The 115343-nt window shown below is 37.7% G+C and carries 85 protein-coding genes, 1 tRNA gene and 2 pseudogenes (2 of these 88 cut by a window edge); 72 read left to right on the top strand and 16 right to left on the bottom strand.

Annotated features, from left to right (window positions below; translation table 11 throughout):
- From H5090_RS01310 to tldD, 10 genes are all read left to right on the top strand, one after another.
- Positions 1-2170, top strand: partial view of an H-type lectin domain-containing protein gene (locus tag H5090_RS01310; RefSeq protein WP_182694810.1) — the 3' portion only. 1571 nt of this gene lie to the left of the window's left edge; 2170 of the gene's 3741 nt are visible here — the last part of the coding sequence; the start codon falls outside the window, past its left edge; its stop codon occupies positions 2168-2170.
- Between the two features lie 121 nt (positions 2171-2291).
- A complete protein-coding gene (locus H5090_RS01305; RefSeq protein ID WP_024605452.1) occupies positions 2292-4340 on the top strand; it encodes a formylglycine-generating enzyme family protein in 2049 nt (682 codons plus the stop codon).
- 133 nt (positions 4341-4473) lie between these two features.
- Complete coding sequence (locus tag H5090_RS01300) at positions 4474-5517, top strand: rod shape-determining protein (protein ID WP_002958401.1); 1044 nt, start codon at positions 4474-4476, stop codon at positions 5515-5517.
- Entirely contained in the window at positions 5517-6359 is an 843-nt protein-coding gene (gene mreC, locus H5090_RS01295; protein WP_173400216.1) for a rod shape-determining protein MreC, read from the top strand. Before H5090_RS01300 ends, mreC begins: the two co-directional genes overlap by 1 nt.
- The gene (gene mreD, locus H5090_RS01290; RefSeq protein ID WP_002958403.1) at positions 6352-6831 is read left to right on the top strand and encodes a rod shape-determining protein MreD; all 480 of its coding nucleotides are present in this window, start codon (positions 6352-6354) and stop codon (positions 6829-6831) included. Before mreC ends, mreD begins: the two co-directional genes overlap by 8 nt.
- Positions 6831-7400, top strand: coding sequence for a nucleoside triphosphate pyrophosphatase (locus tag H5090_RS01285; RefSeq protein ID WP_002958404.1), 570 nt, complete (start codon positions 6831-6833; stop codon positions 7398-7400). The genes mreD and H5090_RS01285 overlap by 1 nt, the downstream gene beginning before the upstream one ends.
- Before the next feature lies 1 nt (position 7401).
- Entirely contained in the window at positions 7402-8874 is a 1473-nt protein-coding gene (gene rng, locus H5090_RS01280) for a ribonuclease G (RefSeq protein WP_002958405.1), read from the top strand.
- On the top strand, positions 8874-12731 hold the full coding sequence (locus tag H5090_RS01275; protein WP_182694809.1) for a YhdP family protein: 3858 nt from the start codon (positions 8874-8876) through the stop codon (positions 12729-12731). Before rng ends, H5090_RS01275 begins: the two co-directional genes overlap by 1 nt.
- Positions 12728-13567 (top strand): carbon-nitrogen hydrolase family protein, encoded by an 840-nt coding sequence (locus H5090_RS01270; RefSeq protein WP_182694808.1) that lies wholly within the window; start codon positions 12728-12730, stop codon positions 13565-13567. The genes H5090_RS01275 and H5090_RS01270 overlap by 4 nt, the downstream gene beginning before the upstream one ends.
- Positions 13564-15003: a metalloprotease TldD gene (gene tldD / locus H5090_RS01265; RefSeq protein ID WP_024597409.1), complete on the top strand. Its 1440-nt coding sequence runs from the start codon at positions 13564-13566 to the stop codon at positions 15001-15003. Before H5090_RS01270 ends, tldD begins: the two co-directional genes overlap by 4 nt.
- A gap of 245 nt (positions 15004-15248) precedes the next feature.
- On the opposite strand, the gene H5090_RS01260 is transcribed toward tldD, so the two are convergent.
- From H5090_RS01260 to gorA, 3 genes are all read right to left on the bottom strand, one after another.
- On the bottom strand, positions 15249-16085 hold the full coding sequence (locus H5090_RS01260) for a mechanosensitive ion channel family protein (protein WP_024597410.1): 837 nt from the start codon (positions 16083-16085) through the stop codon (positions 15249-15251).
- A 108-nt stretch (positions 16086-16193) separates the two neighbouring features.
- Positions 16194-16826, bottom strand: coding sequence for a hypothetical protein (locus tag H5090_RS01255; RefSeq protein ID WP_182694807.1), 633 nt, complete (start codon positions 16824-16826; stop codon positions 16194-16196).
- A 264-nt stretch (positions 16827-17090) separates the two neighbouring features.
- Positions 17091-18452: a glutathione-disulfide reductase gene (gene gorA, locus H5090_RS01250; protein WP_182671026.1), complete on the bottom strand. Its 1362-nt coding sequence runs from the start codon at positions 18450-18452 to the stop codon at positions 17091-17093.
- Positions 18453-18530: 78 nt separating this feature from the next.
- Between gorA and H5090_RS01245 the strand changes: the two genes are divergently transcribed.
- From H5090_RS01245 to H5090_RS01185, 13 genes are all read left to right on the top strand, one after another.
- Positions 18531-19205, top strand: a complete 675-nt coding sequence (locus tag H5090_RS01245) for a DUF2461 domain-containing protein (protein ID WP_138488457.1) — start codon at positions 18531-18533, stop codon at positions 19203-19205.
- 86 nt (positions 19206-19291) lie between these two features.
- Complete coding sequence (gene prlC, locus H5090_RS01240) at positions 19292-21331, top strand: oligopeptidase A (protein WP_182694806.1); 2040 nt, start codon at positions 19292-19294, stop codon at positions 21329-21331.
- Between the two features lie 139 nt (positions 21332-21470).
- Positions 21471-22649 carry a response regulator transcription factor gene (locus tag H5090_RS01235; RefSeq protein ID WP_182694805.1) on the top strand — a complete coding sequence of 393 codons (1179 nt, stop codon included), beginning with the start codon at positions 21471-21473 and terminating at the stop codon, positions 22647-22649.
- Between the two features lie 57 nt (positions 22650-22706).
- Entirely contained in the window at positions 22707-23462 is a 756-nt protein-coding gene (locus H5090_RS01230) for a class I SAM-dependent methyltransferase (RefSeq protein WP_182694804.1), read from the top strand.
- Between the two features lie 157 nt (positions 23463-23619).
- Complete coding sequence (gene trmJ, locus H5090_RS01225) at positions 23620-24345, top strand: tRNA (cytosine(32)/uridine(32)-2'-O)-methyltransferase TrmJ (protein ID WP_002958423.1); 726 nt, start codon at positions 23620-23622, stop codon at positions 24343-24345.
- A 237-nt stretch (positions 24346-24582) separates the two neighbouring features.
- Positions 24583-25074 (top strand): Fe-S cluster assembly transcriptional regulator IscR, encoded by a 492-nt coding sequence (gene iscR, locus H5090_RS01220; RefSeq protein WP_182694803.1) that lies wholly within the window; start codon positions 24583-24585, stop codon positions 25072-25074.
- Between the two features lie 24 nt (positions 25075-25098).
- Positions 25099-26316 carry an IscS subfamily cysteine desulfurase gene (locus tag H5090_RS01215; protein ID WP_002958425.1) on the top strand — a complete coding sequence of 406 codons (1218 nt, stop codon included), beginning with the start codon at positions 25099-25101 and terminating at the stop codon, positions 26314-26316.
- Positions 26317-26357: 41 nt separating this feature from the next.
- The gene (iscU, locus tag H5090_RS01210) at positions 26358-26741 is read left to right on the top strand and encodes a Fe-S cluster assembly scaffold IscU (protein ID WP_002958426.1); all 384 of its coding nucleotides are present in this window, start codon (positions 26358-26360) and stop codon (positions 26739-26741) included.
- 12 nt (positions 26742-26753) lie between these two features.
- Positions 26754-27077 carry an iron-sulfur cluster assembly protein IscA gene (gene iscA / locus H5090_RS01205; protein ID WP_002958427.1) on the top strand — a complete coding sequence of 108 codons (324 nt, stop codon included), beginning with the start codon at positions 26754-26756 and terminating at the stop codon, positions 27075-27077.
- A gap of 82 nt (positions 27078-27159) precedes the next feature.
- On the top strand, positions 27160-27687 hold the full coding sequence (gene hscB, locus H5090_RS01200; protein WP_182694802.1) for a co-chaperone HscB: 528 nt from the start codon (positions 27160-27162) through the stop codon (positions 27685-27687).
- A 41-nt stretch (positions 27688-27728) separates the two neighbouring features.
- A complete protein-coding gene (hscA, locus tag H5090_RS01195) occupies positions 27729-29591 on the top strand; it encodes a Fe-S protein assembly chaperone HscA (protein ID WP_182694801.1) in 1863 nt (620 codons plus the stop codon).
- 11 nt (positions 29592-29602) lie between these two features.
- Positions 29603-29941: an ISC system 2Fe-2S type ferredoxin gene (fdx, locus tag H5090_RS01190; protein ID WP_002958430.1), complete on the top strand. Its 339-nt coding sequence runs from the start codon at positions 29603-29605 to the stop codon at positions 29939-29941.
- A 254-nt stretch (positions 29942-30195) separates the two neighbouring features.
- Positions 30196-31623, top strand: coding sequence for an NAD-dependent succinate-semialdehyde dehydrogenase (locus H5090_RS01185; protein WP_182694800.1), 1428 nt, complete (start codon positions 30196-30198; stop codon positions 31621-31623).
- A gap of 288 nt (positions 31624-31911) precedes the next feature.
- On the opposite strand, the gene H5090_RS01180 is transcribed toward H5090_RS01185, so the two are convergent.
- From H5090_RS01180 to H5090_RS01150, 7 genes are all read right to left on the bottom strand, one after another.
- The gene (locus H5090_RS01180; RefSeq protein ID WP_182694799.1) at positions 31912-33573 is read right to left on the bottom strand and encodes an HD family phosphohydrolase; all 1662 of its coding nucleotides are present in this window, start codon (positions 33571-33573) and stop codon (positions 31912-31914) included.
- Positions 33545-35770 carry a CHASE2 domain-containing protein gene (locus tag H5090_RS01175; RefSeq protein WP_182694798.1) on the bottom strand — a complete coding sequence of 742 codons (2226 nt, stop codon included), beginning with the start codon at positions 35768-35770 and terminating at the stop codon, positions 33545-33547. The genes H5090_RS01180 and H5090_RS01175 overlap by 29 nt, the downstream gene beginning before the upstream one ends.
- Before the next feature lie 14 nt (positions 35771-35784).
- The gene (locus H5090_RS01170; protein ID WP_182694797.1) at positions 35785-36618 is read right to left on the bottom strand and encodes an MBL fold metallo-hydrolase; all 834 of its coding nucleotides are present in this window, start codon (positions 36616-36618) and stop codon (positions 35785-35787) included.
- A gap of 25 nt (positions 36619-36643) precedes the next feature.
- Positions 36644-43057: an Ig-like domain-containing protein gene (locus H5090_RS01165; protein WP_182694796.1), complete on the bottom strand. Its 6414-nt coding sequence runs from the start codon at positions 43055-43057 to the stop codon at positions 36644-36646.
- Between the two features lie 39 nt (positions 43058-43096).
- On the bottom strand, positions 43097-44218 hold the full coding sequence (locus tag H5090_RS01160) for a FecR domain-containing protein (RefSeq protein ID WP_182694795.1): 1122 nt from the start codon (positions 44216-44218) through the stop codon (positions 43097-43099).
- A 12-nt stretch (positions 44219-44230) separates the two neighbouring features.
- On the bottom strand, positions 44231-45556 hold the full coding sequence (locus H5090_RS01155) for a surface lipoprotein assembly modifier (protein ID WP_182694794.1): 1326 nt from the start codon (positions 45554-45556) through the stop codon (positions 44231-44233).
- Between the two features lie 570 nt (positions 45557-46126).
- Positions 46127-46202 (bottom strand) — tRNA-His (locus H5090_RS01150).
- A 284-nt stretch (positions 46203-46486) separates the two neighbouring features.
- Here H5090_RS01150 and H5090_RS01145 point away from each other — a divergent pair.
- The 21 genes and pseudogenes from H5090_RS01145 to H5090_RS21050 all read left to right on the top strand — a co-directional run bounded on the left by H5090_RS01145 (position 46487) and on the right by H5090_RS21050 (position 69326).
- Positions 46487-47305 (top strand): mechanosensitive ion channel family protein, encoded by an 819-nt coding sequence (locus H5090_RS01145; RefSeq protein WP_002958438.1) that lies wholly within the window; start codon positions 46487-46489, stop codon positions 47303-47305.
- 186 nt (positions 47306-47491) lie between these two features.
- Positions 47492-48274: a YdiY family protein gene (locus H5090_RS01140; RefSeq protein WP_024596589.1), complete on the top strand. Its 783-nt coding sequence runs from the start codon at positions 47492-47494 to the stop codon at positions 48272-48274.
- Between the two features lie 122 nt (positions 48275-48396).
- Entirely contained in the window at positions 48397-51075 is a 2679-nt protein-coding gene (locus H5090_RS01135) for an SLBB domain-containing protein (protein ID WP_182694793.1), read from the top strand.
- 82 nt (positions 51076-51157) lie between these two features.
- Positions 51158-52114 (top strand): Wzz/FepE/Etk N-terminal domain-containing protein, encoded by a 957-nt coding sequence (locus tag H5090_RS01130; RefSeq protein WP_182694792.1) that lies wholly within the window; start codon positions 51158-51160, stop codon positions 52112-52114.
- Positions 52115-52261: 147 nt separating this feature from the next.
- Positions 52262-53452 carry a UDP-N-acetylglucosamine 4,6-dehydratase gene (locus H5090_RS01125; protein WP_182694791.1) on the top strand — a complete coding sequence of 397 codons (1191 nt, stop codon included), beginning with the start codon at positions 52262-52264 and terminating at the stop codon, positions 53450-53452.
- 15 nt (positions 53453-53467) lie between these two features.
- The gene (locus H5090_RS01120) at positions 53468-54622 is read left to right on the top strand and encodes a LegC family aminotransferase (RefSeq protein ID WP_182694790.1); all 1155 of its coding nucleotides are present in this window, start codon (positions 53468-53470) and stop codon (positions 54620-54622) included.
- Positions 54622-55776, top strand: a complete 1155-nt coding sequence (gene neuC, locus H5090_RS01115; protein WP_182694789.1) for a UDP-N-acetylglucosamine 2-epimerase — start codon at positions 54622-54624, stop codon at positions 55774-55776. The genes H5090_RS01120 and neuC overlap by 1 nt, the downstream gene beginning before the upstream one ends.
- 8 nt (positions 55777-55784) lie before the next feature.
- Positions 55785-56858 carry an N-acetylneuraminate synthase gene (neuB, locus tag H5090_RS01110; protein ID WP_182694788.1) on the top strand — a complete coding sequence of 358 codons (1074 nt, stop codon included), beginning with the start codon at positions 55785-55787 and terminating at the stop codon, positions 56856-56858.
- Positions 56848-57507, top strand: a complete 660-nt coding sequence (locus tag H5090_RS01105) for a NeuD/PglB/VioB family sugar acetyltransferase (protein ID WP_182694787.1) — start codon at positions 56848-56850, stop codon at positions 57505-57507. The genes neuB and H5090_RS01105 overlap by 11 nt, the downstream gene beginning before the upstream one ends.
- On the top strand, positions 57497-58558 hold the full coding sequence (locus tag H5090_RS01100) for a nucleotidyltransferase family protein (protein ID WP_182694786.1): 1062 nt from the start codon (positions 57497-57499) through the stop codon (positions 58556-58558). Before H5090_RS01105 ends, H5090_RS01100 begins: the two co-directional genes overlap by 11 nt.
- A complete protein-coding gene (locus H5090_RS01095; RefSeq protein ID WP_182694785.1) occupies positions 58551-59255 on the top strand; it encodes a cytidylyltransferase domain-containing protein in 705 nt (234 codons plus the stop codon). Before H5090_RS01100 ends, H5090_RS01095 begins: the two co-directional genes overlap by 8 nt.
- A 102-nt stretch (positions 59256-59357) precedes the next feature.
- Positions 59358-60629: a lipopolysaccharide biosynthesis protein gene (locus H5090_RS01090; protein WP_182694784.1), complete on the top strand. Its 1272-nt coding sequence runs from the start codon at positions 59358-59360 to the stop codon at positions 60627-60629.
- 28 nt (positions 60630-60657) lie between these two features.
- On the top strand, positions 60658-61641 hold the full coding sequence (locus H5090_RS01085) for a glycosyltransferase family 52 (protein WP_182694783.1): 984 nt from the start codon (positions 60658-60660) through the stop codon (positions 61639-61641).
- A gap of 16 nt (positions 61642-61657) precedes the next feature.
- Complete coding sequence (locus H5090_RS01080; RefSeq protein WP_182694782.1) at positions 61658-62698, top strand: hypothetical protein; 1041 nt, start codon at positions 61658-61660, stop codon at positions 62696-62698.
- A 1-nt stretch (position 62699) separates the two neighbouring features.
- A complete protein-coding gene (locus H5090_RS01075; protein WP_182694781.1) occupies positions 62700-63539 on the top strand; it encodes a hypothetical protein in 840 nt (279 codons plus the stop codon).
- A gap of 25 nt (positions 63540-63564) precedes the next feature.
- Entirely contained in the window at positions 63565-64791 is a 1227-nt protein-coding gene (locus tag H5090_RS01070; RefSeq protein ID WP_182694780.1) for a glycosyltransferase family 4 protein, read from the top strand.
- On the top strand, positions 64784-65383 hold the full coding sequence (locus H5090_RS01065; RefSeq protein WP_310736299.1) for a sugar transferase: 600 nt from the start codon (positions 64784-64786) through the stop codon (positions 65381-65383). Before H5090_RS01070 ends, H5090_RS01065 begins: the two co-directional genes overlap by 8 nt.
- Positions 65376-66017 carry an acetyltransferase gene (locus H5090_RS01060; protein WP_182694778.1) on the top strand — a complete coding sequence of 214 codons (642 nt, stop codon included), beginning with the start codon at positions 65376-65378 and terminating at the stop codon, positions 66015-66017. The genes H5090_RS01065 and H5090_RS01060 overlap by 8 nt, the downstream gene beginning before the upstream one ends.
- 25 nt (positions 66018-66042) lie before the next feature.
- Positions 66043-67221, top strand: coding sequence for a DegT/DnrJ/EryC1/StrS aminotransferase family protein (locus H5090_RS01055; protein WP_182694777.1), 1179 nt, complete (start codon positions 66043-66045; stop codon positions 67219-67221).
- A 170-nt stretch (positions 67222-67391) separates the two neighbouring features.
- A pseudogene (locus H5090_RS21055) lies at positions 67392-68090 on the top strand (nucleoside-diphosphate sugar epimerase/dehydratase); the annotation flags it as partial.
- A gap of 147 nt (positions 68091-68237) precedes the next feature.
- Complete coding sequence (locus H5090_RS21050; RefSeq protein ID WP_404936420.1) at positions 68238-69326, top strand: UDP-N-acetylglucosamine 4,6-dehydratase family protein; 1089 nt, start codon at positions 68238-68240, stop codon at positions 69324-69326.
- Between the two features lie 117 nt (positions 69327-69443).
- Here the strand turns inward: H5090_RS21050 and H5090_RS01045 are convergent, their stop codons facing one another.
- Entirely contained in the window at positions 69444-69896 is a 453-nt protein-coding gene (locus tag H5090_RS01045; protein WP_182694775.1) for an REP-associated tyrosine transposase, read from the bottom strand.
- 50 nt (positions 69897-69946) lie between these two features.
- Entirely contained in the window at positions 69947-71320 is a 1374-nt protein-coding gene (locus tag H5090_RS01040) for an MBL fold metallo-hydrolase RNA specificity domain-containing protein (RefSeq protein WP_182694774.1), read from the bottom strand.
- A 469-nt stretch (positions 71321-71789) separates the two neighbouring features.
- On the opposite strand from H5090_RS01040, the gene wecA reads away from it, so the two are divergent.
- The 5 genes from wecA (at position 71790) to H5090_RS01015 (ending at position 76454) form a co-directional block, all read left to right on the top strand.
- Positions 71790-72821, top strand: coding sequence for a UDP-N-acetylglucosamine--undecaprenyl-phosphate N-acetylglucosaminephosphotransferase (gene wecA, locus H5090_RS01035; protein ID WP_182694773.1), 1032 nt, complete (start codon positions 71790-71792; stop codon positions 72819-72821).
- A gap of 111 nt (positions 72822-72932) precedes the next feature.
- Positions 72933-73259 (top strand): DVU3141 family protein, encoded by a 327-nt coding sequence (locus tag H5090_RS01030; RefSeq protein WP_002958461.1) that lies wholly within the window; start codon positions 72933-72935, stop codon positions 73257-73259.
- Between the two features lie 7 nt (positions 73260-73266).
- Entirely contained in the window at positions 73267-74994 is a 1728-nt protein-coding gene (locus H5090_RS01025) for a polysaccharide biosynthesis/export family protein (protein ID WP_182694772.1), read from the top strand.
- Positions 74995-75780, top strand: coding sequence for an ABC transporter permease (locus H5090_RS01020; RefSeq protein ID WP_182694771.1), 786 nt, complete (start codon positions 74995-74997; stop codon positions 75778-75780).
- 23 nt (positions 75781-75803) lie between these two features.
- A complete protein-coding gene (locus H5090_RS01015; RefSeq protein ID WP_182694770.1) occupies positions 75804-76454 on the top strand; it encodes an ABC transporter ATP-binding protein in 651 nt (216 codons plus the stop codon).
- Between the two features lie 1146 nt (positions 76455-77600).
- Here H5090_RS01015 and H5090_RS21045 read toward each other — a convergent pair.
- Positions 77601-77648 (bottom strand): annotated as a pseudogene (locus H5090_RS21045) (hypothetical protein); the annotation flags it as partial.
- Positions 77649-77936: 288 nt separating this feature from the next.
- Between H5090_RS21045 and rfbA the strand changes: the two are divergent.
- The 23 genes from rfbA (at position 77937) to H5090_RS00895 (ending at position 110432) form a co-directional block, all read left to right on the top strand.
- Positions 77937-78848 carry a glucose-1-phosphate thymidylyltransferase RfbA gene (gene rfbA / locus H5090_RS01005; RefSeq protein WP_165723979.1) on the top strand — a complete coding sequence of 304 codons (912 nt, stop codon included), beginning with the start codon at positions 77937-77939 and terminating at the stop codon, positions 78846-78848.
- A gap of 11 nt (positions 78849-78859) precedes the next feature.
- The gene (gene rfbC, locus H5090_RS01000) at positions 78860-79405 is read left to right on the top strand and encodes a dTDP-4-dehydrorhamnose 3,5-epimerase (protein WP_002958467.1); all 546 of its coding nucleotides are present in this window, start codon (positions 78860-78862) and stop codon (positions 79403-79405) included.
- Between the two features lie 22 nt (positions 79406-79427).
- Entirely contained in the window at positions 79428-80327 is a 900-nt protein-coding gene (gene rfbD, locus H5090_RS00995; protein ID WP_182694768.1) for a dTDP-4-dehydrorhamnose reductase, read from the top strand.
- A gap of 1025 nt (positions 80328-81352) precedes the next feature.
- Positions 81353-82438: a dTDP-glucose 4,6-dehydratase gene (gene rfbB, locus H5090_RS00990; protein ID WP_182694767.1), complete on the top strand. Its 1086-nt coding sequence runs from the start codon at positions 81353-81355 to the stop codon at positions 82436-82438.
- A gap of 15 nt (positions 82439-82453) precedes the next feature.
- Positions 82454-85882 carry a glycosyltransferase gene (locus H5090_RS00985; RefSeq protein ID WP_182694766.1) on the top strand — a complete coding sequence of 1143 codons (3429 nt, stop codon included), beginning with the start codon at positions 82454-82456 and terminating at the stop codon, positions 85880-85882.
- 23 nt (positions 85883-85905) lie between these two features.
- Positions 85906-87537, top strand: coding sequence for a sulfotransferase domain-containing protein (locus H5090_RS20980; protein ID WP_182694765.1), 1632 nt, complete (start codon positions 85906-85908; stop codon positions 87535-87537).
- A gap of 439 nt (positions 87538-87976) precedes the next feature.
- Complete coding sequence (locus H5090_RS00975) at positions 87977-88765, top strand: sulfotransferase family 2 domain-containing protein (RefSeq protein ID WP_182694764.1); 789 nt, start codon at positions 87977-87979, stop codon at positions 88763-88765.
- A gap of 146 nt (positions 88766-88911) precedes the next feature.
- On the top strand, positions 88912-89979 hold the full coding sequence (locus tag H5090_RS00970) for an HAD family hydrolase (protein ID WP_259395016.1): 1068 nt from the start codon (positions 88912-88914) through the stop codon (positions 89977-89979).
- On the top strand, positions 89979-91997 hold the full coding sequence (locus H5090_RS00965) for a rhamnan synthesis F family protein (RefSeq protein ID WP_182694763.1): 2019 nt from the start codon (positions 89979-89981) through the stop codon (positions 91995-91997). Before H5090_RS00970 ends, H5090_RS00965 begins: the two co-directional genes overlap by 1 nt.
- An 8-nt stretch (positions 91998-92005) precedes the next feature.
- Positions 92006-92854 carry a hypothetical protein gene (locus H5090_RS00960; protein WP_182694762.1) on the top strand — a complete coding sequence of 283 codons (849 nt, stop codon included), beginning with the start codon at positions 92006-92008 and terminating at the stop codon, positions 92852-92854.
- Between the two features lie 4 nt (positions 92855-92858).
- Positions 92859-94034 carry a DUF563 domain-containing protein gene (locus H5090_RS00955; protein ID WP_182694761.1) on the top strand — a complete coding sequence of 392 codons (1176 nt, stop codon included), beginning with the start codon at positions 92859-92861 and terminating at the stop codon, positions 94032-94034.
- A gap of 46 nt (positions 94035-94080) precedes the next feature.
- The gene (locus H5090_RS00950; protein ID WP_182694760.1) at positions 94081-95058 is read left to right on the top strand and encodes a hypothetical protein; all 978 of its coding nucleotides are present in this window, start codon (positions 94081-94083) and stop codon (positions 95056-95058) included.
- Positions 95059-95064: 6 nt separating this feature from the next.
- On the top strand, positions 95065-96309 hold the full coding sequence (locus H5090_RS00945) for a glycosyltransferase family 2 protein (RefSeq protein ID WP_182694759.1): 1245 nt from the start codon (positions 95065-95067) through the stop codon (positions 96307-96309).
- A gap of 145 nt (positions 96310-96454) precedes the next feature.
- Positions 96455-97813: a hypothetical protein gene (locus H5090_RS00940; RefSeq protein ID WP_182694758.1), complete on the top strand. Its 1359-nt coding sequence runs from the start codon at positions 96455-96457 to the stop codon at positions 97811-97813.
- A complete protein-coding gene (locus tag H5090_RS00935) occupies positions 97814-99586 on the top strand; it encodes a glycosyltransferase (RefSeq protein WP_182694757.1) in 1773 nt (590 codons plus the stop codon).
- Between the two features lie 130 nt (positions 99587-99716).
- Complete coding sequence (locus H5090_RS00930) at positions 99717-100622, top strand: glycosyltransferase (RefSeq protein ID WP_182694756.1); 906 nt, start codon at positions 99717-99719, stop codon at positions 100620-100622.
- Positions 100623-100624: 2 nt separating this feature from the next.
- On the top strand, positions 100625-101494 hold the full coding sequence (locus H5090_RS00925; RefSeq protein ID WP_002962426.1) for a glycosyltransferase family 2 protein: 870 nt from the start codon (positions 100625-100627) through the stop codon (positions 101492-101494).
- 796 nt (positions 101495-102290) lie between these two features.
- Positions 102291-103199, top strand: coding sequence for a sulfate adenylyltransferase subunit CysD (cysD, locus tag H5090_RS00920; protein WP_002963147.1), 909 nt, complete (start codon positions 102291-102293; stop codon positions 103197-103199).
- 93 nt (positions 103200-103292) lie between these two features.
- Positions 103293-104699: a sulfate adenylyltransferase subunit CysN gene (gene cysN, locus H5090_RS00915; protein WP_182694755.1), complete on the top strand. Its 1407-nt coding sequence runs from the start codon at positions 103293-103295 to the stop codon at positions 104697-104699.
- A gap of 75 nt (positions 104700-104774) precedes the next feature.
- The gene (locus H5090_RS00910; RefSeq protein ID WP_182694836.1) at positions 104775-106505 is read left to right on the top strand and encodes an SLC13 family permease; all 1731 of its coding nucleotides are present in this window, start codon (positions 104775-104777) and stop codon (positions 106503-106505) included.
- 93 nt (positions 106506-106598) lie between these two features.
- The gene (gene cysC, locus H5090_RS00905; protein ID WP_024596724.1) at positions 106599-107204 is read left to right on the top strand and encodes an adenylyl-sulfate kinase; all 606 of its coding nucleotides are present in this window, start codon (positions 106599-106601) and stop codon (positions 107202-107204) included.
- Between the two features lie 84 nt (positions 107205-107288).
- A complete protein-coding gene (locus tag H5090_RS00900; protein WP_182694754.1) occupies positions 107289-108245 on the top strand; it encodes a DHH family phosphoesterase in 957 nt (318 codons plus the stop codon).
- A gap of 1020 nt (positions 108246-109265) precedes the next feature.
- Positions 109266-110432 (top strand): nucleotide sugar dehydrogenase, encoded by a 1167-nt coding sequence (locus H5090_RS00895; RefSeq protein ID WP_024596722.1) that lies wholly within the window; start codon positions 109266-109268, stop codon positions 110430-110432.
- Between the two features lie 311 nt (positions 110433-110743).
- Here H5090_RS00895 and H5090_RS00890 read toward each other — a convergent pair whose 3' ends face one another.
- From H5090_RS00890 to H5090_RS00880, 3 genes are all read right to left on the bottom strand, one after another.
- On the bottom strand, positions 110744-112186 hold the full coding sequence (locus H5090_RS00890; protein WP_182694753.1) for a capsule assembly Wzi family protein: 1443 nt from the start codon (positions 112184-112186) through the stop codon (positions 110744-110746).
- A gap of 495 nt (positions 112187-112681) precedes the next feature.
- Positions 112682-114697 (bottom strand): methyl-accepting chemotaxis protein, encoded by a 2016-nt coding sequence (locus H5090_RS00885; RefSeq protein ID WP_002960842.1) that lies wholly within the window; start codon positions 114695-114697, stop codon positions 112682-112684.
- Between the two features lie 137 nt (positions 114698-114834).
- On the bottom strand, positions 114835-115343 hold the 3' portion of the coding sequence (locus H5090_RS00880; RefSeq protein ID WP_182694752.1) for a symmetrical bis(5'-nucleosyl)-tetraphosphatase. Its footprint extends 310 nt past the window's final position; 509 of the gene's 819 nt are visible here — the last part of the coding sequence; its start codon lies beyond the right edge, outside the window; the stop codon is at positions 114835-114837.

The following is a 115343-nucleotide window of genomic DNA, read 5'->3' as shown; positions in this document are numbered from 1 at the left end:
GAGCTCAACGTTTGACGCTCTACCAGTACCCGAAAGTATCCCTGGTTTTTGTGGTATTTATACACCAGAAACACTGGATCATTATCGTTTAACAATAAGCGATAACAAAGGTCTAACGTGTGAAGCTAAAGAAATGACACTAACAGCCTGCGCTAATGATGCCTGCGACTTATTATTTGCGGAACCCTCTAGTTTAAACCTTTCTCCAGATAATAGTGGTCAGCAAAGTTGGGTTACAGGGGAGAATATTAATTTTACAGGCTCAACAACTGTTGAGTTTGCTAAACGTACAACTGGTAGCGTTACATTTGGATATAACACTGCTGATCCTTCTGCACCTCTTCGTTGTTATATCGGTGGTAATAATGTTGGTTTGAGTGGCTGTAAAGTTACGTTTTCTGATGCTGGATTTATTTTTAATAATGATACAGATGGAAATACTACAATTCCTACTCAGTTATCAGCAAAGCCTTCAAATACTGGATTTAATGCAAAAGCGCTATCTATTCAAGCGGTAAAAACAAATACCACTACGGGCGTATGCGAAGCTGCATTTCCCGCTGGTGGTGATGTAAGCTTAGATTTATCGTATACATGCAGTGCTGGTGCAAGTTGTTCTGATACGGTTTCACTTAGTAACAACAATAATACCTTTGCGGTCGAGCAAGCAGCTAAATCGTTCACGCTAAACTTTGATAGTGAGTCTAAAGCACCGATTGTTATAAATTATCCCGATGCAGGAAAGTTGAGTTTAAATGTAAACACCAATTTAATTTTAGACCCAGTCACTAATTTATCAGTAAATTTAACGGGTAGTTCAAATGAGTATGTTGTAAAGCCATTCGGATTAGCGATGGAAATTGCAAGTGATGGTTATGCAGCAGACGCTGATGGAAGTTTATTTAGATTAACTGGCGAAGCATTTGATTTAAAGATGAATGCGGTGCAATGGCAAACAGGGCAAGACACTAACAACGATGGTTACCCAGATAACTACAGCAATATAATAAATAACACCATTGCCAAGCACTTTATTACAGAGCAACCACTTGTAGAGGCATTACTTAAAGCGCCTACGCCAGGCGTTCAAGGTACGCTTGAAGCGATGAGCACTGTTGCCTTTAGTGACACAGGCAGTTTGAGTGAATCTATATCGCAGTATAATTACGACCAAGTTGGCATCATTGATTTAACAGCAGGTCTGCAAGATGCCGATTACTTTGGCGCGGGAGATGTAAAAGGTGAATTATATAATATTGGTCGTTTTGCACCTTCGCAGTTTCAGGTAGTGGGGGTTCAAGCTGCCGCACAATGCACGCAATACGGCAGTAATTTAACTTACCTTGATCAACCTTTTGAACTTGGCTTTACAGTACAAGCGCTAAATCAAAATGGTGAGCTAATGGCTAATTATAAAGAGGGCTTTGATAAGTCCAGTGTAGAGGTTAATGCCGAAAATAATGAAGTAGCTAACTATGTACCCGCAACTAATTTTGCTAGCCGATTAGTAAACCTAGGAAATAATAACTGGGGAGATATAAGTGACGGCCAGTGGCAAATGAGCCAACTTAACACGACACTCGAAAGATTAGGTGTAGGGCAAGCAGATGGACCGTTTGCTATGGTGAGTTTAATGGTAACGCTTTCTAACATAGAAGGAGCAACGCTCATTGATGCAAATGATAAACCTAATACACAAGCAGCATGCTCGGGTGGCTGTAATAGCGTAAGACTAAATACATTACCAATAGAGTTTAAATTTGGACGCTTAGTCCTTGGTAATAACGCAGGCTCCGATCTCGACCCTTTACTTATTCCTATGCAGGCTCAGTATTACAACGGCAGTGGATTTGTAAATAACGCAGAAGATAACTGTAGTGTATTTGATCATACCCAAATCACTCAAATATCACCTAACAGCCCGCAATTAGCCTACGAATATGGAACGGGTGTATCTGGCCAGTTAGAGGCGGGAGTGTATCCGGCAAACAATGGTATTTATGCGCAGCCAAATGGTTTGGGTGAATTTACCTTAGAATATAATACTTATGATTGGTTAAAGTGGGATTGGCAGGGGGATGAAACACAGCTTGATCCTCGTACTATTTTACAATTTGGACGCTTTCGAGGAAATGATCGGGTTATTTACTGGCGTGAAACACGCGAATAGTTGTAAACTAAGATAATAATTGAACAAAGCTTGTGTTTTGTGCTGCAAGTACATAGCATAAGGCTTTAATTATAAAAAATAATAACGACCAAATAATTGCCGCTTTTTGGGACTGGAATATATGCGAATTACTCCTTTATCTCTGTTAATTTCAGCTAGTTTGTTAGCTAGTAGTGCATTTGCACAAGACACAGCTACAGTAACTGGAATTGAGTCAGAGATTAGTGTTAAACAGACAGAATACGATAACTCGACAAGAATACTTGAAAAACATCTTAAAGAAGAAAGTCAGTTACAAAATCAACTAGAGCTACTTCGTTCTCGTTCTACAGAGCTAGATAAAGAAAAAAACCAAGCGCTCGATGCGATGAACGAAATGTACCGTCGTTTAATTGACGATCCCACTATTAATATTAGTGCGGCTCAATCACGCTATCAAAAAGCGGTGATTGATCATAAGCAAAACAAAGATGATATTTCTATGCAGTTGGCGGCAATTGCATCCCACCGTAAAGATATAGAGCAAATTCGTGTTGCTAAGCATACGCTTTTAAATACTTTAGAAAGTTTAAAAGAGCAGTTAACTACAGCCAGAGTAGAGCGTTTACGTAACGAGTTTACACGTGAAGGCACGCTTGAAGTTAACCATACGATTAACTGTAAGCGAACAGAAACGCTAGCAGCGTGTGAGCAACGCGGTCAGCAAATGGGGCTACAAAAAGCAACTAAACGCTTTGTAGATCAAATATTTGCAAACTTAACAGAAGAGCGCATTGTTGAGCCAAAACGTAATTTGGCGGGCGCTCAAGTACAAATATTAAGTAGCCATGTAGTTAACAGTGCATTTAGCGGCCAAGGTAACTACAACGTTAACTTAAGCGTAACCATGCGCGGCGAAGTAAACAGTAGCCGTTTATGTAGCTTACTAAGCATTGATAACCGTTATTGTTCTGAGTACGGCACGCCACTTACTGCTGCTTATCAACCCGCGTATAACAATACATTTACTGATAGTCAGTTAACATTCAGTAATAGCGCGGATAATAGCAACACGGTGTCGGTTTCTCGTTTAGAAAAGCAGCCAGTACGTGATTATTCAGTTAAACCTGCATCGGTGAAAAAAGATTACCCTTCTATCCTTAATAAGAAGAAGGATCAATCAATAGAGCTGACATTACGATCAAACGTATACGACGATGAAGTGTTTATCGATGGTGTAAGCTTCGGCTCAACACGCTTGATCACACGTTTACCGCCGGGTATTCACAACATTGAAATACGTAAACTTGGCTATAAGCCTTATCAAGTTCGTGTTGATTTGAATAAAGCACAAACAATTAATGCAAATTTGGTAAAAAAGCCTAAGTCGATTGCTGCACCGACCTATACTCGAGAGCAACCAGAAGTAACAACACGCCAGGTTAGTGAAAACGTTAATGTATTAAATGCAAACGTTGAAACGCCGGTTGTCGTTATTCCTGCAGGCAAATTTAAAATGGGCGATATCAATGGCAATGGTTTAGCTAATGAACGTCCAGTAATTGAAAAAGTAATAGCAAATTCTTTCGCTATGCAAAGTAAAGAAGTAACCGTAGGTGCCTACGAAAAATTTGTAGCAAATACAGGTTATAAAACTCAAGCGGAAAAAAATAAAGGGTGTGCGTATTATTTAAATGGCGAACCAGTATGGGAAGCAAATTTAAATTGGCGTAATCCTGGTTTTGAGCAAGGCAGTGACTTTCCTGCTGTATGTTTAACTTATAACGATGCAAAAGCTTACGCTGAGTGGTTATCGGGTCAAACAGGACAGCAATTTCGTTTACCTAACGAAGTTGAGTGGGAATACGCAGCACGTGCAGGAACCGAAACAGAATACCCTTGGGGTAACGAAATTGGTAAAAACCTAGCTAACTGTGGTTGGTGTGGTAGTGAATGGTCAAATAGACGTGCATCACCAGTAGGTTCTTTTTCTCCAAATGCATTTGGATTATACGATACCGTAGGCAATGTATGGGAATGGACCGATAAAGAATCAGGTGAGTCTGATGTAGCAGTAAGAGGCGGAGCGTGGAATTTTGCACCAAGCCTTGCTCGTGCATCTACGCGTTTAATTTTAGCGCCTGATTTTAGATCTAACTACATTGGTTTTCGCTTAGTTCGCGAACGATAAACTCAATTAAGGAAGCTTTGCTTCCTTTTTTCACAAATTCACAAAGGCGCTGCGCTTTATATTGCTCATATAGTTGAGCATGTTAAAGTGAGGCAGCTAATATAAGAACGTATTTCAAAGGTCATCCAGCCTCATGTTTAAAAAACTCCGTGGTATTTTTTCTAACGATCTATCGATCGACTTGGGTACAGCCAATACCCTAATTTATGTAAAAGAAGAAGGTATTGTATTAAACGAACCTTCTGTTGTTGCTATTCGCCAAGAACGCGCTGGTGGACCTAAAAGTGTTGCATCTGTAGGTACAGAAGCAAAACAAATGCTAGGCCGTACACCGGGAAATATTAAAGCAATCCGTCCAATGAAAGACGGTGTAATCGCTGATTTTTATGTAACTGAAAAAATGTTACAACACTTCATTAAGCAAGTGCATAACAATAACTTTATGCGCCCAAGTCCGCGTGTACTAATCTGTGTACCGTGTGGTGCTACTCAAGTAGAAAAACGTGCAATACGTGAATCTGCAATGGGTGCGGGTGCTCGTGAAGTTTACTTAATTGAAGAACCAATGGCAGCAGCTATTGGCGCAGGTTTACCAGTATCAGAAGCAACAGGTTCTATGGTTGTTGATATTGGTGGTGGTACAACTGAAGTGGCTATTATTTCACTTAACGGTGTTGTTTACTCATCATCTGTTCGTATTGGTGGTGATAAGTTTGACGAAGCTATTATTAATTATGTACGTCGTAACTTTGGTAGCTTAATTGGTGAAGCGACAGCTGAAAATATTAAGCATCAAATTGGCTCTGCGTTCAAAACTGATGAGCCAATCGAAATTGAAGTGCGCGGTCGTAACCTTGCCGAAGGTGTTCCGCGTTCATTCACGCTTAACTCACACGAAATCCTAGAAGCTCTACAAGAGCCGTTAATGGGTATTGTGAGTGCAGTAATGGTTGCGCTTGAGCAATCACCACCTGAGCTGGCATCAGATATCTCTGCGCACGGCATGGTACTTACTGGCGGTGGTGCATTGTTAAAAGATTTAGACCGTTTATTAATGGAAGAAACGGGTATTCCGGTTGTTGTGGCTGATGATCCACTTACGTGTGTTGCGCGTGGTGGAGGTAAAGCATTAGAAATGATCGATGTTCATGGTGGTGACGTTTTTAGTTACGACTAATGAAATTAATGTTTGGACGCACAGTCTCTTTGCAACTGCGACTTTTTGTCGCAGTGCTTTTGAGTATCGTACTCATAGTTGGAGACAGATATACGCAAGGTGGTACCGTTGTTCGTACCAGCCTTAATACTCTAGTTAGCCCACTAATCTATGTTGCTAATTTACCCTACGAATTATTTAGCTTAAGTGCTAAAAGCCTGCATACGCGGGATCAACTTCTTACTGAAAACGAAGCGCTGAAAAAAAAGCAAATGCTACAAAGCGAGCAACTTCAGCAGTATCAATTTCTAGCCAGAGAAAATCAAAAACTGCGCGCCTTATTAGGCTCATCTGCAAAGCAATCAAATCGTAAAATTATTGCTCAGGTACTTTCTGTACATTCAAACCCGTATAGTCATCAGGTTGTTATTAACCGTGGTACAACTGACGGGCTTAGTGAAGGCCAAGCTGTAATTGATGAAATGGGTGTAGTAGGGCAGCTTACAAAGGTTGGTTCAACAACTTCACGCGTGCTACTAATGACCGACACCACACATGCCACACCTGTGCGTATACTTCGTAACGATGTACGAACGGTTGTTGAAGGCATAGGTAAAATTAACGTCGTTAAGCTCTCTCACGTTCCACACAGTTTAGATGTGCGAATTGGCGATGTACTTGTTACATCGGGTTTAGGGGGCACATTCCCTGAAGGATACCCGGTGGCAGTAGTAACTGAAATAAATCGTGATGAAGGGCGACCGTTTGCACAAGTTTTTGCAGAACCTATTGCGCAACTAGATCGCATTCGTTTGCTGGTTATTTTATGGCGTAATCAACAGGAGCAAATCAGCGATGATTAACCGTTATTCATTGTTAATTGCGCTAAGCATCTTTTTTGCGTTAATAATGGCACTGATGCCACTTCCATTTTCGTTTGAACCATTTAGACCTGACTGGGTTTTACTTGTACTTATGTATTGGTCGCTAGCAGTACCGCATCGTTTAAATATTGGTACTGCTTGGGTTGTTGGTTTATTAATAGATTTAGCGTCTGGCTCACCGCTGGGCGTGAACTCGCTTACATTCTCGGTATGTATTTTTGTAACCGCGAGCAACTTTCAAAAAATTCGTAACTTTTCGCTTTGGCAACAAAGCCTACTAATTGGTTTATTTTTAACGCTGTATCACTTAATGCAGTTTTGGCTAAATCACTTTTTGTTAGGGGTTTATTTTAATCCACAGTACTTATGGCCAGTAGCAACCGGAATGGTTAGCTGGTTTTGGGTCTTTTTACTACTTCGTAAATATCGCAGACATTTTAGGATCAGGTAATGACTACCGCAGTATATTTGGCATCAGCCTCTCCCCGTCGTAAAGAGTTATTAAGCCAATTAGGTGTCGAATTTACACAATTTAGTGTTGATGCAGATGAAAGCCCACTTCCAAACGAGCAACCTAGAGCACTTGTTGAGCGTTTAGCGCGCTTGAAAGCCCAAAGCGGTGTAGAGCTTGGATATACCGATCGCCCTGTACTTGGTAGTGATACCGTGGTTGTTATAGATAACGAGTCATTGGGTAAACCTCGCGATAAAAACGATTTTACACACACGTTAAAACGCCTATCGGGTAACACGCATCAAGTTCTTACCGCAGTTGCATTTGCGACGCAAAATGATGTGCTTAGCTGTGTTGTAAGCACAGATGTTACTTTTAAAACCTTAACAGATGAAGAAATTAATGCTTATTGGGAGTCAGGTGAGCCACAAGATAAAGCCGGTGGCTACGGTATCCAAGGTTTAGGCGGCCGCTTTGTAACTCACATTGCGGGTAGCTATTTTTCTGTTGTAGGCTTACCTTTATATGAAACCGAACAATTATTAAAAACATTCTTAAGAAGGTAACATGAGTACAGAATTACTGATCAATGTCACACCGAGCGAAAGTCGTGTTGCCCTAATAGAAAACGGTGTACTGCAAGAAATACAGCTAGAGCGAATCGGTAATCTAGGTATTGTAGGCAATATTTACTTAGGAAAAATAAGCCGTGTACTTCCGGGTATGCAGGCTGCTTTTGTTGATATCGGCCTTGAAAAAGCTGCATTTTTGCATGCATCCGATATTGTAAATAGTGCCTCTATTGTTGAAGGCGTAGACGACGTACCAATAAAAAAAGTACAAGATATTAGAGAGTTAGTTCGTCAAGGCCAATACATTATGGTGCAAGTGGTAAAAGATCCGCTAGGCACTAAAGGCGCAAGACTCACCACTGATATAACTATCCCTTCTCGCTATTTAGTGTTTATGCCTGATGCGACCCATGTAGGGGTTAGTCAGCGTATAGAAACTGAAGAAGAGCGCTCACGTCTTAAAAAAATAGTCGCAGAATATGGCGATGAAAATGGCAGCTTTATCGTACGTACAGCAGCTGAAGGTGCTAGCGAAGCTGAATTACGACACGATGCCGGCTTTTTAAGAAAATTATGGGAAAAAATAACATCACGTCGTAGAAAAACGAGTAAAGCCAGTATCCTACACGAAGATTTAACGCTTGCCTTTAGAACCCTGCGTGACTACGTAGGCGAAGATATGGAGCGCATTCGCGTTGACTCTAAACTCAGCTATGAAGAACTAAAGTTATTTACTGAAGAGTTTGTTCCACAGCTTTCTCAAGTGCTTGAATACTACCCAGGCGAGCGGCCTATATTTGACTTGTTTGACGTTGAAAACGAAATTCAAAAAGCACTACATCGTAAAGTTACGCTAAAATCGGGTGGTTATATAATTATTGACCAAACAGAAGCAATGACGACTGTTGATGTTAATACTGGCGCATTTGTAGGACATCGTAATTTAGAAGAAACCATTTTTAATACCAACGTAGAAGCAACCTCTGCAATTGCTCGCCAGCTTAGGCTGCGTAACTTAGGCGGTATTATCATTATCGACTTTATCGATATGGTAAGTGAGGATCATAAAAGGCGGGTGCTTCATTCACTTGAATCAGCCCTTGCAAAAGATCGCACTAAAACGAATATTAATGGGCTTTCAGCGCTTGGCCTTGTTGAAATGACGCGTAAACGTACACGCGAAAGCTTAGAGCATATTTTATGTGATGTATGCCCAGCATGTTCCGGTCGTGGTTCACAAAAAACAGTTGAAACGGTTTGCTACGAAATACTACGTGAAATAGTGCGTGTTAACCGAGCATACGCAGCAGACAAGTTTATGGTGTATGCAGCGCCGGCTGTAAGTGAGGCCCTACTAAACGATGAGTATCATAACCTTGCTGAGCTTGAACTATTTATTGGTAAGCAAGTCAATATTCAAACCGAGAGCTTATACAGCCAAGAACAGTTTGATGTGGTAATGATGTAATGAAAGCAAAAGCGGTCTGTTTTTTTTGTTTTAGAAAGTTATGGCAGACCTGCGCCATAATTTTGGTATTACTGGCCGTTATTGTTTCAATTTTAAAATATACCCTCCCGTATGCAAACGAATATAAAGGTGACATAGAAAGCTATTTACACGAAAAGTTTGAAATAAGCTTATCTATTGGCGAAATATCAGCTAGTTGGCAGGGCAGTGGTCCTGCATTAGTGCTAGAAAATTTATCGTTTAAAGATAACGAAACCGCGCCAATATCACTCACCATTGCTAAAACCAGCTTAGAGCTAAACCTATGGGAAAGCTTAAAAGCACTGCAACTTAGATCTAATTATTTTGTTATTAATGGTTTTCATACCAGTGTAAATATCACCAACTTATTTAAAACCGGTGATAACGACGAAGTTTCTTTTGAGCAAAAAGAGCTAATTGAAGAACTGTTTTTGGGTGAAACGGGTCATTTTGCAATAGAAAATTCCAGTATTAACTTTATTTTAGAAGATGGTAAAGAACGTAAATTACTTCTTCAAAACATTGTTTGGCAAAATGAAGATGAGCAGCACCTTGGCAGTGGAAGCTTAGCACTACCGGGTATTTCGGTCGGAGACTTTGACGCGCGCATAGCACTTACCGGGGATACTCTAGAGCAGGTTGCGGGTGACATCTATGTGCAGGCCAATAAGGTCGATGTATCTAACTGGTTAGCGCAATATATAAATACGCAAAAACAACAACTACATAGTGATATTAATTTACAAGCATGGCTAAAACTAGATAAAGGTTTTGTAAGCGATGTGAAAATGCAGTGGTTACCAAGCTTTGTACGCTGGCAGCGAGAAGAGCAAAGCCACCAAGTTAGTTTGAGTGAAGGTGGATTCCATCTATATCCAGAACAAAATAGCTGGCACTTAAAAAGTACCGGTTTAACATTTAATAGTAACGATAAAGCATGGCCAAGTTTAGAGTTTGAAGCCCAACTAGGGCTGCAAAATAAAGTGTGGCTGCATCAAGTTGATTTTGAATTACTGAGTAACCTAGCCGGGCTAAGTAATTTTAATGCACTTGAACCATTTTTAGAACGCCAACCTAGTGGGCAAATAGATCAAGCTTATCTAAACTTTACCAATGAACAGCAATGGCAGTTATGGTTTGAGGCTAACAATATTGGCTGGCAAGAATTAAACTCAGTACCTGCCGCACAAGCACTTAGAGTGGATGGTTTGCTGACTCAAAACGCGGGGCGTGTTAATTTATTTGGTGAAAGTGGCACATTAGTTACAGGCGAAAGCTTTAGTAACGACATAAATTATAATCAGCTAAATGTAGAGCTAGATTTAGCTAAGCGAGATGATGGCTGGCATATAAGTAGTGACAATATCTGGTTTGATAATGATGAAGTTACTCTTGCTGCAGAATTACAAATTAGTCTAACAGATGATCCTCGATTAGATCTTTACGCAGAAGCGTTCGCCCCAGATGCCAATATTGCAGATCATTACTTCCCATTAAAAGCGATGAGCCCTGAACTTGTTAGCTATTTAAATGATGCAATTAAAGGCGGAGAAGTATCTAAAGCACAGGTCTTATTTGCAGGGCCTTTGTCTGGTTTCCCATTTACTGATGGTAGTGGTCAGTTTGATGTATTAGCACAAATAGACAATGCAACCTATGAGTTTGACCCTGATTGGCCTGCGGTCACTAATGCTAATGTGCAGCTACATTTTGCTAATGAGCGGATGGACATATATAGCCAGCAAGGCAAGTTGGTTAATTTAGATATTGGTAATAGTGTACAGGTGAGCATTGCAAATTTAATGAATGCTGATGAACTTATTGTGCAAATTGATAAAAAAGCAGAGATGGAAAAGTTACATGATTTTTTTGCAGCGACACCTATTGCCAAACCTCTTGCTGAAATTTTTAAAGTTGTACAGGGCAAAGGCGAAGCCGATGCCAGTATTGAGCTTTTAGTAGGCTCTAAGTTTAAAGGCGGAGCCAGTGTTAGCGGCAAAGTTAATTTAAATGACTTACCAGTATTTATAGCAACGCCAGGTATTGAGCTTAAAAACTTAACTGGCGAGCTTAATTTTAAAAACGACAATATTACACTTAAAAATGCGACTGCGAAGTGGTTGGGCATGCCGCTAAATATTAATTACAGCAGCAAAAGTGATGCTAAAAATTACCAAGCAAACATAGATATAAACGCCAAAATTGACGCCGATACACTAATTGATAGTGGACAAGGTATATTAAAAAATTATTTAAGCGGGCAAAGCGATGTTGATATTGGTTTAGTACTTAATTTTACCGAACAAGGCTTTAATTATCGTGCACAGGTAAACTCAGAACTACTTGGCTTAACGAGTAACTTACCCGCACCTTATAATAAAAATAGCGAACAAGCGTGGGCACTTGATGCAGTAGTTCAAGGTGATGATATTTCTAATCTCATTACAGCAAACGCTAATCAACAGTTTTACTTTAATGCTATTTTAGAAAATGGAAAATCACAGTTTAGTAATGTCCATTTTGTGCTCGGAAAACAAGATTTAGGATTAAACCAAAAAGACTTAAGCGTAAATATAAATCTTGAGCAGAGTGAATTAGTGCCTTGGTTTGATCTGATTGATCAAATAATTAAAGCAGGTAAATCAAACCCAGATAAAGAATCAAAAGGGATTATGCCACCGCTTAATGAGGTGGTCGCAAATATAGGTATGCTTGATGCGAGTAACATCATCTTTAATGATTTTGAAATGCGTTTAGCACCATCAAAAGACGATTTATACCTAAAGCTAAATGCTAAAGAACTTAGAGCTGGGGTTTTTATTCCTACATCACAGCCTAGCCAGCCTATACGAATTAATGCCGATTACTTAAGGCTTAATTTTGCACAGCCTAGCGAGCAATTAATTGAAATAACAGATGTACTTCCTGAGGAAGACTTGAGCTGGCTTACTAAAATACCTGCCATTGAGTTTGAATGTAGTGACTGCAAAATTGATCGCTATCAGCTTGATAAAGTGAGTGCGTCATTATTAGGTGATGGCGAGCGCTTATCGATATCAGAACTTGTAATCGATAAAGGAGATCATGTACTGCGCACTAAAGGGCAGTGGCAAAATGGTTTAACAACGCTAAGTGGTGAGCTTAAAAGTGATGATATAGGCGCATTGTTTGGCGAGTTTGATATTACCTCTGCAATTAAGGACTCTAAAGCTGATCTAAATTATGATCTTACTTGGCAAGCAGCACCTTATGATTTTGATGTGAAAACTTTAAGTGGTGAGGTTACTTGGGATTTAGGGGAAGGTCACTTAACTGAAATAAGTGATGGTGGTGCACGCGTATTTTCGCTGTTGAGCCTTGATTCACTCGTACGCAAACTGAAACTTGATTTTAGAGATGTATTTTCAAAGGGCTTTTTTTATAACAGCATGCAAGGCTCTATGCAGTTAGAAAACGGTATCGCTTACACTAAAGATACTAAAATGGATGGTGTGCCTGCCGATTTGACTATTAAAGGCTACGCAAACTTAAATACGCTAGATATAGATTACGACCTTGCTGTAGCGCCACAAGTAACCTCAAGCATTCCGGTTATAGTTGCGTGGATGGTTAATCCAGTAACAGGGCTTGCTGCTTTAGCACTTGATAAAGTTATTCATTCTGCGCGCGTCATCTCAGAGATCAATTTTAAAGTAACGGGTAAAATGAACGATCCTATTGTTCAAGAACTCGACAGAAAAAGTCGTGAAGTTACACTACCTCAAGCTGCGCAAAATCAGCCACAAGCATCAGTCGATTTAAAACTTAAAGATGCACAAGTAACAGTAACGCAATGAACAAAACAGCAAGCATAAGCACACCCACAATAGTTGCCCTACAAATGTGTTCAGGGCTAAACCCTGATGACAATATAACAAGCTTAAAGCGCGCACTTAAAACCCTGCCAGCAACAAGACCATTACTTGTTTGCTTGCCTGAGGCTTTTTTAGTGTTTAGTAAAACTGGTAACGATACGTTACGTGTTGCTAAGCAAGTTGAGCAATACAAATTACAACTTAGTGAATTGTGCCAACACCATAATATTTGGTTAAATGCAGGCACAATGCCTGAGCCATTTAACGAACATAAGTATTACGCAGCATCGCACTTATATAATAATCAAGGCGAGCTGGTTGCAACGTATAACAAAATACATTTATTTGATGTAACCGTAGATGATAAAACAGGTAGCTATCGAGAGTCAGATTTTACCCAAGCAGGTCGCGATGTAGTGGTTGTTGATTCTCCCTTTGGTAAAATTGGCTTAACAGTATGTTATGATCTGCGCTTTAGTGGCTTATTTAACGAACTAGTACGCCAAGGCGCCGATATTATTTTAGTACCCAGTGCATTTACAGTCCCTACAGGGCAAGCGCATTGGCAACCGCTATTAGCAGCTCGCGCAATAGAAACACAATGTTATGTAGTTGCAGCTGCTCAGTACGGTACACATGAAAATGGCCGACAAACATATGGCCACAGTATTATTATTTCGCCTTGGGGCAATACCCTGAGTGAATTGCCAACAGGCACCGGTTTTATAAGCTGCAACGCAGATTTAGACCAGTTACAAAAAATTAGACGAGATATGCCCGTGCAGTCTCATCAACGATTTAGAGAGCATTTATTATGAATTCGGTTGAACAGCATTTACTACAAGACAGCCAGCTAAATAGAGAAGAGCTCGAAAAAACGCTCGCTTACATACATCAGCATAAAGTGGATTACGCCGATTTATATTTTCAATCAAGCCACCACGAATCATGGGTGCTTGAAGACGGCTTAGTTAAAGAAGGCTCTTATAACGTTGAACGTGGCGTTGGTGTACGTGCTGTAAGCGGCGAAAAAACAGGTTTTTCTTACTCTGATGCAATAAATCTTGAAGCACTTAATAAAGCGGCTACAGCGGCTCGTAGCATCGCAGATGCTGGCGAAGATAGAGCGATTAAAGTATTTAGTGATGTTAAAGCTAAAGAGCAGTTTGCAGCGCATCAGCCAATTTCGAGTATGAGCGATACCGACAAGGTGAGTTTATTACGCGAACTTGAAAACTATATTCGTGAACTAGCACCCGATGCAGAGCAAGTAATTAGCTCAATGTCTGCGGTATACGAAGAAGTATTAATCGCAGCAAGTGACGGTACGTTTGCCACCGATATTCGCCCGCTTATTCGTTTAAACTGCTCAGTGCTGCTTGAAAAAAATGGCCGCCGTGAACGCGGTGGCGCAGGTGGTGGTGCACGTTTAGATTATGGTTACTTTAAAGAGCTTGTTGATGGTAAACCACGTTGGATGGAATTTGCAGAAGAAGCTGTACGCCAAGCTAAAGTAAACCTTGAAGCTATTGATGCACCTGCAGGCACGATGGAAGTTGTACTTGGTAATGGTTGGCCTGGCGTGCTTTTACATGAAGCAGTAGGGCATGGGCTTGAAGGCGACTTTAACCGCAAAGGCGCGTCTGCGTTTAGTGGTAAAGTGGGCCAAAAAGTAGCATCTGAGCTGTGTACTGTTGTTGATGATGGCACCATGGCTGATCGCCGTGGGTCACTTAATGTTGATGATGAAGGCACACCAGCCGCTTACAACGTACTTATCGAAAACGGTATTTTAAAAGGCTATATGCAAGATAAGCTAAACGCGCGTTTAATGGGTGTAAATCCTACCGGTAACGCACGTCGTGAGTCTTATGCGCATTTACCAATGCCTCGCATGACTAACACCTACATGTTAGGTGGTGAGCACAGCCAAGCCGATATTATCAGCTCAGTTAAAAAAGGGGTATTCGCGCCTAACTTTGGCGGCGGACAAGTTGATATAACCTCAGGTAAGTTTGTATTTAGTGCATCAGAAGCGTATTTAATCGAAAATGGTAAAATTACCCAACCAATTAAAGGCGCAACGCTTATTGGTAATGGACCAGAAGTAATGCAGCAAATATCTATGGTTGGTAACGACTTAGCACTTGATAAAGGTGTTGGTGTTTGTGGTAAAGATGGTCAAAGCGTACCGGTAGGCGTAGGCCAACCAAGCCTTAAGATTGATCAGTTAACGGTCGGCGGTACAGCTTAAATATTACTCAAGCGCGAAGTGAATTCGTACCTACATGCTTGATGTTTATTGTAGGTGAGGTTTTACACCTCGCTTTTTAAATATAGGCTCAGAAATAGAGCGCGAAATAAATTCGCACCTACGATTTGCATTTTTACTTTGGGTAGGTGAGGTTTTACACCTCGCTTTTTAAATATAGGCTCAGAAATAGAGCGCGAAATAAATTCGCACCTACGATTTGTATTTTTACACTGTGTAGGTGAGGTTTATGCCTCTCCTTCACCTTCTTTATTTTTTTCAGCCTCTTTGTACCATAACGCAAAAAAGCACTCTGTTAATTTGTGCTCTATCTCAAGCGCTTTTTCTGTCGGGCAAAACAAGGTAAAGCTTGCTTTAAATTCACCTAAATCGGTTGTACCAAAGTGAATTACCGGCTCTGGGCCAGATATTTTTGCATCAAGTTTACGCTCAATCATCGAATTATAACGGCTTGCTACTTCTTGAAACTCTTCGCAGTACAGTTTAGCTTGCTCAGTGAGTGTGTCGTGAATAGGGTACGGGTTAAAGCTCTCTCTTCGGACAATAATAAAATGATGTGTAACAAAGCGTTTTACAAAGTTTAAGTTTTTAATAGAGCTGGTAATCAGCTTATTATTAGGTATGTATATGGTTTTTCTAGAAAATTGATAAGTATGTATATCAATTTCATGCATGGTTGTTTTTATCCAATCCGTTTCAGCTACTTCACCAAAGTAATCACCAACTTGTATCCAATCACCCACTCTAAACGGGCGAGTTGTTACGAGGTAAAAAAAGCCTATTACACACTGAATAAACTCACGCGTTGCAAGTACAATCGCCACGGCAAAAGCAGCAATAGAAAGTGCAAAGTTTTGAATTTCAGTAGACCACACAAATAGCAGCGATATCATCATTACAAAATTAATAAAGTGCTTAATATTGTGTGCGATGTAACGGATGTCTTTTTCTTTTTTTTCTGCGCGACTTTTAGCAAGCTTATCAACAAGCACTTTTAGTACAAATGCAATTGTGATCATTACAATTGAAAGAAGAAACGGATGCAGCAATATATCTTTAGTCATGGTATCCAATTAAATGTGAGTTGATAAAAACAGGCTCAGTATATTGATTTATTAAACCAATTAGCAAATTTAGTGTAAAAAAAGTAACCAATAAAAAATGTAGCTATGTTATTGAGTTACTTGATCAGTGCAATGCTTGTGATTTTTAGCCATTCTTTTTCGGCATATGAGTACAAGCTCAATGGCTGAAATAAAAATCAAAGTATAGCCAAGCGTTTCTATACCTTCCTCAACAATGTTTTTTACCGCACGTACATAGTCATCACCCATTACTGAATGCCAAAATGCGCCTTTGCCCATCATTCGCGAAAATGCGAGTAAAGTAACCATGCCTGATAAGCAAATTCCATAACTAGGAGTGAGGCTATAGGCTTTTAAAGAGTTAAAAATACTTCCTCTGTTTGTTATTAAATAAACAAACACGCCAGCTAAAATTGAATAGACGATACTTTGCCAAGCGCCATCAAAAAAGTATAAGTCGAGGTAGGTATCAAACTCTCTCACAAACATCATTGCCGATAACGCAGCTAGTAATACAGCCGGTATTTTGAGTTGAAAGTTAATTCGCGAAGCATAAAAAAATAAAATACAACTTAAAAAAGTTAAAACATCTTGCATATGTTCGGTAAGAGTTTCTTCACTGTAAAGTGCATACTGTTTTAATTCAAACCCTTCAAGTTGAATTAAATGAGCAACACCCGCTAGGCATAATAAATAAATAAAAGATCGCAGTAAAAACATAAATAACCAAGAGAAACTATAAATGCGCGGGATTCTAATCGTTAAAATGCTTTAAAGCCAAAACAAAATTTAAACTTTTAACCTTTTTATTGGTCTAAAATTTTTGCTGTTAAAATAATGGCTTAGATGTTTTTTTAATGTTGAATGGATGTTTTTAATGTGACGTTTTAAGTGGTTTATTGTGCAAAATATAACAAGCATTAAAAAGCCCTTACTAATTACTTAACAAGGGCTTTTTATAATTGAGCGCTTAGAGTTTAGCGCCTAGCGCATAGTAACAAACTCTTCAGAACCTGTTGGGTGAATCGCAACAACGGCATCAAAATCAGCTTTAGTAGCGCCCATTTTCATGGCAACTGCAAAACCTTGAATCATTTCATCAACCGCAAAACCAATACCATGTAGGCCAACTACTTTTTCGTCTGGGCCGGCACATACAAGCTTCATTTTACAAGGCTGGCGATGTTTAGTTACCGCTGTGTACATAGCCGTAAAGCCAGATTGGTAAATCTTAACGTTTTCTTCGCCGTATTGAGAAATAGCTTCTTGTTCAGTAAGGCCAATAGTACCAATTGGTGGGTGACTAAATACAACAGTAGGAACTAGGCTGTAATCCATTTTTAAATCATCAGGTAGTTCTTTATTAAATAAACGCTCTGATAAAGTACGCCCTGCTTTCACTGCTACAGGCGTAAGTTCAATACCGTTTTCGATAATATCGCCAACCGCGTATACATTTTTAGCTGTGGTATTTTGAAACTCATCAACTTTAACAAAACCATCGCTGTTAACTTCTACGCCGGCAGCGGCAACATTAATTGCATCTGTTGTTGGCTGGCGGCCAATGGCCCAAATTACTTGGTCAACGTTATGAGTTTTGCCATTATCTAAATGTAGCGTTACAGAGCCATCATCTTCTTTAACTAATTTATGAGGTACAGATTCTGTATGAAGAGTAGGGCCTTCAGCAGCCATAACATCAACAAGTGTTTCAACTATGTATGGGTCAAAGTTACGAAGTGGAGAATGCTTACGAACAAATAAATGTGTTTCAGTACCTAAACCATGTAATACACCAGCAAGCTCGACGGCTATGTAGCCTGCGCCAATAACTGCAACGCGCTTAGGTTGCTCTTTTAGCTCAAAAAAACCATTTGAATCGATACCGTGTTCAGCACCTTCAATATGCGGAATGCTTGGGCGGCCGCCTACTGCAATTAATATATGGTCGGCTGTGTAGTGCTTGCCGTTTACTTCAACTGTTTTATTATCTACAAATTTAGCAAAACCTTTAATTACAGTAACGCCATTGCTAGCAAGACCACTGTCGTAACCTTTATGAATTCGGCCTATGTAGGCTTCACGGCTTTCTACTAACTTGCTCCAATCAAAGCCTTTAACTTCAACATTAAAGCCGTAATCTGGGGCATATAAATTAATTGCTTCAGCAACCTGAGCACCGTGCCACATTACTTTTTTAGGTACACAGCCCACGTTTACACACGTGCCGCCCATGTGTTTTGCTTCTATAAGTGCTACTTTAGCGCCACGCATTGCCGCTCTATTTGCAGAGGCAATACCACCACTGCCACCACCGATTGCAATATAATCAAAGTGTTGTGTCATTTTATGTCCTTAGGCGTTGAGTTTTATGCGCATTAGCATAACATTAAGTTTTAAAAATAAAGAGTGTTTAGGTGACCTATGTTTAGTAAAAAAACATTCGAATTTCTTGCTCAGCTTGATCAAAACAATAATAGAGACTGGTTTAACGACCATAAATCACAGTATGAGGAATACGTAAGAGAGCCCGCTTTAGATTTCATTAGGCAAATGCAAGCACCACTTGCTGAGGTTTCTAGCCATTTTGTCGCATCAGATAAAAAAGTCGGCGGTAGTTTAATGAGAATCCATAAAGACGCGCGTTTTAGTAAAGATAAAACCCCATATAAAATTAATGTAGGAATTCAATTTCGCCATTTTATGGGAAAAGACGTACACGCCCCTGGTTTTTATTTTCACTTAGCAAATGACGAATGTTTTGTAGGTGCTGGTATTTGGCGACCAGAATCAAAGGCGCTTAATGCAATTAGAACCTGCATAGATGAAAACCCAAATAGCTATAAAAAAGCAATTTATGATGAGCAATTTAAATCTATATTTGAAATGTCAGGAGAGTCGCTAAAACGCCCACCAAGGGGTTTTGAAAAAGATCATCCCTTAATAGATGAGCTCAAACGAAAAGACTTTATAGCCATTAGCCCACTTACTCAAAAGCAAATATGCAGTAATAACCTAGTTGATACGGTACTAGAACGTTATAAAGTGGCCGACTCATTAATGGGTTATTTGTGTTTTGCTTTAGAGCAACCCTATTAAAATTAAACAACTTAGAAGCGGCTGAGTTGTTTTTTTACTTTTAGACCCAATTTAAAACGTAATGCATTAACGCAAAGAGAGTATTTATGAGCAACCCACTAATTGGCCTTGAAGGCTTACCACCATTTTCAAAAATAAAGCCTGAGTACGTAGTACCAGCACTAAAAGACGGTATTGAGCTTTGTCGTAAAGCCATTGATGACGTGTTAGCGAAAGGTTCGTACACGTGGGATGACTTAGTATTACCCCTTGAAGAAGCCGACGACAAATTATCGCGCATGTTCTCCCCTGTATCGCATTTAAATTCAGTAATGAATAACGACGAATTACGTGAAGCTTACGAGCAGTGCTTACCGTTAATATCTGAATATTCAACATTTGTAGGTCAGCATCAAGGATTATACAACGCGTATAATACGCTTTATAACAGCGACGAATTTAAAACGCTGACTACAGCACAGCAAAAAACAATTACTAATGCGCTTCGTGACTTTAAATTATCGGGTATTGCATTAGCGCCGAAGCAGCAAAAACGCTACGGCGAAATTAGCGCGCGTTTATCAGAACTTGCCTCAAAATTTGGCAACAACGTAATGGATGCCACACTTGCTTGGCACAAACATATTACTGATGAAAGCGACTTAGCTGGCTTGCCAGAATCTGCTTTAGCGCTTGCAGCTGATACTGCAAAAAGTAAAGAGTTAGACGGTTGGGTATTTACCCTTGATTTCCCGTCGTATTTACCAATTATGACCTATGCAGATAACCGCGAACTTCGCAGAGAAACTTACACCGCGTTTTCTACGCGCGCATCAGATCAAGGCCCTAACGCTGGTGAATTTGATAACTCTGACATTATGAGTGAGGAGCTTGCGCTTCGCCATGAACTTGCACAGTTACTAGGATTTAACAGCTACGCTGAAAAGTCATTGGCAACTAAAATGGCCGAAACACCGGCGCAAGTATTCTCGTTTTTAGAAGACCTAGCGGCTAAATCAAAACCACAAGCAGAACAAGAAGTGGCAGAGTTAAAAGCCTATGCTGAGCAAAAACATGGTATTTCTGAATTACAGGCATGGGATTTTGGTTACTACAGCGAAAAACTTAAGCAAGAAAAATACGCTATTTCAGATGAAGTACTACGTCCTTACTTCCCTGCAAATAAAGTATTAAGTGGCTTATTCGAAACCGTTAACCGCTTATTTGGTATTAGCGTAAAAGAAGTTACTGATTTTGATACTTACCACAAAGATGTACGTTTTTTTGAAATTGTAGATAGCAGCAATACCTTACGTGGACGTTTTTATCTCGATTTATATGCACGCGACCGTAAACGCGGTGGTGCGTGGATGGACGACTGTATGGGTCGTAAAGTACGTGCTAACGGCGAACTACAAACTCCAGTGGCTTATTTAGTGTGTAATTTTAATAAAGCGGTTGGCGATAAACCTGCATTGTTTACTCATGACGAAGTGACTACCTTATTCCACGAGTTTGGTCATGGTATTCACCACATGCTTACACAAGTTGATGCTGCCCCTGTTGCGGGTATTAATGGTGTAGCGTGGGATGCGGTAGAGCTTCCTAGTCAGTTTTTAGAAAACTGGTGTTATGAAGAAGAAGCACTGAGCTTTATTTCAGGTCATTATGAAACGGGTGAGGCGTTACCTAAAGAGCTACTTGATAAGCTACTAGCGGCTAAAAACTACAACTCAGGCATGCAGATGCTACGTCAAATTGAGTTCTCGTTATTCGACTTTAAAATCCATAATGATTATAAAGCAGGTGAAGAGTGTCAAATTCAAGCTGTACTTGATGACGTACGTAGTCGTACCTCGGTCGTAAAGCCTCCTGAGTTTAACCGTTTTCAACATGGCTTTAGCCACATTTTTGCAGGCGGTTACAGCGCTGGTTATTACTCGTATAAATGGGCTGAAGTACTCTCTGCTGACGCTTATTCTAAATTTGAAGAAGAAGGTATTTTTAACCCGCAAACCGGTCAAGCCTTCATGCAAAATATTTTAGAAAAAGGCGGCAGTGAAGAGCCAATGGAATTATTTAAAAAGTTCCGTGGTCGTGAGCCTAATGTTGACGCGTTACTACGCCACAGCGGTATTGCAGCTTAAAAACTAATATTTAGCACAAACCAAAATAAAGCGCCTAAATGGCGCTTTTTTATTATTTGTAAATTATTATCTAATAATTTTTAGTAATTTCATCCTGTCGTACTATGCTTTTAGCACACCTATTAAAATGGATTAAGGCATGGCAAAGTTGGTATTAGCAATTGATGACGACAAATATGTTCATCATATAATTGAAGAGTCTTTAGCAGGGTTTTGTAAAATAATTCATGCAAAAGATGGCGATGAAGGATTAAGGCTAACCAATAAATATAACCCTGATATTATTTTACTCGATATTGAAATGCCAGGTATGTCAGGCTATGACGTATGTAAAACGATAAAGCAAAGTGAAAGCACTCAAGATATTCCCGTTATGTTTCTCTCATCTAAAATAGAGTTAAGCGATCGGGTAAAAGGTTATAGTGTTGGCGCATCTGATTACATTACTAAACCCTTTAACGCAGAAGAGTTAATAGCGCGTATAAAAGTGCTTTACGAATATCGACAGCAATGTGCAAAGCTAAAATTGGATATAGCAAAAGCGAATAAAACAGCGGAAATAGCGATGACAGAGTCGGGCGATATGGGCCGTATAATGCGCTACGTTGGACAAAGCTATCACGCTAATAACTTTCAATCGTTGAGTGAACACTTTTTTACCTTTTTTGCTCCTTTAAATTTAGATGTTGTGGTTGTGTTTTGGTATCAAGGAACAGGTGTTTTTTACAGCCAGCAAAGTGGTGTTTGCCCGTTAGAGCAAGAGCTACTGGAGCAACACAGACAAGCTCAACGATTTGTTGATATTGGTAGTAGTACTATAATTAATTACCCCAAAGTATCCCTTTTGATAAAAAATATGCCAGTTGATAATGATGCTTTGTACGGGCGTTATAAAGATCTGTTCCCGCATATATTAGAAGTAACCAACGAGAAGGTTATTACCATGGAAAGAAGCGAAAGCAGTTATGAGCAGGCAGCTCAAATAAGTACAGCCCTTCAAGATATTGTTAAGCAGTTAACTACACAAAATATAGAGCAAAACAAAAGTACTAAAGTGTTTATAGAGCAGCTACATGAGCTTGACTGCGCCATTAAGCTACAACAAACACAAGCAAATCCTGCCGATCTCACTTTATATATATCTCAATTAGATCAAACAATGCAGTTATTTGTATCGGCTAATAGCGATTTAGCCTTTATCAAATATCAGCTTAAACAAGTTGCCGAAAGCCGCAATGAACTTATATCTAATTTACGCACTAAAGCGGAAGCCGCAAAGGTTAATACTAATCATCATAGTGATATAGAGCTATTTTAGTGCTTTAAAGTAAAGCGGTTGATATACTACAGGCGTATTTTATCGTCGGAGTTTATTGTGGTTATTCAGTGTGCTTTTAAAGAGTTACGTCCTTATTTAAATGAATTAGAAACACGCTTTGGTTTAGCCCAATGGGCGCAAAATTGCTGTGGCTTTAGCTTACATTACGACGATAAAGGGTTGAGCCTATTTAAAACCGATGAGCCTAAACTAGGTGCAATTAATGTTGATTTTGTAACCGGTGCTGCTGCCCATAGGCGCAAGTTTGGCGGTGGTAAAGGGCAAGCTATTGCCAAAGCGGTTGGTTTAAATAAAGGTGCAACGCCTGTTGTACTTGATGCTACCGCAGGCCTTGGGCGAGACGGCTTTGTACTTGCCTCGCTAGGGTGCAAAGTTATATTACATGAACGTCATCCGGTTGTTGCAGCCCTTTTATACGATGGGTTAAAGCGAGCCTATAGCGATATTGAAATTGGTGTGTGGATGAAAGAAAACATGAGCCTAATATTTGGCTCAAGCCATACCTTGCTCTCTCAGTGCGAAAGCATGCCCGATGTTGTTTATTTAGATCCCATGTTTCCGCATCGCGAAAAATCAGCATTAGTTAAAAAAGAAATGCGCGTATTTCAAGAGCTAGTTGGTGCAGACAACGACGCAGACGACCTACTTGATTTTGCCTATCCACTTGCCAGTAAGCGTGTCGTTGTAAAACGCCCCGATTATGCGCCATTCTTAAACGAAAAAACCCCAAGTATGCAAATTAAAACCAAAAAGAACCGTTTTGATGTTTATGTAAAGGCGGCAATGGTTTAAACATCAAAACAAATTGGTGGTATATCCCTAGAATTTACCCATGTAAGAATCGTTATATTGGCTTGGATCTTAGGATCTAGCCTTTTGAATCTAGGATCTTATTACATTTTCATGTTAGAATTTGCGCAATTTTTTGGCATAGCAAAGTAGCACAGTAATGATCTTAGATGATATTCGCATTGTTTTAGTTAACACGTCACATTCGGGCAATATTGGTTCGGCGGCTCGCGCCATGAAAACCATGGGTTTATCAAAGCTTTATTTAGTTGATCCTGCTTGTGAAATAGACAGCCAAGCAAGTGCTTTAGCTGCAGGCGCAACTGACGTTTTAGGCAATGCAGTTATTGTAGGTACTGTTGAAGAAGCTATCGCTGACTGTACATTAACAATTGGCACAAGTGCGCGTTCTCGTACGCTTTCGTGGCCAATGGTTGAACCACGTGAATGTGGTGAAAAACTCGTTGCTGAAGCCGTAAATGGTCCTGTAGCGCTAGTATTTGGTCGTGAAAACAGCGGCTTAACTAATGAAGAATTACAGCTTTGTAATTACCACGTATGTATTCCTGCTAATCCAGAGTACAGCTCGCTTAATTTAGCTATGGCCGTACAAACACTTAGTTACGAAACACGTATGGCGTTTTTAAATCAACAACCTAAAAAGGTTGAAGAAGACGATGCAGTTTACCCAAGCTCAAAACAAACAGAACTGTTTTATGAGCACCTTGAAGAGACGCTTTTCAAAACCGGTTTTATTATCAAACAGCACCCTGGGTTAGTTATGACTAAATTACGTCGTTTATTTAACCGAGCTCACCCTGAAGATGCCGAAATGAATATTTTACGCGGTATTCTCACTTCAATTAATAAGTCTATCCCTAAGTAACTTAGGTATAGCTATTAGTTATAAAAACCAATGGGTAAATAACTAGCTAATACTTGACTAAAATACTCAGGTAATTACAATGGCTGTAATACTTGACCAAAGAGGTCAAGTATTGAAAGTTTGTTAACTCTACAATTTAAAAAGTAAGAGTTTATAAATCAAATTTTTATCAAGTGATAATACTTGACTAATTTACTCTGGTAATTAAAATTTGCACTCTTTTGTGCAGGGGGCGTTATGAAGTTAACATCAAAAGGCAGATATGCCGTTACAGCTATGCTGGATGTTGCACTACACACAGGTGTAGGTCCTGTAGCCCTTGCTGATATTTCACAAAGACAAGAAATTTCTTTGTCTTACCTTGAACAATTATTTGCTCGTTTACGTAAAAATGGCCTAGTAAGTTCTGTTCGTGGACCTGGTGGTGGTTATTTACTAGGGCGTGAAGCGGGCATTATCTCTGTTGGCGATATTATTAGCGCCGTAGACGAATCGGTCGATGCAACACGTTGCCAAGGTGCCGATACCGGCTGTCAGAGTGGTATGCGTTGTTTAACACATAATTTGTGGTCAGACTTAAGCGCACGCATAGAAGAATTTTTGAATAATATTACCCTTGCTGAATTGGTGGAAAAATCAGATGTGAAAGAAATAGCATCGCGCCAAGATAACAGTATCAATAATGCAATTAAGCAGTTGGAAAACATTCAAGTAAGCTGTCAACTTTAAGGTTGACCTGCAGCGGAGAGAGAAATGAAGTTACCGATTTATTTAGATTACGCAGCGACCACGCCTGTTGATGAACGTGTTGCTAAAGAAATGATGCAGTGCCTGACAATGGACGGTAAGTTTGGTAATCCTGCGTCACGCTCACACCGTTTTGGTTGGCAAGCAGAAGAAGCTGTTGACCAAGCGCGTACAGATATTGCTGATTTAATTAATGCAGACCCACGTGAAATTGTTTTCACATCGGGTGCAACAGAATCAAATAACCTTGCTATTAAAGGTGCAGCACAGTTTTACAAGAAAAAAGGTAAGCACGTTATTACCGCTAAAACTGAGCATAAAGCTGTAATCGACACATGTCGTGAGCTTGAGCGCCAAGGTTTTGAAGTAACTTACATGGACGTTGAAGAAAACGGCCTACTTGATTTACAAAAACTTGCCGACACAATGCGTGACGACACAGTACTTGTAAGCATCATGCACGTTAATAACGAGCTAGGTGTGATTCAAGATATCGCGACTATTGGCGAAATGTGTCGCGAACGTAAAATTATGTTCCACGTAGATGCAGCGCAAAGCGCGGGCAAAGTATTAATCGACGTGCAACAGCTTAAAGTTGATTTTATGTCGTTCTCTGCACATAAAGTGTATGGCCCTAAAGGTGTTGGTGCACTTTACGTTCGTCGTAAACCACGTGCTCGCCTTGAAGCGCAAATGCACGGTGGCGGACATGAACGCGGTATGCGCTCTGGTACACTAGCAACTCACCAATTAGTGGGTATGGGTACTGCGTTTAAAATTGCTAAGCAAGATTTCGAAAAAGATCACGCACACATCAGCGCCTTACGTAATCGTTTAATCGACGGCATTATGGCTGATATGGACGAAGTATACTTTAACGGCACACAAGACCAATCAGTACCGGGTATTGTAAACATCAGCTTTAACTTTGTTGAAGGTGAGTCGTTACTTATGGCAGTAAAAGACATTGCAGTATCGTCAGGTTCAGCCTGTACATCTGCAAGCTTAGAGCCTTCTTATGTATTACGTGCACTTGGCCGTAACGACGAATTAGCACATAGCTCAATTCGTTTTAGTATTGGTCGCTTTACTACCGAAGAAGAGATTGATTACACCGTCGAATTAATGAAAAACTCTATCGGTCGCCTACGTGAGATGTCTCCACTTTGGGAGATGCATCAAGAAGGTATTGATTTAGATTCAGTTGAATGGGCTCACCACTAATAGTGTGAGCACATACCCTAGCAGGTAATGAGGATAGAATAATGGCTTATAGTGATAAAGTAATCGACCACGTAGAAAACCCACGTAACGTAGGTACTCTAGATAAGAACGATCCGTCAGTGGCAACGGGTATGGTAGGCGCACCAGCATGTGGTGACGTAATGAAACTGCAAATTAAAGTATCTGCCACTGGCGTTATTGAAGATGCAAAATTCAAAACCTACGGTTGTGGTAGCGCAATTGCTTCATCTTCACTTGTAACAGAGTGGGTTAAAGGCAAAACGCTAGACGAAGCAGCGACAATTAAAAACACTGATATCAGTGCAGAGCTTGAGTTGCCACCAGTGAAAATTCACTGTTCAATTTTAGCCGAAGACGCAATTCAAGCAGCAATTGCAGACTACAAAAGCAAACAAGCGAAGTAAGAAGAGAAACTCATGGCAGTGACATTGACAGATGCGGCAGCAAACCGCGTACAATCATTTTTAGCAAACCGCGGTAAAGGTTTAGGCCTGCGCGTTGGCATTAAAACGACGGGCTGTTCAGGTCTTGCTTATGTACTTGAGTTTGTTGACGATTTAAACGAAGACGATGAAACTTTTGCGGCTAAAGGTGTCACCTTAATTGTTGACGCTAAAAGCTTAGTTTACATCGATGGCACAGAGCTCGACTACACTAAAGAAGGCTTAAATGAAGGGTTTAAATTTAATAACCCGAATCAAGCAGATGAGTGTGGTTGTGGCGAAAGCTTTACCGTTTAAGCTTTAAATATCTTTGTAGTATAAATAAGCCCTGCCAGTTAATGTAGGGCTTTGTTATTTCTGAATATTATTGGTTGAAGTTATGCGTTACTTTGAATTATTTGCAGTCCCCGTTGATTACAGTATTGATTTAGCAACGGTTAACAAGCACTACTTGGAATTACAGCGTACTGTACATCCCGATCGCCACGCGAATGCGAGCAGCCGCGATAAGTTAATGGCTGTGCAAAGCACTGCCGAAATTAACGATGCGCTACAAACATTAAAGCACCCAGTAAAACGTGCTGAATATATGTTGAGCGAGCTAGGCGTTGATATTCGTGCAGAGCAGCAAACCTTGCAAGATCCAATGTTTTTAATGCAGCAAATGGAACTTCGCGAAGAACTTGAAGAGCTAACATCAGCTAGCGATCCTGATACCGCCATTGCAAATTTTGAAAAACAAATTAAGCAATTAAACGCGCAATACAGTGCACAACTTGCTGAGCAATTAGCAAGTAATGATGAGCAGCAATATCAACTTGCCGCAGATAATATTCGTAAACTGAAGTTTGTTTATAAGTTACGTGAAGAACTAGAGCGTATCGAAGACAGTTTATTTGACGATTAATTACTTGCTGCAAAGCGAGCAACACGAGTTTAAAGAGCATTATGGCATTATTGCAAATTGCTGAGCCGGGGCAAAGCGCGGCACCACACGAACATAAACTAGCAATTGGTATTGACCTTGGTACAACTAATTCATTAGTTGCAACAGTGCAAAGCGGCGAAGCCCGCACGTTAACTGATGATCTTGGCGCGGCTATGTTACCGTCGGTTGTTCGTTATCAAGCAGGCGGTATTACTGTTGGCGCAGAAGCTGCACAAGCAGCAACGCAAGACCCTGCTAACACACTTATTTCGGTTAAGCGTTTTTTAGGTAAAACTCAGGCTGAAATAGAGCAAAGTTATGGGCAACTACCGTATGAATTTTGTGAGCACAATGGTGCGCTAGCAATAGAAACTGCGGCAGGTAAAATTAGTCCAATTAAAGCATCAAGCCATATTTTAGCTGCATTAAAAGCACGAGCTGAGCAAAGTTTTGGCAACCAAGAAATTTTAGGGGCTGTAATTACAGTACCAGCGTACTTTGATGACGCGCAGCGCCAAAGTACTAAAGATGCCGCAGAGCTTGCTGGTATTAACGTACTACGTTTATTAAATGAGCCAACAGCAGCAGCGGTTGCTTATGGTTTAGATTCAGGTCAAGAAGGTATTATTGCTGTTTATGATTTAGGCGGTGGTACGTTCGATATATCAGTACTTAGATTACACCAAGGTGTGTTTGAAGTAATGGCAACCGGTGGCGACTCTAGCCTCGGCGGCGATGACTTTGATTCGCTCCTTGTTGATTACTTTAAGCAGCAAACAGGTGTGTCAGCATTATCACCTTCAGTTTTACGTTTATTCATCAATAAAGCAAAAGCGTGTAAAGAAGCATTAAGCCAATACGCTAAAGTAAACGTGGGCCTTGAGTTTGACGATCAGAAATACACCGTTGAAGTAACGCGCGAAACGTTTGATGAAATGGCTATGCCACTAATTAAAAAAACGCTGCGCTCGTGTCGTCGTGCTGTAAAAGATGCTGGCATTGAAAATGAAGAAGTGCTGCAAGTTATTATGGTAGGCGGTTCAACCCGTATGCCATTGGTACGTAGCCAAGTACAAAGCTTTTTTGATAAAGAGCCGCTAACTTCAATCGATCCTGATCGTGTTGTAGCCTTAGGTGCCGCGCTTCAAGCCGACGTGTTAATTGGCAATAAGCCCGATTCTGACATGTTATTGCTTGATGTATTACCGTTATCGCTAGGCCTTGAAACGATGGGTGGTTTGGTTGAAAAAATCATTCCGCGTAATACAACGATTCCGGTAGCACGCGCACAAGAATTTACAACGTTTAAAGACGGTCAAACAGCCATGTCATTACATGTGCTGCAAGGTGAGCGTGAGCTTGTTGATGATTGTCGATCGCTTGCTAAGTTTAGCTTAAAAGGTATTCCACCAATGGCGGCAGGCGCTGCGCATATTCGTGTAACCTTTAAAGTTGATGCTGATGGCTTATTAAGTGTTTCAGCTATGGAAAAATCAACAGGTGTACAAGCTGAGATTCAAGTTAAGCCTTCGTTTGGTTTATCTGATGACCAAGTAGCTAACATGCTAAAAGAATCAATGAGCAACGCTAAAGGCGACATGCAAGCGCGTATGCTTAAAGAGCAACAAGTAGAAGCGTTGCGCGTAATAGAAGCGCTTAACGCATCACTTGAAGCCGATGGTGCATTACTTGACGATACGCAACTAGCTAACTTACGCGCTGAAATTGCAGAACTGGTAAAAGTGCGCGAAAATGCACAAGAGCCTGGCGAAATTAAAGCAGCTATCGAAAAAGTCGATAATGCGAGTAGCGACTTTGCATCGCGTAGAATGGATGCATCAATTAAAAAGGCCCTTACAGGGCAGTCAGTAGACAACATTTAAGAGAGATTAGAATGCCACAAATTGTTTTTCTTCCACATCCTGAATTATGTCCTGACGGCGCTGCAATTGAAGCTCCTACAGGTCAAACGGTACTCGACGCTGCGCTTAAAAATGGTATTAGCATTGCGCATGCTTGTGAAAAGTCTTGTGCATGTACTACGTGTCACTTAGTGATTCGTGAAGGATTTGACTCACTTGAAGAAAGTGATGAGCTAGAAGACGACATGCTAGATAAAGCATGGGGCTTAGAGCCTGAGTCACGCCTTGGTTGCCAAGCAATTATAAGAGATGAAGACCTAGTGGTTGAAATACCTAAGTACAATCTCAATATCGTTAATGAAGAGCACTAGTTTTTAACGATGTATATATTAAAAGCCGCTGTTTGATATAGCGGCTTTTTTGTTTGTGAATTGTAGGCGTGACAAGCAAAGCTCGTAAGTTATTTTGCAGGCAAGCAAAGCTTGCTGGCGTTATGTGTTTTAACTCTAGGTTATAAATATAGAAGCTGCGCTTCTCACGTGAGCAAAGATCCTAAAATGTTAGCCTTGGCTCTATGCCACGCATTAAAAGCTAACACCTTAAAACGTAATTTTGGAGGTTTATTTTGAGTAATCTTATTTTTTCTGACTCATTTATTAACGGCGAATTTTATAAAACCGATACGCGCTTTAGCGTTAACGATCCCGCTACCGAAAAAAGTATTGTTGAAGTAAGTGATATTGACGAGCAGGGTGTAAATAGCGCAATAAACGCAGCTCAAGGGGCTTTTGTTAAGTTAAAAACGACAAATGCCACTGAGCGAAGCGAAACCTTGATGCGCTGGTATGAGCTAGTAATAAAACACAAGCAAACACTTGCAGAGCTAATGACCAAAGAGCAAGGCAAGCCACTCAAAGAATCTCTTGGTGAGATTGATTACGGTGCAGGTTTTATCAAATGGTTTGCAGAAGAAGCCAAACGTAGTTACGGAGATGTAATTCCGCCAACAGATGACTCGCATCGTTTAACTAGCTTTAAGCAGCCTGTCGGTGTTGTAGCTGGTATAACGCCGTGGAACTTTCCTATTGCTATGGTTACTCGTAAAGTAGCGCCAGCTTACGCTGCGGGCTGTAGCTTTATACTTAAACCTTCTGAACACACGCCACTTTGTGCTATTGCGCTTGCTCATCTAGCCGATCAAGCTGGTTTTGTTAAAGGTGCATTTAATGTACTGGTTTCTCGAGATGCCAAAACAGTAGGTAAAATGCTGACTGACTCAGAAGTCGTGCGTAAGTTTACATTTACCGGTTCTACCGATGTTGGTAAGCAGTTGCTATCGCAATGTGCAGACACAATTAAACGCACCTCGATGGAGCTTGGCGGTAATGCGCCTTTTATTATTTTTGATAATGCCGACTTAGATGAAGCTATTGAAGGGCTAATGGCGGCTAAATTTAGAAATAGTGGGCAGGCATGTGTTGCTGCAAACCGTATTTTTATACAACGTAATATTCTCGACAAAGTACTTTCAAAAATTACGCCTAAGGTTGCAGCATTAAAAGTGGCAAATGGTCTTGAAGACGATGTTGATATTGGTCCGCTTATTTACCCTAAAGCCAAAGAGAAAGTACAGCAGTTAGTACAAGACGCACTCGATAAAGGCGCGACGCTGATTGGCGATAATAGTGACTTAGGTGGCAGCTTTCAAAATCCATTAATAGTAAACAATGTCACCACAGAAATGGATATTTATCACGAAGAGGTATTTGGTCCGGTATTAACGGTTATTCCTTTTGATGAAGAAAGTGAAGTGCTTGCACTTGCTAACGATGTACCATTTGGTCTAGCAGCCTATTTTTACAGCCAAAATATTAAGCAAATTTACCGAGTTAGTGAAGGGCTTGAATTTGGTATGGTCGGCGTTAATGAAGGTGTTATATCAAACCCAGTAGCGCCATTTGGTGGTGTTAAGCAATCTGGTTTAGGCCGAGAAGGCGGTCATCAAGGGCTTGATGAGTACTTAGAAGAAAAGTACGTGTGTATTAAAATATAACGCCCGTTAAGTTTATGAGCGCGAATTTACTTCGCGCTTTTTTATGACGTTAATATGGCAGATATATGAACTTTATCTTTTACTGTTGCTACACAGAGCACTAAATGCTACCTTTGGAGCCATATTTTTTGTTAATAAAACAACATAAAAAAACAAATAAAAAGTAAAAGGATTTCTATAAGTAGAAATAACCCCGTGTGTAAATGCCACCGTATGGTGGCATTTTTTTGTTTCAATAGTTATAGACTGTAATAAGCGCATTTTGAATAAAGGCATGGCTTATAGGTGCTAACTTATAGGTGTGTAACCGGGTAAATTATCAAAATCTATCTCATCTAACTGCTCTGGATCTGCATACTCGTTGATATAATTTTTATAAACCTCTGACTCAATAAAAATAGCAAAAATATCACCATCAAGATGGTTTTTAGCAACCATTGACCCTAAAATAAATAAACACTCACTGACCGGTTTTGCTTTTTTGTAGGGTCTGTCTACTGCAGATAGCGCTTCAAAAATATCCGTAATAGCCATTAACCTTGCAGGCACCGACATTTGCTCTTTGGTTAAACCTTTTGGGTAACCAGTACCATCAAGTTTTTCATGATGACCTAAAGCATATTCAGTAACATTGCTTAAGTGTTTAGGAAACGGCAGGGCATCTAAAATATTTTTAGTTACATCCATATGACGCTTCATTACTTCACGTTCGGCTTCGGTTAGCGTGCCTCTTCGTATTGTTAAGTTTTCAACTTCATCAGCTGAGAGCAATGGTGTATTAATATCATTAATAACGAGTTGGTATTTGTTTGCAATGCGTTCAATGTGCTCAAGTTCTGCATCACCTAAAAACTCGCCCCCTACATTAACACGCTGTAATAATGCACGGTCTAATGCCAACTGTTTAAGCTCGGTATCAAGTAGGCGTTCAAATTGTTGAACTTCGATAGGTTTTTTCAGCTTCATCGCACAGATGATCTTTTGCTGATACGCTATTTTTAAATCTCGGCTAATTATTTCAAATTTAGCATCTACATATTTTATTCGATCAAAAATAGTTTCTAGTTTTGTCGACTTTTCCATGATGTGATCGGGGGTCGCTATTTTCCCACAGTCATGTAACCAGCCAGCTATATCAAGCTCATGTCGGTCAGCTTCAGTCATCGAAAATGAAGCCAAAGGACCTTTATTTATATCATTAACGGCATCAGCTAGCATTAACGTGAGTGCTGGCACTCGTTTACAATGGCCACCGGTATGAGGAGACTTTTCATCTATTGCCATCGCAATTGTTTCAGCAAAGGTCGAAAAGAGATCTTCCATTCCCTTAATTAGTGTTGAGTTAGTTAGCGAAATAGCGCCTAAAGAGGCAAAAGATCGAATTAGAGTGACGAGCTCTTCACTAAAAGGAATGTTTTTATTTTGCGCATCTTTTACATTTATAAGCTGGATTACGCCAATAATGTCATCTTCATGATCTTTTAAAGGAATTGTTAGCATGGACTCAGAGCGATAACCCGTGCGTGCATCCATTTTGCGTGCAGCGCTCATATCAAAAGGCAAGGCATCATACACGTCAGGAATGTTAATCACTTCCCCTGTATTAACAGAATGCGCAACAATAGCAGTGTCATTTGGTTTGCCATCAATAAAAAGATCTATATTAGGAAAATCAACAGGACCACCTAACGTGCCACCTAAATAAAGATTTAATGACTTGTTTATTACCGTTTCAAACTTGAGTTGTTTGTTTGGGGTAATAGAGTAAATGCTGCCAGCATCAGAATGTGCTATCGACATTACAACTTGCAGTATTTCATCAAGTAACTTAGACGAGTTTTTTTCGGTTGTTAGTCTAATGCTAATATCGATAAAGTGCTGAAGATTTGTTTTGTCTTTAATGTGCTGTCGCATATGTTTACTACTTTTGAGTATGTTTGAAGGCACCATTCCAATCCTTAGCTAGTGTTTGCAAATCAGTGCCCTTAATACGTTCAATAAAAATGGCATAAATGTTGGGGCTAAATACGGTTGTACTGCGTAGTTCTTTAAATAAGCTAAGTGCTTGTGGCCAGTTTTTATTATAAAAAAGCGTCATGGCCTGCTGCGACTTTTTAACTTCATTTAACTGCTCTTCATCGAGCTTATCTGTAAAGTTTATAGGTTCAAACAACTGTACAGCGGCTGTTTTACCAACAACTTGCACTTTATCTATTAAACGAAATGAAATATGAGGGCATTTTTTCATCGTCTCTTCTGTAACAAGAATAGCTACGCCATAAAATTTGGTCAAGCTTTCTACTCTAGCACCTAAATTAACAGTATCACCAAGAACTGTATAGGCTTTACGATAAACCGAACCCATATCACCTACATTCATGTCGCCAGTACTTAAACCGATACCTATTTTTATTGCAGGCTGGTTGTTTTCTGCAAATAACTGATTTATTTTCGTTATCCCGTTGATCATAGACATTGCGGCTTCAACACCATGGCGAGCGTGGTTTTCATCTTTCAGTGGGGCATTCCAAAATGCCATCACCATATCGCCTACGTACTTATCAATAGTTCCGTGATGATCAAATATGATTTTGGTAATAGCTGTAAGATATTCGTTTAAATATTCACTTAACTGATGAGGCGACATACTTTCTGATAGTGAAGTGAAACTACGAATGTCGGCAAACAACACCGTCATATTTTTTCGCTCACTTTTTTGAGATAAACTTTTACCTTGAAGTATCATTTGGTTTATTCGCTCAGGAGGAACATATTGGTCAAACATAGATTTTATTTTTCGGCTGTGTTTCATTTCAGCGATAGAGCCTACAATGATGTAATAACCGGCTAATATAATGATAAGTAAAAGAGGCATTAATAAAGGTAAACTAATTTTTTGTACTGACCATAAATAAACGTTTAAAAATATAACGACACTTGTGACTGTAAGAGACAAAACAATAATAAAACGTGCGCTCTTAGCGTGGCTAAAAAACGACAGTACGCAACCCGTCAATGCAATGATGAGTAAGCTTGCTCCCTGTGACCAATTAGGTTTAGATGGCAGTAGCTCTGGGTGCATTAACCCTTCAAATATATTGGCATGAACCTCCACACCCGGGTATTGCAAACCAACAGGTGTTGATCTTAAATCAGCAAGCCCTACGGCGGAAGTACCAATAAAGGCTACTGTGCCTTCTAATTCATCTAAACCAATTTTTTTGGTCAAAATATCGGTAGCCGAATAATAGGGGAAGCTATGCGCACGCCCTTTGTAAGGAATTAATATTTGCCCATACTCATCAGTTTGAATCCACTTATCTTGAAACTTTATACCTTCGAATAAGGTTATACCATCTAACCTATTGGAACGGGTTTCTATGTTTTCAGCAAGGGTATAAAGTCGAGCAACTTCAAGTGCTAAAGAAGGATAAAGCTTATCGCCAACTCGATTTATAAGAGCTGCTTTACGTATAAAGCCATCTTCGTCAATATGTGCATTAATAAAGCCGGTGCCCGTTGCAGCATTTTGTAACTGTGGAATATTTACAATAGCACCAGGAAACTGGTTTATTTGTGAATTAGTGTGCTCTTCGCTTGCCCATACAACACTGTTTTTAGCTGGCAAGTTTTGATTAGTCAGTTGTTCATCAATTAGTAAAAAACCAAGAACAGTATCATTTTTAGATAATGCGCTTGCTAGTTTTGTGTCTGCATCGACTTGTTTAGTAATTTCAGCAAAGGGGATGGTGTACTTTTTTGATAAGCCAGGAATTTCAGACATAATTTTTGTAACAGGGTTTTCTTCCTGTTCAGAAAAAAATATATCGAATGCAATAACAATAACACCTGCATCGGTAAGCTTTGTAACAAGGTCAGCTACTTTTGAGCGACTCCAAGGAAAGCGTCCTTGTTCTTGCATGCTCTTTTCATCGATATCAATTATTACAACGGTTTCATCTATGCGCCTAGGCGTCTCTGAAAGCGTCAGTAATAATCGAGAGTCGTATATTATACCTTCTACACGGTTAACTAACTTTGCAAGCGACCCAGTTGAAAATAACTCTATTGATGCAATTATTAACGTAATAACAGCGCCAATAAAAAAGTGCTTTGAGGTAATGGGTTTTAAGAAGCTAATGAGCAACGCTCCTTGATAGACTAAAAATCAAAAACTCGTCCTTCTCGGCCGCATTCTATTTTTACCTGTTGAGCGTACTGCGTGTGTAAATACTTTTCTATAGAGACTAACTGTTCATCGGTTCTTGATGGATCGTGGCTAATAATAATCACATTTTTAATACTCGCTTTTATAGCAAGCTCAGCAACCTGATCTATGGTGCTATGACCCCAACCATGCTTAAGAGGCAAGTCTGCATCTATAAATTGAGCATCGTGAATTAGTAAATCAGCGCCTTCAATAAAATTACTCCATTCGCAAATACTTGTGTTTAGCTTGTCTGGTGGGTTTAGCTCATTGTCGGTAACGTAAGCTATCTTTTTTTCATCTGCTTTAATGCAATAAGCAGTACCGCCACCAGGGTGATTCAGTGGAGCAGTAGAAACCAAAAAACCGTTAAGTGTAAATTGCTTTTGAGACGATAAATCAGTATTAAGCGTAATATTGGCAGGTAAATCCTGATAACACACAGGAAAGTACGAACCACTCATTTGCTTTAATATGGCATCTTGGCTTTTTTTATCATCAACGTTGCCAGCTACAATGGTTATATTGCGGTTGGGCTGGTAGATAGGTTTAAAAAAAGGAAACCCTTGAATATGATCCCAATGATTGTGCGTTAGCAAAATATTGATAGGACTTTGTGTTTCTAGTAAACGTGTACCGAGTTCTACAATACCGGTACCAGAGTCTAAAATAAGATCTTTACCGTTGTTTTGTTCAATGTACACACATGAGGTATTTCCCCCAAAAATGTGTGTATTACTTCCAGCTGAAGGCATCGAGCCTCTAACACCAAAAAATTCAACTTTCATAATTTAAGGCTAAGCTCCATCTGCTTCAAAAATTGAATTTAGAAATACTAACATTGTTAGAGTTAGTGTCATTACAAGTGCTACTTACAACAACTTGGGTATCATTTTGCAGGATAATTGAAGTAAATACATGTGTACTGACACATTGGCTTGCTTCATAAAATCCGACACCACTGGCTCCAAACGTATTATCTAAAGTACCGTCAGTTAAAATGCGCGCTAACATTCCTTTATTGTTGCCCATACCAACTAAAACAATATTGTTGTTGGTATCAAAAACGGCACTTTTTACTTCGGTATCTCCCGTTGAAGCTAATGTATATTGGTCTAAAGGGTAGCTGTCATCAATTACTCCAGATGCGAGTAATCGCGTAATACTGGCTTTATTAGGCGTATCTACAACGTTTGCAATTAAATATAATTTATTTGATTCGTCGACTAATACTTTTACCATTTTATTCTCGGAATCAATGGTTGTTTCACCTATGTATTTGTAGGTTTGCTCACCGTCAGAGTCGAGCTTTAATGCTATTAATTCTGAACTGGCACCTGATACAGATTTACCACCAATAAAAATACTATCATCACTGATAAAAACACTTTCATAATATTCAAAAGGTGTTCCTATAATTTTTCCATTGCTACCAAAGTCATCGTCAAGTGTACCGTCAGAATCTAGCATCATGATAAACGAACTAGGAGTATCGGCTATAACTACAGAGCCAACTGCTACAACGTTGCCATCATGTAGTGCTAAATCAGTTAAGTTAAGCTTTTCAGCACCTGAAATAGAAGTAGAGTAAATACCATCACTGGCGAATGAGGTATCTAAATCACCATTTTGATCAACTTTAGCTATAAAGCCCTCTTCACCGTCAGTTTTGCTTTTAGATCCCGCAATAAATAAGCTGCCGCTATTGTGTTCAACCAACGCTATATTAGGTACGCTCAAATCTATGGCAATTTCTTTATGACCACTTTCGCTAAAGCTAGTATCTATAGCACCCGTACTCGTAAAGCGTGTTAATACTAACTTAGTAATTGAGTTCGATTTAGCCGTTGATGCAAGAATATACTTACCGACCTGAGGGCCATTGCTAAGTTGTAAAACGTTCATTGATTCATCGTTAGTCGCATCTACTAAATTATTAAAGGTAGAGTAACCACTGGTTTCAAAGTTACTAAATAATGTGGCTTGACTATCTATTGCTGCAATAAACGGTTTTGTACTTGAATCATCATTAACACCAGCTACCCAAATAGTGTCATTAGGGTCGATAGCTAAAGTGTTGGCAAATTGCTTACCACTTATACCATCAATTATATTAATGCCGGAGGTGCCATAGGCACTATCTAAAGTACCTTGATTATTAATCCGTGCTGAAAATAATTTTTCTGAGGCTGATACGCCAGTCGTCCCCGACAAACTAATGCCATTGTTACTAGGCTCGTGTTTAATACCTGTAATTTTAGCGCCGCCATTGCCATTTCCACCATTACCATCAATATCATAAATTGCTATACCAGCATTACCAAAGGTGGTGATCAGCTCCCCATCTTTATTAATAGCTAATACTACCGCTTCTTTTTCACCGCTGGTTCTTGTTACATATCCACCTGCGAAGGCAGTAAATTCAGAATCAATAACTCCGCCTACAGCAAAAAGTTCGTCGTCTTTATTATTATCTGATATATCAATTATTAGTGCTGCGCCACCATTAAAGTTATTGTCATTATCGCCATCAGATTTTAAATAACGAATTAGAGAGTCTTTTGTTCCCTCTGCACTGGTAACAGTCCCTACAACTAAGTAGTCGGATTTATCAAAGTTCTTAATTGCAAAGCCTTCATCATCTCGATTAGCGCCGCTAACATCGACAATAGCTGGAGTAGAATTCTCAAAATCTAGATCTGATTTTTTGTAATGTATCCATAGGCTATCGTTTTGAATCCCATCAAAGTGTTTACCTACAGCCAGTATTTTATCGTCATCAATTTCAAGGTCATTAATAACGGTAGTACTATTAAGCGTTGTACACTGAATACCTGCGCCACTTTCACCGTCGTCATCATCATCGTCATCATCCGAACCAGTGCTTAACGTTCCAGCGAGATCCATTTTAAGTATACAAGCTTCATTATGGGTGCCATCAAAACTCGAATAGGCAATGAAAAGATCTGTACCGTCAGAAATAATAGCTGTGGCTTCCTCATCTTGATCTAAATCGAGTATTTTAGTGCCGGTGTTATTAAAGGCAGTATTTATATCACCATTATTTGAGTAAGAGACAATAAGAAGGTCTTTATCAGCATTGTTGGTAAAACCAACAAAATATAGGTTGCCATTAAGCTCAATACTGTCTTTAAACTCACCACCAGAAAAAATGTTCGAAAGATCAAGCTCTCCTGTAATTGGGCGGCCAAATGTCACATCTTCAGTTGGAATAAGAAGTTCAACTTCATCAGTAATATTAACGGTTATGTTAACGTTTGAACTTTCATTAGGTGTGCCATCATCAGTTATAGTCACATTTAAGATATATTGATTAGTTGTTTCAAAATCAAATGGGCTTTCACCTACGGTTGATAAAACACCAGAGCTACTATTAATTTCAAATGAAGCAGTGTCACCACCAGTTAAACTATAAGTTAAGGTCTGGTTCTCAATATCTGACGCGCTAACAGTCCCAATGATGTCGCCATCTGTAGCATTTTCACTAATACTAAAACTTTGAACCGATGCTACAGGTGCATCGTTAACCTCAGTTATGGTAATAGCGACTGTGGCTGTATTGGTTCCACCATTATTATCACTTACAGTATAAGTTACCGTGGCGAGTCCATTGGTATTCGCAGCTGGGGTATATTGAATTTGATTGCCAACTACTGAGGCTGAGCCAATATCAGCTGAGACTGCGCTTATGGTAAGGCTGTCGCCATCTTCATCTGAGTCATTGGCTAATACGTTTATCAGTATTGGCGCTGCATTTTCAGCCATAGTAGCGGTATCGTTATTGGCAACAGGTACATCATTCACGGCAGTTATCGTAATAGCGACCGTGGCAGTATTTGTTCCACCATTATTATCACTAACGGTATAACTAACTGTTGCTAAGCCGTTGTTGTCTGCTGCCGGTGTGTATTGAATTTGATTGCCAACTACTGAGACTGAGCCAATATCAGCTGATGCTGCGCTTATGACAAGGCTGTCGCCGTCTTCATCTGAGTCATTGGCTAATACGTTTATCAGTATTGGTGCTGCATCTTCAGCCATAGTAGCAGTATCGTTGTTGGCAACAGGTGTATCGTTCACTGCCGTTATAGTAATAGTGACCGTGGTATTATCTGTTCCACCATTATTATCACTAACAGTATAAGTTATCGTGGCGAGTCCATTAGTATTCGCAGCTGGGGTGTATTGAATTTGATTGCCAACGACCAAGGCTGAGCCAATATCAGCTGATGCTGCGCTTATGGCAAGGCTGTCGCCATCTTCATCTGAGTCATTGGCTAATGCGTTTATCAGTATTGGCGCTGCATCTTCATCCATCGTTGCTGTGTCAGTATTTGCTATTGGAGCATCGTTTACAGGTGTAATAGTGATAGTTAACGTTGTTGTACTGGCACCACCGCTGCTATCGCTTACAGTATAAGTAACTGTTGCTACGCCGTTGTCGTCGGCTGCCGGTGTATATTGAATTTGATTGCCAACCACTGATACAGAGCCAATATCAGCTGATGCTGCGCTTATGGCAAGGCTGTCGCCATCCACGTCTGAGTCATTTGCTAATACATTTATTAGTATTGGCGCTGCATCTTCATCTATTGTAGCTGAGTCTGCGTTTGCTATTGGAGCATCGTTTACGGGAATAATAGTAATTGTTAAGTTAGTAGTTGCAGTACCGCCGTTACCATCACTTATTGTGTAGTTAATAATTGCTGTTCCATTTGTATTAGGAGCAGGCGTATATTGGATTTTATTATCAACAACAGATGCAGAACCTCTATCTGCAGTAGCAGCTGTTATCACAAGAGTATCGCCGTCAATGTCGGAGTCATTAGCTAATACGTTAACTAATAACGCAGGAGCATCTTCGCTCATCGTTGCTGAGTCAGCATTTGCAGTAGGGGCATCATTAACGGGTGTAACAGTAATCGTCACACTTGCTGTTCTGTCGTTTATACCTTCATTACCAGTGCTATAACCATCAGTAATGGTGTAAGTTAATACTATTTCACCTGAAAAATTTGCTGGTGGAGTAAACTGTATTTTTCCGGCGACAATAGTCGCTTCTCCAGCAGTATTTTCTATATTAGAAATACTTATTGTATCGCCATCTGCATCAGTGTCGTTAGCTAGCACATCTAATAAAGATGCAGAGCTGTCTTCGTCTAACGTATATTGATCGTCATTGGCTTCTGGAAAAGTATTAACGCCGCTTTCACTTAAGGTTACTTGAGCTGTTGCAGTTAAGCCTTGCTCATTTGAAATTGAATAGGTAAAGCTATCTACACCAATAAAACCTAAGTCTGGCTGATAGGTAAACGAGCCATCAGCATTTAATGTAAGTTCGCCATTTTGAGTTGCATTAATTGCCGTGGTATTAACCGATAAATCACCAGCCTCAATATTAAAGTCGTTAATTAACAAGCCATTTTGTACTGTTACTTCAAATAGTTTATTTTTGCTAAATTGATAGGCATCATTTTGTGCAACAGGGTTATCGGGTTCGCTGTTTATTACTAAAGTTACTGTGGCTGTAGAGGTTGCACCTAATGAGTCTATAGCTTGATATTGAAATTGATCAACACCATTAAAGTTAGCATCCGGCACATAACTAAAGCTGCCATCAGTTGCTAATAATAGTTGGCCATGTGTGGGTGCCACCATAAACGTTTCATCAACTGAAAAACTGTCATTATTTGGGTCAGTATCGTTACTAAGCACACCATTGGCTGCTGTAACCACAAGTGTTTCATCTTCGCTTAAACTATAGCTATCATTTTTTGTAATAGGGGCTACGTTAGTGTTTGAGCTTACAATAGTTACATTTGCAATAGCCTGAGCACCTTGTGCATCAACAACTCTATACTGAAAGCTGTCTTGGCCTTGCATATTTTGCTCGCCTTGGTATTCAAAGCCACCATTATCAAAAAGGGTTAATTGTCCTCTGGTTGGTTCGCTAACCGGCGTTGTATCAACAGTTAAGTCATCTAAGTCTATATCGCTATCGTTTATAAGTAAGCCTGGCGATAGGACAACTAAGGTTCCATTATTTGTAATGCTGTAAGTATTATCAAGCGCAATAGGAGCGTCGTTAACAGCTAAAATGGTTATCTCTACAACTGCGGTATCTGTCATACCTAGCTCGTTAGCAACTTGATAGCTAAAGGCATCTTCACCATTAAAGTTTGCAATAGGGATATAAGTAAAGTCCCCATTTTCATTTATATTAAGAGTGCCATGCTGCGGTAGAATTAATGCATCTGCATTTACACGTAAATCGCCACTGTATTGATTCGTATCATTTGTTAGCACGTTACCTTGCAGAGTTTGATCTTCATTTATCTGAAACTGATCGGCATTTGCCTTTGGTGCAAATGCAAGCTCTCCACCCACTGGTGCTATGTTTATTATATTAGCAAAACCACTTTCACCACTGCCTTCAACACCGGTAATAAGTACTTGGTAACTTTTATCTGTAAGTGACTCGGTAATGCTTAATGCAGTATTTTGAATACTTAAAAATTGTTGCCCGTTCTCTAATTCATTAATATTAGTAGATGAGACTCCAGCTTGAGTTGCAATATAAACGTTGTAACGATTAAGTTCGGGGTTGGCTTGCCACGAAAGATTAATATTATCTTCGTCTCGTTGTGCTGTAACACCTTCAATTTGATATGGTTGCCAGTTAAAAGTGATTGCATCAGCAAGTACTTGATTATTTAAAGTGTCAGTTATCCATATTTCGAGACGTATTTCCCCGGGAGTTACGCCATAAAGCGCAGGGCTGAGGCCTATAATTGACTTTTCGTAGCCAACACCACAATCAGAAGAACAAAGTGATATGCTTTTATTAACACTAGGGAGTACTAAATCAACTTCAGCAATGCCATCAGTATCCGAAGCTTCAAGTAAAAAAGAAACATTACCTTGTACGGTGTCGTTTGTTTGTGAAAAAACAATATCAGCGCGAGTATTTGCTAAACTTGCTCCAACAACACCTCTACTTGAAGTGACAGCACCTAAAACTTTTGTACTCTTGGTTTGATTACTCGCTATAACACCAGCCAAATTTATATAGCTAGTCACCGATGGCGGTACTACTTCAGCCGTAGGTGATTGTATTGTCTCTTGAGTGGGGCTTTCTTCTGAGCCTCCACAGGCACTTAACAAAAACACCATAGAACCAAGCAAAAATAAATTTTTTGCTGTCATTTTAAATACTCCATAATAAAAGCTTTGTATCCAATGTGTTTATGGTTCTAATTTAAAAGAACCGCTAGCATTTACATCAGGATTATTTATTTCGTTAAGATTAAAGTTGCCAGTAATATTGTCTAGGTCATTCAAAAATATTGCATCAACATCGCCCTCGGCTTTATTGTTACCATGGGATGCAAATGTAACGGCCAGCTCAAGTTCGCTTAAATTTATTAAGCCGCTGTAAGCTGCATACCAATTTCCACCGGCGTCATTAAAACTAATTTCGCCATCAGGTACGGTGCCATTATCAAAATCAACTGCCATAGTCATAGCAAAGTCAGTAACAGCACCCATACTCGAATTTACATTAAAGCTTGATGCCTCATAGTTAAATACACCTTGGCGCTGAGCTATTTGATCGACTAAAGATGCGCTGCTAACAGTTTGAAATTGTTGTTCAGAATATATATCCATGACACCTGTATCTGCTTCAAAAGCATTTACTTCAACTTCAGTTACCGATGCTTGCTCAGTTTCTTCTTCGTTGTCGTCTTTAGAGTCAATTGCTACTATATTTTGATCAAACACACGTGCCGCACGTGTCGTTTTAAATACTTCACCAGTGGCTGTAATTTGTGCAAACGAAAATGCTTCGTTATCACCCAAAGAAACCACGTTATTATTTTCTAACGTTAAATCTATTGCGCCATCCCATACCGCTAAAAATACATCGCCTTTAACCAGCTGAACTTCAAAATGCGTTCCGCGTATACCAATAGAGCCTACGGGAGTTTTTACACTATAAGAGCCGCCATTTTTTTTAATTACGCCGGAAATAGAGCGCAAACCGCCTTTAAGTAACTCAATAGAAGCAGAGCCCTGTTGGGTATTGTCATTAAATTCGTAGTTAGCAATATTTAATTCTGAGTTTTCTTTTAAGGCTATTAAACCACCATCCAACATCGAAAATTGCGCTTTGCTTTTCTCTCCAGTCGTAATGCGATCTACGCCAAAAACAGTATCTCTGCGCTGCAATTGTCGTTGTTGTTCATTGCTTCCATCAACCGCGAGTACAGAGCCTCGTGCTAAAATAGTTTTACCAGCAGGGTCGTTTGCTTGTGTATAAAAACTTACACAAAGTAAAGTGGTAATTACAGGGAGTAAATGTTTCATAAATACCTTAAATTAAAATGAGTAAGAAGCGCTTAAATTGATATCTAAACGGTCATATTCGAATAAAGAAATATTACTGGATTTATCTTGATAGTTGGCAGCCAACTGTATGGCTAAATCGCGATTAACTAAGTAGCGAACAGAAGTTGAGAACATAAAGAGGTTATCGGCACGTTCTTGTAAAAATAAAGGGTGATCATCTTTATAATTAATCCATTGGTATCCAGCAAGAGATAACAACTGCCAATGTTGAGCCAACTGAGTGTTCACTTGGTAGTACAAGCTCGTAATATTACGGCTATTAAATTCACCTTCAGTAATGTCCGCTTCCTCGCTTTTAGCGTTAATGCTTAAGCTTTGAAACCAATTTTTAGCTGCATAGCTAGCACCTGCATTCATCGCATAAAATGAGTTATCGAGCTTTTCATCAAATCTATTGTTTAAAACACCAGCAGTCGCAGAGCTAAATAAATTAACTTGTTTATTCAGCTTATAATTAGCACCTGCTGTTAAAGCTGATTCAGTACGATAAAGTTCGCCATCAAGCATCAACGGAGTGGTAGCAACTCGTGCAAACCAACTTATGTCATTTTGTTTATATTGATAGGCGGCATTAATGTGCGCATTTATACGATCGTATTGACTGAGTTCTTCAAACTTGTACCACCCGGTATCAATACTTAAAGTGATTAAGCTTTTTTGATCAATAGGGTGAGAGTACTTTCCTCTGTAATTAAGTCGTGCATAGTTGTCCTGCGTACTTTTACTTTCTGGCGATAACAAAAACTCACCAATATTAGGAATTATAATCGTATTTTCTGCAGTACCTGCGTTTACGTTGCCATCTACGCCAAGGGCAAGCTCAATATTTTGTTTATAAGAGCGTCCAGCCTCTTGTTGCTTAAGTGCTGCAGTTTCTAGCAATGACTGTGCTGAAGACTTTATATTATTAGGTGTGTCAGGTGAGTTAATTAGTATTAAAGCTTGAGTATCGGCAGCAGGTAAATTATTAACTGTTAAATAAGCACGAACTAAGTACAAGCGAGCTTCATACCATCTAGGATTATTTTCAACCACGCGCTCAAAGGCAAATACAGCTGGCGCCGCATGCCCTGTTTTAAGTGCACTGACCCCTAATAAAAAGTCGTATACGGGTTCGCCTAGGTACTGATATTCACTATTACTTTTTTGATAAGCCTGAGTGTATTTTTTTTCAGAAACTAATTTTTGAAGCTCAATCAATAGCTTATTGTATTCATCATTGCTTTGAGCCAATGAGTTAAAGCTCATTACAGCTAAACAACTACACAGTAAATTTCCTAAAACCTGTTTAATCATGCTTAATTTTATATCCCAGTAGAAGTTTGATGTTTAGTAAAAAGTGATGCCAACATTAGAAACCTACCACTTTTTGTAGCTAAGTATAGTTAATACAGTCACATTGGTTAATTAATTGTAGATAAGTAACGAGTTATACCAATCCGCGATAATACTTAATCATTTTGCGGGGCTAAACGTGCCGCTACCTGTGTTAAAAAATTCTCATTTACGACTGCATGGATGCAGAAGGTAGAGCAATGCAGGAGCAATTGCCGAGAACAACTAAATAGCGAATTTTTTGCCAAGCTATTAACATGTTTTTCCATCCTCAAAATAGATCACTTAATTAAGCGAATTGGTATTAAATACTTGTTTATTAAATATTATTGCTAATTAGGGCGTGTTGATCTTTGTGGATTGAAATTTTTTAATCTAGGGATGATTTAATCGCAGCGCGAGATTTGTAAATTAGTGGGTTTAACTAGAGTATTAATAATTGTGTTGTAAGGCTAATATATTGAGGTATTTTAGAGTTTATATTACAGAGTAAAGATAGGGTATAAATATGAAGGCTTACTAGGAAAAAAGTGGGGCGATTGACGGGGCTTGAACCCGCGACAACCGGAATCACAATCCGGGGCTCTACCAACTGAGCTACAACCGCCACTACACACACCTTGTTTGGTGTGGCGCGCATAATACATAAAATAATAATTGTTGTGAAGCCCAAAAGTGAAATAAATTAAAATAATTTAAATCAGGCAAATATAATTAGTATTTAGTCGTTAATATTTTTTCAAAGTAGGCTATGTTTTATCGCATAAATGCCTCTAAAAAATAGAATATACTTGCATTTAATAGTATTAATTCATTATTTCATGAGAATAAATTGTAAATTAATGTATAATAATGCCCGAAAACGCTTAATAAAAAACATTTGGAGTAAATATGGATTCAGTACTTAATTGGCTTAACGATAACTCAGGCCTAATTTTACACTACGGTATACAAGCTGTTGTTGCGCTTGTTATCTTTTTACTTGGTAGTCGTGTTGCTAAGTTTTGTTCTAACTTAACTGAAAAAGGTTTTGCTAAAAAGAAAGTAGATAAAGCTGTCGGTTCATTTGTTTCAAGTATTGTGTACACACTTGTATTTGCTGTAACTATTTTAATGGCACTTTCGCAAATTGGCATTGAAACAACTTCGTTCATTGCTATTTTAGGTGCTGCCGGTTTAGCTGTTGGTTTAGCATTACAAGGTTCATTATCTAACTTCGCATCAGGCGTACTTATTATTTTACTTCGTCCATTTAAGTCTGGTGACTTTGTTGAAGCAGGTAATAAAATGGGTACAGTTAAAAAAATCGAAATATTCTCAACTGAACTACGTACTCCAGATAATAAAGTAATTATCGTACCAAACTCTCAAATAATGTCTGGTGCTATTACTAACTTCTCACGAGAGTCTACTCGTCGTATCGATTTAGTTATTGGTGTTGGCTACGATGCTGATTTACGTCACGCAAAAGAAGTATTAAAATCTGTATTAGATGCAGAAACACGCATACTTAAAGATCCAGCTTACAATGTATCTGTAAATGAGTTAGGCGATTCAAGTGTTAACTTTATTGTTCGTCCTTGGGTTAACGCTGCTGATTATTGGCCTACTTACTGGTCATTAATGGAAAATATTAAAATCGCATTAGATGATGCAGATATTACTATCCCATTTCCACAAATGGATGTTCACTTTCACAAGCAAGACTAATTTTAAATAGTTATTTAATTAAAGTTATCTTTAATTGTTATAGTGCTAAAGAGCTATTAAACATAAAATTTTCATGCGGTATTTGCTGCATGAAAATTTTTTACATTATTACTTAGCTGTTTAGCTTGCTCTAACAAGTAACGCTTTAATAAAATAGATGTACATTTATACAAAGGTTATTTTTTAATGAAATTAAAGCTTTTATCAGTTTTAGTTGCGGCTTCTGCTGCAACAAACGCATTTGCTGCAGACGCAGAACAAAGAACATGGGAAGTTACCAGTGAATTAGGTGCTATTGTCACAAGTGGTAATACAGAAACGACCACGCTTAAAGGTGGCATTAAAGTTCAGCACAACCTTGAACACTGGAACAACGAATACAAGCTAGACGGCATCTACAAAGAAGATGAAGTTGAAGATGCTAATGGTGACAAAAACAAGCAGCGCACTAACGAGAAGTATTCAATTTCTGCACAAGGTAATTACAAATTAAATGAAGATCATTCTCATTTATTCATTTATGGTTCACACGTTTCAGATTATTTTGGAGCATATAGAAGTGAGTCAGTAATTTCTGCAGGTTACGGTTTACGTTTATTAAACGAAAAAACTATGTGGCTAAGTGCTGAAATTGGTCCTGGTTATAAATACTTTGAATACCCAGATGACAGCACTGAAGTTGATGACAACGGTAACTCTCTTGCTGGTGAATTTGAAGGCGAAGTAATTGCCTTGGGTAAGTTAGATTACAACTGGCAAATTTCTGAGAATGCACGTTTTACTCAATTAGTTGCTGTTGAGTACGGTGATACAAACACTAAAACTCGTTCTGAAACTGCATTACTTGCAAAAATAAACGGCTCGTTACAAATGAAAGTCGCTTTTAATGTCACTAACAACTCAGATGTTGCTGACGATAAAGAAAGCACTGACACTGAAACGTCATTCACGTTGGTTTACAGTTTTTAACCAATGTAGTTAAGTTAATGACACTAAAGTGACAAAAGGGACGAAAGTCCCTTTTTTATTTTCTTAAAATTAAGGTATTATAGCGGCCAATTTTGGTTGTAGACCTAGGGATATACCTACTCGTGAAAGTTTTTACACAATTTATTAGTGCTTTTATTCTACTTTGTAGTTTTAGTACTTTGGCTTTTACGCCAACAGCGTCTCAAATTGAGCAATTTAAAAAGTTACCTAAAGCTCAACAAGAAGCCCTCGCAAAACAATACGGTGTTGATATAGCAACGATCACTGGTACAAACCAATCTAATAATCAAAATAATACACAGCAGCAAAATAGTATTGGTGAGCGCGCAGAACCCGAAAAAGAAAAGCTTACAGATGAAGAGCGCTTTAAACCAAAAACAGACGAATTAAAGCCGTACGGTTACGAATTGTTTGCAGGTGAACCAACTACATTTATGCCAAGCGAAAATGCCGCAGTACCAGATACATATATTGTGGGCCCTGGCGATCAATTAAAAATAAACTTTTATGGTAAAGAAAGTGACAGTTTTGAAGTTATAGTTGACCGTGAAGGACGTATTAGTATTCCAGATTTAAGCCCTGTAGAAGTGGCCGGTTTGACCTTTGCTGAAATTAAAGAATTAGTAAAAGTAAAAGTAGAGCAAGAGGTAATTGGTGTAAAAGCGTTTGTATCGCTTGGTCAGCTTCGTAGCATGCGTATTTTAGTGCTAGGAGAGGCTTACAAGCCTGGTAGCTACAGTGTTTCATCATTAACAACCGTTTCGCACGCATTATTTGTAAGCGGTGGCGTGTCTGATATTGCTTCTCTTCGTAATATTCAAGTTAAACGCGCAGGCAAGGTTGTAGCAAATTTTGACCTTTACGATTTACTTATTAATGGCGATAGCAGCAACGACATCGTATTAAAACCGGGCGATGCAGTATTTATACCGTCAGTTGGCGCTCAAGTAACAGTTGAAGGTGCAGTTAAACGTCCCGCTATTTTTGAACTTAAAAAAGGCGAGTCTGCTAAGCAGTTATTAGCGATGGCCGGAGGCCTTAAACCCAATGCATACGCTAAAAGCGCAATTGTAGAGCGCTTTAATTTCGATCGTAAAGAAGTACTCTCGGTCGATTTTTCAAAACCACAAATTAACTATATCCCACAAGATGGCGACCGTATTCGCTTTAATTCAGTTAGCTCGCAATATCAAAATTCAATTAGCTTAATTGGTGCAGTAGCACGCCCAGGTAATTATCAATGGCACCAAGGCAAGCGTATTTCAGATGTACTTAAATCTATACGCGGTGACCTACTACCGCAAGCTGATTTAAGCTACGGCCTCGTAATCCGCGAAATAAATGTAAACGGCGATATAGAAGCGCATCAGTTCGACGTTGCTCAAGCGATTATTAAAAATCCTGAAAACAACTTACAACTTAAAGCTAATGACAAGATAGTTGTATTTAGTCGTTTTGAAGAAAAAGAAGCAGAGCAATCAGCTCTAGCAAATATGGCTCTTAGCCAAGAGCAACAAGAGCAGCAACAAAAAGCAGAGCAATGGCACAAGTTTGAGCAAAAAGAGTTCGAAAAATATATTGGTGTTAATCAAGAAGACGAAGAGCTTGTTCTTGAAGACAATAAAATACTAACAATTGCAGAAATTTCTAAACGCAAAGCAAAAGAAGAAGAAGAGCAAGAACTCAAACCTGAGGATTATGCATTATTTAGTCGCCATAACTTGTTAGCGCCAATTATTGCTAAATTTAAACAGCAAGCATCAGTGCAACAAGCAATGCAATTAGTTGAAATCAGCGGGAATGTAACTTTCCCTGGTATTTATCCACTAATGATTGGTGGTGAGGTAAGTGATTTAATAACAGCAGCCGGTGGCTTGCTGGAGTCTGCCTACGTAAAACAAGCTGAAATTACACGTATTGTAGCCAGCGATGGTTCTAAAATAGAACACTTACGATTTGATCTTGAAAGCGCCATGAAAGGCGACCTTCAAAGTAATATTACATTACAAAGTAAAGACAGTATCAACGTTTTTGCAATTCCAAATTGGCAAGAAAATGTAAAAGTAGAATTAAAAGGCGAGCTTAAATTTCCAGGTACGTACACTATACGCCGTGGTGAAACGCTAACTGAATTACTTGAACGCGCAGGTGGTTTTTCACGATTTGCAGAACAAAAAGCAGCTGTATTTACCCGTACATCAATTAAAGAGCAAGAGGAAAAGCAGTTAGCGCGTTTATCTACAGAGCTTCGTCGCGACATTGCTTCTAAAAGCTTCCAAAACTCGGTAAGTAGCAACACACTTTCTTATGAAGAAATGAACAAGCTGTTAAACGACCTCGCAAGTGTTGAAGCCGTAGGGCGTTTAGTAATTGATTTACCTTTAATTGTAAATCATCAACAAAACTTAGTACTGCAAGATGGTGATACACTTTATGTACCAAGCAAGCGCGATTCAATCAGTGTAATAGGTGAAGTTAACTACTCAACATCACATCTTTATAAATCAGGTGTTAGTGTTGATGATTATATAGCGCTAAGTGGTGGCCTTAAAGAGCGTGCGGCTGAAGATCGAATTTACATTATTAAAGCTAATGGTTCAGTGAAAATACCAAACACAGGAGGCTGGTTTGCAGCAAATAATGCTGATCAGTTAGAACCAGGTGACACAATAGTAATACCAATGGATGCAGGACATATGGACAAGCTAACGCTTTGGAGCACAGCAACGCAGATTCTTTATCAGCTTGGTGTGGCAGTTGCAGCGATTGGTAGTCTTTGATTTTTAATGTACTGATTTTTTATATGTTAGGTAATTTAAGCACTGTTATTTGCAGCCAATGCTTTTAGGATATTAAAGTTTTATGTCAAAAAATATACAATCATATAATCAAGATAATAACTTCTTTCAAGCTAACTCAATTGACAATGAGGTACGCTTGAGAGAACTGTTTTCTATCGTATGGAAAGGGAAGTGGACTGTTATTTTTGTTACATTTCTTTTCGGGGTTGCTTCAATTGTATATGCTTTACACAAACCTAACATATACACATCTGAAGTATTGTTAGCTCCTACAGAGTCTGAGCAAAGTGGTGGACTATCAGCACTAGCAGGGCAATTTGGTGGTTTAGCGAGTTTAGCCGGTGTAAATTTAGCATCTCAAAATACAAATAAAAGCCAGCTTGCACTTGAGGTCTTGGTTTCGAGGCGATTTACAAGTGACTTCATACAAAAGCATAATATTTTACCTGAGTTGATGGCAATTAAATCCTGGGACTTGATGAATAATAAAGTTGTCTATGATGAAGAAATTTACAACTTTGAATCAAGAAAGTGGCTCCGAGAAGTCGAAGCTCCTTACAAAGCAAAACCTTCAATGCAAGAAGCATATAAAGAGTTTAGTAAAATTTTTTCTGCAACCTTAAACTCAGAAACAGGAATGGTAACTCTGTCTATTGAACATATATCACCTTATATAGCTCAACAGTGGGCTAAATGGTTAGTTGAAGATATTAACCAAGAAATGAAAGAAAGAGATGTTTTAGAGGCTAATAGAAGCACTGATTTTTTGACTAAACAAATAGAAAAAACTCACATTGCAGATATACGAACCATCTTATATAAACTAATTGAAGAGCAAGCTAAAACAATTATGTTAGCAAATGTGCGAGATGAATATGTATTTAAGACCATAGATCCAGCTCTAGTATCTGAAGAAAAAAGTAAACCAAAGAGGGCGTTAATTGTTATTTTGGGTGTTTTTCTAGGTGGAATGCTTAGCGTTTTATTTTTATTATTAAAACATGCTTTAAGAAAATAATATGTATTATCGAAGCTCTAGGTGGCTAAGTCGCTAGTGGCTTTTTAATATTCACATTTTTAATCAAACATATTCTCCATTAATAAGTAACTTTAATATATTAATTTATAGTTTTTGAAACAATATGTATAAATCAAAGGATTCAGAGTGAGCAATTTACTTTCCCTAATAGGCCGCACAGAAGAGTTGTTTTCCCATGATATTGAAGACTCAAATGAAAAGCTTAAAAAAGCTGTATCAAGCTCAACTTTCCTAGTTTTGGGGGGGGCAGGTTCAATAGGACAGGCTGTCACGAAAGAAATATTTAAACGCAATCCTAGAAAACTTCATGTTGTTGATATTAGTGAAAATAACATGGTTGAGTTGGTGCGTGATATTCGTAGTTCGTTTGGTTATATAGAGGGCGAGTTTCAAACGTTCGCGCTTGATATTGGCTCAGTTGAGTATGATGCATTTATAAAAGCTGACGGAAAATATGACTATGTATTGAATTTATCCGCGCTTAAGCATGTTCGTAGTGAAAAAGACCCATTTACCTTAATGCGTATGATTGACGTAAATGTTTTTAATACAGATAAAACGATTCAGCAATCGATTGATTGTGGTGCTAAAAAATACTTTTGTGTATCTACAGATAAAGCAGCAAATCCAGTTAATATGATGGGGGCTTCAAAGCGTATAATGGAAATGTTCTTAATGCGTAAAAGTGAAGACATTGCTATTTCTACCGCTCGATTTGCAAACGTGGCTTTTTCAGATGGCTCATTGTTACATGGTTTTAATCAGCGCATACAAAAACAACAACCAATAGTCGCACCTAGTGATATCAAGCGCTACTTTGTTACACCTCAAGAATCTGGTGAGCTATGTTTAATGTCATGTATTTTTGGTGAAAATAGAGATATTTTTTTTCCAAAATTAAGTGAAGCTTTGCATCTAATCACCTTTGCAGACATTGCTGTTAAATACCTTCAAGATCGTGGTTATGAACCTTTCTTATGCGAAACTGAAGACGAAGCACGCGAGCTAGTAAAAACATTACCTACTCAAGGTAAGTGGCCTTGTTTATTTACTGAAAGTGACACCACTGGTGAAAAAGACTTTGAAGAATTTTTTACTGACAGTGAAACATTGGATATGGATCGCTTTGAAAATTTAGGCATTATCAAAAATGATGCTATTTTCGACCAAGCATTACTTGCTGAGTTTGAAGAAAAAATTACTCAAATGAAAGCTGATAAGTCTTGGACAAAAGACGAAATTGTCTCACTTTTCTTTAAAATGATTCCTGATTTTGGGCATAAAGAAACCGGCAAATACCTTGATGGTAAAATGTAATTAGGTAGATATATTATGACTAAACAGCTTGTTTCATTTGTAAAAGATCTTTACCAAACGAATGAGTTTATTCCTCTACACGCGCCAACTTTCTCAGGGAATGAACAAGAGTATGTATCAGAAACAATTAGTAGTACGTTTGTTTCAAGTGTTGGTAAGTTTGTAGATGACTTTGAAAAACATATTGAAATTTACACCGGAACTCCAAAAGCAGTTGCTACTGTAAATGGCACCGCAGCATTACATGTAGCATTGTATATGGCAGATGTTAAAAGTAACGATATCGTTATTACTCAAGCTCTAACTTTTGTAGCAACCTGTAATGCAGTGCATCACATGGGGGCAGAGCCCGCCTTTGTTGATGTGTCACCTTTGAACCTGGGATTATGCCCTAAAGCACTGTCTGCATTTTTAGAGCAGCATGCAGTGCTAACCGAGTCAGGACCTATACATAAAAAAACAAAGCAACGTTTTCAAGCTGTTGTACCAATGCATACATTTGGGCACCCTGTTGAGCTTGATGAACTAATCAATGTGTGTAATGAGTGGCGTATTGCTTTAGTAGAAGATGCTGCAGAAAGTCTAGGTTCTTTTTATAAAGGTAAGCATACTGGTACGTTAGGTGATTTTGGTGCTATTAGCTTTAATGGAAATAAGATTATTACCACAGGTGGTGGTGGTATGGTTTTATGTAAAAGTTTAGAGTCAGGGCAGCATACAAAACATATAACAACTACTGCTAAGGCTCCTCATCCGTATGAGTTCTTTCATGATGAAGCGGGTTTTAACTATCGCATGCCTAACTTAAACGCGGCACTTGGATGTGCGCAAATGGAAAATCTTAAAGTATTTGTCGATAATAAACGACACCTTGCGAACTTATATTTAGACTTTTTTAAAGGATCTGATTTTCAATTTGTAACAGAGCCTAGCTATGCAAAATCAAATTATTGGTTAAATGCAATTATTTGCCCAAATCATTCTGAGCGAGAAAAGCTCCTAAAGCAAACTAATGCTGAAGGTGTAATGACTCGACCAATATGGCAATTAATGCATAGATTACCTATGTTTAAAAATGCGCTACGTGGTGATTTAACTCACTCAGAGTTTATTGAAGCTCATTTAGTTAATATACCAAGCTCTCCACTTGAAAGTTTAGGTGAGTTATAATGACAAAAAAAATAGCTGTTTTTACAGGTACGCGTGCTGAATATGGGCTCCTATATTGGCTTATAAAAGACATTTATAATGATCCAGAGCTTACGTTACAGCTATTAGTTTCAGGTATGCATCTGTCATCAGAGTTTGGTGAAACTTATAAACAAATAGAGCAAGATGGCTTTACAATAGATGAGAAAATAGAAATTCTATTATCATCAGATACCGCAGTCGGCATAGCTAAAAGTATGGGGTTAGGTGTGCTAGGTTTTGCTGACGCTTTAAGTCGATTAAAGCCAGATGCGCTTGTTATTTTAGGTGATCGCTTCGAAGCTCTCGCCGCTGCTCAAACTGCGATGATATTACGTATACCTATTTTACACCTGCACGGTGGAGAAATAACTGAAGGCGCATATGATGATGCGATTCGCCATGCTATTACCAAGCTTAGCTATTTACATGGAACGTCTACTGAGGAGTATCGCCAACGTGTTATACAGCTAGGTGAAGTACCTGACCGTGTTAAAAATGTTGGTGCAATTGGTCTTGATCATTTAGCACGAAGTGACTTTATGAGTGTCAATGAAATTGGCAACTCATTAAACTTTAATTTGAAGCAGCCTTACTTTCTTGTTACTTATCACCCCGTAACTTTAGGTGCAGAGCCTCCAGAGCAAAGCTTTGTTGCATTACTTGAATCATTAGATAATTTTAAAGATCATCAAGTTATTCTAACATATCCCAATGCCGATGATGGCGGTCGTCGTATAATTCCAATACTTGAAGACTACGCTAAACAATATCCAATTAGAGTTTGTGCAATACCTTCATTGGGACAAAAGCGCTACCTCAGCACTGTAAAAAATGCTGCGGCTGTTATAGGCAACTCATCAAGCGGAATTATTGAAGTTCCTGCGTTCAATGTGCCTACAGTTAATATAGGTATAAGACAAAAAGGTCGTTTAGCGGCTAAAAGTGTTCTTAACTGCACTGCGACAAGAGAATCTATTTCAGCAGCGATAAAATCGGCTATTACAGGAAGCTATAAAACTCCTGGCGAAACAATAACAAATCCATATGGCGCTGGTAATGCAAGCGCTCAAGTAATTCAAATGCTTAAATCTTTAGAATTTGAGCCGAGCAAATCTTTTTACGACTTAAAATGAGAAATCCTATGACATTAATTATTGCTGAAGCGGGTGTTAATCATAATGGCAGTGACGATTTAGCGTTTTCTCTTGTTGATGCAGCGCATCAAGCTGGGGCTGATATAGTCAAATTTCAGACTTTTAAAGCTAAAAATTTGGTTACTGAAGATGCACAACAGGCTGAGTATCAGATCACGAATAGTGGCCAAAAAGAGTCTCAGTACTCAATGCTAAAGCGATTAGAATTAAGCTACGAAACGCATCATAAGTTAGTTAAATATTGTAATGATTTAGGCATTGAGTTTTTATCTACAGCATTTGATTCAGAGAGCCTATCGTTTTTAGTTGATGATTTAGGAATAACACGTTTAAAGTTACCATCTGGTGAGATAACAAATGCGCCATTGGTACTTGAGCACGCAAGAACAGGTTGTGATCTAATTGTATCAACAGGTATGGCGACACTTTCTGAAATCGAGCAAGTATTATCGGTAATTGCTTTTGGTTATTTAAATCCCAAAGGTAACCCAACAGATGAAGCCTTACAAACAGCTTACTTTTCAGAACAAGGCAAGCAATTATTAAAAGACAAAGTAACGCTTTTACATTGCACAACTGAATACCCAGCTCCATTCAATGATATAAATTTAAATGCTATGAACACAATGAAAGGTGCATTTAAGTTAAAAGTAGGGTACTCAGATCATAGTGCCGGTATAGTGGTACCTATTGCGGCTGTCGCCAAAGGAGCTACTTTAATTGAAAAGCACTTTACTGTTGATAAAGCATTACCGGGCCCAGATCACAAAGCATCTCTTGATCCTATCGAATTAAAAGAAATGGTTGATAGCATTCGCATTGTGGAAAAAATACTAGGTGATGGAATTAAGGGCCCACGCCCTTCTGAAGTAAAAAATAAAGTAGTCGCTCGTAAAAGCTTAGTTGCAGCACAAACAATTAAACAAGGTGAGATTTTGTCTGAACAGCTTATCTCAGTAAAGCGGCCAGGGGATGGTATTGCCCCAATTAATTTTTGGAAACTATTAGGTACTCCAGCTACTAAAGATTATTTAGTTGGTCAATTACTCGATGAAAAATAAACCTCTTTTAATTATTGGTGGCGGAGGCCATGCTGCAGCATTAGCTGAAATTCTTATCAGGCAAAAAAAGAAGATCGTTGGTGTAGTTGCTCCACAGATAACTGCAGGGCATATAATTTTCGAAAATATAGAACATTTTTTCAATGATGACGACATCCTTAAATTTAGTCCAAAAGATATATTATTAGTTAACGGTATTGGCTCAATGCCTTACAAGTCATTTAGAGAAACTGTTTATAATCGTTTTCGAAAACTAGGTTATGAGTTTGTAACAGTCATAGCCGATTCTGCTTTAGTATCCGATTATTCTATTTTAGAAAGCGGTGTGCAAATAATGAATAATAGTGTGGTTAATATTGGGAGCCGGATTGGTGAAAATAGCTTAATAAACACTTCAGTTTCTATAGACCACGATTGTAATATTGGTGAAAATTGCCATTTAGCTCCCGGCACTACTTTAAGTGGTCAGGTTATAATTGAAAAAAATGTGCACGTAGCTACGGGCGTTAATATCATTAATAATATCACTATAGGTCACAGTACTATAGTTGGAGTCGGGGCTAATATAACTAAATCAATCCCATCAAACTCCGTTGTGTATGGTGCGCGTTCAGTAATTAAAGGATTAGGTATAACAGATGACAGTTAACTGGCAAAAAGTAGTGATTGAATCTTCAGTTTCAATTAAAGAAGCGTTAAGAGTTATTGATAAAGAGGCCTTAAGGGTTGCTTTGGTCGTTGATAACAATAAATTAATTGGCATGGTAACTGATGGTGATGTTCGCAGGGGGATATTACAAGGCATAGAGCTTTCTGCACCAGTAAGCGAAATAATGAATACTAATCCAGTCAGCGCTAACGTTTCATTAAATAGTCATGATTTAAAAGCTCTAATGCAGTCGCGCAAGATATTATCACTACCCATAGTAAATGATGAGGGGCAGCTCGTCGGACTAAGAACATTATACGATACTCTTGTAATTGAAAAACGTGAAAACCCTGTTTTTATTATGGCAGGAGGCTTTGGTACTCGTTTAAAGCCATTAACAGATAACTGCCCCAAGCCCATGCTCAAAGTTGGTGATAAACCAATGCTTGAGACATTAATTAATAATTTTAAAAGTCATGGCTTTTACAAGTTCTATATTTCTACACATTATTTACCTGAAGTCATTGTTAACTATTTTGGTGATGGTAGCCAATTTGGCATTGAAATTGAGTACATATATGAAGAAACTCCTTTAGGGACAGGAGGTGCGCTTTCATTATTACCAGATACGTTACCTAAAGAGCCTCTAATTATGATAAATGGGGATATTTTGACTAATGTCGACTTTTCAAAAGTACTTGATTTTCACACAAAGAAAAATAGTGACGCAACTATGTGCGTACGCGACTATGAGATAAAAATTCCTTTTGGTGTTATTGAAGGTGAAGGTCATGAAATTACAGCAATGGTAGAGAAACCGACATATCGTTACTTTGTTAATGCAGGTATTTATGTGATTTCGCATAATATTATTAATTCACTTCCAAAGAATCAGCATTTAGATATGCCAAGCTTGTTTGAGATAAAGCAAAAAGAAGGCTTAAAAACTTTAAAGTTTCCGATACATGAATATTGGCTGGATATTGGCCGCCATGATGACTTTAAAAAAGCTCAAGTTGATATCTACACTTTGGGTATTAATAATGATTGATCAAAAAAAGATCTTAGCTATCATCCCTGCTCGAGGTGGAAGTAAAAGATTACCTCGAAAAAATATATTACCAATCGCAGGAAAACCATTAATTCAATGGACTATAGAGGCTAGCTTAGATTCTAAATATATAGATTCTACATTTGTCTCCACTGATTGCTCTGAAATTGCAGAGACGGCTAAAAGTTGTGGAGCGCAAGTACCTTACTTAAGGCCAGATATACTATCTAGTGATACAGCAACTAGTATGGATGTAGTGCTTGACGCAATAGATAATTATGAAAGAAGTGGACAGGTATTTGATTTTGTACTTTTACTTCAACCCACTTCGCCATTAAGAACAACAGGTGATATTGATGGTGCAATTGAAATGTTTCAGAGTAAATCAGCAGATGCTGTCGTCTCTGTTACTGAGTGTGAGCACTCCCCGTTGTGGTCTAACACACTCCCTTCAGATTTTAGCTTATCTAACTTTATTCCCGACTCAGTTTTAAAGAAACGAAGTCAGGATTTACCTAAGTACTACCGACTTAATGGAGCGATTTACCTCTTTAATGTAAAGCATGTTAAAGAAGGAATTAGTTATTTATCCCTTCCTCGTTCATTTGCTTATGCTATGGATAAGTCCCACTCAATCGATATTGATGATAATTTTGATTTTAGGGTAGCTGAAGCATTCTTGATGAACGCCAAGTAATCATCAAAATTTTATAAATTTGAATTACTTAATAGCAAAAAGGATCGTCATGAAAACCTTTAAAGCCGTATATCAGCTCTTTTTTAATGGTAAATAATATTAATGAGTACATTCTTCAGAAAGACCTCAATATATTTTATCGCGAATATAATTAATGCTGCCATACCATTTTTGTTACTACCTATATTAACTCGTTATTTATCGGTTGAAGAGTATGGTCAAATTGCAATGTTTCAATTATTAATAGCAGGCTTAGCGGGTATAATAGGTTTAAATACAGTTGGAGCAGCAGGCCGTAAATTTTATGATAAAGGTGTCACCGAAAGTGAGCTAAGAGCCTACAATACATCCTGTCTCTGGGTTCTCTTTTTTTCAACTTTGTTTATTGTACTTCTAACTTTGATATTTGATGAGGAACTAGCATCTATTTTATCAATTTCTAGTGACTGGATTTATTTTGCAATAGTAGTATCTACAGGCTCTTTCATTATTCAGCTACGGTTAAATCAATGGCAAATCAGAGGTGAAGCTAAAAGATACGGAGCTTTACAAGTTGGTAATAGCTTACTTAATTTATGTGCCTCTTTAGCTTTTGTTGTACTGTATTCTATGGGTGCAAGTGGAAGAATTGATGCCTTAGTTACCACAAGTATAATTATTTCGATTGTAGCCCTATACTTTTTGGTTAAAAATAAACTATTAAGATTTAGTCTGCCGAACAAAAAAAATATTATTGAAGCTTTAAGCTTCGGAGTTCCCTTAGTACCGCATGTGTTTGGTGCTTTCTTGTTATCAAGTGCAGATCGTTATGTAATCAATGATAATTTAGGGCTAGCAGCTGCAGGAATATATTTACTAGCATTTCAATTAAGTAGTGCTTTAACAATCGTTTTTGACGCAATAAACAAATCTTATGTACCTTGGCTTTTTAAAAATCTGGCTAAAGAGGATGACACGATAAAGTTAAGTATTGTAAAGAACACATATAGTTACTTTGCTTTGCTTATTTTTGTTGCATTAGCTGGCTTTTTTATTGGTCCTTTAGTAGTTACGTTTGTTGCAGGGAAGCAGTTTGCAGATGCTTCCTATATTATCGGTTGGCTATTATTGGGGCAAGTTTTTGGAGGGATGTACCTCATGGTAACTAATTATATGTTTTACTCAAAACAAACAGCTAAATTATCTTTTGTAACAATTACTTGTGGATTAATAAATGTACTATTAATGTTCATACTTGTTAAAATGCATGGAATATTAGGAGCTGCTATCGCATTTTCTGTTTCTAAAGGGATACAGTTTTTTCTTACATGGGTATATGCATTTAAAGCAGTAAAAATGCCTTGGCTGTATTTTTATAACACTGAAAGTAAATAGTAGTTATTATCTTTTAATAAGAGTTTTTATGAAAAAAAAATATAAAGAAAAATCTAATGTTTGTGTAGTCAATAATGTCCATGGGTTACTCTTATACATTCTTCAATATCCAGCTAAACTTAATGATACTATTTATGTTATTGGCGATGAGCTAGATAAAATTATAAATTTAAGCATAAATACTAAAATTGTAATAAATACTCCCAAAAAATTGGATAGTAATATTGCAAAGATTATAAAGTATTTTAAGTATTATTATATTACTCAACCTATATTGAGAAATAAATTTAAAGGGATGCTTTTTTTCGGGCAAGATCATCATTTTTTTTCAAACGTAATGGATAAGCATGCGATTGTTATTGAAGATGGTGAAAGAACATATTTCGAGCATCCAGGTAAGGCGACTCGACTGCATAAACTATTATTCCCGATTCGCTTTGAGATCTTTCATGGGCGGGAGGTTTTTACCAAAAAAGTATTACTAACTAATGATAAAAATATCCCCGAGGCATTAAAAAATAAATATGAATATATAGATTTGAAGTCTAAGTGGAAACAACTTTCAGAAATAGAAAAGGAAATAATCTTTTCTATCTTTAAAGTTGATGAAGCTATTCTTTCTGATTATCGATTTTCTACCTCTATAATTTTTACACAACCCTTCTCTGAAGAGGGCTTTATGTCAGAACTTGAGAAGATAAATATGTATAAAAAATTATTAGAAAAATATAAAGTAAAAAATATAATTATTAAACCTCATCCAAGAGAAACGACGAAATATGACTTCGAAGGATTGAGCTTTTTTCAGCTACCATCGCATTTTCCTTCTCAGTTTTTATCCTTCTTTGATTTTCATTTTGAAAAAGCAATAACGGTTAACTCCACTGCTATATACGGTATATCGGCAAATGAAATTATCGTTGAAGGTGTATGTGAGCCAAAGCTTTTATCAAAGCTTTTGGGTAGTTTCACTTTAAGTGATCTTTCAAAAGACAATAAAGCTTCTAGGTAGTGGTGTTGATAACTATATGATCCAACAACTATTAAAAATTATTTCATTGTTTTCAAGCAGCCTTTATATTTTATTACTTTTTGCTTTCGCTTTGTCAGGAAATAAATACTTTTTAATTGCAGCTTCAGTGATTTGTATTGTTTATGTTTTTCTAATTCGCTGGCGATTTGAATATTTTGTTTTTATTGTGTTTTTTTCAGTCTCTATTTTAATCACGAGCTCGTTTTGGAATTATCTTTTTTACCAACCCCTATACTTCTTTTTTATCTCTTGTGTTGTAGGAATATTTATTTATCAAAATCCTCCATCTAAATTTTGGTGCGGGTTGGTTTTTATTTTAGTAGCATCATATTTTTCTTTTCATATATTGAGCTTTTCTGATTTAAACGAAGATGTTTTCTTTGGGAATAGTAGGAATTTTATTTCAATTTGGATGATTGTTGTTTCTATTTTTTGTTACGCATCTCCATTGAGCCGGAATGTAAAAATTATTATTTTTTCAGTTAGCTTTATAATTAGTAGTGTAACACTAGGACGAAGCGGCATAATTTCAACATTATTTATTTTATTAAGTTACATTTTTTTATCGGAAAGCAAAAGCAAGACTAAAGAATTTTTATTTATTATCTCAGTTATGCTAGTTTTTTTAGTTAGTTTTTTTGATGAAATTTATTTTTTAATTGAAACTATTGTCCAGCGGTTTGAAGGGGCTAGAGCTGTAGATCCTAGAGCTTTAGTACTTGATTGTTATATAGATAATATTGATTTATTTAGGTTTTCTTTTGGGGTGAATGCATTTGATGGTGAATACTGTGGAACGTTAGCTATAGGTGAGTACGCACCACATAACTCATTAATTTCCTTGTATGCTAATTTAGGCGTCATGTCGATTATATATTTAATTATAGCCTTAATTATGCGCGCCCCTTTGGAACTTAAATGCATATTTTTTGGCCTTCTGCTGAGGGCGTCTACAGATTCTGTTTTATTTTTCACATATTTTGATTTTATTTATATTTATCTTTTATTAAAAATTTATCACGCAAAGAGGTATTAGCTTGAGAATAAAAAAATTAATATTGTCATTAACTAAAAATATATATTATTTTTTAGTTAATCGTTTATCGAATGTAGTTAGAAGACAGCCTGATAACAACTCCAAATTCTTAGTGTCTCTTACTACATATAATAAAAGAATAAATCGAGTTTATTTAACCATCGAAAGTTTATTTAATCAAGATGAGCCTGCTTCTAAAGTTGTTCTTTTTTTATGCGAAGAGGACATCCCAACTAAGGGAATGCCAAGGAGCTTAATTCGTTTAGAAGCGCGTGGACTTGAGATAAAAGTTGTAGAAAAAAATATTCGCTCATATAAAAAACTATCTTGTATCAATATGATTGAAGATTACGAGGATTATAATTTTGTAGTAACAGTTGACGATGATATTTTCTACCCTAAAAACTTCTTATCTGGCTTCTCAAATAATATTAAAGAGAGGAATGATGAGGTTTTATGTTACCGAGGCAAGACTATATCGTTTGATTCAGATAATAAAATACTAGATTATTCAAAATGGCCATTGTCGAATAACCTGTCAGATTGGATATTACCCACAGGTGTTTCAGGTGTTTGCTATCCGATCAAAATATTAAATGAACATTTTTTTGATCAAGAAGCTTTTCTGACTTATTGCCCTACAGCCGACGATATCTGGTACAAGTTATGCTGTTTAGAGCAAGGAGTTGCATCAAGGTTAGTATCTGAAGAAAGCATTCATTTTGTTCCTGTATTTTATTTCAATGCAGACAGCCTTGAAAGTATTAATGTGGGTGATAATAAAAATACAATACAAATAGAAAAAGGTTTAAAATATTTTAATATACCTTTTGAACGTTAAAATGAAATTATAAATTGAGGTTTTTTTGAAAATATTATATCTACATCAATACTTTGCTACGCCTGAGTCAAATGCTGGAACACGATCTTATGAAATGGCCAAGCGACTAGTTAAAAGTGGTCATGATGTTACATTTATTACTAGCTCGGCTTATTTTTCAGAAAACTATAATCTAAACCATGGTTGGAACCTTATAGATATTGAAGGTATAAAACTACACGTTCTACATCTAGCATATTCAAATAAAGATAGTTTTTTTAAGCGAATTTTAAAATTTATTAGATTTTCAGTAAGCTCAACAGTTAAATCTTTTTCTATCAAAGCCGATGTGGTTTTTGCTACAAGTACACCCTTAACTATTGCAATACCCGGTGTGATTTACTCTAAGTGCAAAAAAAGGCCTCTAGTATTTGAGGTGCGTGATCTTTGGCCAGAATTGCCTGTGGCTGCTGGCGTGATAAAAAATAAATTAATAATAAAATTTGCAACATGGTTAGAAAAATATACCTATAAAAATTCAACTAGATTGATTGGTCTTTCACCAGGCATGTGTGATGGAATAATAAAGCATGGAATTTCACCTGGTAAAGTAACCCTTGCTACAAATAGTTGTGATACGAGTTTGTTTGATGTTAGTGAAGATGTTGGCATCGATTATTTAAAATCTAAGTTAGGTTTTGTTAATGGTAGAAAACTTATTGTATATACGGGTACATTCGGTCTAATTAATAATGTGAGCTATATTGTGGGCTTGGCAAAAGCTGCGCAGAACTCTAATCCAAATTTATGTTTTGTTGCAATTGGTGACGGGATGGAAAAAGAGAAGATAATAAGCGAAGCAAGAGCGCTAGGTGTTTACAATAAAAACCTATACTTTCTTGACCCAGTACCAAAAACAGAAATAGTTCGTTTATTATCTGCCGCAGACTTATCTTTGTCATTATTCGGTCCAGTAAAAGAGATGTGGCATAATTCTGCAAATAAGCTGTTTGATGCACTAGCTTCAAAAACGCCCATCGCAATTAATTACGGTGGTTGGCAAAAAGACTTCATTAAAGAACACAAATGTGGCTTAGTTTTAGATGCGGATGATTACAAGGCATCTAGTATGCTTATTAGTGACTTTCTTGACAGTAAATCTGATTACGAAGCAGCCGTGAATAGCTGTAAAACACTAGCTTATGAACATTTTTCTAGAGACGTGATGGCTACAAGAGTCGAAAAAACGCTACAGGATGCTATTAATGATTAAGTATCTTTTTGACTTAACGGTTTCAATAATTGTATTTTTGATTTTACTTCCAGTTATATTACTGGTTGCTGTGTTAATCAGGATCAAATTGGGCTCACCTATTTTGTTTACGCAAGACCGCCCTGGCTTAAACGGTAAAGTGTTTAAAATGATGAAGTTTAGAAGCATGCTCGATGCCAAAGATAAGCACGGTAACTTGCTTCCGGATAACGAAAGAATGACTAAATTTGGTGCTTTTTTACGTTCTACCAGTTTAGACGAGCTACCTGGCTTGTTTAATGTTATTAAAGGCGATATGAGCTTAGTTGGGCCAAGGCCACTACTAGTACAGTATTTACCGCTGTATAACTCAGAACAAGCTAAACGCCATAATGTAAGACCTGGTATAACAGGTTGGGCACAAGTAAATGGTCGTAATGCAATTGGCTGGGATGAAAAGTTTAAGCTTGATGTATGGTATGTAGAAAATAAAAGTTTCCTCCTCGATATAAAAATATTACTGTTAACAGTAAAAAAAGTTTTTGTAAGAGAGGGCATCAGTGCTGATGGGCACGTAACTATTGAGCCTTTTAAAGGTTCTAATAATGACTAAGCCAGCTTTAAAAACGCTGGCTATTTTAGGAGCTAGCGGCCACGGTAAAATAATAGCTGATATTGCGGAGCAGCTAGGCTTTAGTGTTAGCTTTTATGATGATGCCTATCCTAATAAAAAAAATATAGAGCATTGGTCTGTTGTAGGTACATTTTCAGATTTGCTGAATGTACCTAGTAACAACATTAATGTTGCTGTTGCTATAGGTCACAATAATACTCGAGAAGAAAAAATAAAAACGTTAGCCAAAAATGGCTACACACTTCCAATCCTAATACACCCAAGTGCAATTATAAGTAAATATGCTCAAATAGATTCTGGGTCTGTTATAGCTGCCAACGCTATTATTAACGCTTTCGCAGTAATAGGTCGTGGCTGTATAATTAATACCTCAGCTATAATTGAGCATGATTGTAAAATAGGTGACTTTACCCATATTTGTCCTGGTACTTCGTTAGCTGGCGGAGTTTACGTCGGGCGAAGTAGTTGGGTAGGTATTGGAAGTAAAGTAAAACAACTTATTAATATTGGCGATAATACATTAATTGGTGCAGGTAGTTTGGTTGTTAAAGATATACCATCAGGTGTAATTGCTTATGGCTCTCCCTGCATTAAAGTTTCAGAAAATAGTTAAGCCTTTTAAATCTTATAGGAATTTCATGTTAAATACCCCATTCTCCCCATGGCCTAGCTTTACACAAGAAGAAGCCGATGCAGTTAGCCGTGTTATTTTATCTAATAAAGTAAATTATTGGACGGGTACTGAAGGCCGTGAGTTTGAAAAAGAATTTGCAAGCTGGGCTGACAGCAAATACGCAATAGCGTTAGGTAATGGCACATTAGCACTTGATCTTGCACTCAAAGCATTAAACATCGGCGCTGGTGATGAAGTAATAACTACACCACGCACCTTTTTAGCATCTGCTTCAAGTATTGTTACATCAGGAGCGGCACCTGTATTTGCAGATGTCGATCTGAATAGCCAAGCTATTACCGCCGAATCTATAAAAGTAGTACTTACACCAAAAACTAAAGCAGTTATTGTTGTTCATTTAGCAGGTATGCCAGCGGAAATGGATGAAATAATGGCGCTCAGCAAAGAACATGGTTTTTATGTAATTGAAGACTGTGCACAAGCGCATGGTGCTAAATATAAAGGTCGTTCTGTTGGAAGCATTGGTCACATAGGTGCATGGAGTTTCTGCCAAGATAAAATAATGACCACAGGCGGCGAGGGCGGCATGGTAACGACTAACTCAAAAGAGTTATGGTCAAGCATGTGGAGCTATAAAGACCACGGGAAAAGCTTTGATGCTATTTATAATAGAGAGCATCCACCAGGTTTTAGATGGCTACATGAGAGCTTTGGCACTAATTGGCGTATGACCGAAATGCAAGCTACTATAGGTCGTATTCAGCTAAAGCGTATGGCTGATTGGACCGCAAAACGCCAAGCATATAGTACATTGCTCTATAGTGCTGCAGAGAATTTTGAGTGTATAAGATTAGTTAATGTACCAGAACATATCGAACATGCTCAATATAAGCACTATATGTTTATAAAACCAGAATGTTTGGCTAATGATTGGGATCGCGACCGTATAGTAAACGAAATTACGGAACGTGGTGTACCGTGTTTCCAAGGTAGTTGTTCAGAGGTTTATCTTGAAAAAGCATTTGATGATACCCCTTGGAGACCTAAAAAACGTTTACCTAATGCTGTACTACTAGGAGAAACGTCAATTATGTTTTTGGTTCATCCAACTTTGACTGAAAGTGAAATAGGTAAAACAGCTCAAATAATCAACGAAGTGCTTGTTTTAGCTTCTTTAAAATAAAAGCATATACCTAACGATAACGTTTACTAACAAAAAATAACCAAATACATAAAGACTATATAAATATTTACATATAGTCTTTATTTATTAAGTGCAATAGTTGTTCATCTTGTAGTAAAATTGTAATCAATAGAATAGTAGTCTTACTGCTAGCTTCAGGGAAATGTATTGTGTCTTTAAAATTTTTAGTTAATTTACCTCGTCCTCAAAAAAGAATTATTTCTCTCCTCATCGATAGCGTATTTATAATTGTTGCTTTTTGGCTGGCTTTTTTATTAAGGCTAGACAGCACCGTCGTTTTAAAAAATACACATACTTGGATTTTATTATCAGCATTATTGCCGCTTAGCTTATTAAGCTTTGTAAAGCTTGGGCTCTACAGAGCTGTGCTGCGCTATATGAACACTCAAGCTATGTGGGCCATTATTGCCGGTGTAGTACTTTCGACCGTTTATTTAACTATTTTATCTTTTTTTCTTAGTGCGCCAGTACCACGCACAGTTCCTTTTATTTATGCCAGCTTTTGTATTTTATTTGTTGGTGGTGCAAGGCTAACCGTGCGAGCTGTAGTTGGCCAAATAACTATGCGCCGCAAAGAAGGCGTAATTATTTATGGAGCAGGTTCTGCTGGCCGCCAATTAGCAACAGCCTTAGCAAATGGCCCTGAATACTCACCAGTCGCCTTTATAGACGACGACCCTAAAAAGCATTTATCGTTAATTCAAGGTATTTGTGTGCACGCACCGTCGCAAATAGCTGAAATCGCAAAGCAAAAATGTGCAAATAAAATATTGTTGGCACTACCAAGTACATCTCGTAGTCGTCGAAAAGAAGTACTTAACGCAATAGAAAAATTTAAATTACAAGTTATGACTGTTCCCGGAATGGCAGATATTGTTGCAGGGACAACTAATCTTGATGAAGTAAAAGATGTTGAAATTGACGACCTGCTAGGCCGTGATTCAGTTCAACCTAGCCAAGATTTAATGTCGGCAAATATAGCCAATAAAGTTGTAATGGTTACAGGTGCAGGCGGCTCTATAGGTTCTGAGCTTTGTAGGCAAATAGTAAAAAATAGTCCGATTAAGTTAGTGTTATTTGAGCTTTCTGAGTTCGCGCTTTACGCAATTGAAAAAGAGTTATCAGAGTTTTGTGCCAAAAATGACTTAAATATTGAAATACTGCCAATACTGGGCTCTATTCAAAATAAAAAATTAGTTGAGTCAACATTTTCTACTTTTAGTGTTCAAACTGTTTACCATGCCGCAGCGTATAAGCATGTACCCTTAGTTGAACACAATGTTGTAGAAGGCGTACGTAATAATGTTTACGGCACCTATAACTTAGCAACTGCAGCCATATATACAAAGGTAGAAACTTTTGTTCTTATATCAACAGATAAAGCAGTACGCCCAACAAATATAATGGGTACTACTAAGCGCATGGCTGAATTAGTACTGCAAGGGCTATCTGAAATCCAAGACACAACACGCTTTACCATGGTTCGATTTGGTAATGTTTTAGGATCGTCAGGTTCTGTTGTACCCCTGTTTAGAAAGCAAATTAAAGCGGGTGGTCCAATAACACTAACCCACCAAGACATAACCCGTTACTTTATGACAATTCCAGAAGCAGCTCAGCTAGTTATTCAAGCCGGCGCAATGGGTGTGGGAAGTGACGTGTTTGTACTCGATATGGGTGAGCCTGTTAAAATTAAAGATTTAGCTATTAAAATGGTTCACTTGTCAGGGCTTGAAGTTAAACACGCAAAACGACCAAACGGCGATATAGAAATACAATGCACAGGTTTACGCCCGGGTGAAAAGCTTTTTGAAGAGCTCCTTATAGGAGACAACGTTATTGGCACCGACCATCCAAGAATCCTAAGTGCACAAGAAATTAAAATGCCATGGAGCGAACTGTCTCCATTTTTAGATAAGCTTAAGTTAGCCTGTGACGAAACCGATCATCAAGAAATACGTAGATTACTTTTAACCGCACCTACTGCTTTTTCACCAACTGACGGTATTTGTGATTTAAACTGGAAACAAAAATTTAATAATCAAACGAATGTTACAGTTTTACCAAACGTAAGTGGCTCCTAAAGCGAATAGATTGCAATAGTTTGATGTTTGTAGGGAATGACATGCCTACGTGGATTTTCCCCCTCGCTGTAGTGAGCACGTAGGCGCCTTGCTTGCTGGCGCATTAAAGCCACCTCTTTACAAGTAAACACAATCCCAATATGGGTATTTCTTTATGTTGTCCACTAAGCCAGCACGTAAAGGGTTTGCGACTACATACCTCGCTTGACCTATTAAATCTTCATTATTCCTTATTTTGTGGTCATAGTAATTTGATTGCCATATCCTTCCATGCGTACCGCTATGTTTATTAAGTCTATAAGTTGTAATGTTTTTAAAATTCCTAACTAGGTTTGAAAGGTTAAGGCTACTATTTAACTGTAAAATCCAATGTATATGATCAGGCATGATTACGTAGCAGATAGTATTAAGTGAATTGTTTTTTGAAAATTTAATGAGTTCACTCGCAATTAACCGTGCACATAAAAAGTTAGCAAATAATGGCTTACGAAAATCACAACAAATTGTAATAGAGTAATAAGCGTTTACCGAAGTGCAGCGTCCTTTTAAACGTTTATGTGTGTTTGCCATATAATTAATTTCCATTTTAATAAATTAAATAGCGTGAGCAAGCTTCTCGCCTACAATTTACCAATCTCTATTTTAACTTCACTACTTAATATCTCTTTGTACTTTGCTGCTAACGCATTTTTTGCATCATCATCGCCATGTACAATTTTTATATGGCTTGGCTTTTTATGCATACCTGTTACAAAATTAATTAATCCGTTTTGATCGGCGTGGGCGCTATAGCCACTAATTGTATGTACTTTGGCGTTTATAGTAATGCGAGCATCGTTTATAAAAACATACCCATTACGTGGGCCATATTTTTGAATTTCGCGACCTAACGTTTTGTTTCCTTGGTAACCTACAAATAATACATCGGTGGTTTTGTCATTTAAAAATCGCTCAAGATAATTAACTATTCGCCCACCAGTACACATACCACTTGCCGCTAATATTATGGCTGGCGTTTGCCGCGTACTTAAATAGTTAATAACAGCCATGTGCTCTTTGTGTGAATCAACCGTAGTTAGGTTTTTAAAATCGAGCGGGTGCCTACCGTTTGCAACTTTGCGTTTAGCTTCGCTATCCCATAAGTGTTTAAAGTTTTTGTATTGCTCGGTAAAATTGGCTGCCATAGGGGAGTCGAGTATTACGTGAATGTCTCGCCACTTAGATTTTTTAGATGAGCCATGTATGAGTTGCTCTAGCTCGTATAGCAGTTCTTGTGTGCGGCCAATACTAAAAGCCGGTACTAAAATAACGCCGTTGTCGGCTACGGCGCGTTCAATAATGTTTTTTAGCGTTTTTGTGCGCTCTTTACGGCCTTGATGATTTTTATCACCGTAGGTTGATTCAATAACTAGGGTGTCGGCTTTATAAGGCGCTTTAGGTGAAGGGAGTAGTGGGGTATACGGCGCGCCTAAGTCTCCTGAAAATACAACGCGATGTTTGTTGTTATCATTATTTGTAATATCAATTTCAACGTAGGCAGAACCCAATATATGCCCTGCACGCTGAAACCTCGCCTTAGCTTTGCCGGGCGCTTTGGAAGGCAGTTCAAACCACGTTTTATAATCAACAGCAATTATGCGTTTATTTAATAAGCTTAAGCAGGCAGCTATAATTTTAGGGTCGCGGGTTACACCTACTTTTAAAGCATCTTCAATTACCAAAGGTAATAAACTGGCCGATGCAATACTTGTAAAAATAGGGCCTTTAAAACCGGCTGCTAACAAGTAAGGAATTCGATCAACATGGTCAATATGGCAATGGGTAACAATAAGCGCAGTAACATGGGTAATATTAAACTCTATTGAAAGGTCTGCTTTAGAATCCTCACCCTGAAATAATCCGCAATCAACAAGCACACTTGTTTGCTCGTTAATTACTAGCTCGTGGCACGAACCGGTAACTCCATTAACCGCTCCGTGGTGAAGTATTTGCATGATGGCTCACAGTAATTAGTCGTTTTTGTAATGATATTTACAGTAGAAGTTAAATTACAAAGATTCAAGGTAGGGTATAGCCGCTGTGTTTTAATAATAAAGAAAGCATATTTTCTTTATTAAAACTTAATTCCTAATTTATTTATAATTTAGCTGTCGTAGATCAACGTTCAGGCTATATTTAACCATATTTATTTACCATACTGTCGATTGCACGCTATGGTCGGTTATCGAGAGATAGAATTAAAGCTGTAATAGTATTGAAGTACTTTAAACGACTATTTGTGGTATTATTTTTAACATTGAAAAAATAAATCATTACAAAACTAGTGATAAATCATGTGTTTTAAGTGCTTTGTCTTGATAATATAGTTGTAATTAGCCATGCATAAATGTAAAGGTTTTGTATACTTATGAGAAGTACATATTCGTTGCGCTTTAGCTATACTTTTACACATATGGATACATAATGGATTTTTGGCTCCCTCTCTCAATTACGTTTATTATCTCACTTGTTGCCATAAAAGTGATTAATCCTATTGCTGTAAAAACAGGGTTGGTTGACTTCCCTTGCGATAGAAAAATACATAAAGGAAACATTCCTTTAGTTGGCGGAATTGCAATTTATTTAGCCGTGTTAATTACTTCAATGTTATTTATAGAACACAGCAGAAACTTAAATATTTATTTAGTTGCATCAGCGTTGGTACTTTTTTTGGGTACTTTAGATGATCGTTATCAACTCTCGGTAAAAATCCGACTTGTTGCACAAGTGCTTGTAGCCTCGTTAGTTATATTTGGAACAGAGATCTACTTACACAGCTTAGGATATATTTTAGGTTGGTTTGAACTCAAATTAGCAGGGTTTGGAATTGTATTAACGGTTATTGCCATTATTGCAGGAATCAATGCTATTAACATGATGGATGGCATGGATGGATTAGTCGGTTTACTCAGTGTAGTTGCATTTACTGCTTTGGCGTTTTTACTAAGTCGAGTAACTAATGCATGGTATTTGCTGCCTTTTTTATTTATTGCCGCCTTATTAGGGTATTTAATATTTAATCTTAAACTACACAGTTCAGTCACAAAAATATTTATGGGTGACTCAGGCAATATGCTCATAGGCTTAACTCTAGTTTGGCTTATGGTAATAGGGATAGAGTTAGATGCGCCAGCATTAAGACCTGTAACTGCCTTGTATATAATTGCTGTACCTTTAATGGATATGGCAACAGTAATAATGCGAAGAGTCAAATCAGGTGTATCCCCTTTTCAGGCTGACAGACAGCATTTGCATCATATTTTTGAAGCAGCAGGTTACAGCCATCGATTTTCGCTTATTGTTATTTCGTCTGGTGCAAGTATACTTGCCCTACTAGGTTGTTTAGCTGAAGTTTATGCAGTTGCAGAGTGGATAATGCTAGTGTCTTTTTTATTGTTTTTTATGTGTTATTCGGCAATTACTAAACAAGTATGGAAAAAGCTAACGAAAATTTAGCCACATCAAGGATTTTATTTTGTTACTTACCAATAGATTAGAAAATAAATAATGAAAAATAATAAAGTTATAGTATCACTTCTCCCTTTTCTGTTTTTAACAGGCTGTGCTATGTCACCTCCTGTTCTTCATGCCACACGTGCTCTAATAGACGAACCAATAAAATCTAACAGTGCTAGCGCATTACCCACGTATTTAAGTGATGTATTAGACTCTAAGCCGCAAGGCTATACAGGGCAATACAATAATATTGAGTTTACATTAGGCCTGCAATATACGTCAGCATTGGGTGAAAACTGTAGAGTGGTTTATTTAAAAAGAGCAGAACAATTAGCCGAACAAGAACGTCGAGCTGTGTGTAAAAATACCAACCAGCAATGGGTAGTAACGCCTCAAGTAATTGAAAACAAAAACAACCAAATTAGCTTTGGAGCTTAAGCCCTTTATGAACATGCTAAGCAAAATATTTCAAACATTTTTAATATTAACCTGCTCTACCTTTAGTCTATTTAGCGCTAATGTTACTGCAGCAGAACAAATGTCTTTAAGCCAGCTTGAAAGCGCAGGTACAACTCAAACGCAACTACCTAATGCTGCGTTACAAAATGGAACATATAATAAACAAGGGCGTTCTGGAACATTATTACCAGGCGAAATGTCAGCGGCTGAATTACTACCTACTCCAGAGCTTGGCTTACCACCTCCATATGGTGCAAACTTATTTGCAGGAGGTTACGAAAGTGAGCGCCAAGATGGTTTAAACGATGACTATACAATAGCACCAGGCGACAAAGTTTCTATTTGGCTGTGGGGTGCAATAAATCAATCAGAAGTTATAACGGTTGATAACCAAGGTAATTTATTCATAACTAATGTAGGTCCTGTATACGTAGCAGACGTAAAAGCAAGCCAGCTAAATAGTTACGTAAGCAATAAAATAAAAGAAGTATATAAAAGTAGCGTACAAATATACGTAAACTTACTTACAGCAACGCCAGTGAGTGTTTACATAAGTGGTAGCATTGTTCGTCCTGGGCAATATGCAGGTATAGCCTCCGACAGTATTTTGTACTACTTAAAGCGAGCCGGTGGAATAGACTCTGAGCGAGGAAGTTACCGCTCTATAAAGGTATTACGAGACGATAAAGTAATTCAAAATATAGACCTATACGACTTTATACTAAGTGGTTACCTCCCTAAGTTTAACTTTAAAGACAACGACGTAATTTTAGTTGAGCGCCAAAAGGCAACAGTTGTTGTATCAGGAAGTGTAAGAGCACCATTTAGGTTTGAGTTTAAAGATAATCAAGCAACGGGAGAGCAACTAGCAAAATTTGCCTTGCCACTTGCTAAAGTAAGCCACGTAGGAATAGTAGGCGACCGTAAAACAGGCCCATTTTCGGTTTACTTACCTTACAACGAGTTTAAAAGCTTTACACTTAAAGATGGCGACCGCCTTATTTTTAACGACGATATACGTGCGCAGGTACTCGACATTCAGGTAGCTGGCAGTTATTTAGGGCCTTCGTACTTTGCAGTAAAAAATAACACACGCTTGCACGACTTACTTGCCAATATACAAATAAATAAAGACCTTGCTGACTACAAGTCAATTTATATACAGCGTAAAAGCGTAGCTAAAAAACAAAAAGAGATGATTGACCAAGCGTTAGACCGATTAGAGCGCAGCATATTTACCGCCCCTGCGTCGTCCGACGGAGAAGCTAAAATAAGAGCCGAAGAAGGTAAAATGATTTTAGAGTTTACCGAACGTGCCCGCAAAGCGGTTCCACTTGGCAAAGTAGTTATTTCTGATCAAGGTCAAGTTGCAAATATTAGGTTAGAGCAGGGGGATGTAATACACATACCAGCAAAAACTGATTTAATACACATAGGTGGCGAAGTGCTCATGCCACAAGCGCTTGTGTACAACCCAAATGCAACAATTGACGACTACATAGCATGGGCGGGTGGCTACAGCGAACGAGCCAATTACGACCAAATAATGGTTATACACCCTAACGGCATGATAGACGTAGACGCTTACGGCACCTTAAAACCAGGTGACCAAATTTTGGTACTACCAAAAGTAGACACCAAGTTTTTGCAATCGGTTAAAGATATAACGCAAATAATTTATCAAATTGCTATTGCGGCAAATGTGGCCACCTAAATGACCACAGTACTTAAACGTAATAACTGGGCAATATGGCGCGACGTTATATTTGCCCTTTTTGTACGCGAAATCCGCACAGGCTTTAACGATAAGCTAGGGCTTGCGTGGGCGGTATTTCAGCCATTAAGCTTTATATTTTTACTATCGTACTTACGCGGCCTGATCTCAGGTAGCGACTCACACACGGTGCCCACATTCGAATTTATGATGTACGGCATGCTGTTAATTCAATTGTTTTTAGAAACTTTAAATAACTCAGCAAATTCAATAAAAAAAAATAAGGCCTTATTTGCCTTTAGGCAAGTGCAGCCAATTAGTAGCGTTGTGGCCAGTAGTTTTTTTGATTTGTTAGTTAAGCTATTTGTTTTTGTACTTATTTTATTACTAATGTTTTTACTTAAAATGGATATTAATATAGACAATCCATTATTTTTAATAACAAACGTTTTTGCTGTATGGATTATAGCGATGTCACTCGGGTTACTATTTGCTATTGGGCAATGTTATGTACCTGAAATTACTAAAGTACGAGGTATTTTAACTAGGCCTTTGTTTTTTATATCGGGTGTATTTTTTTCGATGGAGGATATACCCAAAGAGTACTGGTCATATTTAGATTGGAACCCACTTTTGCATGCAATAGAATTAACTCGTCATGCGGCTTATAGTACTTACCCTACAGAGGCAGTAAGTGAGTTTTATTTATTAGCTTGTACGATTGTATTATTGTTTTTTGCTTTAGCTGTTTACCACGTTTCGTGGAAACAGGCGCTAAGCAGGTAACCTTATGCAACAAGGAGTATTAAGTGATTAAGCTGCAAAATGTTACCAAGTACTACCCCTCTACGTTAGGTAACCAATATATTTTTAAAAATATAAGCTTTGAAATACCTAGCGGCCATAACATTGCTATTTTAGGCTCTAATGGCGCAGGTAAATCTACGTTATTTAAAATGCTTGCTGGCAGCGAATACCCCAATAAAGGTGAAATAATTACTGACCTTCACTTATCGTGGCCGGTAGCGCTTGCCACAGGAATTCACCCGCAAATGAGTGGCGCCGAAAATGCCCGCTTTATAGGAATGATTAACGGTGTTGCCGATTTAGATCAGTACGTACGCAGTGTACGCCAATTTGCCGAGCTAGGCCCAAAGTTTGATTTACCAGTAAAAACTTACTCTAGCGGTATGAAACCCCGCCTAGCATTTGCTTGTTCAATAGGTATAGATTTTGACGTATACCTAATAGATGAGGTTACCTCGGTGGGCGATGCAAGCTTTAGAAAAAAAACACGCGAAGCCCTCACACAAAAAAGTAAAAATGCTAATGTGATAATGGTAAGCCACGAAATGGACGAACTGCGCCATTTTTGTGATAGCGCCATTGTATTGCACCAAGGCGAACTTACTTTTTACAATGATTTAGAGCAAGGAATTGCTCATTACCAGGCATTATAATTATGAGTCAACAAGCGGTAGAAAAAATAGAACAACGCTTTACCGAGCTAGCAAAAAAAACCGATAAAACTATTTGGCACAATGGCGAAAAGCTCATGAGGCTTGCTCAGGAACTAGAGAAAAATGATGTATACCTAGCTAGGCGTATTATGCAGCGCGCCCGTAATATTGATCCTACAAATCAATATATACAAAAAGAGCTAACTAGGCTTACTAATAAAATAAATAATCAACCGGGTAAAGCACAAACAAGTACCTCTACCGAGCAAAATGCAAAACCGAACGTAAAGCAAACTGCTATGGCTAAGTTAAATAATAAGCGCGGCCTACACTTATTTACTAAGCCGTGGTTTGTACTATTGGTTGTGCCTTTTATATTGTTTGCTTTTTACCAACTCGTTTTAGCAGCCCCTAGATATGAGAGCCGTGCACAATTAATAATTCAGCAGCCCGACGGCATGGCAACAATGGACCCGTCAATGGCGCTACTTAGTGGCCTAGGTGTGGGTGGTAACTCGACGGCCGATACCGAAATAGCTAAAGCGTACATACATTCACAAGATATGCTTAACTACTTACAAACACACAATAATTTAAAAGTACATTACCAAAATGGCGGTGACGTGTTTTCGAGTTTAAGTAGTAATGCCAGCATAGAAGATTTACTAAAGTACTATATAGATCATACCACAGTCGAAATTGACGAAGCGTCAGGTGTAATTAAAATTTTAGTGCAGGGCTTTACGCCTGAATTTGCAAACACTCTAACGCAAACAATAGTTAATCGCGCAGAGTGGTATATAAACTCAATAGGCCACCAATTAGCTGATGCGCAATTAAAGTTTATACGTTTGGAACATGCAAAAATTGAGCAGCGCTTGCGCGACGCACAAAAAAACACCCTTGCATTTCAGCAAAAAAATAACTTACTAGACCCAGAGGCCGAAGGCATGGCACTGCAGCAAATAACCTATGGGCTTGAGGGGCAAATAGCCACTAAAAGTGCAGAGCTAAAAGGGCTACGCTCAACCATGACTGAAAAAGCCCCGCAAGTAGTTATACTAGCGTCGGAGCTGAGCGCACTTAAAACCCAGCTAGAGCTAGAGCGAGATAGGCTTTCTACTCAGCAAGGCACCAATAGTAATATTAAAAACAATGGAACCTCTGTAAGTGAAGTGCTTGCGCAATTTTCTGACTTAAAAATTGAGTTAGAGCTAGCGCTTAAAGGTTATACATCTTCTGAGGTATCGCTCGATAAAGCCAGAATTGAGGCTTATAGGCAGCTTAAATATTTAGTAGTGGTTGAGTCAGCCACGCTACCACAAGACAATAAATACCCAGATACGCTTTACAATATTTTACTCTTTGCAGTATTACAGTTAATGCTGTTTGGTATTGGTAAAATAGTTTTAGCCACAGTAAAAGAGCTAAGGTAAACTTCAAGTTATAAAGTTTAATTAAAATTAATAGATAGGATTCTATATGCACTCTTTAAAAGCACCTGCCACAAAGTCGGCACGCAAAGGTATAATTTTAGCCGGTGGGTCAGGTACTCGCTTATACCCTCTTACAAAAGTCGTAAGTAAACAACTAATGCCGGTATACGATAAACCGATGATTTTTTACCCGGTATCTACTTTAATGATGGCCGGTATTACCGAAATTTTAATTATTTCGACTCCCGCTGAATTACCTCGTTTTAAAGAGCTATTAGGCGATGGCAGCGCATGGGGTATTACATTTGAATACAAAGAGCAACCAAGTCCAGATGGCCTAGCACAAGCATTTTTATTAGCCGAAGATTTTTTACAAGGCCAATGCGCTGCGTTAGTACTTGGTGATAATTTATTTTATGGTCACGATTTATCTTTATCACTGCAAAATGCAACTGAGTGCGAGCAAGGTGCTACAGTGTTTGGTTACCATGTTTCAAACCCTAAATCGTATGGTGTGGTTGAGTTTGACCAAAATGGCAAAGCCATTTCAATAGAAGAAAAGCCAGATAAACCTAAATCTAACTACGCAGTACCAGGGTTATACTTTTTTGATAGTCGCGTAGTGGAGTTTGCTAAAAATGTAAAACCCTCTGAGCGAGGCGAGCTTGAAATTACCGACGTAATAGACCAATACCTCGCTAATAAAGAGCTAAACGTAGAAATAATGGGCCGTGGCACAGCTTGGTTAGATACAGGTACGCTAGATGATTTGCTTGATGCTGCTAACTTTATTCGCGCAATAGAAAAACGCCAAGGCTTAAAAATTAACTGCCCAGAAGAAATAGCCTACCGCATGGGTTACATAAATGCAGAACAGCTTAAAAAGCTAGCAAAGCCGCTTAAAAAATCAGGCTATGGCAAGTACTTATTATCGCTTTTAGATCAAACTGTATTTTAATAGGCATTAAAATGAAATTTATTGAAACTAGCATCCCTGATGTAAAAATTATTGAGCCACAAGTATTTGGTGACGAGCGCGGTTTTTTTATGGAAACTTTTCGCACAGAGCTATTTAACCAACACTGCGGCGAGCGCACTTTTGTGCAAGAAAACCACAGTAAATCGGCGCACGGTATACTGCGCGGCTTACACTATCAAACACAAAATACCCAAGGTAAATTGGTACGTGTAACGCAAGGTGAAGTATACGACGTAGCAGTAGATATGCGCCAAAGTTCGCCAACCTTTGGGCAGTGGGTAGGCGTGTTGCTTTCGGCTGAAAATAAACGCCAACTTTGGGTGCCAGAAGGATTTGCACACGGTTTTTATGTAACAACAGAAACTGCCGAATTTGTATATAAATGTACCGATGTTTATAACCCAAATGTTGAAGTCTCAATAAAGTGGGACGACCCAACTCTAAATATTGATTGGCCATTAGTTGAAGGTAAGTTACCGCAGTTATCAGCTAAAGACGAAGCCGGCCTTAGCTTTAAAAACGCCCCAAAATTTTAATAGCCCAAATTAAGTACTCATTATGAAAATATTAGTAACAGGTAAAAATGGTCAGCTAGGCTCAGAGTTACAAAAAACCTGCCCAAGCAATGTAGAGCTAATATGCTTTGGCTCAAAAGAGCTTGATATTAGTAATGCCGAACAGGTGAACGAGTTACTAATAACACACTCGCCAGATATAGTTATTAATGCTGCAGCTTATACGGCGGTTGATAAAGCCGAAACCGATACCGATACAGCCTATGCTGTAAATGAGCAAGGTGCAGCTAATTTAGCAAATGCATGTAAGAATATTGACGCAAAGCTTATACATATATCTACCGACTTTGTGTTTGATGGCACAAGCACTATGCCTTATACCGCAAGCGATGCAACAAATCCCTTGGGCGTTTATGGCGCATCTAAACTAGTTGGTGAGCAGGCTATTAATGAAATTTTAGGCTCGCAAGCAACTATAGTGCGTACCGCGTGGGTTTATTCTGTTTTTGGTAATAACTTTGTAAAAACAATGTTACGATTAATGGCAGAAAAAGAACAGTTAGGTATAGTAGGCGACCAAGTTGGTACGCCAACGTGGGCGGCAGGTTTGGCGAATATGCTATGGGCTTTAGTAGCTAAAGCAAGCAGTGAGCAAATTTTAAATACTGAAAATAAAGCAACTATTTTAAATTGGACCGATGCAGGCGTTGCCTCGTGGTACGACTTTGCAGTAGCAATACAAGAGCTTGCAATTGAGCAAGGGCTATTAACTAAATCAATACCTATTAGTGCAATACCAGCAGCAAGCTACCCAACACCAGCTAAACGCCCTGCATTTAGCGTGTTAAATAAAGCTCAGACTGAAGAAATAAGTGGCGTAAAAACAGTGCATTGGCGCGCACAACTAAAAGCAATGCTAACAGAGCTAAAACTTAACCAATAGGTTAATTTTATAGGTGAGGTTTTGTACCTCCCAATAAAGTGATTATTATCACCACAGAGAACACAGAGAAGTGAAGGAGAAAAGCTAATAACTTCTCCGTGTAGCGCGAAGCGTCTCGGTGTTCTCGGTGGTAAAATTATTTTTGTAGGTGAGGTTTTATACCTCGCTTATAGAGTAAGTAATTAAGACATTATCACCACCACCGAGAAGACAAAGAGAAGCGAAGGAGAAGAACTAATAACTTCTCCGTGCAGCGCGCAGCGCCTCGGTGCTCTCGGTGGTAAAAATGTTTTGTAGGTGAGGTTTTATACCTCGCTAATAAATAGATTAATCACCACAGAGAACACAGAGAACACAGAAAAGTGAAGGAGAAGATCTAATAACTTCTCTGTGTAGCGCGAAGCGCCTCTGTGCCCTCGGTGGTAAAATTGTTTTGGGCTAAAGCTCATAAAGTGATTAAGAGATTATTATCACCACAGAGGACACAGAGAAGTGAAAGAGAAGATCTAATAACTTCTCTGTGTAGCGCGAAGCGCCTCTGTGTTCTCGGTGGTAAAATTGCTTTGGGCTAAAACTCATAAAGTGATTAAGAGATTATTATTACCACCGAGAAGACAAAGAGAAGTAAAGGAGAAGAGCTAGTAACTTCTCCGTGAAGCGCGAATCGCTTCTGTGCCCTCGGTGGTAAAATTGTTTTGTAGGTGAGGTTTTATACCTCGCTCATAAAGTGATTAATCACCACAGAGAATACACAAAACAAAGAGAAGTGATTGCAGGCGCTTAGCTTGCTGGTGTTATTAAGCTTCTTGGTTATAAAAATATTTTGTAAGTGAGGTGTAAACCTCACTTTTTAGGCGAGTAAAGTAATTATTATTACTAAATAAAATACATAAAAGGTCAAAATAAATAACCTTTTATTACCTTACTATTTAGTAAACAACAATTTGTAGTCTTACGGCTTACAGCTTACGACTCGTAACGATGACATAAGGCGTATAGCCAAAATTTGTAAAATGGAATAACAGATGACAGTAAAAAATTTATTAGTAACCGGCGGTGCTGGCTTTATAGGTGCCAACTTTGTACATTACTGGTTAGCGCAAAACCCACAAGACAAAGTAATAGTGCTAGACGCACTTACTTATGCTGGTAACAAAGCCAATCTAGACAGTGTAGCAAACAACCCAAATATGACCTTTGTACACGGCGATATTTGCGATACAGCGTTAATCGAAAACCTAATCGACACTCATCAGTTAAACACCATAGTACACTTTGCAGCAGAGTCGCATGTAGATCGCTCAATAACAGGGCCAGACGCCTTTATTGAAACAAATATACTAGGTACATACAGCTTATTAAAAGCAGCTAAAAAAAAGTGGATAGACGAGCCTAAAGCAGCTGGTAACGAGCCTTTAGAACATCGCTTTCACCATGTAAGCACCGACGAAGTATACGGCACATTAAGCGCAACCGATCCTGCGTTTACTGAAGAAACAGCATATGCACCAAACTCACCATATTCTGCATCAAAAGCGGCAAGCGACCACTTAGTACGCGCATACCACCATACTTACGGGCTCGAGGTTACTACATCAAATTGCTCAAACAACTACGGGCCATTCCATTTTCCTGAAAAGCTAATACCGCTAATTGTTACTAATATTTTAAACGACAAGCCTTTACCTGTTTATGGCGATGGCCAACAAATACGTGATTGGTTATATGTAGAAGATCACGCACGCGGTATAGAGCTTGTACTTAAAAAAGGTCGTATTGGCGAAAACTATAACATTGGCGGCAATAACGAATGGGCCAATATAGATATAGTTAAATTGGTATGTAAAGTAATGGGCGAAAAGTTTGCTACAAACCCAGAGCTTGCAAAACGTTTCCCTAATGCTAAAGCTGCTATGGAAAATAACGTTGAACAATTAATAACATACGTTACAGACCGCGCTGGGCACGACCGCCGATATGCGATTGATGCAACTAAAACAAATAACGAGCTAGGTTATGTACCGGCAGAGAGCTTTGAAACAGGTTTTGCTAAAACACTTGACTGGTATTTAGATAACGAAGCTTGGTGGACACCACTTTTAGCTAGATGATAGGCGATAGCTTGAATGTACGATAAAATTATAGAAAAAATAAAAGAGTCAGGGCTTTTCGACGAAAAATATTATTTAGGTCGTTACGAAGACATACAACGTCGTAATAATGACCCCCTGAGACATTTTATTAGGCATGGGTATAAAGAAAATAGAAATCCAAATGCTTTTTTTGATACAAAATTTTACAGAGAAAAATATTTGGATGGTAATGATACTATAAATCCTCTTTATCATTACCTAACAAGTGTATCCGCCCTAATATGCAAAACTTCCGATTTTTTCGATGGTGCTTATTATCTTGACAAGTATCCTGATGTTTTGAAATCTGGAATGAACCCATTAGTACACTTTATTCTTTTTGGATATAACGAAGGGCGAGTTGGCGCCCCTACTAAGCTAAGTGAACATACCCAGTTTGAATCATCATTTATAGATTGTATAGCTGACGTTAGTAGTATAAAAATTAGTATAATTATACCTGTTTATAATGCTTTAGATGAAGTAAGAAGTTGTATTGATAGCGTAATAAAGAATACACCGTTGAGCAAAAACATAAATGTAATTGTACTTAACGACTGTAGTCCAGATAAAAATATCAAGCCAATGCTTAGTGAATATAAAAATATTCCCAATATTTCGATCAAGAATAACCTAACTAACTTAGGTTACACAAGAAATGTTAATAAGGGAGCAAAATTAGCTAAAGGGCGAGATATTATATTACTAAATAGCGATACAGTTGTAAGTCCAAACTGGATTAGAAATTTAGTTGTTGCAGCGTATAGTAAAAGTGATATTGGTACAGTTACCGCTGTATCAAATAATGCAGGTGCCTTTTCTGTGCCTAAGTCTGGAACCAATAATATCCCTGAGCATTTAAGTATAGAAGTGATTTCTAGGATAGTTAAAAATTCAGATGGCAACTATATTGACGTACCAACGGGAAATGGGTTTTGCTTATATATTAAGCGTGATCTAATTGATGATATAGGTACGTTTGATTATAAAAAGTTTCCTCGTGGCTATGGCGAAGAAAATGACTTCTGCATGCGAGCACTGGAAGCTGGTTGGGTCAATATTGTTGATACTAAAACTTATATCTATCATCAGCGTTCTGCTTCTTTTAAAGATTCAAAATACCAATTGATGGAAGATGGTATAAATCAGGTTAAAAAAGACTTTCCTGAATATAGTGGTGCAATTAAGGCTATTGGTGGTTCTGAGTTGTTTAAAAAGGCACGTATTTCCATAGCTAATAATTTAGAAAAGTATACTAAAGCCAGTTCAATTGCTAAGCCTAAAATTATGTTTGTGATTTCTACTCGGACTGGCGGTACTCCTCAAACTAATTTAGATTTAATGCAAAAGCTTTCAGAAATATATGATTGTTATGCTTTGGCTTCAAATTCAAAAAAAGTAGAGATCTTAAAAGCTGGAGCCGAAGGGTATGAAGTTGTTGAGAGCTATAATTTATCCCAACCTGTAAAATACTCTACACATCGTTCAGCAGAATATGAGTCATTGGTAAAGTATTTACTATTTAAATACAACATAGAGTTACTCCATATTAGGCATATTGCTTGGCACAGCTTAATGTTACCCAAAATAGCTAAGCAGCTTTTAATACCTGTAATTAAATCATTTCATGATTTTTATGCTATTTGCCCATCCGTTAATTTAATTGATGGAGAGGGGATATACCACCCAGATGGTGTAAGCTCAGAGTCGCCAAACCCTCTTTGGAAAGACGAAACCGTTACTCCGATGACTCCGTCAATGCTTGAACGTTGGCAGCAAAAAATGGATAAATCGCTAATAGCGTGCGACCACTATATTACGACTTGTAACAGTGCAAAAGATATATTATTAAGTAAGCTTGAGCTAATAAGCAAAAAAGATAGCTTTACAGTTATTCCACATGGCCGGGACTTTGAGAGCTTTATAGCTCCTGTTGATTACACCTCTATTGACGATAAGTTGAAAGTTTTAGTTCCTGGGAATATAGCGTTAGCTAAAGGTTCTGAGTTAATAAAGCGAGTTAAAAATTTAGATAAAGATAACTTAATTGAATTCCATATAATTGGAACTTGCACTGAGGATCTACTTCCTTTTGTAACATACCATGGTCGTTACGAAAGGAGTCAATTTCAAAAGCTAGTAGCTGAAATACAACCGCATATTTCAGCTGTTTTTTCTATTTGGCCTGAAACATACTGCCATACGCTTACTGAGAGCTGGGCAACGGGTATTCCTGTAATTGGGGTTGCTTATGGTGCTGTAGAAGAGCGTATAAGTAAGCATAAAGCAGGCTGGTTAATTGAGAATGACGCACAGCAATGCTTTACTCAATTACTTTCTATTAGAAAAAATACAGAAATATTAAAAGAAAAACAAAATGCTGTTTTAGAGTGGCAACAAGGTTATGGTGCGCAAAATACAGTGAGTAATATGACGGGTAAGTATATATCTATTTACCAATCAATACTTACTCCAATTGCACAGCAAACTAATCGTAAGCTTGGATTTATAATGAAAGGTCACTTTCCTGAAGTTCCACCTACAGCGTATGTAAGGCTTGTGGACTGGAAAGAAGAGTTTGAAAAAAGTTCAGGCTTAAAGGTTGAGTTTACAGGTTGGGATACTATTTTAACGAATGAGTTAAGTAAGTTTGATCATTTTATTATACAAAGAGATGCAATACCTAGCTATGCTGTTGATTGGTGTATTAATACGTTAAAAAAATACAACGTGCCTTACACATTTGAAATTGATGATAATTTATTGGATGTACCAGCAAGCGTTGATCCTGCCGGAGTTTATAATAAATACAGGCCATATCTAATCAAATTGCTAACAAATGCAAACGAGGTTCATGTTACTAATGACGCGCTTTTTGATGTATGTAAAAAATACAATAAAAATATAATTATTCGCCCTAATAAAGTTTTCCCTCATAGGTGGAAAAAGAGCTCGGCAGAAGAGCGTATAGATTTAGAGCTTATTAAATCGGATTTAAATGTTTTATATTTTGGATCAAAAACGCATCAAGAAGATCTAAATTTTTTAATAGAGTCATTATCTATTGCAAGGGAGTCAGGTAAGAATATTCAGCTGTATGTTGTGGGTTGTGGTGATAGCCTACCAAAACTTGAATATATACATCGTTTAACACCACCTAGTGCAAGGTATGACATCTTTGTTAACTGGCTATCAAGTATTGCCTATCAATTTAATGTAGGTGTAGCTCCACTTGTTGATGAAAAGTTTTCTGCGTGCAAAAGTAACCTAAAATGTCTTGAATTTAATTCATTAGAATTGCCTGTTATTAGTTCAAATGTGGAGCCTTATAGAGGGACAGTAGAGAAGCTTAGTAAAAGTGTTCACTTAGTTGATAATAAAACAAATTTATGGGCTAAAAAGTTAATACAATTGTTAGATTAAATTAGAATAATAAGGATTTATAAATGACTTTACCTAATACGTTAATTATCGGTGCCCAGAAAGGTGGATCAACTTGGCTTTACGATGTTTTAAAAGAGCATAATGAAGTTTTTATGCCTAAAAAAGTTGAGCTTTTACACTTTAGTAATTCAAAATGTAATGAAAGAGCGTTAATTGATAAGTATGAATCAGCATTCGAAAGTGTAAGTAGCGAGCACAAAATAATTGCAGAGAAAACCCCCTCTTATTTGTGGACTTACAGCGAGCAATCAGAAGAAGGTACTTTTACTCAAGGGCATAATAAAACTATCCCTAAAGATGCAAAAGCATTACTCGGTAATGACTTAAAGGTTGTTTGCTCATTAAGACATCCTGTTACCCGACTTATATCTGCTTTTTTTCATCATAGTGAAAGAGGCCGTATTACACTCAATTCATCATTTTCAGCATCTGCGAAAAAGTTTGGCATGGTTGATATGGGGTTTTACGCAAGACATTTGACTGAGTGGGAAAAAGAGTTACCACAAGATAAAATCTTAACTTTAATTATGGAAAGAGATATTATTGAGAGCCCTAACTTAGCCTGTGAGAAAATTTCAAGCTTTTTAGGTATTTCTCCTTTTACTGATAACCAAAATAGAAAAAAAAGTAATAAAGGGCTTGTTAAGTACTGGAACGATTTAGGTTTAAGGACCAATCTTGAGGATAGTCCATACATTACACGGGAAGAAATTCTAAACTTGTTAGAGTTATATCGCGAGGACATGGATGAATTACGAGTTCTGCTTAGTGATGAACTTGAAGAGTGGCGAGAAATAGATGAAGCGCTTTATGATTTTTGCTGTGAAAAAAAATCGTTGATACCAGAGAATCTAGAACATCTAGATAGTAGCAGTTTAAATTTTGGGAAAAGTAGTGTACATCAACTTCTACTAGAGTCAGGGGTTGATCTATCAGCGAATAGTGCAAAAGTGTCTTCATTACAATTAACAGTAGAACCGCCCGTAAGGCTTTCGAATGCAGTCTGTCTTCACAGTTCAACAGTGGGTGCCTTTACGTACTTTACTGATGGATATATTTACAATACTGATGTTGGTAGATATTGCTCTATAGCAAGGGGGGTAAATATTGGACAAGGCAATCACCCGATGAATTGGCTCTCAACTAGCCCTTTTCAGTATGAGGTTGGCTTTAAGTTTAAAACAGGCTCTCTCTTTTCACACCATAAGCTTTACAATGAAACTAAAGTACCAGAAAGTAACAGAAGAAAAGCCTTGGATGCGATTAGAAAACCTAAAACAATAATTGGTAATGATGTATGGGTTGGACACGGAGTTACAATTACAGCCGGTGTTAATATCGGGGATGGAGCTATTGTTGCAGCTGGTGCTGTAGTAACGAAAGATGTACCACCTTTTTCTATTGTAGCTGGTGTCCCAGCACAAGTTATTAAATTTAGATTCAGTGAAGACATTATAGATAAGCTGTTGAAACTAAAATGGTGGGAGTTCCCTTTGTGGCAGTTAACAACAGTTAACTTTGATGATATTGATGAGGCAATTAATCAACTCAGGTCTTTGAAAACATCCATGAGGATTATGCCTTATGAGCCCAGCTCAATCGTTTTCGGTAAGGTACATGAGCTTTTTAAATAGCCTAACACAAATAGTTCTAAATAAAATCATTGACAAAATTAATAGTTTTAATTGTAAGTCACCACTTACCCGTTAATTAAATTATTTAGAATGATTTCAGTTTTAGCTATAAATTTCATTTTACCTTAGTGAAATGCTTTTGTACTGCTCTGAAAACAAGTGATTAGGTTATTAATTATTTTGTTTAAGTTAGCAACTCATATTTGTTTACTAAATACTCATTAAATACCAAAATTAATTTTGATGATAATATGAAAATTGCCGAAGGGTGTTGTAGTACTGTTTATTTGGCCTTTCTAGCGCTATGATTTTGTCGCAACTCAATAAAATCGTAGCGTTTGGTATTATTGAAGCAGTGTGTTCGCGTGATTTATCTTGTATTAATTGAGCCAACCCCCTTAGTTTGAATGTTGTTGCATAATAAATAGTGAATAAATAAATGTTTAATTTTAGCTCGCAAAATTTTGTTAGTTTAAATCACAACGGACAACATCAGTTTGGTATGAACTACGCTATGCAGGTGTTTAATAGTAACGCTATTTATAGTTTCATTCCCAAAAATGGTTGTTCTACATTACGACTATCTGTAGCAATTGCTAATGGAACCATTGATGGTATTGAGCAGGGTAATTGGATACACCAAAATAACCAAACGTTTAAGCCTACTTTAAAAGAAGCAGCGACTGCACACTATAAATTTGTTGTATTACGCTGCCCATTTAGACGTTTAGCAAGTGTGTTTTTAGATAAGTTTGTAGCTAAAGAACCTGACGTTTGGCAGTACCGCGATTTACTAAAGCGTGAGGTTAACCTTGATGATTTAACTTTTGAGCAATTTGTTAAATCACTTGCTGTACCGCCTATGAAAGGCGCCAATATACATTGGAAACCACAAAGCTTATTTTTACTTTATAAAGAATACGATGACTACTTTGCACTTGAACATTTTGAAAAAGCGATAACTACACTAAAAGATAAAATAGATTTGGATGTAGTGGATGCTCGCAGTTTAACAGGGCACGGCACTGATAAATTTGAAATGCTAAATAATAGTGATTACAGTAAGACTTCTGCCTTTGACATTGCTGTTTTAAAGCGAGCAGGAAAATGTCCGAGCCACAAAGCGCTCTATAATGATGAATTAACCCAGCTGGTCAAAAAGCTCTACGCTGAGGATATTTCGCTTTATACAAAGCGTTGTAATCAGAGCGATCTTTTGTTCCCTTAATTATAAATTTAGTGGGTTGGCTAAAAGGTTTTTATATTAAAAAATGCCTCATGTATAAATATAAGAAGGCGTTAATAATATTTAAATGTTCTTTAGGATATTAAGCTTAATACGTATTTTATTCATCACAGGATGGTATTAATAAAATGGAAAGTTTTACAAAAAACCAAACATCAGCAGCGCGTTTTACAGCTTTTGGTTCAACCTTTATGGGGCCGACATTAAGTTTTTTTTCTCAACAGTTGGTTGAGAATACTACTCAAAATACACCTCTCTTTTTTTTAGCCAGAGAAGGTTACTGGCTAGAAAAAGCATTTAAACAGTACCTTTCAGGTAGTAATAAAAAGCAATATAGTTGTTATTTACTTGCCTCGCGCGCATTTTTATTTAAGTTACTCTTAGGCAACAGCCAAAGCTATGCATATTCACTCAAGGGCGATTTTAAAGGCTCCTTTTATGATTTAATGCGTACGCGCTTTTTATTAAGTAATAGTGAAATAGAAGATATTTTTAGTAACGAAATTAGCGGCCGCCATGTTGAATTAGCGGCCGATAAAAAAAGCATTATAGAAGTGTTAGCTAACCATAAAAAAGCGATTGATAAAGTAATAACCCCTACAAAGTGTGCTTATCTTACTTATTTAGAGGCTATGGGAGTAAATAAACAGTCAACACTCCACTTAGTGGATTTAGGTTACTCAGGTACTATTCAGGCGTTACTTTCTATATTGCTAAACAAAGATACCTATGGCCACTATTTAATAGCGTCGAAACCTGGTGAGTATAGTGTTGATGATAATAAAGTAACTATGCGTGGGTATTTAGAAGAAGGTGTTAAAATTGGTGAAGGTTACTTACCGCTCGACCGCTCAATGTTTTTAGAATCACTGTTAACTGCACCTAATGGCCAGTTTAGAGATATTAAATTTAATACTTTTGATCCGTCTAAATTCGATTTTTACTACGGGCGAAAAGTTGCATCACAGCGTTATTTTTATGAACTTGAGCAAGTAATGGCTGGTGCGCTTAATTATTGTTTTCATACTGGTAAACATCAATTAGCATTTACAAGCCATGAGTTAGAATTATTACTAAATAGCTATATGGGTAAACCAAATATGATCCCTAAATGCACGACGCACATTTTTGACATTGATGACGACGTTACAGGTAACGGTACCGTTAATGCCCTACAGTTTTTTGGTTTAGCATAATGATTAATAAAAAAACAATAAAAACACATATGCCTGTATTGTTTAACTTTGTAAAAAGTCAGCCGCAACTCCTTAAGTTAGCTCAGCGAGTTAATGCAAAATTACAGCACCGTGAGTATATAAAGTTAAATAATAATAAAAAAAGCTATAGCGATAAAGAAACGGCTTACTTACTTGAAAAAGCAAAAGCAGCAGGCTTTTTTGATTATGCTTGGTATAGCAATAAACAGCTTAGAACGTTTAGCTGTGAGCTTGAAGCTTTTGAAGATTATTTACACAAAGGTAATTTTAGCGGTGTAAACCCAAGCCCTAATTTTGATACAGAGCTCTATTATAAGTGCAATACGGACATTTACTTACAGGGCGAGCATGCGTTAGTGCATTACTTAAATCATGGACAGCAAGAAGGTCGCTTATCGCTTCCGGCTAATCAAAAGTGGTACCCAAAAGCAATAGAAAGTACAGCAGATGGTGAACCAACATCACTTAAATTAGCGATGTGTTTTCATGTGTTTTATGGCGAGTTTATTGATTACTACTGTGATGCTTTAGCTAAATTTACGCAGCCGGTCGATGTTTTTGTGAGTGTAGCTAGTGATGAGCTTGCTAAAAAAGCAATACACGATTTTAAAGCGTGTTCAAAGGTAAATAAGGTTGTAGTAAAGGTAGTGCCTAACCGTGGGCGAAACTTTGGCCCTATGCTTGTTGAGTTTGCAAGTGAGTTACAAAAGTACGATTTGTTTTGCCATATGCATTCTAAAAAGTCACTTTATTCTGGCCGAGCACAAACTCAATGGGCTGATTACCTAGGCGAGTACTTACTAAATGACCAGCACGTTATTAAGCAAGTGCTTAATCATTTTAACGATAATCCTAAAAGCGGCATATATTACCCCACTTCGTTTTGGATGATGCCTGATTGGGTAAACCACTGGCTTAAGAATAAACCTGCTGCACAAAAGTTTACTAAAGAGTGGAATATTGAATTAAAAGATGATTTTTTAGCTTACCCTGCCGGCGGTATGTTTTGGGCAAGGCCTGAGGCGCTAAAGCAGCTTTTAAATAAAGAATATAATTACGATGATTTCCCTGGTGAGCCTTTACCTAACGATGGCTCACAGCTGCATGCGCTTGAGCGTATGCTTGGGCTGCTTGTTGAAAAAAATGGCTACAAGCAGCTTTTTTACTACCCTAAAACTGGCCAGTTTACTCACGATACAAGCTATATTTTGGCGCAGTATATTAATACTGCCGAAGGGCTTAAAAATCAGCTGAATAATTTTGAGCATATAAGCTTTGACGTATTTGATACTTTAGTAAGGCGTGAATACCACGCGCCAGATTACGCTAAGTTGTTATTAGGTAAAGCGTTGGTTGAAAGTGGTATTGTAAGTAATGCGCATGAATTTGTTAAATCCCGTAATATCGCAGAGTTTGAGGTACGCAAAGCTAAAAACTTTATAGGTGATGTAAGTATTTTTGAAACGTACAGCTACTTAAGCGAGCAACTGGGCTGGAACAGTGAGCAAGCCCATAGTTATGCAGAGCAAGAGTTTGCTTATGACCTACACATGATTTTACCAAAAGATGAAATGGTTGATATTTTTAACGAGCTTATTTTAGCTGGCAAACAAGTAACAGTTGCATCAGATACCTATTATACAAAAGAACAAGTGGCACTTATGCTGGCTAAAGTAGGTATTAGTGTGGGCTTTGATTTACTGGTTTCGAGCGAAATCGGTAAACGCAAAGACGATGGCCAATTGTGGCAACATATAAAGCAAAGCCTACCCGAAGGGCAAAGTTTTATACATGTTGGCGACAATGCCGTGGCCGATGCACAAATACCAGGTGACTTTGGCTTACAAAATTTGCATATTCTTAATCCATTAGATAAATGGCATGCTGCAGGATGGGATAATCCATTTAGTGGTAGCAATGAATTAAACGAACAACATATTTTAAAATGGGGACCACTGATAAGTAGCTTTGGGCGCTTCCCGTTTTTAGGTGAATAGACAACTATATGAATATAAATTTAAATCAACCCAAAACAATAATATTTCACCCTGGTATAGGGAAAACAGCAACGAGTGCAATTCAAAATATTGGCTTTAAACTTTCTACTGATAACAATTTACAAGCATGCTTTTCGCCATTTGGTTTATTTGGTGGCGCGAGCAACTACTTTGCTTCTAACCACCCTGGTTTTTCGCTTGAGAATTACCAACAAAATTGGAAATCACTTTTAAGTTTTGCTAAAAGCAGAGACAGTAGTACGGTTGTATCTAGTGAGTTTTTAATTAGGGATAACCCGCAGCATATTGCAAATATGCTTAATGAGGCAAAAAGCGAAGGTATTGAAGTAAAAGTTATAGTTGCGGTGAGAAATTACACTGATTACTTAATTTCTGCTTTTTTACAAGCCGTTAAAGTCAATTGGGGTATTCCTGACAACGAAGATATGTTTAAGTTTTGCGAAAGAGAGTTGGCCCAAATAAGAATGCCATTATTAGTTGATAATTGGGCAAAACACATTGGCGATGAGAATGTATTTTTGATGGATTACGATAAAGATAAGCAAAATTTTGTAAGTCTATTTTTTAAAGTTATTGGCCTTAACATTGACGCTAGCAATAGCCTACAGAGTAAGGTTAATGAATCCATTCGGCTAGAAATTGCGCCTATGCTGCGACACTTTGACCGTGTAAGTAGCAATAAACAGCAGCGAGAAGAGCTTATAAAGTACCTAAATTCTTTAGACTACAAAGAGCAGCATGCTAAAAACGTAAAACAACGCATAGAAACTAAAGTGGTACGAAATGCTTTTACACACGATAAAGAGCGCCTTACAGCAAGGTATACGTGGATCTAAACCTATGAAAAACGATTATTGGGATCCTGTAAAAAAACGTATAAGCACACGGTTAGATTATAGCTTAGCGCTGAAAAATCATATTAACTTTATATGCGGAAGCGATATCTCTGAAACGCGTTTATATAACTCGCAGTTTACTAAATTTTCTCCAACTTACTGTATTGAAGAGAATCCACTTTTTTTACCCTACAAAGAAACACACCATATTCCTAAAAGCTATTTTTTTGAACACTGGGCTTATGACAAACATTTAAACCCAATTTTAATAGCTGACCATTACAAACCAGTATTAAAAGGCTACAAAGACCATTCTGAGTTGCCTGTTTATCCTTTCAAGGCCGTTTTTCCTAGTGAGCATATGAAAGGTAACTATTACTACATGGGCATGCTAAACCCTCATTATGGGCATTTTATTCAGGAGGGAGTCACGCGTTTTTGGCTTGCATTAAAAAAGCCTAGCTTAGTAAATAAAAATACTAAATTTGTATACCACGTATTTGAAAATTTTAATGAGCAGCAAAAAAATGCTTTTTTGAACTCTAATATGATGCAGTATTTAGCCGTGTTAGGTATAAACAGCGACAATATTGTTTTTATTAAAAAGCCAACAACGTTTGAGCATATAATTATTCCTGAGTCAGGTATTTCTATTAGTGATGGCAACTGCTACCTGACTGATGAAGCTCGTTTAGTTTGGTTACATTTAAATAAAATGATGGCAGGTTACGAGAATAAAAATAGCATTGTTAGTAGCAAGCGAGTTTACTTGAGTCGACGTGCGGTAAAAGCGCCGATACAAGGCCGAATACTACTGAATGAGGATGAAGTTGAGTCTTACTTTCGCTCAATAGGGTTTGAAATTATAGTGCCCGAGGATCTTTCTCAAATTGATATGCAGAAGGCACTTTCAACCACCAATTTTATTGCTGGTAGTCCTGGCTCTGGTTTGCAAAATTCCTTTTTTATACCCAACCCTGCAAAAACTTTAGGCATTACTTGTTTACCGATTATGAAAATAAACCCTGGTATTAACCATCAAGTTAATACAGATTTAATATGTGGGCATAAAACATATGGCTACAACACTTCAACTAATAATATATTTCAAAAAAATAACTCCATTGAATGGAAAGTCTCTATTAATAATTTAGATAAATGCTTAGCGACTGTTTTATAGTATTTAATTTTTACGAATATAATTTATCGTTGCCGGAGACCAAACAATGCGAGAGTTAACGTTACATATTGGGGCGCACAAAACCGGTACATCGACAGTTCAAAACTGGATGTACAATAATCAGCGCTTTTTAAAAAAAAATAGTGTGACTCCATTTTTTATTGAAAATGGTAAAAGTGCAGTTCAAGTAAACCAAACTTATTATTTTGATCATTCAAAAATTAAGAATGGATCTGTTTTTATAAAAGAGCAGCTGGCTATAAATTTAAAAAAGTGCACCGGTAAACGTGTTGTAATGTCCTCAGAATGTTTTTCATGGATACATGATAAAGAGCAATTAGAGCAGTTTAAAGCCTCTTTGGGCGCGCACTTTTCTTCTATAAAAATCCTTATTTATATTAGGCGACAAGACCGACAAGCTTTGTCGCACTATCAGCAAAGAGCTAAGAGCTGGGAAGCAGAAGGGCATTATTTTAAAGGCGACAATAAAGCATTTCCTAGTTTAGACAAAAATGCTAATTCGTATTTAAATTACTATGATCATTTTGCCATGTGGGGAGATGTTTTTGGTGATGAAAATATTACCTTTAAGGTATTTGATAGGCTAGAGCTAAAAAATAATTGTGTAGTGAGTGACTTTCTTGATTTTTTAAAAGTTCCATTTTCTCAAAACGATATAAATGTGAATGACGCTAATGTAAGTTTGGGTATATTACATGTAAAAGTCGCTCACATTTTGCGCTCTATGGGTGTTAAGCGTAATGATGCTATTTTTCAAAAAATAATTAATGAACTAGGTGACTCATACGTGATGCGCCCTGCGCGCAGTACGGCTATCGATTTTTATTCTAATTTTAGAGCCTCTAATGTTGCGCTTAACCAACGGTTTAAAATAAGTAGTGAAAATGAAAGTATATTTTCAGAGTCTTTTGACTTTTATAACGAGAAAGCTTCTGATGAGTGGAATGAGGATTTAGCTAATCACGCTATAAAAACTATAATTAAAGTAATATTAGATAAGTGAGCCATTATGAGTTTAAAAAAAGTCTCATCACTTTTTAAAAATACGCAACAAGAGGCTGCTATATGCAAAGATGTTGCTGTTATCGCTGTTATCAAAGATGAATCGGCCTATATTCATGAGTGGGTACACCATTATCAGTATTTCGGTTTTAAAAAAATTTATTTAGCTATAAATCGTACTACAGACAAAACTATAGAGGTTTTGGATCTAATATGTTCAAAATATGACAATGTAGAATACTTTATTACTGACTGGATAGATAAAGACGCTGATAAAACCGGGATAAACCCAAATATGCAACGGCTATCTTTTAGTTTTTTAGCAAATGAGGCATTTAAAGACCCAAGTATTACTCATTGTTTAAGTGTGGATGCTGATGAGTTTTTTTATCCTACTTGCTTTAAAAAGGATATAAAACAGTTTGTTAACTCTTTTGATTTTGCTAGTAAATTGTCAATTCACTGGGCTTGTCAGGAGGTTGATGAAGAGGAGTTTTCAGCTCCTTTTGTTAACAAGGGCTATTATGTTACTCCCCAAGTAAAAACTATCATAACCCGGTGTACTTATGAAAATATGAGGAAGTTTACATTACATGTTCCTCTGCTTAGAGCTAACTATAATGCCTCTCATATAGATGCTAGTGGAGATACCTTTGAAAAAGGTAAGCATAGAGAATTAGCTGCACCAAGCTTTAACATTAATCAAAATGCCTTCATACTTCACCGAATGGTTCGTTCTGAGTGTGAATATTTAGCGTTATTACTAAGGCAAAACCCTGAATCGACTTCGAGGGTTAAGAAAAACAGAGATGGCATAACTAAAAAGGCTAAATTATCATATCTTGATGTTCCTGAGTCACACCTAAAAAGCTACCATGATAGTTTGGATGAGTTTATAAAGTATTGTAATTTAGCTGGTATGCTAAATAAAATACGTGAAGACGTAAAAATTAGTGCTTTAGAAATTCTTGATATAACTGATGAGGAGTTATTAAAGGATGTGGATACTTATTATAAAGTTCTTAAAGGGACTTCGATTTTTTCCTCATTCCATAAAAGAATCAAGAGTATTGATTATCTAAATATAATCGATGAGCCTTTGATAAATAAATTTAGAGATATTGCAATATCCTTTGAGGGTGTTGACCTTAATGTATCCTTAGAACTTATGAGAATAGCATCTAGGTTTAGACCTGGTGGTAACCTGATTGCTCATAAAGTATCTCAGTATGAAGCACAAATTATTAATTAATTTAAATGCATTAATTTATATTTGCATAATTTTTAGTTAAGTGGCTAAGCAATACTTAGAGAGTTGCAGGCTTTATACAAAACAAGTTAGTACATAATTAAGTGGTAATTGAAAGCACAGCTAAGTTACTACTTGGAATTTATTGATGACAATTAAAGTAATTATACATATAGGACCTCCTAAAACAGGTACGTCAGCAATACAGTTTTCATTACAACGAGACTCAAAACGGTTAGCTGAAAATGGCATTTATTACCCAAAGCATACCACTGATATAAATGGAATTAGCTCTGGAAATTTAAATAGTATTTATGAGAACACGTCAAGTGGTCGTGTAGTGAGCAATGCTAAGGTAGTGACCCTTTTGGCTGAGTGTAAAAAGCGTGGTTTGCATACATTGTTATTAAGCTCTGAGTTTTTTTTTGAAAGGGTTAGTGATATTACAGAGGTACTACCTGATGCACATTTTATTGCCTATATTCGAAATCCTTTAGATAGCTTTGAATCTTTGTATAATCAATCGGTAAAGCGCCATCATAAAGTAAACCCCATTAAAGCTCTTTCTAAGTTGCCACAACTTTACTTAAATAAACTAGATGAGCTAGTAAGTAAATTTGGGGTAGGTCGGTTTATACTTCGTTCATATAGTAATAAGGCATTTGTTGGCGGAAATATTATTAATGATTTTTATAGTATTTTAAATATTGAGCCACCCATAATGGGAAAAGCTAATATTAATACCTCGTACTCTTTTGAGGCACTTGAGTTTAAACGCTGGATCAATCAGTTTTGCTCACCTAGCTTAGCTTTGAAAGCAGATAAGATTTTGCAAAATTTTAAAAGCACCTCAAATAACTTTTCGCTGATAGAGCCTGATAACTACGAGTTATACCGAGTCGATGCTTACAATGCTTTAGAAAAATTTTGCTCAAACTACGGTGTGTATGGCTCCGAAAGCTTATTAAAGGAAGTGAGCTCAACTGATCAAAAAGACTATAGAGAGCAAAATTTAGATGTACCAGAGTTTACTAAAGTGGCTGAGTATATTAACAATCAAGCGCCTGAGGTATATAAGTCTATTTGCTATGCACTTTATCTTTCAAGTTATCAGCCCTGTTTTAATGACGAGTATGGGCAAGTTTTTATTAGGAAGTATAAGCTTTCTGAAGTATCGGATAAATATATGTTCAAAACGAAGTCTTTAAATTTTATAAAGCGTTTATTTGGTAAAGCTATAGAGCCTGAACAACTACCAATTAATCAATCTGCACCTGATGATATAAATAGATTGAGGCTCAAACTTGGTTTAGCTAAGTCTATTTCTGATGTTGATATTCTAAAGGAATTAGCGTTTATAGCAGAGACGAACAAAGACATAGGTTTAGCATATTTATTTATGAAAAGGGCTCAGAGGTTAAGGCCCAACGGTCCTTTAATTAATAGTAAGATAAAAATTTATGAGCGTGAAATTGATAGCTCTACAGTTAAGCGTGATGATTTCTAGGTGCAGTTAATTAGAAAAACATCAGTAAAAATACTCAAAGGTCTTTTAAGTATTTTGCCTCAGAGCTTTGTTGATAAAGTAAAGCAGAATCCAAAGCTGGTGGCTGCGTATAGTCGTAACTTGCATAAAAGTGGTTTGTTATATCAGCTACAAACACTTGATGAGCTTAAGCGCTCTTACGATGACTATATTAACGAGCACAATTGCTACCTTGCTAGGCAAGTTAAGCACTTTGCAGAAGTCACCAATAGTGATTGTTCGTTAATTGTATGCGTTGCCGATTATAGCCCTAGTAAGTTATTGGCTACGTTTAATAGTATTAATGAGCAGCATGCCGCATTTTTAAATGTAGTTGTATATTGTAAGGTAAATAATCGAGTTGAAATAAATGAATTTTTAGCGCTAAACAGCGTTTTAAATTTTAGAGTTGTTACAAGCTTAAGCGCTGAATGCTTACCCCAAGAGGTGGTTAATACCCCATGCTTTTTTGTTAACGCTGGTGATGTATTACACCCGTATTTAGGATTTGTGTTAGCAACCGAGTTATCAAGCTCAGCTAAGCTTGCTTATGTTGATACCGACTCTTTAAACGCAAAGGATATAAAAAGAGAGTTTGCCGATTTTAAACCCAGTTGGAATCCTGACTTACAGCTAACGAATGGCTATGTTAGCTCGGGTATTTGGGTTAAAAACTTAAGTGACTTTAATGTTATAAAGCTACCCCTTAACGAATTTATGTTAAGTGTATTTATGTGTACTAGCTATATAAACAACCCTAACATAAATGTTGAGCATATAGCTCAAGTGTTGCTTTCTCGCCCATCCAACTTACCTAAATTTAGTAATGCTACACATCAATTAAGTGCTTTATATGCGCCATTTGCGAGTGTCATCCCCTCTAATTTACCCAGTGTATATTTACGGTGGCATCTAAATACACAGCCGCTGGTGTCAATAATTATACCTACGCGTAACGGCTTGGATCTGGTAAAAGCGTGTGTTGAGTCAATATTAAGTAAAACAACTTATAGCAATTATGAAATATTACTTATTGATAATGGCTCTGATGACCCAAAATGCCTTAAATATTTTAATGAGTTAAGCAAGCATTCAAAAATTAAGGTGTTTAATTACGCCGCCGAATTTAATTACTCGGCTATAAATAATTTTGCAGCTAAAAAAGCCTCGGGCGAGGTATTGGCATTAGTAAATAACGATATTGAAGTTATTGAACCTGATTGGCTGTTAAACATGGTTAGCCATGTTATGCGAGATGATATAGGTTGTGTGGGTGCAAAGCTTTTGTATTCAGATAATCGTATTCAGCACGCGGGAGTTGTATTGGGCTATGGTGGCGGTGCAGGGCATGGGCATAAGTACTTTCCTGATGATCATTTTGGTTATATGAATCGCTTAGTTGCTACTCAAAATTATAGTGCGGTAACTGCTGCGTGTTTACTTATAAAAGCAGATGATTTCTGGGCCGTTGGGGGCCTTAACGCTGAGAAGTTGGCCATTGCGTTTAACGATGTTGATTTATGTTTAAAAGTACTGCAGTTAGGTAGACGAAACTTATACTGTGCAGAAGCTATTTTGTACCATCATGAGTCTGTATCGCGCGGGCACGAAGATACGCCTGAAAAAGTGCGGCGCTTTAATGCTGAGCTTAATTATTTGCAAACTACGTGGTGTGATTTTATTGCTAACGACCCTGCATATAATCCTAATTTAACCCGTAGACGTGAAAACTTTGCGATTAAGCCTTTTAGGTAGTTAATAAAAAGTAAAACTAGCGTTATTATTCGTTATGTTTTTTTGTGTGCTTAATTAAAGTAAGCTAGAATTGCTTCTAGTTTGTAAATGACTGTTTGTTTGAGTTGTTTTATCTTTTTATAGAGAGAGTATGATCCCAATTTCGGCAACTAATAATCAGTTTATATTGCAGTCTACTTATCCAATTGCAAGTAGCGTAAGTGTTGTTTGTGGTATGTCTGTTTATATCAACGACCGGCTAGAGTGGGTAAAACAAGCAGTTGAGAGTGTTTTAAACCAAACTTTACCTGCTGATTTATTTATGATCGTGCTCGATGGTGAAGTAGCAGACGATATTGCTATTTACTTAACTAAAATAGAAAAACAACACCCAAATTTAGCGCTAGTGCATGGCCTAAAAAATAAAGGGTTAAGCACATGCATGAACTACATTATCGACTCAACCTTACCACTAAATCCAGAATACTTTTTTAGAATGGATGCCGATGATATTTGCGTACCTCACCGTTTTGAAAAACAAGTTACTTTACTAAATAAGCATCATGATGTTGATGTGCTTGGCTCTGCTTTGTGGGAAGTAGACGAACAAGGTAACAGAGCTGGTATACGTAGGTTACCCCTTACTCATTCTAAATTAATTTGCGCTTTTTCGCGTCGTTGCCCTATAAACCATCCTACGGTTGCTATTAGGTATAGTGTATTTGCACGTGGGCATAGGTATTTAACTAATATGCTTAACACTCAAGACTATTTTTTATGGATAGCACTGGCAAAAGATGGCTGCAAATTTGCGAATGTAAAAGAGCCACTACTTCATTTTAGGCGCATAAATGGTTTTTATAAGCGCCGTGGTAGAGGTAAGTCGGTAAATGAATTTAAAGCTAGGCTTTTAGCTATGGATTCCCTTAAGCAAAAGTCGTTACAAAATTATTGTTATGCGTTATTTGTATTAGTATTACGAATGATGCCTTCATGGATTATAAAAGTTGCATATAAAGCCGACCGCTTTATATTGGGCTTAAATAAACACAATTAATTATGATTGGTGCAGTTTTAGTTGTTTATAAGCCCGACCTAGCGTTAACAGAACGATTATTAACGCGTTTATATGGGCAAACAGAAGAAGTGGTTATAGTTGATAATAGCCCAACCCCTCACGATTTCACAAAAGTAATTAGTCATTACCATTATATTCATCTTGCTGATAACTCGGGTATTGCGCATGCGCATAATGCTGGGCTTATTTATCTTTTAAAAGCAGGGTGTGAGTATGCAATTTTACTTGACCAAGACAGCTTAATACCTACTGATATGGTTTTCAATTTAAGCAGCTTGCTTAAGGCATCTACTAAAGTGAAGCAAAATGTAGTTGCTATTGGCCCTAGAATTCGTTGTAGTTTTTCAGATAAAAAAGTAAACCCTATGGTTCAAAAAGAGGTGTTTGAATACGACGACCTAGTTGGTGTTACTCAAATTATTGCTTCAGGGATGATGATAGATTTAAGCGCTCTTGATCATATAGGTTTAAAAGACGAATCTTTATTTATTGATGGGGTTGACCATGAATGGTGCTGGCGTGCTCGAAGTATGGGGTTTGATATTGCTAAAGCCAAAAATATAGAAATGGTTCATCGTTTAGGAGACTCTCGCAGTAAGTTTGTGGGTATAACTTATAAAGTTGGTGCCCCAATTAGGCTGTATTATCAGTTTAGAAATATTTTATTGTTGAGCCGCAGGGCTTACGTTCCAAATTATTGGAAAGTAAGGTGTTTGTTTTTTATGCCGATTCGCTTTTTTTTAAATTCTGTTATGCAAAAAAATAGACGTAAGCGCTTTGGGTTTATGCTCAAAGGTATTTACGATGGATTGCTAGGTAGAAAAGGCTCTTATGATAAACATTGGAAATAGTATAAAAAGAGCGACTATATAGGTTTTGTAATCACTCATAAAATGAGTAACTACCACCACTGAGAAGAAAGGGAGAAGTGAAAGAGAAGAGCTAATAACTTCTCTGTGTAGCGCGAAGTGCTTCTGTGCTCTCGGTGGTAAAAATGTTTTGGGCTAAATGCTCATAAAGTAATTAAGACATTATTATCACCACAGAGAACACAGAGAAGTGAAAGAGAAGAGCTAATAACTTCTCTGTGTAGCGCGAAGCGCCTCAGTGTTCTCGGTGGTAAAAATGTTTTGTAGGTGAGGTTTTATACCTCGCTTAAAGTGTAAGTAATTAAGACATTATCACCACCACCGAGAAGACAAGGAGAAGTGAAAGAGAAGATCTAATAACTTCTCTGTGTAGCGCGAAGCGCATCTGTGTTCTCGGTGGTAAAAATGTTTTGTAGGTGAGGTTTTATACCTCGCTTATAGAGTAAGTAATTAAGACATTATTATCACCACAGAGAAGTGAAAGAGAAGAGCTAATAACTTCTCAGTGTAGCGCGAAGCGCCTCGGTGTTCTCGGTGGTAAAATGTTTTGTAGGTGAGGTTTTATACCTCGCTTATAGAGTAAATAAGGATTATTTACTCTCTTGATGATGCACGCAGCACCTTAGTGAAGAATATAGTACTATGAACGCATACTTGCGCATTGAATGCGGTGTTTATAATATTTAAACTAGTACGCATAATAGTTTTAGTTTAGCCAAATAATATTTTAATAATTGGCTTGGATGGATTTTGATAATTTAGGATATAAACAAACGTTATGAATGAAGAAAAGTTAACTCACCTTAAGGCCCTCGAAGCCGAATCAATTCATATAATGCGTGAAGTAGCCGCAGAATTTGATAATCCAGTAATGCTTTACTCTGTTGGTAAAGACTCTTCGGTATTACTACATTTAGCACGTAAAGCTTTTTATCCAGGTAAAATACCTTTTCCGTTAATGCACGTAGATACAAACTGGAAATTTAAAGAAATGATTCAGTTTAGAGATCAAATGGCTGAAAAGCATGGTTTCGATTTAATCGTTCATAAAAATCCTGAAGGTTTAGAAATGGGGATTAGCCCATTTGTTCATGGTAGTGCTAAACATACTGACATTATGAAAACTCAAGGTTTAAAGCAAGCCCTTGATATGAATGGTTTTGATGCTGCATTTGGTGGTGCTCGTCGCGATGAAGAAAAATCTCGTGCTAAAGAGCGTGTTTATTCATTCCGTGATAAAAACCATCGTTGGGATCCTAAAAACCAACGCCCAGAACTTTGGAATGTTTATAACAGCAAAGTCGATAAAGGTGAAAGCATTCGCGTATTCCCACTTAGCAATTGGACTGAGTTAGATATTTGGCAATATATTTACCTTGAAGGTATTGAAATTCCGTCATTATATTTTGCACAAGAGCGTCCTGTTGTTGAGCGTGATGGCACATTAATTATGGTTGATGATGAACGAATGGAGCTTGAAAAAGGCGAAGAAGTTCAGCAAAAAATGGTTCGCTTTAGAACATTGGGTTGTTATCCATTAACTGGTGCTGTTGAGTCTGTGGCTCAAACATTACCTGAAATTATCCAAGAAATGCTGCTTTGTACTACGTCAGAGCGCCAAGGCAGAGTAATCGATAACGATTCAGCTGGTTCTATGGAAAAGAAAAAAATGGAAGGTTATTTCTAACCATACGTTAGAAGCTTTAAGAGACAAGTTATTACTAAATTATAAATAACTACTTGTTATTAACCTATTACGAACCAAATTTCAGAGAAAATTATGTCACAAGATACAAACTTACTTGCAACCGATATTGAAGCTTATTTAAAAGTACACGAAAACAAAGATATGCTGCGTATTTTAACCTGCGGCAGTGTAGATGATGGTAAATCAACGTTAATTGGCCGCTTACTTTACGACAGCAAAATGATCTTTGAAGATCAGATGGCTGCTATCGAAAAAGATTCAAAACGCTTTAACACTACAGACAACGATTTTGACTTAGCGCTTTTAGTTGATGGCCTTCAGTCGGAGCGTGAGCAAGGTATTACAATTGATGTTGCATATAGATACTTTGCAACGGATCAACGTAAATTTATTATTGCTGATACGCCAGGGCATGAGCAATATACTCGTAATATGGCAACGGGCGCTTCAACATGTGATTTAGCAATTATTTTGATTGATGCTCGCCATGGTGTGCAAGTTCAAACACGTCGCCATAGCTATATTTGTTCTTTGTTAGGAATTAAAAATGTAGTTATTGCTATTAATAAAATGGATGCAGTTGGTTACGAGCAATCTATTTATCAAAACATTAAAAAAGATTACCGAGAGTTTGCTGAAAAATTATCTTTTGATGATATACGTTTTGTACCAATTTCGGCACTGCGTGGTGATAACGTAGTAAATGAAAGTGAAGCGATGTCTTGGTATCCTGGTTCTACGCTAATGAAGCTTTTAAACACGGTTTCAGTGACACATGCTAAAAATGATGAATTTAGACTGCAAGTACAATATGTTAACCGCCCTAATTTAGATTTTCGTGGCTTTAGCGGCACTATAGCTGCTGGCGATATTAGAGTGGGGGATACTGTTGCGTCATTACCTTCAGGTAAAGAAAGTAAAGTTAAATCAATAGTTACTTTTGATGGCAACCTTGAAAAAGCTTCTGCGGGTATGGCTATTACATTAACGCTTGAAGATGAAATTGATGTAAGTCGTGGCGATATGCTAGTGCGCCCTCATCAAAAACCTCATTCATCTGCTAATTTAGAAGCTGATGTGGTTTGGATGACTGAAGAAGCATTACAAGTTGACCGTGAGTATGAAATAAAAGTTGGCAGTAAGTCTGTTTTTGGCCACGTAGAAGCTGTTAACTATAAAGTTGACGTGAATACGCTAGAGCAAAAAGAAGCGTCGCAGCTAAACTTAAATGAGATTGGTAACTGTCAATTTGCTTTAACAGCACCTGTACAATTTGATGCTTATGATATTAATAAACACACAGGAGCGTTTATTATTATTGATCGCTTAACTAACGTAACTGTTGGTGCTGGGATGATACGTAAGCCTCTGGATGCTAAAACGAATAAATCGCAAAGCCAACACTCTGTTTTTGAAGTTGAGTTTAATGCGTTGGTTCGTAAACACTTTCCTCATTGGGATGCAAAAGTAATCCGATAGATTGCTCGTGCTAAGCATTGCGGGCTTTTTTAGCCCGCACTTTTGTTTTATTAACTATGGATGGCTACTATAATTATGCCATTAGATGCTTATCTAACGCTTTTTATTTTTGCACTTACGGTTACTGGATTAATTGTTATTCAAGGAAGGCCTGTCGCTGTTTTTGGAGCGACACTTATTGCTTTGATAGCTTGTGATTTGGTTACTAAAGAGCAATTTTTAACAAGTATTGCAAACCCTGGTTTAGTGACTTTAATTTTACTTGTATTGTGCTCTTTAGCACTTGAAAAAACACGTTTGTTAAGGGTTGTAGCATCTAAAATAATTGTGAGTAGTTACCATTCTACTTGGTTTAGGTTATTTGGAGTTACTACACTTTTTTCGTCTATTTTAAATAATACAGCTGTTGTCGCTACGTTACTTTCTCCTATACGTAATAATCCTCACCACTTTTCGAGTAAACTACTTTTACCTCTTTCCTACGCTTCTATTTTAGGTGGTACTTTAACACTTATAGGAACGTCAACTAATTTGATTGTTAACTCAATGTATATTGAGGCTTCTGGACGTTCACTGTCGTTTTTTTCGTTCACAGCAATTGGGGCTATTTTAGTTGTTTGCTGTGGTGTTGTTATGTATTTTTGCACGAATATGTTACCCAGTATTGAGCAAAAAAAGGCGACCTCTGAAGGGTATTTTATTGATGCTAAGGTTGCTGAAAACTCTGAGCTTATCGGGCGTTCCGTTGAAGCTAATGGCTTGAGGCATTTAGAGTCATTGTTTTTAGTTGAAATAGTGAGAAAGGGGCACTTAATTAGTCCTGTGTCTCCTTCGGAGGTTATACAGTGCTCTGATAGGCTTATATTTTGTGGCGAAGTTACTAAGTTACTTCAGCTTGGACAATTTACAGGCTTAGAGATTTTTGCTGAAAAAAACGGTACGTTAAATAGCAATTTAACTGAAGTAGTGGTTAGACAGGAAAGTATTATTGTTGGTAAAACCTTAAAAACAACAGGTTTTAGAGCTTTATTTGATGCCGCTGTAGTTGCAATTAGACGCGATGGTGAGCAGGTCTCTGGAAAGTTAGGGGATGTTGTAATTCGTTCTGGTGACTTTTTAGTCTTAGCGGTGGGTAAAGATTACAAAACAAGAACCAATATTAATAAAAACTTTTTAGTACTTTCTGGTGTTGAGCCTGAATCAAGAATAAATGGGTGGCGTGCTTGGCTATCTATTGGTGGGTTTATTTCAATCATTGTACTGGCCGCTTTTGGTATTCTAGATTTATTAGAAGGTTTAGTATTATTACTCGGAGCGTTATTATTCACTCATAGTTTAACTACGAATGAGCTGGTTAGACGCTTTCCAGTTGATATTTGGTTAGTTGTTTCGTCGGCAATTTTGCTTTCAAATGCTTTAGTTAATTCTGGTGTAGTAGTTACATTAGGCGATTTTATTGGCCAGTATAACGATCCGAGTTATGTATATATTGCTTTAATTTTTGTTTATATAGCAACTTGGTTAATGACTGAGTTTGTGACTAATAACGCGGCAGCTGCATTAATGTTTCCTATAGGTTATACCATTGCGCTTGGGTTTGGAGTAGATGTATTGCCGTTTGTTATGACAGTAGCTTTTGCTGCAAGTGGAAGCTTTATAAGCCCTTATGGTTATCAAACTAATTTAATGGTTTTTAATGCCGGTAACTATAGATTAAATGACTTTGTTAAAATGGGCTTACCTGTCAGTGTTGTTTATGCAGTGGTTGTTTTAGTTTGTATTCCGGTGTTTTTTCCGTTTAAGTAGACATGTAATGGACTATGGTGTCACATTTTAAATTATATTACGTCGGTGTGGGGTTACCTCGGGCCGTACAAGAATAAAAGGTAAGGTATATTAATGAGCCAGGATGAAAATATAGTATGGCACACGCAAACGGTGTCACGAGAACAAAAGCAAGGTCATAAAGGACATAAGCCGGTTTTGCTTTGGTATACGGGATTAAGTGGCTCAGGTAAATCGACTATTGCTAATGCGGTGGAATCAAAATTATTTGAATTAGGTTGTCATACTTATTTGTTAGATGGTGACAATGTTCGTATGGGTCTAAATAAAGGGCTCACATTTAGCGATGAAGACCGTATTGAAAATATCCGTCGTATTAGTGAAGTTGCTAAGTTATTTGTTGATGCTGGCTTAATAGTGTCGACAGCATTTATTTCTCCATTTGCTACAGATCGTGCCCAGGCTCGCAGTATTATGGCCAACGGTGAGTTTATTGAGGTGTTTATTGATACTCCAATAGAAGTATGCGAAAGCCGCGATCCTAAAGGTTTGTATAAAAAAGCGAGAGCTGGCGAAATACCTAACTTTACGGGGATTAGCTCTGCTTTTGATGTACCAATATCACCAGAGTTACATGTAAAAACAGCACAGCAAAGTATTGAACAAAGTGTTGAGCAAATTATTCAGTATTTAAAAGAAAAAGAAGTTATAAAATTATAGGTATTCAGACTTTAATACCTGAATAATTTAAAGATTAACCGCTTAGTTAAGCAAAGTACTTTGTTTTCTGACTTTGAGACTATTATGAAATACGATGTTTTTAATGGTGATGCTGATGGTATTATCGCATTACTTCAGTTACAACTCGCTAATCCGACAGACACAGTTAAAGTAACTGGGGTTAAGCGTGATATTCAGTTACTAAAAAAAGTAACACCACAATCAGGCGACTGTATTCGTGTGCTTGATATTTCAATGGAAAAAAATATGCCAGCACTTCATGATGCTTTAACGGCTGGCGCTAAAGTTATGTATGTTGACCATCACAAAGCAGGTGACATTCCTAATCACGCAAATTTATTTCCTCATATAGATCTGGATGCAAATATGTGCACCAGTTTAATTGTGAGTGATTTACTTAATAATCAATTCCACCTGTGGGCAATTACTGCTGCATATGGGGATAATTTATTTGCAAAGGCTGATGCTGAAGCTGATAAGTTAAAACTGAGTGAATTACAAAAATCGCAGCTAAAGGCATTTGGCACGTATATTAATTATAATGGTTATGGGAGTGAAGTTGCTGATTTACATTTTTCTCCAGAAGATCTTTACGAGCAACTTTTGCAATATAAATCGCCGCTTGATGCCATTAACGATGAAAACTCTGCTTACTATACTTTAGAGCGTGCTTATAAAGCTGATATGAAAAAAGCTGCAGGAGCCAAAGTCCTGCATGATTGTGATACTGCCAAAGTTATTTTATTAGATGATGAGCCTTGGGCGCGTCGTGTTAGTGGTGTATTAGGTAATGATTTAGCTAACCAAGCTCCGACTAAAGCGCATGGTGTTGTTACAAGCAATAATAAGGGAAGTTATACTGTTAGTGTACGCGCTCCGCTTAGTAATAAGCAGGGAGCTGTTGATATATGTAGTAAGTTTGCAACTGGTGGTGGGCGAGCGGCTGCTGCTGGAATTAATGAGCTGCCTGAGTCGCAACTTTCAAGTTTTATAACTGAACTAGTAGGTTACTATAAGTAATGTATTTATATGAGTTCTAAATCTTATTTATTAAGTGAATTCACAAAGTGAATAAGTAATAGTTATCAACACAGAGGGTACAGAGAAGTGAAGGAGAGGAGCTAATAACTTCTCCGTGGAGCGCGAAGCGCCTCGGTGCTCTCGGTGGTAGAATTGTTTTGGGCTAAATGCTAATAAAGTGATTAAGACATTATTATCACCACCGAGAAGATAAGGAGAAGTGAAAGAGAAGATCTAAGAACTTCTTTGTGTAGCGCGAAGCGCCTCTGTGCTCTCGGTGGTAAAATTGTTTTGGGCTAAATGCTCATAAAGTAATTAAGACATTATTATCACCACCGAGAAGACAAGGTGAAGTGAAAGAGAAGATCTAATAACTTCTCTGTGTAGCGCGAAGCGCCTCTGTGCTCTCGGTGGTAAAATTGTTTTGGGCTAAATACTCATTAAGTGATTAAGACATTATTATCACCACCGAGAAGACAAGGAGAAGTAAAAGAGAAGATCTAATAACTTCTCCGTGTAGCGCGAAGCGCCTCTGTGCTCTCGGTGGTAAAATTGTTTTGGGCTAAATACTCATTAAGTGATTAAGACATTATTATCACCCCCGAGAAGACAAGGAGAAGTGAAGGAGAAGATCAAATAACTTCTCTGTGTAGCGCGAAGCGCCTCTGTGTTCTCGGTGGTAAAATTGTTTTGGGCTAAATACTCATAAAGTGATTAAGACATTAAGACATTATTATCACCACCGAGAAGACAAGGAGAAGTGAAAGAGAAGATCTAATAACTTCTCTGTGTAGCGCGAAGCGCCTCTGTGTTCTCGGTGGTAAAATTGTTTTGGGCTAAATGCTCATAAAGTAATTAAGACATTATTATCACCACCTAGAAGACAAGGAGAAGTGAAGGAGAAGATCTAATAACTTCTCGATGTAGTACCTCTGTGTTATGGGTGATAAAATTGTTTTTAAGTGAACGCTCATAAAGTAAAATTAGAATGATTAACACTATAAATATTAAGGGAATAAAATGAAAATTGCCGTTGTAGGTACAGGCTATGTAGGCCTTTCTAATGCTATGTTGTTAGCACAACACAATGAAGTGGTTGCATTAGATATAGACGAACACAAAATTGCGCTTTTAAACAATAAGCAATCGCCTATTGTTGATACTGAAATTAGTGATTTTTTAACACGCAGTGATTTAAATTTTACAGCCACAACTGATAAAGTAGCCGCATACAAAAATGCCGATTTTGTAATTATTGCGACTCCAACCGATTACGATGTTGAAAATAACTACTTTAATACAAGCTCTGTAGAGGCTGTAATTAAAGATGCGATAGCGCATAACCCAAATGCAGTTATGGTGATTAAGTCGACTATACCGGTTGGTTTTACGCAAAATATTAAAGAGACGTTGGGTATTAGTAATTTAATATTTTCACCAGAGTTTTTACGTGAAGGTAAAGCGCTACACGATAACCTATACCCATCGCGTATTGTTGTTGGTGAGCAAAGTGAGCGCGCCAGTGTATTTGCTAACTTACTTAAGCAAGGCGCTATCAAAGAAGATATTGAAGTACTTTTTACTGACTCAACTGAAGCCGAAGCTATTAAGTTGTTCTCAAACACTTATTTAGCAATGCGTGTAGCTTACTTTAATGAGCTTGATAGCTACGCTGAAGCACATGGCTTAAACTCTAAGCAAATTATACAGGGTGTTAGTTTAGACCCACGTATTGGTGATCATTACAATAATCCATCGTTTGGATATGGCGGTTACTGCTTACCAAAAGACACTAAGCAGTTACGTGCAAATTATGCAAATGTACCAAACAACATTATTGGTGCGATTGTTGATGCTAATACGACACGTAAAGACTTTATTGCGGACTCAATAATTAAGCGTAGCCCTAAAGTGGTTGGCGTGTATCGTTTAGTAATGAAAACAGGGTCTGATAACTTTAGAGCTTCTGCTATTCAAGGTATTATGAAGCGCATTAAAGCTAAAGGTATTGAGGTAGTAGTTTACGAGCCAGTACTTGAAGAAAATGAGTTTTATCACTCTCGCGTAATTAAAGACTTAAATGAATTCAAGCAAATATCTGACGTTGTTGTATCTAACCGTATGGTTGAAGAGCTCAGTGATATTGCAGACAAAGTTTATACACGCGATTTATTTGGTAGCGATTAAACTACTAACAAACTATTAGCTTCTTATTGTTTAATACGTATGTAACCCCGTGGTAATCACGGGGTTTTTTATATCTATATAGTGTGAAGGTCTATAGCATTAAGTGCTATACATTTTATTTGGCTTAATAACAATAATACTTAATAAATTTGAGGGGTTAAATCTGACGCTAACTGTGTTAAAAATTCCGATATATAACAAATAAATAACGAAATTTTTGTCTTGTTACCAACACGATTTTATTACCTCAAAATAGATCACCTAATTAAGCGAATTGATATAATTTAAATGTAAGCACAAAACAGCTATTACTAATTAAAATTGGCCGTAACACCTAATTTAGCAAATGAGTCACCGTATACATCCTCACCGCCATAAAAATCTACACCCCAGCTTTTAACTCCCCAAGCTGCTCTAGAAAGCTTTCTATTATAAGTTATTTGTAACTCATAGCTGGTCGTATAAACATCACTTTTGTTTTTTAAACTGCTGAATGTAGTTTGCAGGCTCTCTTTTCGATTCAATTGCCAGTTCCAATTTAAGCTAACGGCCTTAGCAGCAACATAGTCGTCGTAGATATGCTCATCACCAGCCCAGTGGCCAATTACATTGCCGTTATTTCTATTTCCATCTAGATATATACCATTGGCATACCAAAGCTCTTGCCAGTTACTGTGTTCGATGCGTAAGCTGTGTTTGTCGCTGATAAATGGAAGAAATAAACCAAAGCTATATGCATTATTACGATCCCCTCCAAGGGTGTCTTCTAATGCTATTTCTGCATATAGTTCATAAGGTGTATCATAGAGTGTGTTCGAATACTCAAAAGCAATAGCACCTAGTTGATCACCTAATTCAAAGTTAACGTCGTTTGTGTCATCTTCGCCAACATTATCTTTGCTTCCGGGGCTAAAAAAACCTTCAGCAAAATCTTTTAATGATACATCTCTTGGTCCCCCACCGAACTGCATGAGACGGCTTAAACTGACAGTCAGATTGTCAGTTATTGCTAAGCTAGTATGTAGGCCGAATAAGTAAGGTTTTCCGGGTTCATACTCTCGATCTTCTGCGTTTTCGACTCTTTTGTTTTTTAAGATACCTCTTTGCTCAGAGAGTTGAGTAATAAACATATCGTATCGAATATTAAAGCTAGTTATGGGGGTTACATTACTTATGGATATAGACGGAGTTGTTTCGGCTTGTGTGCTGAGTAACATTGCGCTGTTGTTAAAAGGTGAATACCAATGCTCTCTATAACCGATATCTAGTTGTGCATATTTGAAGCCTAAGTACATGATACTTTGCGTTAGTAATATTTCATCCTCGTTGGCTATACCCACAGCACTCATACCGAAGTAATCACCAAAATTAGAATAAGCACCACCTTCAACTATTAGGTTTGTTTTTGTTGTTTGGCCGCGTTGATTTGGTATGTTCTTTTCATTCGTGCCTGCTGATAAAGTTACTTTAGCAAGAGTGGTTGCGCTTGATTGTATATAAGGATTAATTTGATAAGTAAGTGTGTGATAAAGCTCAGGGTAGTCATACCTTATGGTTTGTAATATTCGATAAATATCGTGAGATTTATAAGGTTTACTCATAATGTGTGTGTTTTTACTTACAGCTAAAAGTTGTTGTACTAAGTGCTCAAGTTCTGGGGCTTGATTTAAAGGTAAGTAGGGTGATACGCCACCTTTAGCAACAGCATTTGCACTGATTGCCATCCCGATAAACAGTGATATTTTTTTGAGCATAATTATTCCGTTAGCAAAAATTTGTTTAAGTAAAAACGTTAACGCGAGGTTAGCAATAAACGCCTAAGTAAGGAAGAAAAAAGCGATATATTAGTAGTTAGTAATTGGTATATATAAGTTGTAGGTGAGGTTTTATACCTCGCTTATAGAGCATGATTAAGGCATTATTATCACCACCGAGAAGACAAGGAGAAGTGAAAGAGAAGACCTAATAACTTCTCAGTGTAGCGCGAAGCGCCTCTGTGTCCTCGGTGGTAGAATTGTTTTGGGCTAAATGCTCATAAAGTGATTAAGACATTATTATCACCACCGAGAAGGCATGGAGAAGTGAAAGAGAAGATCTAATAACTTCAATGTGTAGTGCGAAGCAGCTCTGTGCCGTAGGTGCTAGAATTGTTATGTAGGTGAGGTTTTACATTTTGCTTTTAAAGGTCTCATAAACAAAAAAACCGGTGGTGCATAGTACCATCGGTTTTTTTAATCGTTTTAGTAAACTTAAACTTTAAATTCGTCTACCGACAAGCGAAGTTCTTCAGCAAGTTTTGCTACTTCTGAACTTGAGATATTAGTTTGGTTTGCGCCTTCGGCTGTTTGCTCTGCAATGGCTACAATCGACTCAAGGCGTTCGCTAATTTCTTGTGCTACTTGTTGTTGCTCAAGTGCTGCAGTCGAAATTTCTTCACTTACGTCGTGAGCTTGCGAAACCGCAAATGTAATCGAATCAAGTGCGCTACTTGCTAGGTCGGTTTGCTCAACACACGATACCGCACGTTGCTTACCTTTGCTCATTGCCGTTACGGCAGCTTCAGCGCCTGTTTGTAGCGATTCAATCATTGATTGTATCTCTTGGGTTGACTCTTGAGTTTTACTTGCTAGAGAGCGTACTTCGTCAGCTACAACAGCAAAGCCTCGGCCGTATTCGCCAGCTCGTGCAGCTTCAATTGCGGCATTTAGTGCAAGTAGGTTAGTTTGATCCGCTATTCCGCGTATTACATCTAAAATGCTGCCTATTGATGCGCTATCTTGATGCAGTTTATTAATGACTTGTGAGGCGTCGTCTACTTCACGTGCTAGCTGTTCAATCGTAGCTTTATTGTTATTCGAAATACCTTTAACGCGTTCAGCTTCTTTATCAGCATTTTTAATTTCGCTAAGCGCTTGTTGAGCGCTGTTACTAACTGTTTGCGATGTACTGCTCATTTCGGTTGTTGCAGTAGCTGCTTGTTCAACTTGTGCTTGTTGGTTACGAATTGCTTGGCTTGATTCTGAGGTAATGGCCGATGTTTGCTCTGATGCTGCTGCAAGTTGAGTAGAGCGCGAAATAATACCTTTAATTAGGCTGCGTAGGCTGTCAATTAGTGTATTACAACTTTTAGATAGTTCGCCAAACTCGTCTTGAGCGCTATCGTCTAAACGTTGTGTCATGTCGCCACTTGCAACAATATCTAAAATGCGATTAACTTCGGCAAGTGGTTTAGTAATGCGGCTAACAGTAATAATGGCAATCACAATTGCTAAAAGAGTGGCTATAACCATACCAACCCAGGTCCATAAATTAGCTGAGTCTACATCGCTGCGCACACCTTGTTGTAATTTAAACGCAACGTCACTCGCTTGATTAACTAGTTCGTCAATTTGGTTAAGTGCCATTTTGGTGGCTTGTTCTGACTGTGCAAGCTCTGATTGCGTAAGCGTAATTGAATCAATTAAACGTTTTTTGTTTGCCGCTAAGCTGTTACTGCCCTTTATGTTATTTTCTAAAATATCAACATACTCTTTTAGGCTTGAATATAAGTCGCTATGCGTTTGCTCTATTGCTGGCTTAATTAAATCAACGGTGCGTACTACTTCTTCAAGGTAATACGTTTGCTCGTTTTTAACAATATCGAGAGTATTAAGCGTTTTAACAGTTAGCATGTCGGTGCTGTTACTAACTACCGACATAAAGTTGTTTTCTAAATTATTTGCAGCTTGATAAGCGCGAGGGTGGTTTTGTTCAAACCCGTCAATGTCGATAATGTCGAGTACAACAGAGTTAGCATCTTCTGCACTTAGTTCTATATTTTCTAATTGTGCTTTTAATGTTTTATTTAATGCTAGTTGCTTGCCTTTATCTGCTAATAAATTTTCAACGGTGCTTAAAAAGCTTAAATAAGTTTTTTCTACATTTTGGCTACTTTGATTAAGTGCAGCATCGTTTTTTACTACGTCTTGAAGCTCACGGTGCAGCGTGTTGAATTGCTGTTTTTGTTCAAGGACTTGTGCTTTTATTGGTGCAAGCTCATTGGCTGATGTAGTGTAAAAGCTCGCTTGAGCGGCTTTGCTCATTAAAATAAATTCGGCTTGTAGCTCAGAGCTTTTATTTAATGCTGGGAGTGATAGTTGGTTCACTTTTTGAGTGGAACGGTCAATATTTGCAATTTTTATTAAGGAATTACCACCAATTATTAATAATAATAGTGTGATAAATATAAAACCACCCCAAATACGCTGGCTTACTGTCAGGTTCATAAGATTTCCACTCAAAAAGTACTTCAATTAAGACTTATCGGCGTTTGTACCAATAAGTTAAGTAATTAAAATCAATTACTTTAATTAATTTTAACTATTAATTGATAAATCTAACAGATGTATTGTTTTTTTTCAGTTTATTTAGACGAAAGGTGGGAATTTTCTACAATTACTTTTTTAGTACTCAGCTCCATTAGGCTCATGGTGTTACCCCATACGCAGCCTGTATCTAGGGCGTGAACCCTTGGATTACCTGTTCTACCTTCAAGTGCGGCCCAGTGGCCAAAAATAATATCGTGTTTAGATTTAGCTATATTGGGGTGGTTAAACCAAGGAGTGAGAGTTTCGCTGTCGGTTATTGCACCCTTTGCATTAAGCTCGAGTTTGTTATCACTTGTTAAAAAACGCATGCGGGTAAAGTAATTAACTATGTATCTAAACTTTGCAAAGTCATCAAGGGTGTTAGACCACCTAGCGGGGTGAGCCTGGTACATGTGTTCAAAAAACGCTTTTGCGTTACTTGATTGATAACAGCTTTGTGCAAATTGAGCTTGTTTTAGCGCATCTTCAACAGACCAATCGGGATTTAACCCCGCGTGAGATATAAAGCAGTTATGTTTTTTAAGCTCTAAAGCCAAAGGCTGGG

It is taken from the genome of Pseudoalteromonas sp. SR43-5 (assembly GCF_014163835.1).
Classification (GTDB): domain Bacteria; phylum Pseudomonadota; class Gammaproteobacteria; order Enterobacterales; family Alteromonadaceae; genus Pseudoalteromonas; species Pseudoalteromonas distincta.
This window is presented reverse-complemented; position numbering and strand designations above follow the sequence as displayed.

Excerpts from the sequence above, each read along its gene's own strand:
- H5090_RS01305 (WP_024605452.1), top strand. The coding sequence starts at position 2,292 with ATGCGAATTACTCCTTTATCTCTGTTAATTTCAGCTAGTTTGTTAGCT.
- H5090_RS01300 (WP_002958401.1), top strand. The coding sequence starts at position 4,474 with ATGTTTAAAAAACTCCGTGGTATTTTTTCTAACGATCTATCGATCGAC.
- mreC (WP_173400216.1), top strand. The coding sequence starts at position 5,517 with ATGAAATTAATGTTTGGACGCACAGTCTCTTTGCAACTGCGACTTTTT.
- mreD (WP_002958403.1), top strand. The coding sequence starts at position 6,352 with ATGATTAACCGTTATTCATTGTTAATTGCGCTAAGCATCTTTTTTGCG.
- H5090_RS01285 (WP_002958404.1), top strand. The coding sequence starts at position 6,831 with ATGACTACCGCAGTATATTTGGCATCAGCCTCTCCCCGTCGTAAAGAG.
- rng (WP_002958405.1), top strand. The coding sequence starts at position 7,402 with ATGAGTACAGAATTACTGATCAATGTCACACCGAGCGAAAGTCGTGTT.
- H5090_RS01275 (WP_182694809.1), top strand. The coding sequence starts at position 8,874 with ATGAAAGCAAAAGCGGTCTGTTTTTTTTGTTTTAGAAAGTTATGGCAG.
- H5090_RS01270 (WP_182694808.1), top strand. The coding sequence starts at position 12,728 with ATGAACAAAACAGCAAGCATAAGCACACCCACAATAGTTGCCCTACAA.
- tldD (WP_024597409.1), top strand. The coding sequence starts at position 13,564 with ATGAATTCGGTTGAACAGCATTTACTACAAGACAGCCAGCTAAATAGA.
- H5090_RS01260 (WP_024597410.1), bottom strand. The coding sequence starts at position 16,085 with ATGACTAAAGATATATTGCTGCATCCGTTTCTTCTTTCAATTGTAATG.
- H5090_RS01255 (WP_182694807.1), bottom strand. The coding sequence starts at position 16,826 with ATGTTTTTACTGCGATCTTTTATTTATTTATTATGCCTAGCGGGTGTT.
- gorA (WP_182671026.1), bottom strand. The coding sequence starts at position 18,452 with ATGACACAACACTTTGATTATATTGCAATCGGTGGTGGCAGTGGTGGT.
- H5090_RS01245 (WP_138488457.1), top strand. The coding sequence starts at position 18,531 with ATGTTTAGTAAAAAAACATTCGAATTTCTTGCTCAGCTTGATCAAAAC.
- prlC (WP_182694806.1), top strand. The coding sequence starts at position 19,292 with ATGAGCAACCCACTAATTGGCCTTGAAGGCTTACCACCATTTTCAAAA.
- H5090_RS01235 (WP_182694805.1), top strand. The coding sequence starts at position 21,471 with ATGGCAAAGTTGGTATTAGCAATTGATGACGACAAATATGTTCATCAT.
- trmJ (WP_002958423.1), top strand. The coding sequence starts at position 23,620 with ATGATCTTAGATGATATTCGCATTGTTTTAGTTAACACGTCACATTCG.
- iscR (WP_182694803.1), top strand. The coding sequence starts at position 24,583 with ATGAAGTTAACATCAAAAGGCAGATATGCCGTTACAGCTATGCTGGAT.
- H5090_RS01215 (WP_002958425.1), top strand. The coding sequence starts at position 25,099 with ATGAAGTTACCGATTTATTTAGATTACGCAGCGACCACGCCTGTTGAT.
- iscU (WP_002958426.1), top strand. The coding sequence starts at position 26,358 with ATGGCTTATAGTGATAAAGTAATCGACCACGTAGAAAACCCACGTAAC.
- iscA (WP_002958427.1), top strand. The coding sequence starts at position 26,754 with ATGGCAGTGACATTGACAGATGCGGCAGCAAACCGCGTACAATCATTT.
- hscB (WP_182694802.1), top strand. The coding sequence starts at position 27,160 with ATGCGTTACTTTGAATTATTTGCAGTCCCCGTTGATTACAGTATTGAT.
- hscA (WP_182694801.1), top strand. The coding sequence starts at position 27,729 with ATGGCATTATTGCAAATTGCTGAGCCGGGGCAAAGCGCGGCACCACAC.
- fdx (WP_002958430.1), top strand. The coding sequence starts at position 29,603 with ATGCCACAAATTGTTTTTCTTCCACATCCTGAATTATGTCCTGACGGC.
- H5090_RS01180 (WP_182694799.1), bottom strand. The coding sequence starts at position 33,573 with ATGGTGCCTTCAAACATACTCAAAAGTAGTAAACATATGCGACAGCAC.
- H5090_RS01170 (WP_182694797.1), bottom strand. The coding sequence starts at position 36,618 with ATGAAAGTTGAATTTTTTGGTGTTAGAGGCTCGATGCCTTCAGCTGGA.
- H5090_RS01165 (WP_182694796.1), bottom strand. The coding sequence starts at position 43,057 with ATGACAGCAAAAAATTTATTTTTGCTTGGTTCTATGGTGTTTTTGTTA.
- H5090_RS01160 (WP_182694795.1), bottom strand. The coding sequence starts at position 44,218 with ATGAAACATTTACTCCCTGTAATTACCACTTTACTTTGTGTAAGTTTT.
- H5090_RS01155 (WP_182694794.1), bottom strand. The coding sequence starts at position 45,556 with ATGATTAAACAGGTTTTAGGAAATTTACTGTGTAGTTGTTTAGCTGTA.
- H5090_RS01145 (WP_002958438.1), top strand. The coding sequence starts at position 46,487 with ATGGATTCAGTACTTAATTGGCTTAACGATAACTCAGGCCTAATTTTA.
- H5090_RS01140 (WP_024596589.1), top strand. The coding sequence starts at position 47,492 with ATGAAATTAAAGCTTTTATCAGTTTTAGTTGCGGCTTCTGCTGCAACA.
- H5090_RS01130 (WP_182694792.1), top strand. The coding sequence starts at position 51,158 with ATGTCAAAAAATATACAATCATATAATCAAGATAATAACTTCTTTCAA.
- H5090_RS01120 (WP_182694790.1), top strand. The coding sequence starts at position 53,468 with ATGACTAAACAGCTTGTTTCATTTGTAAAAGATCTTTACCAAACGAAT.
- neuC (WP_182694789.1), top strand. The coding sequence starts at position 54,622 with ATGACAAAAAAAATAGCTGTTTTTACAGGTACGCGTGCTGAATATGGG.
- neuB (WP_182694788.1), top strand. The coding sequence starts at position 55,785 with ATGACATTAATTATTGCTGAAGCGGGTGTTAATCATAATGGCAGTGAC.
- H5090_RS01105 (WP_182694787.1), top strand. The coding sequence starts at position 56,848 with ATGAAAAATAAACCTCTTTTAATTATTGGTGGCGGAGGCCATGCTGCA.
- H5090_RS01100 (WP_182694786.1), top strand. The coding sequence starts at position 57,497 with ATGACAGTTAACTGGCAAAAAGTAGTGATTGAATCTTCAGTTTCAATT.
- H5090_RS01095 (WP_182694785.1), top strand. The coding sequence starts at position 58,551 with ATGATTGATCAAAAAAAGATCTTAGCTATCATCCCTGCTCGAGGTGGA.
- H5090_RS01090 (WP_182694784.1), top strand. The coding sequence starts at position 59,358 with ATGAGTACATTCTTCAGAAAGACCTCAATATATTTTATCGCGAATATA.
- H5090_RS01085 (WP_182694783.1), top strand. The coding sequence starts at position 60,658 with ATGAAAAAAAAATATAAAGAAAAATCTAATGTTTGTGTAGTCAATAAT.
- H5090_RS01080 (WP_182694782.1), top strand. The coding sequence starts at position 61,658 with ATGATCCAACAACTATTAAAAATTATTTCATTGTTTTCAAGCAGCCTT.
- H5090_RS01065 (WP_310736299.1), top strand. The coding sequence starts at position 64,784 with ATGATTAAGTATCTTTTTGACTTAACGGTTTCAATAATTGTATTTTTG.
- H5090_RS01060 (WP_182694778.1), top strand. The coding sequence starts at position 65,376 with ATGACTAAGCCAGCTTTAAAAACGCTGGCTATTTTAGGAGCTAGCGGC.
- H5090_RS01055 (WP_182694777.1), top strand. The coding sequence starts at position 66,043 with ATGTTAAATACCCCATTCTCCCCATGGCCTAGCTTTACACAAGAAGAA.
- H5090_RS21050 (WP_404936420.1), top strand. The coding sequence starts at position 68,238 with ATGGTTACAGGTGCAGGCGGCTCTATAGGTTCTGAGCTTTGTAGGCAA.
- H5090_RS01045 (WP_182694775.1), bottom strand. The coding sequence starts at position 69,896 with ATGGCAAACACACATAAACGTTTAAAAGGACGCTGCACTTCGGTAAAC.
- H5090_RS01040 (WP_182694774.1), bottom strand. The coding sequence starts at position 71,320 with ATGCAAATACTTCACCACGGAGCGGTTAATGGAGTTACCGGTTCGTGC.
- wecA (WP_182694773.1), top strand. The coding sequence starts at position 71,790 with ATGGATTTTTGGCTCCCTCTCTCAATTACGTTTATTATCTCACTTGTT.
- H5090_RS01030 (WP_002958461.1), top strand. The coding sequence starts at position 72,933 with ATGTCACCTCCTGTTCTTCATGCCACACGTGCTCTAATAGACGAACCA.
- H5090_RS01025 (WP_182694772.1), top strand. The coding sequence starts at position 73,267 with ATGAACATGCTAAGCAAAATATTTCAAACATTTTTAATATTAACCTGC.
- H5090_RS01020 (WP_182694771.1), top strand. The coding sequence starts at position 74,995 with ATGACCACAGTACTTAAACGTAATAACTGGGCAATATGGCGCGACGTT.
- rfbA (WP_165723979.1), top strand. The coding sequence starts at position 77,937 with ATGCACTCTTTAAAAGCACCTGCCACAAAGTCGGCACGCAAAGGTATA.
- rfbC (WP_002958467.1), top strand. The coding sequence starts at position 78,860 with ATGAAATTTATTGAAACTAGCATCCCTGATGTAAAAATTATTGAGCCA.
- rfbD (WP_182694768.1), top strand. The coding sequence starts at position 79,428 with ATGAAAATATTAGTAACAGGTAAAAATGGTCAGCTAGGCTCAGAGTTA.
- rfbB (WP_182694767.1), top strand. The coding sequence starts at position 81,353 with ATGACAGTAAAAAATTTATTAGTAACCGGCGGTGCTGGCTTTATAGGT.
- H5090_RS00985 (WP_182694766.1), top strand. The coding sequence starts at position 82,454 with ATGTACGATAAAATTATAGAAAAAATAAAAGAGTCAGGGCTTTTCGAC.
- H5090_RS20980 (WP_182694765.1), top strand. The coding sequence starts at position 85,906 with ATGACTTTACCTAATACGTTAATTATCGGTGCCCAGAAAGGTGGATCA.
- H5090_RS00975 (WP_182694764.1), top strand. The coding sequence starts at position 87,977 with ATGTTTAATTTTAGCTCGCAAAATTTTGTTAGTTTAAATCACAACGGA.
- H5090_RS00970 (WP_259395016.1), top strand. The coding sequence starts at position 88,912 with ATGGAAAGTTTTACAAAAAACCAAACATCAGCAGCGCGTTTTACAGCT.
- H5090_RS00965 (WP_182694763.1), top strand. The coding sequence starts at position 89,979 with ATGATTAATAAAAAAACAATAAAAACACATATGCCTGTATTGTTTAAC.
- H5090_RS00960 (WP_182694762.1), top strand. The coding sequence starts at position 92,006 with ATGAATATAAATTTAAATCAACCCAAAACAATAATATTTCACCCTGGT.
- H5090_RS00955 (WP_182694761.1), top strand. The coding sequence starts at position 92,859 with ATGAAAAACGATTATTGGGATCCTGTAAAAAAACGTATAAGCACACGG.
- H5090_RS00950 (WP_182694760.1), top strand. The coding sequence starts at position 94,081 with ATGCGAGAGTTAACGTTACATATTGGGGCGCACAAAACCGGTACATCG.
- H5090_RS00945 (WP_182694759.1), top strand. The coding sequence starts at position 95,065 with ATGAGTTTAAAAAAAGTCTCATCACTTTTTAAAAATACGCAACAAGAG.
- H5090_RS00940 (WP_182694758.1), top strand. The coding sequence starts at position 96,455 with ATGACAATTAAAGTAATTATACATATAGGACCTCCTAAAACAGGTACG.
- H5090_RS00930 (WP_182694756.1), top strand. The coding sequence starts at position 99,717 with ATGATCCCAATTTCGGCAACTAATAATCAGTTTATATTGCAGTCTACT.
- H5090_RS00925 (WP_002962426.1), top strand. The coding sequence starts at position 100,625 with ATGATTGGTGCAGTTTTAGTTGTTTATAAGCCCGACCTAGCGTTAACA.
- cysD (WP_002963147.1), top strand. The coding sequence starts at position 102,291 with ATGAATGAAGAAAAGTTAACTCACCTTAAGGCCCTCGAAGCCGAATCA.
- cysN (WP_182694755.1), top strand. The coding sequence starts at position 103,293 with ATGTCACAAGATACAAACTTACTTGCAACCGATATTGAAGCTTATTTA.
- H5090_RS00910 (WP_182694836.1), top strand. The coding sequence starts at position 104,775 with ATGCCATTAGATGCTTATCTAACGCTTTTTATTTTTGCACTTACGGTT.
- cysC (WP_024596724.1), top strand. The coding sequence starts at position 106,599 with ATGAGCCAGGATGAAAATATAGTATGGCACACGCAAACGGTGTCACGA.
- H5090_RS00900 (WP_182694754.1), top strand. The coding sequence starts at position 107,289 with ATGAAATACGATGTTTTTAATGGTGATGCTGATGGTATTATCGCATTA.
- H5090_RS00895 (WP_024596722.1), top strand. The coding sequence starts at position 109,266 with ATGAAAATTGCCGTTGTAGGTACAGGCTATGTAGGCCTTTCTAATGCT.
- H5090_RS00890 (WP_182694753.1), bottom strand. The coding sequence starts at position 112,186 with ATGCTCAAAAAAATATCACTGTTTATCGGGATGGCAATCAGTGCAAAT.
- H5090_RS00885 (WP_002960842.1), bottom strand. The coding sequence starts at position 114,697 with ATGAACCTGACAGTAAGCCAGCGTATTTGGGGTGGTTTTATATTTATC.